A 115343-nucleotide genomic window follows, 5' to 3' on the forward strand; every position below is an offset into this window, starting at 1 on the left:
ATCTCAGTCGCCTTCGGAACTTCTAGTAGTTCAGGCATGTCTACCGCAATGATAACTATAGCAAAATAATATGCAATGATTTACAATTAATTAGTAACTTCATTTCAACTATTAACTTTTAATATAAAAACAATGGGACTATATTTAATACCGCTAGTGATATTCGGTTTTATAATTCTTATATCAGGAATATTCACAGTAAGACAACAGACCTCAGCTGTCGTGGAACGCTTTGGTAAATTTTTAAGCATTAGAAATTCTGGACTACATTTCAAAATTCCAGTTTTTGATCGAATAGCAGGTAGAATAAATCTAAAAATTCAACAGTTAGACGTTCTAGTAGAAACGAAAACTAAAGATGATGTATTTGTTCGTTTAAAAATATCAGTACAGTTCCAAGTAATTAAAGCTAAAGTATATGATGCTTTTTATAAATTAGAAAATCCACATGATCAAATTACCTCATATGTGTTTGATGTAGTTCGTGCAGAAGTTCCTAAAATGAAGTTAGATGATGTATTTGAAAGAAAAGATGATATTGCTATTGCCGTAAAACAAGAGCTTAATGAAGCTATGGTGAACTATGGTTATGATATTATTAAAACATTAGTTACCGATATCGATCCAGATCTTCAAGTAAAAGAAGCTATGAATAGAATTAACGCTGCCGAACGTGAAAAAGTTGCAGCAGAATATGAGGCTGAAGCTGAACGTATTAAAATAGTAGCTAAAGCTCGCGCAGAAGCCGAGAGTAAACGATTACAGGGTCAAGGTATTGCAGATCAAAGGAGAGAAATTGCTAGAGGATTAGAAGAAAGTGTTGATGTTCTAAATAACGTGGGTATCAACTCTCAAGAAGCCTCTGCTCTTATCGTAGTAACACAGCACTATGATACGTTACAGTCTATAGGAGAAGAAACTAATAGTAACTTAATATTATTACCCAATTCTCCACAAGCAGGAAGTGATATGTTAAATAATATGATTGCTTCTTTTACTGCTTCTAATCAAATAGGAGAAGAAATGAAAAGACAAAATGCTAAAAAAGGTATCGGTGGAAAAAAACCAGATGCATAGAATTATCTTATAAAATAACAAAACCCGATCACATATTATGATCGGGTTTTATTTTTTATAAGTTTAATAATAATCTCTGTTTACAAATCACTAATTTTGCTAAAAATTGAATTGGACGGTTTTAAGAGCATTTTTATAGCAAAGAGATAAGATTATATTATGCAACTTTTATTTTCCCTTACAGTCTTTAATATAAACCCATTTTTAATAAGGAAAAACTATGTAAAAACTAATGATATAGTTTTTTCTGATATAACAAAAAATAGTTTTTACAACAAACAAAAATGAAAAATTACCTATTTATACTTCTTTTGATTTCCGGAAGCATTTTTTCCCAAAATGTTAACACATTAAAAAAACAAGCAATCCGAGATGCAAAAGCTATTTCTGAAGCTTCCCTTAAAAAAGATGTAAATACTCTTTTGGACTATACACATCCAAAAATTTTTAAAAAATATGGTGAAGAGCAATTAAAAAATGATATTGAGCAAGTATTTAGAACAATGACTGCTCAAAAGATTAAAATTGTTAGCTCAAAAATTAATGGTGTATCAGATATAAAAAAAGAAAAAAAAGAATACCGATGTCTAGTTAAGAATACTATAAAAATGGATTTTAATGGACGCGATGTAACATTAAAAAGTTCTTTATTTGGTTTTTATGACAAAAAGAAAGAAAAATGGTACTTTATAGAATCTAATAAATTACTTGATGATGAGGAAACCAAAAAAATATTTAAAAATTTCGAAACTGAAATTGAAATACCTCAAGATGAGCATATAGCTGCAGATTATTAGATAAAAAAAAGAGATGAAAAATGATATTCATCTCTTTTTTTTATCTAATAATATATTTCTAACCAATACTATATCTGCTAGCTATAATTTGCGCTTCTTTACTTAAAAGTTCATTAGCATCTTCTTTTCCTTTTAATAGAAAATCCACAGCTTCTTCATCTGGCTTTATATTTTTAGTTTCTAGAACAACACCTAATGCCAAAGTTATTACAATACGAGTACCTATCTTTTTAGCGGCAGTACCATAGAGTGGAACCAATTCGTCTATTTCTACTTTTTTCGCAGCTTCTAAAATCTTTATTTTAAGCGCTTCTCGCTTCTCTTCAGGTAAATTAGTATACTTCTTCCCTGCTCTCTTAATTTCATCTATTGCAAGTACTTCTCGTTGCTTATTAGGTTGTGGTTTGTTGCCGTTATTCGCTTGTTTATTCGAAACAGGTTTAACTTTAGCCCAAGTATCCCTAAGACCTACCGTTTTATTAAAAACTAAAGCATCCGATTTACTATCTGGGTCTACATTAAAATAACCTAACCTTTGAAATTGAAATTGTTCTAATAGATTGACCTCTTTAAGACTTGGTTCTACATAACCTGTAATAACATTTAAAGAACTTGGATTAATAAAATCCATAAAATCTTTTTCCTTATGACTATCAGGAGCTTCATCATTAAACAAACGATCATATAACCTAATCTCTGCTTTAATAGCGTGTCTTATAGATACCCAGTGCAATGTTCCTTTAACATTACGCTTGGATTCCTCTGTACCACTACCCGACTTACTTTTTGGATCATATGTACAACGAATTTCTATAATGTTTCCTTGATCATCTTTAACAACGCTTTCTCCATTAATTATGAATGCATTTTTTAGACGAACTTCTTTTCCTAACGTCAATCTAAAATATTTTCGACCTGCTTCTTCCTTAAAATCGTCTCTTTCTATATATAATTCTTTAGAAAAAGGAATTTTTCGAGAACCTGCCGTTTCATCTTCAGGATTATTCTCTGCTTCTAACCATTCTTCTTCATTATCAGGATAATTAGTAATTACTAATTTTACTGGATCCAACACCGCCATTACTCTAGGAGCTGTTTTATTAAGATCTTCTCTCACACAAAATTCTAATAAAGAAACATCTATAACATTTTCTCTTTTAGCTACACCTACAGTTTCTACAAACTTTCTTATGGATGCAGGAGTATATCCTCTTCTCCTTAAACCCGAAATAGTCGGCATTCTTGGATCATCCCAACCTTTTACTATATCATCATTAACTAGTCGCAACAACTTACGTTTACTCATTATTGTATAGCTCAAATTAAGTCGTGCAAATTCTCTCTGTTTAGGTCTTATGCTCTCATTATTATAAATTTGATCCAAAAACCAATCATATAATTTTCTATGTGGTTTAAACTCTAAAGAACACAATGAATGTGAAATATTTTCAATATAATCACTTTCTCCATGAGTCCAATCATACATAGGGTATATACACCACTCATCACCTGTTCTATGATGAGACTTCTTTAATATTCTATACATCAACGGATCTCTCATCAACATATTAGGATCTGCCATATCAATTTTGGCTCTTACCACATGTGCTCCTTCATCAAATTCACCTGCTTTCATTTTACCAAATAAATCCAAATTTTCCTCTACCAATCTATCTCTAAAAGGACTATTAATACCTGGTTCTGTAGTCGTTCCTTTTTGTTCCGCAATTTTTTCTGAAGACTGGCTATCCACATATGCTTTTCCCTCTTTAATCAAGGTTACAGTCCAATCGTATAATTGCTGAAAATAATCAGAAGAATAACATTCTTTATCCCATTGATATCCCAACCAAGAAATATCCTTTTTAATAGCATCTACATACTCTTGTTCCTCTTTTGCTGGATTTGTATCATCAAAACGAAGATTTACAGGTGCATCATAAGTCAAACCTAAACCAAAACTAATTCCTATAGCTTTAGTGTGACCAATATGTAGATATCCATTGGGTTCTGGAGGAAAACGAAAACGTAAATCCTTTGGATTCATTCCATTCGCTAAATCTTCTTCTACAATATGTTCTAAAAAATTGAGTGATTTTTTTTCTTCTGTCATTGGATAAAAATAAAATACAAAACTACCTAATATTTCTAATGATACACAACAATTGTTTCATATCTATTTCAATGTTACACTATCAATACATAAAAGGGTTATTTTCCTGTAAATTCTTTTGAAAGATTCTATTACCTTTGAAAAAAAAATTTGTGGGTTTAATTACGCTTAAAAACATCAAGATATATGCATATCACGGATGTCTGGTTGAAGAAAAAAAAATTGGTTCTGATTATAGAGTTGATTTAAAAATTAAAGCTAATTTAAATACATCTGCCAAATCAGATAATCTTTCTGATACTGTTGATTATGTGCATCTTAATCACATTGTAAAAGAAGAAATGGCTATTCGTTCTAAACTATTAGAACATGCTGCAGAACGAATTTTAACTCGTATATTGAAAGAGCTACCTCTGGTGAATAAAGCGACCGTTGATGTTTCTAAAATTAACCCACCTATAGGCGGTAATGTACAAATGGTTACAATTACTAGGAGTAAAAAAAGATAAATAAATCTGAAGTAACCATAAATTTTTTTACATTTGCCCTCGAAGATGAAAAGGGTGTCGTGGCCGAGTGGCTAGGCAGTGGTCTGCAACACCATCTACAGCGGTTCGAATCCGCTCGACACCTCAAAAAAAAGTCCTGTAAAAATTACAGGACTTTTTTTATTAAAAACCGGATTCCGGTTTAATTTTTTCGATCTTATCTTGAATTCTTTTTTCCATCGTTTCTGGCAAAACCCCTTTTATGATAAGAAAAACTCCAAAAACAACCATAATAATACTAATAGTTCTTTTTATTAAATAAGTACGTTTAGGTGTTAATTTTCTTTTTAAACGTTTTGCTAACAACATTTTAAGCACATCTATAAATAAATATGTCCCTAAAACCATAGCAAAAAAGATAAAAATCCTATTGGTATTCATATCCATCTGAGGTCCTGCAACCACAATAATTCCTATCCAAAAACCTAAAACTCCAATATTTATGAAATTCAATAAAAATCCTTTAAAAAAAAGCACAAAATAATTGTGCTTATTAATAATCTCAACTGATGTATCTCTAAGTTTATTATAATTTTTTCTTTCCTTAATAAATGATATTGCACCATAGGTAGCTAATAACATGCCTCCAAAAACGAACAAAGCAGGATCATCTTTTATTTTTTCTAAAATCTGATTCGTACTAAAATATGCTATTAAAATAAAAACAATATCAGCAAATATCACTCCTAGATCGACTGCTAAAGCTGCTCTAAATCCTTTTATAGCGGCGGTTTCTAGTAATACAAAGAATACTGGCCCAATTAAAAAGGCTAATATAAATCCTAAAAATATTGCTGCTTGAGCGTCTTGAAACATAAAATGTAAGCGTATTTCTTACAAAGTTAGAAAATACTACTTAGTTTACCTCTATAATCTTACCACCAAAAACTTTTTTTCCATCCACTTCTTTTGGATTTCCATAAATTCTAATCGTACCTCCTGCAGCTGTATTTGCTTTTACATAATCACTAGCATTTACATTTGCTCTTCCTCCAGCACTAATTTTAACCTGTGTGCTTCTAGTTTTTAAATCTTCTGCAATAAATTGTCCTCCTGCTTTTACGGTAACTTCTTGTTCATCTACTTTTCCTTCTAAATGCAATCCACCGCCACTTACAGCTCGTGCTAATAATTTTTCTGCTTCAATCTCTGCATATATATCACCACCTTCTTGAGCTCGTAAATCTAATTCACCGCCAATAAGTACTTCTTTAACTATTATTTTTGCCCCTTCATTTACATCTAACTTCTTAATATCAGTATAATAAACAATAACCTTTGTATCATTATTATCCCAAGTATTACTTAAAGACATCTTAATTTTAAGTACGTTATCCTTAATAACAACATCCACTTCTTTTCTACTAATTCCTGAAACTTCTACTTTATTTTCAGATCCCTTAATGAGTTTCACTTCTATTTTATCAAAGACTTTAAGTTCATTAAAATCTCCAACATTTTTTGTTATAACCTTTTGTGCGTTTAATAAGGATACCACAAATAATAACGAAAGAAATATTACTTTTTTCATTTCCTAAATAAATTTAAAATTGATAAATGTGTGATTTATATTTTGATTAACGATTACTATTATTCTTTATTCTATTTCTTGTTTACTTCCTAATAGTGTAAAATCCAAATGCCTTTTTACAAGGTCTGCATTTTTCACTTTCACATATACTTCATCGCCTAATTGATAAGTTTTTTTAGAATTTTGACCAACTACAGCATATTCATCTTGATCAAATATGTAATGATCATCATTCATATCTTTTAGTCTAATCATTCCTTCACATTTATTGCTAATAATTTCTACATAAATACCCCATTCAGTTACACCAGAAATTACTCCAATAAATTCCTCATTTTCATGATCTTTCATGAACTTAATCTGCATATATTTTATAGAATCTCTTTCTGCACTTGCAGCTAAATTTTCCATAGAACTACTATGATTACATCGTTCTTCATATTCCTCTTCTGAAGCTGATTTTCCACTATCTAAATAATGTTGTAGCAAACGATGTGCCATAACATCAGGATAACGTCTTATTGGTGAAGTAAAATGAGAATAATAATCAAAAGCTAATCCATAATGTCCAATATTATGAGTTGTATACTCCGCCTTACTCATACTTCGTATTGCTAATGTATCTACTAGATTTTGTTCTTTTTTACCTTGAACATCCTTTAATAAACCATTTAATGAACTTGTAGTAGTCTTACGATCTCTTAAATCTAATTTATAACCAAAGCGACCAATTACATTCTGCAATGCAGCAAGTTTTTCGTCATTAGGTTCATCATGGACTCTATATACGAAAGTTTTCTTTGGATTTTGTTTTCCGATGTATTCTGCAACCTTTTTATTAGCAAGTAACATAAACTCTTCAATAAGCTTATTAGCGTCCTTAGAAGTCTTAAAAAACACTCCTACGGGATTGTTTTCTTCATTTAAGTTAAACTTTACTTCTACTTTATCAAAGGAAATAGCTCCTTGTCCCATTCGTTTAGCACGCATTATTTTAGCTAACTCATCCATTTTTAATACTGCTTCTGCTATTTTTTGATCTGCTTTATATTCTTTTCCAGTTAAAGAAATATCTTTTGGTATAACATTATCATTGGTTTCTATGATATGCTGAGCCTCTTCGTAAGCAAAACGTGCATCTGAATAAGTAACAGTTCTTCCGAACCATTGATTTTTAATTTCTGCTTTATCGTTTAATTCAAAAACAGCAGAAAATGTATACTTCTCTTCATGAGGTCTTAAGGAACAAGCATTGTTAGATAAAACTTCTGGTAACATAGGCACTACCCTATCCACTAAATAAACAGATGTTGCTCTTTCGTAAGCTTCATCATCTAATATCGTTCCTGGTTTTACGTAATGCGATACATCTGCAATATGTATTCCTATTTCATAATTACCGTTTTCTAAAACTTCAAACGATAATGCATCATCAAAATCTTTCGCATCTTTAGGATCAATTGTAAACGTTAATATTTTACGCATATCCCTACGCTTTTCAATCTCAGCATCCTGAATTGAAGTATCTAAATCATTAGCAAAAGTTTCTACTTCTTCTGGGAACTCATACGGTAATCCGTATTGCGCTAAAATTGAATGAATTTCTGTATTATGTTCTCCAGGCTTACCTAGAACTTTTATTACTTTACCAAATGGAGAATCTGCTTTTTCTGGCCAATCCTCTAATTTAACCAATACTTTATCTCCATTTTCGGCATTTTTTATTTTATTCTTTGGAATAAAAATATCCGTATACATTTTACCATCTTGCATATTTACAAATGCATAATTTTTCTGTATCTCGATAACGCCAACAAATTCATCTTTCTTTCTAGAAATTATTCTAGAAATTTCTCCTTCACTCTTACCTCTTCTTTTTCTTTTGTAAACATACACTTCTACCTCATCACCATTAAGAGCTTTATTAAGGTTATTATTTGGAATAAAAATATCATCTTCTAAATCTTCCACTATCACATATCCAGTTCCTTTTGATGTAATTTCTAATACTCCAGAATATGTATTGATATTGGGTACAATTTTAAATTTACCTCGATCAATTTCCTCTATTTCCTTTTTTGCCGCAAGCTGTGCTAGTTTTTTAATAATTTGATTTCGACTACTAGGGTCATCTACACCAAATTTAGCTGCAATCTGTTTATAATTAAATGTTTTAGTAGGTTCTGCTTTAAGTATTTTTAGTATTCCTCTGGTAATATTTTCTATTTTAGGAGACTTTTTTCCTCTTCTTCTTTTTCTTTTCATTAATGTCTTTTAAATAATATCATATAAAATTACAGCTTATCTTTTAACATATCTTGTTTTCTATATAAACTTTTATTAAATATTGAATTTTGTTATTGTTTATAGTTAAAAAAATATATTATCTGTAAATCAATAGATTACAAATAATTAATATCAACAAATCTTGTTGTTTTTCTTAAAATTTACTTAATTTTAATATACCAAGATTGTTATTTATTCGTTTGGGGTTAAGTATATGACATATAAAATCAAAAAAATTCATAAGATTATATTCCTATTCTTACTAATATTTTTAGTGGGTATATATTATTCTACGGTTTATATAGGAAATACAATGGATCAAAAAACAGATACCGACGAAAAATCAGAAATCAATGGAGGTATACATTCTGATAAGGAAGCTACACAAATCAACTAATTGTTTTTTTAGATAATTTGTATATTTAGATAATCTATTACCTGGATTATTTCTATGAAAGATTTTATTACAATTGCCACCTTTACTTATCCAAACGATTATGCAATATTACGACTTCTTTTGGAAAGAGAAGGAATTTCTTATTTTTTTGAGAATGAAACAATGATAGGAGTTTTTCCATTTTACTCCAATGCATTAGGAGGAATCAATCTAAAAATTCATTCTAAAGATAAAATAAGAGTTCAAGAAATAATAGATGATCTTAATTCTAATTCTCATCTAAGAATTATCTAAGAATCATAAATTCTATTTTAAAGTAGTTTTCAACATATATTATATATAATACTTTTTCTTTCTTTAAATTTAAAAAATAAAATAGTGATTATTATGTAGTGTTGATAGCGGTATAACTTTTGTAAATTTTAGTTGCTTATTAAGTTAGTTTAATTTTTCAAAACTATATTAACAACATATGAAATGGTTAAGTTATTGAGAATCTTATAAAACTAGATTTTAATTAACAGCTGTTCATAGTTTATAAACACATGTTTTTATTAATATTTTTACGGAAAAACCATAGTTGATAACAATGAATTAATGTTTAAAAACTTCACAAGAAAAAGATGCTAATAAATTTTGATTTGTGATAACTAACCTTGTATTCTAATAATAATTAAAAGAACCAAAAAAAGTTTCTCAATTTTAGGAACTATTTATCCACATCTAATGTTAACACACTATAAGGAGTTATTAACATTGAGGTAACATTAAGGTAATTTATTGATTTTTTGAACTTTACTTTTTTTCTTTGAATTATCTTTGTTATTAATAAATAATCTGAAAAAATCAATAAATAATTTAAAACTTAAAAGTTGTGAAAATAGCTATCGGAAATGATCACGCAGGAACCGAGTATAAATTCGAAATAATAACTTACCTAGAATCTCAAGGTATAGAGGTTATAAATTATGGTACTGATGAAAATAGCAGTGTAGATTACCCAGATTTTGTTCATCCCGTTGCAAAAGATGTGGATGGTAGTGTAGTTGATTTTGGAATATTAATATGTGGTAGTGGGAACGGTGTTTCTATGACAGCTAATAAATACAAAAATGTACGTGCTGGTTTATGTTGGACTAAAGAAATAACAGAATTAACACGATTACATAACAATGCTAATATAATAAGTATTCCAGCTAGATTTACATCATTACCACAAGCTATAGAAATGGTAAAAACATTTTTAGGAACTGAATTTGAAGGAGGTAGACATCAAAATAGAGTAGAAAAAATATCTATGTGCTAAAACTTTTGCTATGAGTGATATTTTGTTTCAAGTAAAAAGTTTTGAAGAACTTTCTACATCTGAATTATATAAGATTTTGCGCTTACGTGCTGAGGTTTTTGTTGTAGAACAAGATTGTGTTTATCAAGACGTTGATAATAAAGATCAAAAAGCACTTCATGTTATTGGTTATAAAAACAATAATATTGTTGCGTATACTAGAATTTTTGACGCTGGTGATTATTTTGAAAAAGCGAGTATCGGCAGGGTTGTAGTGTCAGAAACTGAAAGAAAATATGGTTATGGTCACGATCTGATAAATCAAAGCATAATAGCAATAAAAGATCAATATACGAAAGACGAGATTAAGATATCGGCACAGTGTTATCTTAAAAATTTTTATAAAAAACACAATTTTAAACAAATAGGAGAAGAATATTTAGAAGATGGTATTCCCCATATTGCTATGGTAAAATCATAAAAAACCAGTCTTAAGACTGGTTTTTTGTTTTAAAATAGGAATTTATTTATTCTAAGATTTTATCATATTTGGTTTTATTTCCTAAAATTTCCTTGCTTTTTTTAATTTCTGGATTATGTGTAATATAATAGTCATATAATCCTTCTCGATATGTGTAACGTTTTACAATTTCATCTGTAAGTAAGTTTTTAATTTCAGTTTTATAGATATCTAATCCTTTTTCTTTAGAAGTTTTTATAGTTGCAAGTAATGCATTATAACTTTCAGAGATATCGGTATCTAATTTTTCTTTTTTAGCAACTTGTAATGATTTTCTAAGCGATTTTTCTGTATCTGTTTCATAATTAAATTCACTTTTTTTGACAAAATTTTTAAAATCTTCGTAATCTTTATCTGTGAATTTAAAATTGCTAACATCTATATTTTGATGATTATAGTAGTATTTTGTTCCATAGTCAAATATAGCATCTGACTGAAGTAATGATGTTGTAATATTACTAAACTTAGATGTTTCCATTTCTATGTCTGGTTGAATTCCACCACCATCATATACAGTCCTTCCGTTTTTTGTTTTAAACGCTTTAAAATCTTGTTCATTAATTCTTACAGCCTTGTTGTTTTCATCACGATTCCAATAATCTAAAGCTTGTATACATCTTCCACTTGGTGTGTAATAACGTGATATTGTTATTTTTAACTGTGTACCATAAGTTAATTTTTTAGGACGTTGTACTAATCCTTTTCCAAAACTTCTTGCACCTATAACAACTCCTCTATCTAAATCCTGTATGCTTCCTGCAACAATTTCGCTAGCAGAGGCGCTTCTACCGTTTACTAAAACTACTAAAGGAATATCGGTGTCAATAGGTGTTTTTTTAGTGAAATACTCTTTATTATATTTCTTTACAACGGATTTAGTAGTTGTAATTAATTCTCCTTTTGGAACAAATATGTTGGTAACATTAATAGCTTCACTAAGTAATCCTCCTGGATTACCTCTAAGGTCTAGAATTATTTTATCAGCACCTTTTGCTTTTAGGTCTTTTAATGCAGCTATGGTTTCTAATGATGCTTTGTTATTAAATTTAGATAAAACAATATATCCTGTATTATCATCAAGTAAAGTAGAAAATGGAACCGCTTTTACTTCAATTTCTTCACGACTTAGGATTGTATTTTTTGTTTGATTTTGTCTTTTGTATGTAATTTCTACTTTAGTTCCACTAGCTCCTTTAAGAAGCTCTCCTGCATCTTCTTCGAAATCTGACACAACGACATCACCAATCTTAATGATTTCATCTCCGGCTTTAAGACCAGCTTTATCAGCAGGATAATCTTTATAAGGTTCTACAATAATTATTTTGTCCTTTACTGTTTTTACAGAAGCTCCAATTCCAGTATATTCTCCAGCGTTTCTAATTTTAGAAGCTTCCACATCTTGTTCATTCCAATATTTAGTATATGGATCAAGATCGTCTAACATCGCCTTAATCGCAGTATCCATAAGTTCTGCAGGATTTGTTTCATCCACATAATTCATGTTTAATTCTTTAAACATGGTAGTGAAAATTTCAATCTGTTTAGCAATTTCGAAAAAATCAGATTTAAAACTTACTGTTGATAGTAGTATAACAAGTGCAAGAGTAGGATAAAGAATTTTCTTTTTCATATTATGGATCTTTATTACTAGTAATAATAGGTTGAAAATTATTGGTTTTCAATTTCTTTACTACTGAACTTTTGTAATATTTCTTTTATTTTAGATTCAACAATTATAGAATCCGGCATTTTATTGCCGGTGTATAAAAACATAAAAGTAAAGTGATGGGTAGTGTTCTTGCCTACAAGATACTTATTTTTTCTATAATTTTCTCTTAATAAACGTTTAATACGATTACGATCCACTGCTTTTTTAAAATTTCGTTTACTAACGGAAACAGTTGCTTGAATTGGTAAGTTTTTTTCTGAAATAGATTTTCTATAAATAAGTCGAATAGGATATTTACCAATTGATTTGCCTTCAGAAAAAAGGAGCTCTATTTCCTTTTTACTTTTAAGTTTTTCATTTGTACTAAAATTCGCTTTCATGAGGCAGTAAAAGTACAGATAAGATTTGAAATGAATATTTTATAAACATTAAATCCGGTGCTAAACTAATAGTACCGGATTTAATATTAAAAATTTAAGTAATCTATTTTTTGATAAAAACGATTGCTTTTTGTTCAGAAGCAGAGTTTAATTGTAAAATATAATTACCTTGAGCTAAATCACTTACATTAATTTGTTTATCATTATTTAGCACACCATCTTTTAATTGTTTTCCGTTAATACTGAAAACTTTATAGTCCAAGCGATTTTCTAAAAGTGAATTTTCTACTACTACATTTAATACATTATTAGCAGGATTAGGCCAAGCTAATATGCTAGAATCTAAAGGATCGGTATCATCTACAGAAAGTGTTGATGCCTCTATAGTTGCTTCATACATACCATTACCGTGAGTACCTATTAAAAGTTTATTGTTAGAAGGTTTATATGCTAAAGCACTCACAACAGCAAAACCAATTTGATTAGGAGCTTCAATTTCCCAGTCTTCATTTACTGGATCTGTAGAACTATATAATCCTCTAGCAGTACCAACAAAATATCTTATTTCACCACCTACTTCTGTAATTGCTGCTGAACGTATAGAGAAAGCATCTAAGTTTCTTTCTGCTACAGTCCAAGTAGGTCTGCTAGCAGTAGCATCTGTAGTTACAAATATATTCGTAACTCCATAGTTAGAATAAGTAACCATTGCGATATCATTATTACTAGGATGAATAGCAATACCACTAACTACACCAGAAGCACCAGTAGGTGTAACATTTCTTAAAGAAGATAAAGTTCTGTTTAAAGGATCGTTTAACTTAAATAAAGATCCTGAGTCTAAACCTATTAATAAATAACTATCTGTAGTGTAAGCTCCTGAACTAGCTCCCATTTGTCTAATATTTTCTCCAGATCGTACTGCTCCTAAATTCGTCCAAGTAGCAGATGTAACTGCACTAGAAGCATCAGTTCTATATAAAACATCTCTACCAGCGTAGTAGAGCGCATTATTATTACTTGGATCCATATAAAAATAGGTAACGAACTGACTACCAGATCCAGTAGGAGTTATTTCTCCTCCATCAGGACAATCTCTAAATATTCTACCATTTTGAACACCTAAAAAGAAGGGAACACATGCATTATCTCTAGAGACAGCCACGGCAACACCATCTCCACCAAATTGAGAAGACATTGTTGTTAGATCTGGACTACTTGCAAATCCTCCAGCTGTAGTACCATTATCCTGTGCACCACCAATTACAATATTAGAGGTAGCTTCAGGATCTGTAGCTACATGATAATATTGATAGGTTTGATAATTATTATTTAGACTTGTCCAAGCCACGACTGCCGGTGTTGCATCAGCTCTATGTACACCTCCATCAGTTCCACTAAATAGAATATCTGGATTATTAGGATCAAATTCTAAAACATGAATATCTGGATGATGTGAGTCACCACCACCAAGATTATATAAACCATAACTTTGATTACTAATATACCCTCCAATTCTTACGAACATAGGATCCGTAGTAATATCCTCTATTTTGTAGGCGTTGGTTCCACCAATAACTACAAAGTTTTCATTATCTGGTTTTACATTTACTACAAGATCATAACCTCCTTGTATTGCAATAGGATCATTTCCAGCAAGATCAGCAACAGTATCAGGGTTTCCTGGATCTGGATCTGGTTCATCAGGCATTGTGTTAGTTCTATCTACCCAGCTATCAGAGCTATCATTCCATTGCCATAAACCTGCTTCAAACGCTCCACTAGAAGAATGGAATGCATAAACAACGTCTTCATTCGATGGTGCTACTGCTAATACTATTCTTCCGTTCGATCCAAAACCAGGAGCAGTATTAGATCCTATTCTTGTATAAGAACCAACACCTGTTGGTGATTGCCATACTCCATTAGCTGTAGTAGAATTACCTGAAAATGCCGCATATACAATTCCAGTACTTGTGATTGCTAAATCAGAAAAGAAATTTCCACCAGACTCTAGTTCAACAGTCCAAGTGCTACCATCAAATCTTCTAATTGCTCCACCAGCACCAGCATATAGATCACCAGTAATAGGGTGTACAGCAATTTTATACATAAAATCAAAAGGAGAATCACTTTCTTCCTGAACAGAAGCAGTGCTTGGTAATTGATTCCAAGTTAAACCACTATCAGTAGATTGCCATATACCTTGACCTAAAAAAGTAGCACCAGAAGCAGAAGCAGAATTACCTTGACTTTCTCCAGTTCCATAATACCAAATATTTTCGAAACCACTTCTAGGATCTTGAGCTATTGTAGTTACATTATGAATTTCATTATTAGATGAAACTTTAATCCAACTTGCTCCTCCGTCTGTAGTTCTAAAAACCCCACTACTTACTCCTCCAGCAATTATAGTGTTGCTGGTAGCATCCGTTCTATCAATTACTAAAGAACGTGTTCTACCACCTAAATTAGAAGGTCCTCTTGATATAAAGGTTGCGTTACTTGCTTGTTTAGCATTTTTAGAAAGTGACTTAGACATCATGTCTCTAGCAAAGAGAGCTTCTTTTTGTTTTTCTTCTTGAGGAATTTTACCTGTATTAGGGTTCACCTGAAGATTAAATTCGTGTTTCCATCTTTCTTCTGTAAAACGACGACGTTCTTCCATCGTCTTTTTTTTCTTTTTTTCTTTTTTAAGAGGAACAAATTCTTTGTTAGCCAGATTTTTGATGTCTTCTTCCTTATTAAAATAAGTAACAAGTACAATAAGACAAATCAAGACTATCGAAATAGGTATAAGTAATTTTCCTTTTTTCATAGGTAATGGTTTAATTAAACTAATTTTTTTTAAATGATATTTTTTAATACTTAAGATATAACAGTTAAGTAGTATAAAAGCCTAAAAAATCATAATAAAATATTAAAAAAAGCGAAAATAAGGGCTTTTTTAACAAAAAAACAATGATCTCATTTATTTAACACTAAATGAGTTAAGATCATATTCAAAAAAAAAGACCCTCTATATACATAATTATATAAGGGTCTTTATAATATTTTAGGGAATTATTATTTATTGAGAGAAATTATTATTGTTGCTATTTATATCTGCCATTTGTTTAGTAATGTCAATTTCAATTGACTTTATACTAGATTTATGTTTAGATATTTCCAGTGAATAGTTCGGGTGGGTCCAAGTCCAATCAGATAAAATTGTACGATTCATTTTAGGAAATGGATTAGTTTTATTTTTCCTCATCATTCTTAGTGGGATATAGAAGGATTCTTTGGTTCCATCTATATACTCTATATATAAATCAACAGGCATTGGCATTAGTCCAATACGCTCTAATGTAATTGAAGTGGTATTCCCTTTTTCCGAAACTTCTTTTATTCCATAGTCTACTGTATTTGTAGTTTGGGTCCAATCTGTAAGATACCAATCTAGTTGTATTCCTGATATTTTTTCTGCTATTCGTTTAAAATCATTAGGCGTAGGGTGCTTAAATTTCCATTCATCAAAATATCTATGGATTGTTTTTGATAAATTTTCTTCTCCTATTACATAACCAAGTTGTGCCATAAAAACCGCCCCTTTAGCATATGCAGATGCTCCATATGCTCCATTTCTTGTATAACGGTCAGCATGTGTGGATTGAGGTTGTTCTATACCAGAAGTAGCCAATTGAAAATATCCTCGATACATTCCTGTCATTGGATTATTTTTGTTTTGTTCCATTACTTTATCCATTGCTAATGTAGAAATGTAGCTCGTAAAACCTTCGTCCATCCATTCATGTTTGGCTTCGTTTGTAGCTAATATGTGTTGAAACCAAGCATGAGCCATTTCGTGAGCTGTAACTCCTACTAAACTTCCAAAGCTTCTTCCTCCTGTAATCAAAGTACACATTGCGTATTCCATTCCTCCATCTCCTCCTTGAATAATAGAATATTGGTCATATGGATACTTTCCAATTGTAGTACTAAAATATTTCATTAAGTCTACAGACTTAGGTTGTAATTTTTTCCAGTTTTCTAGATATTCCTCTTTATTTTTGTATAAAAAATGAAGTACTGGTCCATCAGGAACTTGAACTGTATCATGGATATATTCTGGGTCTGCTGCCCAGGTAAAGTCGTGGACATTAGGAGCTATAAAGTGCCAAGAAAGTTTTTTTCCTTTGCGTTTTATTTTAGTCCCTGGTTTTTCATAACCATATCCTATTTCTTGTGGGTTCTGTAAATATCCAGATCCTCCTAAAATGTAATTCTTATCAATGTTTATAGTAACATCAAAGTTACCCCACACTCCATGGAATTCTCTAGCTATATAAGGGTCTGCGTGCCAGCCTTCAAAGTCATACTCAGCCATTTTAGGATACCATTGAGTCATTGATAATGCTACGCCCTCACTACTATTGCGTCCAGAACGACGTATTTGATTTGGAACTTGGCCATCAAAATTCATGGAAAAAGTAACTTTTTTTCCAGGAGCAATAGGTTCATTGAGTTCTACTTCTAAGACAGTTCCGGCTATTTCATAGGTTACTTCTTTTCCGTTTTGTTTTAAAGAAGATATTTTTAAGTATCCTATTTCTTCTGGAGTAAGTTTACTAATTCTATCCATTACCCTAGGATCTGGATCCTCAATATTTCTAGAGCGAACATCCATCTCACTTCCTGGTTGGAATGCATTGAAATAAAGATGATAAAAGACCTGATATAATGAATCAGGTGAATTATTTGTATATACAAGTTCTTGTGTTCCTTTATACTGGAAATTTTCTACATTCATATCCACGTTCATTTTGTAATCAACGTGTTGTTGCCAATAACTTGTATTGTTTTGTGCTGAAACACCTAAAACGGATATTAAGAATCCAATTGAAATTATTTTAGAGATCATTTTGTTTTATTTTGATAGTTTTTCGGCCAAAATCAAAGCGTTATATAAATTTACCATTTTTCCGGATTTAGATAATTCTGTAAATTTATTAGATTTAGTTTCATCACCCCCTATTATTACGGTGGCAGTTGTACTTAATCCACTATCCATTAATATTTGTTTTACTTGAGAAGCTTTTAATTTTGGATAATAAGATCGAATAAGAGCGGCAACACCAGAAACTGCAGGTGCAGCCATAGATGTTCCTTGAAGATATTCGTATGTATTAGATGGGGTTGTGGCCCATATTTTAACCCCAGGTGCAAATGCATCTACATTGTTTTTTCCATAATTAGAGAAATTCGCTACAAGATTAGATCCGTATTTATAATTTAAAGCTCCTATTGTAATAAAATTATTAGAAATTTCAGATGAATTATCAATTTGATCATTTGGATATACAAGTTTTTGATCTAAATCTAACCCTTCATTACCAGCAGCATTAACAATCAACACATCATTTTCCCCAGCATATTTAATAGCGTCTCTAACCCATTCTGGGTGTGTAGAATAGTATTTTCCAAAGCTTGTATTAATAACTTTCGCTCCATTGTCTACAGCATATCGAATCGCTAAAGCAATATCTTTGTCATATTCATCACCGTTAGGAACTGCTCTAATTGCCATTATTTCTACATTTTTGGCGATACCATTAACTCCTTTCCCATTATTTCGCTCAGATGCTATAATTCCAGAGACGTGAGTTCCGTGTTTTATCCCTTCTTTATCGGGATTAGGACCCATAACATTATTATTTCCATAATTAGTATCAGTTATATCATCTACATTATCACCAACTTTAGTTCTACCATCAAATTCTACATTGATATGATAGTTTAATTGTTCCGTAAAATGATCTACACCACCACTTAGGTTTTCGATAAAATCTGGTATGGTCTCTCCTTCTTCTAAAAACCCAAACATATGAGAAAGCAAAGCAATGTATTGTTGCATTTCTGGTGTATCCGCTTTTACGGCAAGAAGTTCCTGTTGCGAATAATTTTCTTTACCAATTACTTCGCTAATCTTTTTATGAGAAGGTTTTACTTGTTGTAAAATCTGTTCGTATTGGTTTTTACTACCAAGAGCTTGTTGATACTCTTTTTCTAAATCGGCTTTAGCTTCTATATACATTTGGTATTCTTCTTTATCAGAAGAAGCAACAGAAGCTAGATTTTTCCCTTCATATTTTGGTTTTAATTTTTTAACGATTCTGGTATATTCAAGATTCTCATTTTCAGAATCTCCTAAAAAATTCCAACCGTGGATGTCATCGATATATCCATTTTGATCATCGTCTTTTCCATTATTTTTGATTTCCTTAGGATTAGTCCAGATCACATCGTCTAAATCTTCGTGTTCAATGTCAACACCACTATCAATAACTCCAACGATAACCGTTTGACCAACTTTATTTTTGATTAGTTCATCATACGCTCTGTTAACACTCATTCCGGGTATTGTATCTTTTATTAGATCACTAGCATTCCAATTTTTTAATTGAGTCTCGGTTAATACTATATTTTTTAATGGAATAGAATCAATATTTTCTATAGGAGTGGACACTATAGCTGGAGTTCCACAACTACTTAATATAATGGATGATGTTATTGAAGCAATTAGTAATTTATTAGACTTGGGAATCATAGAATTTTTAATTAAATATTTCATTACAAGTAAAAGTTTCTTTGTATCGTACACCTTTATCGGTTTGTTGTACAGTAATTATTTCATTATGTGCATCGTGTTCCATAAACAAATACCAATTATTTAAGGCCGCATTTTCCAAAAATAATTTTTTCTCCGGTAATGTTAATAATGGTCTAGTATCATATCCCATAACATAAGGTAATGGAATGTGACCAGTTGTAGGCAATAAGTCTGCCATAAACACAATTGTTTTTTCTTTATATTTTATGTGCGGGATCATTTGTTTTTCTGTGTGACCATCTACAAATAATACGCCAAACCCTAATTCAGTGTTTTTTTGAAATGTTTCTCCTGTTCTAGAAATAAAATGAAGGTGTCCACTTTCTTGAATAGGAAGAATATTTTCTTTTAAGAAAGAAGCTTTTTCTCTGGCATTAGGTTCTGTAGCCCAACTCCAGTGATTTTCATTACTCCATACTTTAGCATTTTTAAATGCTAATTCATAACCAGTTTTATTTTTATTCCATTGTACCACACCTCCGCAATGATCAAAATGTAAATGAGTAATAAAAACATCTGTAATATCATCTCTATTGAACCCTTTTTCTTTTAGAGACTTATCTAAATTATGATCTCCCCAAAGAGAATAGTATCCAAAAAATTTATCTGATTGTTTATCTCCCATTCCAGAATCAATGAGAATCAGACGATCTCCATCTTCAATTAATAGGCATCTTGCAGCAATATCTATTAGATTATTAGCATCAGCTGGATTTGTTTTGTTCCACAGGACTTTGGGAACGACGCCGAACATGGCGCCACCATCAAGTTTAAAGTTTCCTGCTTTTACAGCATGTAATTTCATAATTGGTATAAAAATCTTTGCAAAATAGAAAAAATGCTAAGGATCAGGATTTAATTTGTAGACTTTTTAACAATATTTCATCAGAATTGATCCGATAAATAATTTTTTCTAACCCAATAATATATTAAATAGAACTTTATTTTCTTTTACTTTGACGTGGATAAGGATTAAATGGTAATCAAAGAAATCTATCATTATCATAGATCGGTAACTGTTATTATTACTATTATCAGAAAATGAAACTGCGATAAGTAGCGATTTTAAACTTATAATCTAAAAGTTTGTTCGATACAGTTATGTCTAAAAAATAAGAACGGAACAGATTGTTAATTTTCCTAATTATAAAATTGATGAGAGATATGCATTTCTAAAAAAAATCTCATATTTTGCTAATCATTATAATTATAGTAAAAGCATGGTAGAATTAGCGGGTATAATCATATTAGGAATTTTAGCACAATGGGTGGCTTGGAAATTTAAAATCCCAGCAATTTTACCCCTTATCTTAATTGGACTTTTGGTAGGACCGGTTGCAACTTTATACACAGTAGATGGCACTAAATTAATACAACCTATTTATAACGGAGTAGAAGGATTATTTCCTGGAGAAAGTTTATTTTACTTCGTTTCTTTAGCCATTAGCATTATTCTTTTTGAAGGAGGTTTAACTTTAAGAAGAGATGAAATCCTAAATGTTGGTCCCGTAATTCTTAAATTAATAACAGTAGCCGTTGTGGTAACCTTTTTTGGAGCTGGATTGGCAGCTCATTTTATTTTCGGCTTAAGTTGGCCAATATCATTTTTATTTTCTTCTTTAATTATTGTAACAGGCCCTACGGTAATAACCCCTATTTTAAGAAATATACCATTAAAAAAAGACATTTCTGCTGTATTAAAGTGGGAAGGAATTCTTATTGATCCAATTGGAGCATTAGTGGCTGTTTTGGTTTTTGAATTTATAAGTGTTGGAGAAGGAGAGGCATTTACGAAAAAAGCTTTTATAGAATTCGGTAAAATAGTTTTATTTGGTTTCACTTTTGGTTTCACTTTTGCTTATGGCTTGGCTTTTGGAATTAAGAAAAAAATAATCCCACATTATTTATTAAATGTTTTCACCCTTGCAGTAGTGTTAGGTGTTTTCGTATTATCCGATGTATTTGCGCATGAATCAGGTTTATTATCCGTAGTGGTAATGGGTATGGTATTAGGTAATATTAACCTTCCGAACTTTGAAGAGTTATTATATTTTAAGGAATCATTGAGTGTGTTGTTAATTTCGATATTATTTATTCTTCTGTCGGCCAATATCAATATTGAAGAATTACAGTTAATATTCAATTGGAATGCTATTTTACTTTTTGCAGCTGTCGTCTTTATTGTCCGACCTTTAGGTGTTTTTCTGAGTTCAATTAATTCGGGACTTAAGATTAATGAAAAATTATTTATTAGCTGGGTAGGACCGAGAGGAATTGTAGCGGCAGGTATTGCCTCATTATTTGGTCTAAAACTTGCTAAAAATGGAGTGCCAGAGGCAGAGTATATTACACCATTAGTTTTTATGATTGTATTAGGAACGGTTCTTCTAAATGCAACAACGGCAAGATTGTTTGCTAAAGTTGCTGGGGTATTTCTTACAAAATCTGAAGGGATTTTAATTATTGGAGCATCAAAAGTTTCACGATTAATAGCCACATATCTTAAGAGTAATCAAAGACACGTAGTATTAGTAGACAGTAATCGAGAAAATATTAAAAAGGCCAAAAGTTTAGGTTTAGACGCATTAGAAGGAAGTATTTATAATGATCAATTAAAAAACAATATCGAATTAAACGATATAGGCTTTTTAATGGCACTTACAGGAAATAGTGATATTAATAAGTTTGCTATTAATCAATTTAAAGATCAATTTGGAGAAAATGGATCTTTTAGGTTGGTTAGTTCTGAAGAAATGAATGATCCAGAAAATAACCCTAATGAAGGTTTGTTTTCTCATACGGATGATTATGATAAGTTAATGAATTTAGCCGAAAAGTATCCAGGTATCCAGGAAATTAATATTGATGATAAATCTCATTACGATTCATTAATCAATTTAATTAAACAAGATGAAGATATTATTCCTTTGTTTATCAAAGATTCCGCTAATACAATTAGAATTATATCTGCATATAGCGAAAAGATGGAGGAAATTAATGGGGATAGTTTTTTAGTTTATATTGGGAAGCCTATTGACGTGGAAGAGATTAATTAACTCGATGAAAAGTAAGAATTTTCGTCAAACAACACAAATTTAACAGAATTTTTTGTTAATAATAAATTAATACTCTATATTCGACTTTTTAAAATTTAAATTTTTAAAACCCAAATTATGAAAAAACTTATGTTTGTTGCCGTTTTTGGAATGGCTTTAGGATTAACTTCTTGTGGAGAAGATGATGTAGTAGATTTTGCTTGTGATGCAGCTAGAGATAGTTTGCGTGCTACAGTACAAGTTTCTATTGATGCCTATGAAGCTAATACATCTTCTACATCTTTATGTGAAGCTGCAAGAACTGCAATCGAATCTTATAAAAGTAACGAATGTGGAGATGATGCTTTCGATGGAATTTTAGCTGATTTACCAGATTGTTCTACTCTAGATAACGACTAGTATTAAAAGAGTTATAAAAAAAAAGAGGCTATTAAGCCTCTTTTTTTATTAATCGTTATTTATTGTTTTCCTTTATGAGATACACATAAACAGGAAAGTGATCACTATAACCTCCAGTATATGCTCCGTTTGCAAAACTTCGATACGGATATCCTTTATACCTACCTCTTGGATTAGCCAGATAGTTTTTATTATAAACTCCTGCTTTATAGTATTTATAGGAACTATAATCTTTATCAAGTAATCCCTTAGATATAATAATTTGATCAAATAAATTCCAACTATCTCTCCAAGCAAGAGATCCTATTCCCTTTTTAGACATGTTATACATTGGATTATATAATCCTTTTAGTTTCACATCCTCTTTTTCGGCTTTAGCTGCCAGTACTTTTTTTACACTAGAGTTATCAGGATCATCATTAAGATCTCCCATAGTTATAACTTTGGCATAAGGATCTATATCAAAAAGTGAATCAATAATTTTCTTATTTAATTCAGCAGCCTTTTCTCTTTTACGTCGGCTTCTAGCTTCACCTCCACTTCTTGATGGCCAATGATTTACAATAACATGTATTAAATCCCCATCAAGGTATCCACTAACTAATAATTGATCTCTGGTATATACTCTTTTAGTAGGATCATTTGAGCTATAGATCAATAACTCGTGTTTACTGGTATTGATTGGTCTAAATAATGCTTTTTGATATAATAACGCAACATCTATACCTCTTCGATCTGGAGAATCAAACTGAACTATACCATAATCTTTTGGTAAAAGCACAGGTTCATTAGCTAAGTCTTCAAGTACCTTTCTGTTTTCTATTTCTGCTACTCCTAAAATTACAGGTGCATTTTTTGTTACATCGGCACCTATTTCAGAAATTACCTTAGCCATATTTTTTAGCTTATCTTTATAGATGTCTTCAGTCCAATGATCTTTTCCATTAGGTGTTCTATCATCGTCATAGGTTATAGGATCATCTTCGGTATCAAAAAGATTTTCAACATTATAAAAAGCAATTGTGTTAACTTTGTACGTTTTCTTTTCTTGACAAAAAATAACAAGCAAAGGACATAATAAGAATGTTATGGTAAGCAAATATTTTAATTTCATTATCTAATTGATTATTAACTTATTGTAAAATGTAATCCAAATTTTGAGCCAAAATTAGCTTTTCTATTTAAAACATGTACTTTTGCGCGGCAGAAATGTTAATTTTTTAACTAAAACAACTATTAATGAAAGTGTCACAACTCAAAAAGAATCTTTTCTTTTTAATGATTTTTTTAAGTTCTGTTGGGATGTCTTATGGACAACAAACAGGATTGAAAGGTAAAATTGTTGACGCATCTTCAAATGAAAATCTTTCGGAAGTGTTAGTTATTATTGAAGGAACAGAGGTTTCTACTATGACTGATATTTCAGGAGAGTTTAATTTTGGGAGTGTTCAATTACCTTTGGGAGAACAAATTGCGGTTTTATCTAAAAATGGATATATCACAAAACGTTATCCTATTGTTATTAATGAAGGCAGTGTTTTAGATCTAAAAACGATAGATCTAGATTATGATGTAAATCAAGAACAAATCCAAATAGGTACCATTAGCCTTACGGATAATGAACTAGATGAAGGCGATGATGATGCGTCTGCGAATGTATCAGGTTTATTACAAGCATCAAGAGATGTATTTCTTAGTGCAGCAGCATTTGATTTTAGTGCTACATTTTTTCGCCCAAGAGGTCTTGGAAATGAAAACGCAAAAGTCCTTATAAATGGGATTGAGATGAATAAACTTAACGATGGTAGACCTCAATGGGGTAATTGGGGTGGATTGAATGATGTACAGCGTAATCAGGAGTTTTCTATGGGAATTTCTGCTAACGACTATACATTTGGAGATCTTGCTGGAGCAACAAATATTATTATGAGAGCTTCTCAATATCGTCAGGGAGGTAGAATATCTTATGCCGCTTCTAACAGAAGTTATACTGGTAGAATGATGGCTAGTTATAGCTCTGGATTAATGAGTAATGGTTGGGCATATACGGTTTCATTAGCGCGTAGAATGGGTAATGAAGGCTATATTGAAGGAACTTTGTATGATGCGAATTCTATCTTTGCTTCTGTTGAGAAAAAGATTAATAATAAACATAGTATAAACCTTACCAGTTTTTATACACCTAATCGAAGAGGAAGGTCTACTGCAATAACTGAAGAAGTATTTAGGTTAAAAGGAAGACAATATAACCCAAATTGGGGGTATTTTGATGGAGAAAAGAAGAACTCCAGAGTACGTGAAATCGAGGAACCAGTATTTATGTTAAATCATTACTGGAATATCACTGATAAAACTACTTTGAACACCAATGTAGGATACCAAACAGGTAAAATAGGAAATAGCCGTTTGGACAATGGAGGAACCGACTTGGTTAATTTTAATGGACAGGAAACATATACAGGAGCTGGAGCTAGTAGAGATACGAATCCAATTCATCAAAGTTACTTACCTAGTTCTTTCTTGAGTGATCCAAATCCGACACCACTTGATTTTCAAAATGCTTTCTTAGCACAGCAAGCATTTGTAAGAGATGGGCAGTTAAATTGGAATCAGTTAATAGAAGCAAATCAATTAAATGCGCAACAAGGACTTAATGCTACTTATATTTTATACGAAGATAGAATTGACGATACACAATGGAGTTTCAATTCTATTTTAAATAGTCAAATTACAGACAATATAAGTATAAATGGAGCTATTAATTATAGAACCTTAAAGAGTGAAAACTTTGCCGAAGTTCTTGACCTATTAGGAGGAACGACATTTTTAGATGTAGATTCTTTTGGGACAAATATTGATAATGATGTTCCGGTAGATCTTGGTTTTACACCAGAAGAATTGGCGGATAGAGCACAAAGTGATTTACGTAATCGTAACCGTACAGTTGGTGTAGGTGATAGGTATGATTATAATTATGAGATTGATGCAGATGTTGTAAGCGGTTTTGCGCAGGCTCAGTTTAAAACTAATAAAATCGATTTCTTTTTAGGAGGAAATATTTCTCAAACTACTTACCAGAGAACAGGGTTGTTTGAAAATGGATATTTTCCTGGCGAAGGGCGTTTAGGTTCTTTTGGAAAAAGTGACAAATTAGATTTCACTAATTATGGTGCTAAAGGAGGTTTTACTTATAAAATTAATGGACGAAATCTAATAGATGTTCACGGAACTTATTTTACAAAAGCTCCAACCATTCGTAACTCTTTTGCTAATTCAAGACAAAACAATAGAACAATTGCGCAATTAATAGAGGCAGAAGAATCTATTGCAGGAACACAGGAAAGTGAAAAGGTACAATCTATTGATGTTGGTTATATCTTAAGAACTCCTAAATTGAAAGCAAGATTGACAGGATATTATACTAAAATAGAAGATGCTACTGATATATCTTTCTTTTTTACTCAAGCAATTTCTGGTTCTGATGTAGGTTTTGTTCAGGAGATTCTTACAGGAATAGATAAACAACACTTTGGAGCAGAATTAGGAATAGAATATCAAATAACACCAACGATTAAATTAAAAGGAGCTGCGGCAATAGGTCAATTTACTTATGCTAATAATCCTGACTTATTTTTAGCAAGTACCAGTAGTTCATTTTTAGGAGAGTCAATCACCGAAGGGTTGAATGGTACACGTTATGAGGGTAAATCAGCGTTAAAAGATTATCGTATTGCTGGTGGTCCACAGAATGCAGCACAATTAGGTTTTGAGTATAGAGATCCTAATTTCTGGTGGTTTGGTACTACAGCTAATTATTTTTCTAATGCTTATATAGATGTTAGCCCTTTTGCAAGAACATCAAACTTTAATCAAGATGTGGATGGATTACCATTTAATGACTATGATGATAGTATTGCAAGAGATTTATTAAGACAAGAGCAGTTTGATGATTATATATTAGTTAATGCAGTAGGAGGTAAGTCTTGGAGAGTAAAAGATTATTACATAGGGTTCTTTGCAACGATTAATAACATTTTTGATAAGCAATACAGAACAGGTGGTTTTGAGCAAGCTAGAAATGCAAATTATAGATTGGCTGTAGAAGAATCTCAGAGAGAAACTCCTGTTTTTGGACCTAGATACTTTTATGGATTTGGTACTTCGTATTACCTTAATGTATACGTAAGATTTTAATGATGAACACAACAAAAAAATATTATAAAATGAATTCAAATAATTTAAAGAAACTAATAAGCATTTTGGTTTTGGCGGTTACGTTTACTGCTTGTGTACAAGATGATGATTTTAATACTCCGGGATTGGTCATAGAGGAACCAACATTTCCTGCAAATAGTACATTTGTGCAAATAGGTGGTATTTTAGGAGATTTAGCACAAGCGCAAAATGATGATGGGCCAGAAGCCAAAGTTACCTTTGAAGTCGAAAATCAGTATTTAGAAGGATATGTAGTATCAAGTGATAAAGCGGGTAACTTTTTTGAAGAGTTAGTTATTCAGAATTCACCAACTACTCCAACAGCAGGGTTAAGAGTATTAATAGATGTAAACCCTTTATTTACAAGTTATGAGTTTGGTCGTAAAGTATATATTGACTTAGAAGGTTTATCAATAGGTACAGAAAATGGAGTAGCAACTCTTGGAGTACTTTCTAGTGATGAGGTAGATCAAATACCTTCTTTTTCTCAGGAAGATGTAATTTTAAGATCAGCAGAGATGGCTGAAATTACCCCTTTAGAGATTACTTTCGAAGATTTTTCTGATGATCTTACTAACCTATATGTTAAGATTAATAATTTACAGTTTAATAGAAATGATGTTTTAGGAGATGACCCTCTTACGTTTGCAGGAGAACCAAGTGATGATTTTGATGGAGAGAGAAATATAGAAAGTTGTGATAATGGAGCTACAGCAGTTTTAAGCACAAGTACTTTTGCTGATTTTAAATCATTAACCTTACCAACTCAACAAGGAAGTTTTGAAGGTGTTTTAACTAAAAATTTCTTCGGAGATACTTTTAACTTAGTGTTGAATGATCCTACAGGATTAGTGTTTGACAATGAAAACCGATGTGATCCTGACGTATTAGAATGTACTGGAACTAGTGGAGGAGCAAATGTAATTTTTACTGAAGATTTTACAGGAGTAAGTATTAGTGATCTAGAAAATTCTGGATGGTTAAATGTAAATACTACAGGTGGAACTTTAGATTATGTAGTAGGAAGCTTTAGTGGTAATCAATATGCACAGATTACTGGGTTTAGTTCTGGAGAAAATCCATTTGAGGTTTGGTTAGTAACACCAGAAATCGATTTAACTGCTTCTACAGCAGAAGAATTATCTTTTGATATTCAGGCTAATTTTGACAATGGAAATATCCTTACTGCTTTTATTACAGATAACTTTACAGGTGATGTAACAACTACAGAATGGTCACAATTAGATGCTTCTATTCCAACAGGACCAAGTGGAACATTTGGAAGTTTTGAAGGAGTAGGACCAATTAATATTTCTTGTGTTGAGGGTAATGTAAGAATAGCGTTCCGTTACGCAGGTGCAGATCCAGGACCAACTACTAGATATCATATTGATAATATAGAGATTTCAGGAAACTAAGAACTTCTGTATTTTATAATAGCAAAAGCTCTCTAAAAAATTCTTTAGAGAGCTTTTTTTATTGGTTTTAGAGTATATTATTAATAGTCGAAAGTAACCGAGTAAGCGCTATTCTTTTTTGTTTTTACTCGCATTCTAAATTGGTAACAAGGATTCTTTGTATGTGAAAAACTCTGATTGTTGTTTATTTTTTTCCACTCATTTTGAATCGTAGCCCAACTACTTCCGCTGTAAGCTTTGTATTTAAGACCATAATAAACTCTTCTCCAAACAGAATGTCTTGCAATTTCTGCAATCTGTGACTCTCCAACAGAGCTATAGTGGGTATAATATTGCCAGCTAGCTTTTGAAGTGTTGGTTTGTGGATGATTAAAGTTAATTGCGTATTTCGAGGTTGGATTCGCTCTAGTAAGTTGTATTAACTCAAAAGCAATATCATTACCGGATTCTTCATAAGAGACATTTTTTTGATCATCAGTTTCTTTATCCACATCTGGCTGAGTTAGATCCATTTTATTATGACGAACTAAACTTTGTTTTAAAGTTTCATTAGCATTGATTTCCATTAGACTAAGGTTTATACTAGAATAGTTGATTAATGCTGTTTCATTATTCGCATGAATTCTTATAATTCCTGTACTACCCTCTTCTGATGTCACAGTAACATCTTTATGAAAATCATAAACGCTATTTAAAGAAAATTCGGTTTCTAAAGCTGATTCTTCCATGATTTCATTTGACTCATCTCTATCGCAGGAAATAAAAAATAATAACCCTATGATTGGTAATGCATAAAATAATTTCTTCATTTGTTTGGTTTTTAAGAATAATTAAATTGATTTGTTTAGTTTTTTGGATACAATAAATCCTTTTTCTTCACTGTATAGGATTAATAAATTATTTTTTTTAGAAACTATTCTTGGCGCCTTTGGTGTTTCTAATCCAATAGATGGTTGATCTTTATAATTTAGTTTATCGTAATTAGTGAGATTAGAATTATAAATCCTGAGTCAAAAGTATGTCGGGGGTAATGACTGACAAAAACAAAAATTAATTTAGCGGAATTTTTCGCAAATTAATTTACTGAAAAACAGTTGGTTGCGGTTTGGTTAAGGGTTAGTTCCCATTAAAAAAAGGGTTATATAACCCTTTACCATAAGGTGATTTCACGTTATGGTATAAAGGTATTTATGGGTTTTTTTGTTGTGGGAATTACGTATTATGTTTTAGGCATATATATACAGGAAAGTGATCGCTATAACCTCCTTTATATTTTCTTCCCGCGTAGGTTCTATATGGATTTCCTTTATATCTCCCTTTATAGATTTTTAGAAAACTATCATCAAAAATATTGGCTTCAGAAAAGCTATGAGTATTTTCTTCATACCTATGGAAGTTATTACTAAAAATGATTTGATCAAATAAATTCCATTGACGTTTATAAGTTAAGGTACCACGATGTCTTGTGTGTAGACGCTCCATTGGATTATAAAGATCCTGTAATACTAGATGTTTTTTTACACTTTCACTATCAGGGTCGTCATTAAAATCACCCATAACGATAATTTTTGCTTCGGGATCTTCTGCTGTAATTTGATTTATTATTTCTCGATTTTTATCAGCTGCAGCTATACGCTTATAAGAGGTAAGTTCTGCTCCATCTCTTCTAGAAGGCCAATGATTAACCAATATGTGAATTTTTTCGGTATGCAAAGTTCCCGTTACCCATAGAATATCACGGGTAAAATCTCTTTCACCGAATTCATTATTCACCAAGACTTGAATACTTTCGGAATAAGTAACTGTAAAAATTTCTTTTTGGTATAGAAGTCCAACATCGATTCCTCGTTCATCAGGAGACTCGTAATGGATTACACCATAGTTTTTATTGATTAGGTGTTTAGTTCTTGCAAGATCTTCTAAAACGGCTTTATTTTCGACTTCTGCAACACCTAAAATAACCGGAGCTTTTCCAGTTTTTGGAAATCCAATATTAGAAATAGCAGTTCCTAGTTTGAACAACTTTTTTTGATATCTTTTTTTATTCCATTTCTTTTCTGAGTCTGGTAAAAAATCATTATCCAACGTATTAGGATCATCTTTCGTGTCAAATAAGTTTTCTAAGTTGTAAAAAGCAATTGTATGTAGATTTGTATATTTCTTTTTAAAATAAAGCTTTGAAGACATGCAATTAAAAATTTATTGTAAACGCCTAATGTACAAATTCAAATGCATACAATATTGTACCTTTGTATATTAATTATAGAAATAAAGAATAGAAGAATATCGCTAGATAAATAGGCGCGGATGATAGAAAAGGAAAAAACAGTATACGAAAAAGCAATTTTAATAGGAATAATCACCAAAAATCAGAATGAAGATAAGTTAACTGAGTTTTTGGATGAATTAGAATTTCTAACATATACAGCAGGTGGTGAGGTGGTAAAACGTTTTACCCAAAAAATGGATATACCCAATTCTAAAACCTTTATAGGTTCTGGTAAGATGGAAGAGGTATTGGCATATGTAGAACAGCATGATATAGGGACCGTAGTTTTTGATGATGAGCTTACACCAGCTCAGCAACGTAATATAGAACGAATTTTAAAGGCAAAAATCATAGATCGTACTAATTTGATTCTTGATATTTTTGCTCAACGTGCGCAAACTAGTTATGCCAGAACTCAAGTAGAACTTGCTCAGTATCAATATCTATTACCTAGATTAACGGGTTTATGGACACACTTAGAGCGCCAGCGAGGAGGTATTGGAATGCGAGGACCTGGTGAAACTGAGATAGAAACAGATAGAAGGATTGTAAGAGATCGTATTTCTTTATTAAAGAAAAAGCTACTTACAATTGATAAACAAATGGCTACGCAACGCGGTAATCGTGGTAAGATGGTTAGGGTAGCTTTAGTTGGGTATACCAATGTGGGTAAGTCTACCTTGATGAACGTGATTGCCAAAAGTGATGTTTTTGCAGAGAATAAACTTTTTGCAACCCTAGACACTACAGTAAGAAAGGTTGTTATTGGCAATCTTCCATTTTTATTAAGTGATACAGTAGGTTTTATCAGAAAATTACCGACCCAATTGGTGGAAAGCTTCAAAAGTACATTAGATGAGGTTAGAGAAGCTGATTTGTTGCTTCACGTGGTAGATATATCACATCCTCAATTCGAGGATCATATAGATTCTGTAAGCAGGATTTTAGAAGAAATTGATAGTGTTGATAAACCAGTAATTATGGTTTTTAATAAGATTGATGCTTATGAACACGAAACCATTGATGAAGATGACTTAACTACAGAAAAAACAGAAATTCACTATACGTTAGATGAATGGAAACAAACCTGGATGAGTAGGATAGGAGATAACGCTTTGTTTATATCTGCAATTAATAAAGAGAACATAGATACTTTTAGAAAAAGAGTATATAAAGAGGTGAGAGATATACATGTAACTCGTTTTCCTTATAATAACTTTTTGTATCCTGAATTTGTGGAGGAGTAGCATTAGTTAATTAAAACTCATAATTAAGCCCTAATCCAATCACTTCGCGTATCTGGAATCCGCTTGTAGCATTATCATCGTATATTGCTTGAAAAGCGAAGCTCCCAGATATGTATTTGTTGACTACTAAGTTTAAGTTTAGTGTATAATCAATATCTACATTATAAGGGTCTTCGATGTAATTAGAATACAGATTAAGAATGTTTTCTACAGTTACATTTTTAATGACCTTAAATTTAGCGTAAGCAGCCAAGGACCCACCAAATTCAAATCGGGAACTTTTGCCTGCATCTACTCCAAAATAATCACCATCTACGTAATCAGGAGTAGTTGTAAATTGATCATCTACAAAAATCATACGAGAAGTAACAGGAGCAATATTAAAGTTAAAATCATCACTCTTTTTCCAAAGTAATCCAGGACCAATCTGTATAAAAGCTGGAGAAAAGAAATGAGTTTCTTCAGTACGTATGGTTTCGTCAGTATCAGGATCTTTGGTAAAACTATATCCTTTTGCAAATTGAGATCTAAAATTAATAAATAAAGAATAGTTCCAGTTGGTCTCTCCAATTCTTTGCCCTAATCGTGAGTTTAGTTCTATTCTATCATTCGTTTTTCGAGCAAAATTTTCTCCTTTTAGAAATGTAAGACCATAATCCGCTAAAATTTTGTTGTCCCAAGTAAGGCTGTTTTTTTTGTAATTGAATTCATAATTTAGAGCAGTATTACCTGCAATATTAGAAGTTCCACCTCCTTGCCAATCAAAATTAAAGGCAGATTGATTAAAGAAAAATGAAAATTTACCAAATGATTTCCATCCCACATGTGGTTTTTTGACAGGCTTAGGGTTTAATTTTTTTAAGAGATTGTTTAAAACAATAATATTAAGTTCTTTAGTAGTGTTTTGGAGTAAACTGTCTAACGACCTGGTCAAACGAACTTGGATAGAATCCAGTTGTTTTATTTCTTTCTTCTCTTGTCCACTGATATTGGAAAGAGAAACAAACAAAAAAATAAATAAAACAATCCTTCGCATGGTATACATATAAATGGGCACAAATATACTTTATGCATATAGCTTATTCAAATATGAATAATTTGAATTAAAAAACGTATTTCGTAATGGTGATTGTTATGATTAAAAAACTATTATTTATTTAGATTAGTATATTTATTTAAAAAATTATAGTAATCTACTAAGATGAACATAAAACTTATCAAAGCTAAAGACGTAGATATTGCTTTTTTGTTGCAATTAAGAAAGCAAACAATGATTGAACATTTAGAAAAAGCAGGAGTGTTTTTATCAGAAGATGGACATGTATCTAGAGTGAAATTTCATTTTGATAGTTCACATGTAATATGTCTAAATGAAGCAAGAGTAGGTGTGCTTAAATATATCGAAACAAATAATAGTATAGAAATTCTTCAGTTTCAAATACTACCGAAATATCAAGGAAAAGGAATTGGAAATTATTTACTCAGTTATATTATACAATTGTCTAGAGATGCAAATAAAAATGTACGGTTAAAAGTATTAAAAGAAAATCCAGCTAAATTTTTATATGAACGAAATGGTTTTAAAATTTATGATGAAGATCAATATGAGTTTCATATGGAGTTTATAAAATAACGGGAATAAAAAAAGGATCATCTAGTAATAGATGATCCTTTTTTGTGAATATATTTTTATTTACTCTAGAAAGAGTAACTCAATCCAAGATTCCAGAAAGATTGTAATTCGTTATCAGTATTTTCTAAAGTAGGAGTAACAGTTGGAGGAGGAACAGCTAAAGCTGCTTGTCCTAAAGCATAATTAAATGCTTCTTGTTTGTTTCCTCTAAGACCAAAATCAAATCCTACACCAATAGATTTCCATAAAGTATAAGAAAAAGAATTGGTCCAAGTCCAGTTAGAGTAATCTCCATCTTCATAACTTAAGAAAGCGGATAGGTTAGTTTTAAAATTAATTGCTCCTATCTTACGAGTATAATCAGCAACTATTTTTGCACCAAGAGAAGACTCATATTCTGCTGCACCTTTACTAAACACAAAGTTATAGTTTAAAGGATGTACAACAACAATTAAATTACTAATAGGAGTCCAAGTGATACCGACACCAAGATCTAAATATCCAGGGTCATTAAAATTATTTAAAACTGTAGTTCTGTATTCTCCTAAAGTAGAAACTGCAAGAGTTTCTGTTAATTTATATCCAAATAAAGAAGAAATATTAAATACATCGGTTGATTCTCTAAAGCTATCATCGTCAGTTGGATCATCTCTATCATCTAATTTTACCCAAGCAAGATTAACGTTAGCGCTATTTCTCCAGAAATATTTATCTTGTAATAAGTTAGCGTATGCATTTACGGTAACACCAATAGTACCTGCATCATTATTAGGAATTCCTTGCGAGAACCAGTTATTAAATCCAGAAAGGCTTCCTCCGATGGTACCAAAAGCTCCGATTTTCCATCCTGGTAAAGCATCTATTTGTGCTTGGATAGCATTAGCTCTTCCCTGGATAGCGGCAATAGAATCTTTTTTAGCTGATAATGTTGTTTTCAATTCTTCTTCTGTTTGTGCAAGACCAATTTGGATACCTGCTAATAGAAAGATAAATGTGAATACGATTTTTTTCATGATTAATAGTTTTAAGTAGATTGTTATATAACAAAAGTATTCTAAATTTATGAATTAACTTTTGTAAAACAAGTTCAAGGTTTATGCAAAATTTTGCGTTGGCAAATATAAGTGAAGTAACGTTTTTCGATTTAATTCAATACAATTGGATATATAATTTTCGATGAACAACCAATTTTAGCGACGAAATGAATTATTTTCGTTTAAAAAGGGGTACAGATGAACAGGCTTCCCCATACATGATACTTTTGGCAACTGGTTGTAATTTTTGAATAAGTTCAATGTATGCGCTCTCAGGAACCGGTTTATTAGAACAACCTTTAATGATTAGTAATTTGTCTTGATATTCTGAAACATCAAGTTCATTAATAATATGAGTAAAAAGGATAGTCTCTAGATTCTCTAATGAGCCAACAACGACTTTTTTTGCAAATGGAATTAACCTAGTTGTTAATAGTAAATAAGCCCAACCTGGAATGATGGCGTCAGTGGAACAATGTAAGGCAACATATTTATTCTGATATTGACTCCAATCATGATTAGATACGCTTTCTCTAAAATCTTTTTCTTTGAGAATAAAACCTTCAAAAAGCCAATCTTTTATATCAAACAAGAAACGATCACCTTCTGGATAATAGTCTTCCAAATCAATTGTGATTAGTTTAGTGTTGTTAGCGACTCTATTGATAATTTCTTCTGCCATGGGTTAAAAGTTATTTGTTTTTAAAGCATGCCTAGTTCTAATTTTGCTTCTTCACTCATTAAATCTTGCGTCCAAGTAGGTTCGAATGTTAGTTCTAGTTCTACATCATTAACAGCGTCTAATGATTTTACTTTTTCTTTTACTTCCTCAGGAAGTGATTCTGCAACTGGGCAGTTAGGAGAGGTTAATGTCATAAGAATCTTAACATCATAGTCTTCATTTACGAAAACATCATATATTAATCCTAATTCGTATATATCAACAGGAATTTCTGGGTCATAAATTGTTTTAAGTACTCTTACAATTTTTTCTCCAAGCTCTGTAGTATCTATATTAGTATCACTCATAGTATATCTTTAGTCGATTTCGACAGGCTAAACCTGACGGTAAAAGACGAATTAATTTAGTTGTGTTTGGTATGCGATAGCATACATTTTTAATTGTTTGATCATGCTCACCAATCCGTTTGCTCTAGTTGGTGATAAATGCTCTTTTAAACCAATTTCATCAATAAATGCAGTATCGGCTTCTATAATATCTTTAGGGTGCTGACCAGAAAATACTCTAATAAGAATTGCGATAATACCTTTGGTGATAATGGCATCGCTATCTGCAGTAAATTCGATTTTTTCATCATTCATTTCTGCATGAACCCAAACCTTACTCTGACAGCCTTTTATGATGTTTTCATCAATTTTATATTTTTCTTCAATCAATGGAAGCGATTTGCCTAGATCTATCATATACTCATAGCGTTGCATCCAATCATCAAACATACTAAACTCATCAACAATCTCTTCCTGAAGTTTTTGTATTGACATATACTTACAATTTTTTACAAAAATACAACAAGAATCCTTGCTATTCAACACTTTCGGTTAATGATAAGATAGTATTAACTTAATAAGTCAATTTTTAAGACAACATCATTTTTGCTTTTTTCACTGCTGCTACCAGAATATCAATTTCTTCTTTGGTATTATAAAAAGAGAAAGAAGCTCGAATGGTTCCTGGTATTTTGTAAAAATCCATGATAGGTTGTGCACAATGATGACCTGTACGAACGGCTACCCCTAGTTTATCCACAATGGATCCAATATCATATGGATGAATATCATCTATATTAAAGGAAATAACGGATGTTTTGTTTTTAGAAGTTCCATAAATTTTTAGCCCTTCTATTTCTAGAAGTTTCTGAGTTCCGTAAGCTAATAATTCATTTTCATATTCGGCAATATTATCAAAACCGATATTGTTCATATAGTCTAAAGCAACGCCAAAAGCTATACCACCACAAATATTTGGTGTTCCGGCTTCGAATTTATGAGGAAGACCCGCATAGGTAGTTTTTTTAAATGTAACTTGATCAATCATTTCTCCTCCACCTTGGTAAGGAGGTAATTTAGTGAGCCATTCTTCTTTTCCGTATAACAATCCAACGCCTGTAGGTCCACAAAGTTTATGAGCAGAAGCTACATAAAAATCTACATCAAGATCCTGAACATCGGGCTTGATATGCGGGCAAGATTGCGCACCATCTATTAATACTGCTGCGCCTACTTTATGTGCTTTTTCTATGATTTCTTCTATAGGATTAATAGTTCCTAAAGCGTTAGAAATATGATTGGTAAATACAAGTTTTGTTTTGTTAGAAAGTAATTGATCGTAAACATCCATTAACAATTCGCCTTCTTGATTCATTGGAATCACTTTTAGAACAGCTCCTGTTCTTTCACAAAGCATTTGCCAGGGAACGATATTCGAGTGATGCTCCAGAGCAGAAACAATAATTTCATCTCCTTTAGTAAGTAGATTAGTAAATCCAGTAGCTACAATATTAATACTGTGCGTTGTTCCAGATGTTAGAATGATTTCATGAGGATGTGCAGCGTTAAAATGGTTTTGTACTTTTTTACGAGCAATCTCATATGCATCCGTGGCTTCTTGTGATAATGTATGTACGCCACGATGAATATTTGCATTGTAATTACTGTAATAATCTACAATAGCATCAATCACAATTTGAGGAGTTTGTGATGTGGCTGCATTATCAAAATATACTAAGGGTTTTCCGTTTACTTCTCTTTTCAGGATAGGAAAATCTTCACGTATCTTATGTACATCTAGCATATCAATTTCTTTCTGCAAAAATAGGAACTATTTCTAAGTGATATTGTTTATTTTTAAAAGGATTTAACACTTTACACAATGAAGCGATTTAAAAAGATTTTAGGATATGGATTTATAGTAATAGTTGGACTATTAGTTGTTGCTATATTTTGGAATTACCCAAAACTTACAATACTTTCTGGATACTCTGCTAAGAATATGGCTTCTTCTGTTTTTATAGGGAATCGTAGTGTGGAGTTTACAGATATCAATGATAATAATTTTGCTCCTGTTAATTTAGCAGATGATCAGGTGAATATGACTAAAAAATCGGCAGTGGCTTCGGTTTTTGGGCTTAATGAACGAAAGGCTATTTATAGAGAAGGATTAGGAAGTGTAGTGATTGATGATGATTTTGATGAGAACGCTTCCTATTTAATCCCTAATAGAAGCAAGATTAAAACGAATTTACCATTTCCTTATGGAGATTTACCTCAAAAGGACACTGTTTTTAGTGCCGTTGATTATCAAAAGATAGCGAATATGGTTTCATCTGTTTTTGATAAAGAAGGAGAAAGCATACAAAAGACTAGAGCTGTTTTGGTAATACATAAAGATCAGATAATAGCAGAGAAGTATGCAGATGGATTGGATGAGAATTCCGTTTTATTAGGATGGTCAATGACTAAAAGTATTTTAGCTACTAATTATGGAATATTACAAAAACAAGGTAAAATAGATATTAATGATAAAGCTCCAATCAAGGAATGGGAAGATGATGAACGAAAAGAAATTACAATTAGTAACCTATTACAAATGAATTGTGGATTGGAGTGGGATGAAGATTATGGATCGATTTCTGACGCAACTACCATGTTGTATCTTGATAAGGATATGACTAAGCCTCAGATTTATAAAGAAGCAATTCATAAACCGAATGAATATTGGTATTATTCATCAGGTGTTTCTAATTTGTTGTCTGGGGTTTTAAGAGGACACTTTGATAGTTACCAAGAGTATCTTGATTTTCCGTACCGCGAATTTATTGATAAAATAGGTATGCATTCTATGCTTATAGAAACTGATATGGCGGGTAATTATGTGGGTTCTTCCTATGCGTGGGCGACAGTTAGAGATTGGGCAAAATTTGGTTTGTTATATCTTCATAGAGGGAACTGGAATGGGGAACAAATTTTTAATCCTGAATGGGTTGATTATGTTACCACTCCAACTGCAACTTCCGAAGGTGATTATGGAGGCCATTTTTGGTTGAATGCTGGAGGTTTTTATCCAGATGCTCCAAAAGACATGTATTCTGCCAATGGATTTCAGGGGCAACGAGTATTTATAATTCCTTCTAAAGACCTAGTAATTGTTCGTTTTGGATTGGTTGGAGATGCAGGTATGGATTTTAATAGGTTTATAAAGGAAATTACCGAAGCCGTGAAATAAAAAAACCTCAACAAATATATGAAGAGGTTTAGTAAATTTTATAATTCTTTATTGTTACAAATCGAAACCAATGTCAACTCCAAGCTTGTTAGCTATTAGTTTATTGATTCGTTGTTTTAGTTGAGGTATTTTTACACTTTCTAAAACATTGTTAGCAAACGCATACATAAGTAGCGCTCTTGCTTCTTTCTCTCCAATTCCTCTAGATCTCATATAAAATAGAGCTTGATCATCTAACTGACCAATAGTACAGCCGTGAGAACATTTTACGTCATCCGCAAAAATCTCTAGCTGAGGTTTAGAGTTAATCGTTGCTTTATCACTTAATAAGATATTATTATTAGATTGAAAAGCATTCGTTTTCTGTGCTTCTTTGTTTACAATGATTTTACCATTAAAAACACCAGTAGCTTTTTCGTCAAAAATACCTTTATAATCCTGATGACTTTCACAATTAGGCTCTGTATGATGCACTAATGTATTGTGATCTACATGTTGTTTGCCTTCAATAATTGTAACTCCATTAAGTATAGAGTCAATACCTTCTCCGTATTGATAGAAATTTAGATTATTTCTAGTAATATTACCTCCAAAAGCAAATGTATGCACAGAAGCAATACTTTGTGCTTGCTGCTTTATAAATGTGTTATCTATTAAAGAAGCAGATTCATTATCGTTTTGTATTTTGTAATAATCAACAATAGCTCTTTTGTCTACAAAGATTTCTGTTACAGAATTTGTAAGTACAGGATTAGGTGTTAAACTTTGGTGGCGTTCAATAATCTGTACATGTGAATTTTCTTCTACAACGATTAGATTACGAGGTTGTAAAAGTTGAGTTGATTCTTTTCCTGTAGAAAAATGAATTATTTGTATGGGCTTATCTGCAAGCTTATTTTTAGGAATATATATATAAGCTCCTTCTTTAGAAAAAGCAGTGTTCAATGAAGTTAAACCATCTTTTGGTGCAACTTTATTAAAATAGTTGTCGACTATCGGTTTATACTTATCATGATTTAGAGCAGATGACATTAAACATACATCAATCTTATCGTGTGTAGTCTCTGATAAGTGAGAAGAATATTTACCATCAATAAATACTATTTTATATGTATCTAAATCATAAAGAAAGTATTTTTTTACATCTTTAAATTCTAGTGCATTTTCTTCTTTAGGGAAAATACTGTAATCGTGTTTCAGTATAGAATTTAGTGAAGTATATTTCCAAGCTTCTTCTTTTTTCGTAGGGAAGCCTTTTTCTTCAAATACCTTTATAGCTTGGCTTCTGATATCATGAATAGGCGCATCTACATCTACCGTGTTTTCAAAAGCAAGAAAAGAAGATACTAATTTTTCTTTCAGCTCCATAATTATGCGTTTATCTCTTCTTTAATCCAATCGTACCCTTTTTCTTCTAATTCTAAAGCAAGTTCTTTAGTTCCAGATTTTACAATTTTACCATCATATAAAACGTGTACATAATCTGGTACAATATAATCTAATAGTCTTTGGTAGTGGGTAATGACAATAACAGCATTGTCCTTACTTTTTAATTTATTTACTCCATTAGCTACAATTCGTAATGCATCAATATCTAAACCAGAATCTGTTTCATCCAAAATAGCAAGTTTAGGCTCCATCATTGCCATTTGGAATATCTCATTACGTTTTTTCTCTCCACCAGAGAAACCTTGGTTAAGCGAACGAGATAAAAATTTACGATCAATATCTAATAGTTCAGATTTTTCTCGAATTTTCTTTAACATATCCTTTGCGGGCATTTCTTCTAACCCTTGTGCTTTTCTAGTCTCGTTAATTGCAGTTTTCATAAAGTTAGTAACCGTAACTCCAGGAATTTCTACAGGGTATTGAAATGAAAGAAATACACCTTTATGGGCTCTTTCTTCTGCAGCTAACTCTTCTATATCTTCACCATCTAAAAGAATATTACCTTCTGTTACTTCATATTCTTCTTTTCCTGCAACAATACTTGCTAATGTACTTTTACCAGCACCATTAGGACCCATTATTGCGTGTACTTCTCCTGCTTTTACATTTAGGTTAAGACCTTTTAAAATCTCTTTATCTTCAACGCTAGCGTGTAAATCCTTAATTTCTAACATCTTGTATTTTTGTTTCTTTTAAATAATTTTTTTAATGATTATGACCTTCATGTCCTGATGCATCAGGCTGTAATGTCGAATCCGAAGACTTTATTTTAGTAGGCAATTCTGAAGTTGGTTCACTAACACCAACAATTTCTTTTATTTCCACAACTTCTGGCCAGCCATCTTCTGTGTTTTTCTTCACGACTCCTTTAATTACCACAGGAACCATATCATATTCTTCTCTTTGTAAAGGCTTTATTTTTTCGTTTAATTCATTAGCTAAATCGTCAATGATTACACCATAAATAAAATTTTTACCTTTTATAACACCTGCATTATCAATCAATATAAACTCTCCACGTATTAAAGTGGTTTCGGAATCTGATGATTGAGATTTTTCGTTTTTACACGAAAAAATTAATAAGCTTACGATGACAAGGAGAAATGATTTTTTCATTTGTGTGAATTAGTTAGTTATACGCTTTATCCAACAGAACCTTCAAGAGAAATTTCTAGAAGTTTTTGAGCTTCTACCGCAAATTCCATAGGAAGTTTATTTAATACTTCTTTACTGAAACCGTTAACGATTAGAGCAATTGCTTTTTCTGTATCAATACCTCTTTGATTACAGTAAAATATTTGATCTTCTCCAATCTTACTTGTAGTTGCTTCGTGTTCTATTTGAGCAGTTTTATTCTTTGCTTCAATATATGGAAACGTATGAGCTCCACATTCATTGCCCATTAGTAAAGAATCGCATTGAGAAAAGTTTCGAGCATTGGTTGCTCTACTATTAATTTGTACCAATCCTCGATAACTATTTTGGGATTTTCCAGCAGAAATTCCTTTTGATATGATGGTACTTTTAGTGTTCTTTCCTAAGTGGATCATCTTGGTTCCTGTATCTGCTTGCTGAAAGTTATTAGTTACAGCAATAGAATAAAATTCACCAACAGAATGATCTCCTTTAAGAATACAGGATGGATATTTCCAAGTTACAGCTGAACCAGTTTCTACTTGAGTCCAAGAAATTTTAGCATTTGTTTCGCAAATCCCTCGTTTAGTAACGAAATTGTAAACACCACCTTTTCCTTCTGCATTACCAGGATACCAGTTTTGCACTGTAGAATATTTGATTTCTGCATCATCCAATGCGATTAATTCTACAACTGCAGCGTGTAGTTGATTTTCATCCCGTGAAGGAGCAGTACAACCTTCTAAATAACTTACATAGCTACCTTGGTCAGCTATTACTAAAGTACGCTCGAATTGACCTGTTCCTGCTTGATTAATCCTAAAATAGGTAGATAGTTCCATTGGACATCTCACACCTTTCGGGATATAACAAAAAGATCCATCGCTAAAAACTGCAGAGTTTAAAGCAGCATAAAAATTATCTTTTTGAGGAACAACAGATCCGATATGTTTACGTACTAGTTCTGGATGTTCTTGTATTGCTTCAGAAATAGAACAAAATATAATGCCTTTTTCTGCAAGAGTATCTTTAAAAGTGGTGGCTACAGAAACAGAATCCATAACAATGTCTACTGCCACACCTGCTAATTTCTTTTGTTCATCTAAAGAGATACCTAATCTTTTGAATGTATCCAGTAATTCTGGATCTACTTCATCAAGACTGTCATATTTTGGCTTTTTATTAGGTGCCGAGTAATAAGAAATATCTTGAAAATTAGGTTTTTCGTAATTTACGTTTGCCCATTCAGGCTCTTCCATTTGTTCCCACACTTTAAATGCCTCAAGTCTCCAGTCAGTCATCCATTGAGGTTCATTTTTTTTCTTTGAAATCGCACGAACAATATCTTCATTTAGACCAACAGGAAATGTTTCAGATTCTATATCGGTATAAAATCCGTACTCATATTCTTTGGTTTCTAATTCTTTTTTTAAGTCGTCTTCAGTATATGCCATCTTGCTAAGTCTTAAGGGGTAGCTTAAGATCTTTTTTTAAATTTTTAAAGGGAAAAACTTTCTCCGCAACCGCAAGTTCTGTTTGCGTTTGGGTTATTAAAAACGAAACCGGTTCCGTTAAGACCTCCGGAATATTCTAGGGTAGTACCAATAAGGTATAAAAAGCTTTTTTTATCAACAATTATTTTTACACCGTTGTCTTCAAAAACTTTATCTCCTTCTTCTTGAGTTTTATCAAATTTTAAGTCATATGATAAACCGGAACAACCTCCACTTTTAACACCTACACGGACGTAGTCTGAAGAAGCGTCATAACCGTCATCACTCATCAATTCTACGACTTTCTTTTTAGCTGTGTCTGATACCTTAATCATATTTTATAGATAGATTAATTCTAAATTGAATGCAAATATACTACATAAGTAGGTTTTATTTACATAACCTAACATTTATCTAACATATATTGGAATAGGTATAATCTATAATCAATATACTTATGCGTGTGTTTAGTATTTATTTGTAAAATTTAATATTGATTTAAATCAAAAATGAGATTTGATTTTCTAACTGTGATTAATACTTTTTCACAAAACTATAATATTATAATAACATTTTTTTATGACGTGTAATAACAATTTTAACGTTCCTTGAACTAAGGAAATCAATAGAGAGGAATTGCTTTTTTTGGAATCGTAAATTTTTTTGAAATGAATTCAATTAAGTCAATTTTAATCGATGACGAGGAAGATGCTATCCAATCATTAGAATGGAAAATTTGTCGATATTGTCCGTATATTGAAATTGTTGAGACAATTTCTAATCCTTTAGAGGCTATAAAAATCATAGAAAACACAAATCTTGATTGTGTTTTTATAGATATAAAGATGCCAAATCTTACTGGCTTTGATATTTTAGAGGCATTACACCAAAGAGACTTCTTTGTTGTGATTACATCAGCTTTTGAGAATTATGCTTTAAAAGCGATACAATTTTCTGTGTTTGATTATTTATTGAAACCTATTGATAAGGATGATCTAATGCGCATCTATAAAAAACTTTGTCAGCATATTAATAACCCTTCTCAATCAACTATAGTAAAACTTTGTGTAAATGGAGTAATTCATTTTTTAAAAAAAGATGAGATTATAATGTTAAAAGCAGAAGGAAATTATACTAAGGTATTTTTAATTGATGATCGTAAGTTGTTTTTATCAAAAACCTTAAAAGAGGTTACAGAGGTATTGCCAGAAAGTTGCTTTTTTAGGGTACATAATTCTTATTGTATTAATCTACGTCATGTACAGGAATACAGAAAGAATCAAGGAGGTATTATAATTATGAGTAATGGTCAGCATGCTAGTATTAGTAGAAATCGAAAAAATGAATTTCTAATAAAGATGCACTAAACCTTTTTTTGTTTGGATTTTCAAAACTTCAACATATGGTTACAAGGAGTATTATTTGTGATTTCTTTATATCCTTTATTGATATACTTTAGAAGCAAAAACAAAATATTTCTTTTTTATAGTCTTTATGTAATTTGCCTTCTTTTTTATTTTTCATATTACGGATCCATTGTTTTTTACGAATTGTTTTTTTCTTATAGAAAGCCAATTATATTCTATGGAGTACAGTTTTTGGCATATTCTTTTTACATCTCATTCATGCGAGAATTGTTAGAAACTAAAAAATATATTCCTAAATGGGATTACATTTTAAACGTTACAAGATGGGTTTTTATAGGTTGTATTTTCTTGATAGGAATATTAGACGTTTTAGTATCATCAAAAGAACTTTTTGTATTTGTTGCTCTGGTTCTGGTTTTAATGACGGTTTTTGCTTTTGTAAGCTATTTTAAAGTATATAAAATTGAAGCTTCACAAGTCAAATTACTTATTGCAGGGTCTTGTATTTACGTGATTATGGCGAACATAAGCCTCTACTTTTCTTATGCTGGGTATAATGAATCATTTGATTCTATAATTTTTATGGAAATAGGAGCAATTCTAGAAGTTTTGATTTTTGCTTTGGCAATTGGCAATAAGATTAAGAAGATCTCCGATGATAAAAAAGAAACTCAATTGAGACTAATGAGGAGTTCGTTAGAAGCTTCTGAACTTAAAATAATAGCGCTTAAAGCACAGATGAACCCACATTTTATCTTCAATGTTCTTAATTCAATAAACAATTATATTCTTAGAAATGATATCGAGAAAGCGTCAGATTATTTAACTAAATTTTCTAAGCTAATTAGAAAAGTATTAAAAAATTCTACCGAAAGAACAATTCCATTATCACAGGAGATAGAAGTTGTTAGAAGTTATGTCGAATTGGAAAGACTAAGAATTAAAAGTGATTTTTCCTTTTGTATAGAAAAAACAACAGATCTCTCTAAAATAAAGATTCCTCCGCTTTGTTTACAACCGTTTGTTGAAAATGCTATTTGGCATGGTCTACAATCCAAAAAAACAGAAAAACTATTACAAATTGAAATTAAACAACCTGACAAGGAAAGTGTGGAAATAGTAATTTTAGATAATGGCATTGGAAGAAAAAACGCGTCAGAATTAAAAAACACTTCGGATAACAGCTCGTTTGGATCAAAGGTCACAAGGGAAAGAATTCTTGCGATACACCCTAAAAACAGATTGTTTATAGAGGATTTTGAAAAAGAAAACATATTAGAACCGGGAACTAAGGTTACTATTCATTTACATAAATAACGAGCTATCATTCTTTATGAACCATCTACTAAATATTTTAAACCATTTACTAATATTTAGAACTCTGTAGTAATTAACTTCTATAACTTTGATAGTGTGTCTATTTTGAATACGAAGGTATTTAAACACAAAATTGATTTTGCGCAAATCGAGAAACCTAAGAACTATATTGTTCACTAACTCTTAAAACAATTTTTATGAAAACCGTAAACAAAGCTATCGTTAAAATGATGCAGATTGCATTGGTTTTAATGTTTGTATTTTCTTGTACAAAAGATGAAACAACAGAGGTGTATCAAGAACCGGATGCACTGGTGGAATCTGAATATGGACTAGAAGCTATTTCTGATAAAGAAATTCCTCAAGAAGTTCTAAATCAGCTAGAAACAACAAAAGATAATTTGGAAAAATACATGAGTGATGTATTACAAATTGTTGATTATACCATCATAGGAAAAGTTCCTAATGCGAAAAGTTTAAATATGACTTTTGAAGCAATATCAAAATCTTCTTCGACTGTAGCTTATGGTAATATTATGGATCCCGAAACAGTTGTTGTTGGGAATTTAAACAAGTTGCTTCCTAGTAAAACGCAGGAAGGAACTGATCTTTTAAAAGAATATGCATCAGATCAAATTAAAGTAGGAGATAAAGCAATTGAATTGACTTGGAACTATAAAGGAGAAACTTTCAAAACAATAGCATTTTATAATGATGAAGGTATTACTTGGGATAATCTTATGATAGGTCTTATTATGATGAATCCTGAACCTGAAATGGAACTTAAGAATAATGCTAATGAAAAAGCTGGCGTTAGGTGGAATTCATACAAAAGAAGCTGGTATGGAAATTGGCTTTGGGGTTCTAGAAGAGGAACTATTTATTATGAAATTACAGTGTATCATACTAATGGTACAGTCAGTAATACTGATATTACTGATTATGGACATATGAATATTGGATCTGCTAAATCAGAAAGTAGAGTGTTAAAAGAAACAGGGAGTTATGGTAGAGGTCAATATGCCTTAGGTCTTTGTACACCAATCGCTTCATTAAAATTTAACGAAGACAATTTTGAGGTTTCTGTAAGCGGAGTAGGAAGCAATATTATTTCCAATGGAACTAAGTCTCTTTATCCAAATTAGATAGGGTTAGAATATTAAAATTAAGATATAAAAAGAAAGCTGTGAATAAATACTATTTGTCCACAGCTTTTTTTAGAATTCAGAAAAACGATTATCGTTTACAAAATTATCATCCGTTAATGTTTTTAAAAAGGAGATAATTTGATTTTTTTCTTCTGCAGTCATAGGAATTCCTATAATTGTTCCATCAGTATTTTTAAAAATAGGATCTATTGTTTCTGAGTCAACCATACCGTCACTATAATGATCTAGTACATCATTTAATGTTTTTAACCTACCATCGTGCATGTAAGGAAAGGTTAATTCGATATTTCTTAACGTAGGCACCTTAAACTTATGTAGATCAGAAGCAAGACCAGTAACACGGTTTCGGCCTATATCATTATATTCTGGATCCACTGGTAATCCGTTATTACGATATGATTGATCTGTCGATAGTGTTCCAGAATGGCAAGAAGCACATTTAGAGGTGAATAATTCAAAACCAGCAGCTTCATCATCAGTAAAAACAGACCCTTCGTTTCTCTCAATTTTATCGTATTTAGAGTTTGATGAAATCATCATAATCATAAATTGTGATAACGCTTTGAGTAAATTTTCAGAGTTGATTTTTTGATCTTCAAATGCCTCGGCAAACAGCGTTACATATTCGGGTTGTTCTTCGAGTTTTTTAATAATACCTGAAAAAGACTCATTCATTTCTACTTCTGCGGTAATAGGAATAATAGGTTGTAGATCTAAATGTATGGCAGCACCATCCCAAGTAAATTCTTTCATAAATGCGAGGTTGTGCAATGGTTGTGCATTGCGTGTGCCAAGGGCCCCATTTACTCCATGACTTACGATATGTGTATGATGTGTAAAAGCAAAATCTTGAATATGACAGAATCCACAGGATATAACACCATCAGAAGATAAGCGACCATCATAAAATAGTTTTTTACCTAATTCGAATCCTTTTTCTGTAGGAGGATTAAGAGTTACATTATACGTTGGTTCTGGGAAGTTGGACGGAATTGTAAATTCCAGCTCCGGATTTTGATTAATAGGTACATAGTCTTCTTTATCAGAACCACATGCGACTCCAAGAAGAATTAAGACTATGTAACCTATTTTTTTTATCATTTAATTAGAACTGTTTATAGTAAACATTGTGCTTATATTTTCTGCTAAAATAGGTGCATTTATAGGATCTACTTGAACATCACTTTTTTGCTGAAGAGAATGAGTATTTGTACTGTCAAAAATTTTAGAAACATCTGTATCAATTGATAAGTTAGAAGTAACCTGATCTTCAATGGTAATAGTATTAGATATATCTAATGTAATTTCTTTATAATTATCCAAAACTTCTCCATGACTTCCTATGTGTAACAAAAAATCACTAGCAGTTCCTCCTTGAGGAGTAAAGGAACCTTCAAACTTAACAAACTTGTAACCTGCGGACCAAGACCACAACATTCCTTGTTCTTCTGCTGTTGGAATAAAATTAGCGACCCCGTTTAGAGGATAATTAGATTGATCAACTCCAACACCGAATTTGATTTTAGTATATTCACCAGTATCAATATTGCTAAGCGAAATTTGCTTGCTCGATGATACCTCTTCATTAATTAAGAAATAACTATCTGCAACTGGATATATAAACTCATCTCCGTTTTCTTTTATCAAAACAATATTACTAATGATATATTTTAGTTCAGAAACGGTATAATTTTCATTACTCTGGTTATCGTAAGATTCTGTATTTAGTACTAAAAGTTCAGAACCAACTTTATTAATGAAATCTATATCTAAAGCACCAAACTTAGGAGTATTGTCGATATCTATTACATTTGGATCATCGTCTTTACAAGATAATATAGTTATTAGAGTGAGCATTATTAGCGTGAGTTTTTTCATTTTTTTTGTTTTTATTATTTATATTTTATAATTAAGAGGTCTTTAGATCCTTTATTATTTGGGATGTCAAAATCATTACTTTCTGAGTTCCCAACTACTACTATTTTTTTATCCGAAGTTTGGATACAACTAAAACCAATATCATTCGCACTTCCACCTGTTGTTTCGTTCCATAATATATCACCATTGGCATTAATTATTATATTCCAGAGGTCAGCCTGACCTTTATTGTCTGAAACATCTTGGTCAGTACTTCTAGTGTTTCCTGTGAGTATAAAATTCCCATCATCCATTCTATGAATTCCTCTACCGGTGTCAAATTCTGTTCCACCAATAGATTTTTGCCATATAAGATTACCTGTGGTATCAATTTGTATGACCCATAAGTCCGCAACTCCCTTGGCATCAGTTATGTAGCCATCATTACTTCTAGTATCCCCTACAATAATATATTTTCCATCGCCTGTAGCTTCTATTGTATAGCTAGTATCAATTTGCGAGCCTCCAAAAGATTTTTCCCATACTAGGGCTCCTTCAGAATTAATTTTTATAATCCAAAAATCGTAACTACCATTGTTATTGGTGATATTTACATCTATACTCTCAGATGAACCAATCATAATATAACCTTCATCTTCTGTTTGTATTACATCGTAACCCCTATCATTACCAGTTCCTCCAAAATAATGATTCCATTCCTGATTTCCTTCAGCATCCAGTTTGATTCCCCAAAAAGAACTACCACCGTGCAATGTGGTAACATTTTTGTTAGCCTTCCCACGATCATTAATATCTGCTGCCTCAATAAAGCCAGTAATAAAATAACCATTATCTGCAGTTTGTATGACAGAAAAAGCTTGATCAATACCACCAAAACCAAAACTTTTTTCCCAAGAAATTTCTCCTGTTACATTTGTTTTGATCATCCATAAATCCTGAAGTCCCGCATTGGTACTTACATCCTCATCATTACTTCTACTATACCCAACTATTACAAACCCACCATCTGTGGCTTGTATTAGTTTTGTTGCGCTATCCTCATTGGTACCACCATAAGTTTTGCTCCATAATAGATCGCCATTCTGGTTTAATTTAAGCAACCAATAATCACTATCTGTTGCTGTTTTATCAATGATATCGCCATCGAGACTTTGCGTAAACCCAGCAATTGCATATCCTCCATCTAGTGTTTCTACTACAGATACTGCACTGTCTTCATTGCTTCCACCAAAAGTTTTGCTCCATTCTATCTCACCCTGAAATTCACTATCTGGGGTAATTACAGGTTCATTTGTGTTGTTATTATCTTTGCTGCAACTTATCAAATTGATTAGTATAATAAAGACGGTTGAGGTTTTAAAGAAGTTCATTAATTTTTCATTTCGTAATTTGAGGTATACTTTACAAAATTACTGTTGTGAGTAACAAAATAAATTTTCACTGTTTTTTAAAAAACATAAATTTCTTTAATAACGAATTCAAAGCCTTATTTATTATTTATATTTTATTATTATAATATCCTTATTTCCTTGATTATTCGGAACGTCTATATCATTGCTTTCAGTACTACCAACTATCAAAATCTTTTTATCTTGCGTTTCTGTACATCCTACTGCAAATTCTGCTAAAGATCCACCAATGGTAGATTTCCATATGACATCTCCAGTACTATCAATTAGAATATTCCAGATATCACTTTGACCCTGATTTTCATCAACATCTCCGTTATTACTTCTGGAATTGCCGGTGATAATAAAACCACCTTCTTGTGTAGCATAAATTCCTCTTGCCGTATCGAACTCTGTTCCTCCTAATGATTTTTCCCAGATTAAATTCCCATTATCATCAATTTGAATCATCCATAGATCGGCGTTTCCTTTAGCGTTAGAAATATCACCATCAGAACTTCTAGAATCCCCTACAATAATATATTTTCCATCACCAGATGTTGCAATTGCGTATCCAACATCAATTTCAGAACCTCCAAAAGATTTTTCCCAGACTTTAGTTCCTTCTGCGTTAATTTTAACGACCCAAAAATCATAGCTGCCATTAGGAGCACTAATATCAAAATCATCACTTTCCGAAGACCCTATCATTAAAAAACCTCCATCTTCGGTCTGTACTGTGTCATAGCTTCTATCATTATTTGTTCCTCCAAAATAACGTCTCCATTCTTTGTTTCCTGAAGCATCTAATTTAATTCCCCAGAATTCTCCAACTCCATGTTTTTCAAAAAATGTTTTATTATCATTTCCCTCACCATTACTAGCTGTAACATCCAGAAAACCGGTGAGGAAATACCCATTATCAGTAGTTTGTACAACAGAAAATGCACGATCAATACCAGGAAACCCAAAAGATTTTTCCCATTCTAAATTTCCGGAAGCATCAATTTTTACAATCCAATAGTCTTGTAGTCCTGCATTTTCACTTACATCACCATCAGTACTTCTACTATAGCCAACTAAAGCATAACCACCATCTATGGTTTTAATAATTCTTTGTCCACGATCATCTCCAGTACCACCATAGGTTTTACTCCAGAGAATAGTTCCTTCCGTAGAAAGTTTTAAAACCCAAAAATCACTATCGGTGGCATCTTTATCGGTTATATCACCATCAATACTTTGTGTGTATCCAAAAACAACATAACTCCCATCTTCAGACTCTATAATGGATAAAGCATCATCTTCTCCACTTCCTCCAAAAGTTTTAACCCATTCTACGGTTCCCTGAAAACCGTCATCTGGATTTACAGGAGGTGTAGAAGTTGTATTATCATCACTGCTACAACCTACAATACTTGTAACAAGAAAAACTAATAGAAATTTATGAAAGAACTTGAATTTACACATGTGTTAGTATTAAATTATCTTTTTATTAAACGTTTGGTAATTTGGTTATTATCGTTAAAAACTTTTAAAAGATAAACTCCAGAATTTAAACTTGAGACGTCTATTGTTTTTGTAACGTTTCCTTTACTTATCAATTGTCCGGTAATGGATGTAATTTCATACGATGCTGTTTGATCTGTATTTAAAAATACTTCCAGAACTTGACCAAATACTGGATTTGGGTATATTTTCAACGCCAGAATATCTTCATCCTCATTACCAAAAACCGGAATTATATTAGAGGTTACTATCTGCTCATTATTAGATCTTCCACAAGAACCTTCATAGATCTTTACAGAAGAAAACTCTGAGGTATTACCAGAGCCACTATCATTATCATTTATAAACACCAGTCTGTCCATTGTTCCTGTGTAGAAACTTCCTACTGGAATTACATATGTTGTGAAATCATTACCGGAATAGTTATCATAGTTGGTAACACCGTAATTTTGTGTACCATGAACTTTGAAATATCTAGTGGAAGTTAAGGTGTTATCATTTTCAAAACCAATAGCATGAATTTCTCCTTGAGACGAGGTTCTGAACTCAAATTCAATTACGGTATTGGGAGTTACAGTATAGTTATAAGGAATATATTTCCAAGTATTATTGGTTAAAGATAATGTTGTACCTGTATTATTTACAACGAAGTCGCCAGCTGAATCCTGATTGGAGAATGGTGTGATCTGAAAATCTCTAAAATCAATACTATCACAAGTTGGAGGAGGAGTGTTACCATCCGTAATATTCACATCATCTAAGGCAATATCGCTCTGCCATCCCTGAGAACCACTTCCTGTTATAGTAATAAATCGTAATTGAACACTTGCTTCTCCAGAATATGAGGATAAATCTATTGTTGCAGCATTCCAGTTGTTTCCTTGATCTCCGTTTCTGTTAAAAATAGATGACCAATTTCCTTGGTTGTCAATTCTTGCTTCTACTGTTAAACTGTTAATAGCGCTTCCTAACATGTGATACTGAAATGTTAAGCTCGGTGATGTAAGATTTGTAAAATCTAAACAAGGAGAATTTAAAACTGCACTTTTGTTTGGATAACCTGTTCCGTTACCAGAAGCTTCTACATAGATATAGGTATTACCATCTGATGCAGTGGTTGGACCTGTTCCTGTGGAAGGAGTACCTCCAGAATCTCTAGTCCAATTTAGGTCATCATCAGAAGCATTTTCCCAAAACCCAAAACTAGATTCAAAACTTTCACTAAACGGAAAAGAATTTACGACAGAAGAACAGTCATCTCCACCACCATCTCCGGGTTCACTTTTTCTTACTAAGAAAAAACCACCTTCTATGTCACTTATAACTATATTTCCACTGTTAAAATATGGATATATATTCCAAGCTCCATTAAAAGAAGCACTATTACTAGATGGATACGTGTCAAAATATCCAATTTCATTAATATTTGTATTACCTATATCTGCAATATCAATAACTCTAAACCCAGCTCTATAATTAGCCAAATAAAACTTATCTCCTTTTACATATCCATTATGATCAATAGCTGGAGTAGGTCCATTATATATCATATGTTGTTGCGGATTATCTAGATCTTCAAAATCAAAAATAATAGTCCTTGTATTAAAACCTACACCTTGCTCATCTGTCTCGTCTCCTAAAAGAAAATATCTCATATCATCAGTGAACCACCCTTGGTGTGTATATCCAATATTTGTATACTGTATGGTAGAAATTGTTGTTGGATTCGATTTATCGGTAATATCAGCAATTACTACTTCGATCTCATTACTTCCGATAAGAATTTCTCTTCCGTTATAATCTGGATCAGGACCACTATAGGTAACTACTTGAGCATCGTGAGTATAAGCTCTTTGGCCTCCTGATAAAAAACCACCAGCATTGGTTGGGTTTTTAGGATCTTGAATGTTTATGAATAATGGTCCTCCGTTGTAGGGCCCAGAACCTCTTTGTGCTCCTACAATATAAGCAAATCCAGTATCTTCATTAATTACAATATTATGCGCATTTCCAAATTGAGTATATCGAGTATCTGCAGAAAAAGTAGCAGGAGGATTAGAAACGTTACGCAACCTAGTTAGATCAAAAACCTGCATACCATGACCAGAAGCTTCACTTACAATAAAAGCATGATTATCATAAACCTTAACATCTCTCCATAGACTATTACCTGTTGCAGTAGGGAGTTTTCCCAGATAAACTGGGTTAGTGGGGTTAGAAATATCTATAAATGCTGTACCATTGTTTAAACCAATAATTGCATATTCTTTAGATGTTTGCGTATCTGTCCACCCCCAACTGTCATTTCCAGAGCTAGCATTCATTTGAGAAAGTGTAATAGTAGACATAAGGTCGTAATCTTTACATGGATAAGATCCGGCAAATCCATTGGTACAAGGCGTTTGACTATGGCAAATAGTAAAGCATACTAGGAAGCATAGAGCTAAGGTTAGTCTTTTCATGAGTTTGTGTAATTTTAGAAGTTAGTTAAACTAGTTAGTTAGACTAGCGAATTACACAAAATTAATCTAAAAAAACCCAAACTCGGTCCTAGCTTTCCACACTATTTATCCGGTTTAACCATCTCGTAATCAGTATTTAATTTAATTGTTGAGTTATTAAACTTTAACCTTTAAATAAAGTTGTTATTTAACAATCAATTTTTTAGTTACATCATTTATTTTAATAAGATATATTCCTGGCGCGTATGCTAGAGATAATGTAATATTTTTAGCATTATCTGGATTATGAAATTCTTCGATTTTCTTACCAATTACATTATAAATTTCTATTTTTTCTAAGCCTTTAATGTCACCTCCATCAATTGTAATACTAGAGTTCGTAGGGTTAGGGTAGATTGCAAAATTTGATTTTTCTTCAAAATCATTTACACTTAGGGTATTTGTTTGTCTAACAAGTAAAAACCCTCTTTCAATATCACTAATTACGATATTTCCACTTTCAAAATATGGATAGATGCTCCAGGCACCGTTAAATGCAGCACTGTTACTAGATGGATAAGTATCGAAAGAACCTATTTCGGTTACATTATTATTGGCAATGTCAGAAATATCAAGGACACGCAAACCAGCTCTATAGTTGGCCATATAGAATTTATTTCCTTTTACATAACCGTTATGATCAATTGCAGGAGTAGGACCAGTATAATTCATGTGGAAAGCTGGATTGTCAAGATCATTAAAATCAAAAATTATAGTTCTAGTATTAAATCCCACTCGACTTTCATCGCCTTCATCGCCTAGTAAAAAATAACGTTGGTCTTCAGTAAACCAACCTTGATGAACATATCCTATATCGGAATAGCCAATAGTTGATATTGTTACAGGGTTTGATTTATCCGTAATATCAGCAATAACGATTTCTATTTCATTACTACCTATTAGAATTTCTCGACCAGTATAGTCGGTATCCGGACCGTTATAAATTACTGCTTGTGCATCATGACTATATGCCTCTCCTCCTGTAGAGAGAAACCCACCTGCAGCAACCGGGTTTTTTGGGTCTCGAATATCAATAAATAAAGGTCCTCCTTGGTATGTTCCTGATCTACTTGTTCCAACAGCGTAGGCAAAACCAGAACCCTCATTGATTACAATATTATGCGCATTTCCAAAACCTGTATATCTATTATCTTCAGTAAATGTTTGCGGAGGATTAGTAATGCTTCGTAATCTAGTAAGGTCAAATACTTGCATCCCGTGACTACCGGATGAAATGAAATCGGCTACGATATAGGCGTGATTTTGATATACTTTTACATCTCTCCAAGAGCTAGATCCCACTGCAGAAGGTAATTTTCCTAAATATATAGGACTTAATGGATCCGAAATATCAATAAAAGCGGTTCCATTATCTAAACCAATAATTGCATATTCTTTACCATCTATAGAATCAGTCCATCCCCAGCTATCGCTACCTTCATTTGCATTCATAGTAGATAATGAAATTTGAGACATTAGATCATAATCGTTACAAGGAAAAGAACCTGCCATTCCATTTTCACATATTGTTTGAGATTGTAAAATGAATGATAAAAACAAGAAACTAAGTAAGGTTTTTTTTTGCATTGATTTGGTTTTTAAGAGTATAATTGTGTTATTTTTATGGAGTACTTTCTTTTACTAATATAAATCCAGAGTTGATATCGCTAATTACAATATTTCCACTTTCGAAATATGGATATACATTCCAAGCACCACTAAATCCAGCACTATCGTTTGATGGAAAGGTATCTATATATCCTATTTCGGTCATCGACATAGATGCAATATCTGAAATATCAATAATTCTAATACCCGCTCTATAATTAGCTAAATAAAACTTATTTCCTTTTACATATCCATTATGATCAATAGCCGGAGTTGATCCTATATAATTCATATGAAATTTTGGATTATCCAAATCTTCAAAATCGAATACAACTGTTCTAGTATTAAAACCTACTCTTTGTTCATCAAGCTCGTCGCCTAATAAGAAAAACCGTTGATTCTCTGTAAACCATCCTTGATGAGTGTATCCGATATTTTCATAATTGATAGTAGAAATGGTTATAGGATTATTTTTGTCAGTAATGTCAGCAATTACTATTTCTATCTGATTACTACCAATTAGAATTTCGCGACCGGTATAGTCAGTATCAGGGCCATTATACGTTACTACTTGTGCATCATGGCTGTAAGCATCTCCTCCATCAGAAATAAAACCTCCTGCCGCTACAGGGTTTGTAGGATCTTGAATATTTACAAAATGAGGTCCTCCGCCAAAAGTAGATGTTCCTACCCCATATGCGTAACCGGTGTTTTCATTGATTACAATATTATGTGCGTTGCCAAAGCCAGTATATGTTGTATTAGCAGTAAATGTTTGTGGTGGATTAGTTACATTTCTTAAACTAGTCAAATCAAAAACTTGCATTCCGTGGCCAGCAGCTTCACTTACTATAAAAGCATGGTTTTGATATACTTTTGCATCCCGCCAAGAACTATTTTCTGTTGCTGTAGGTAGTTTTCCCAGATAAATAGGGGATTCAGGAGTAGAAATATCAATAAAAGCAGTACCGTTGTTTAGACACATAATTACATATTCTTTTCCGTTGCTAGGATCTGTCCAACCCCAACTATCATTTCCTCCAGTTGCTCCCATTTCCGAAAGTGATATTGAGGAAACGAAATTAATTCCACAACTTTGGTAAATCCCTCCGTCACTTTCAGTTGAGCAAGCTATAATTGGAGTATTTGTATTGTCATCATCATTACTACAGCTTACAAAAGATAAAAGGATCGAAATAAATACGACGGGACTAAAGTATTTTTTCATATTTAATTTAATAGAATTAATTATTAACGAAGAGTACATATATATAACAAGTTAATTAAGAAATACCCTATAAACCCATAGTATTAAAGCTACTTAAAAGGTAATTTAGAGGGATTATTTTTTATCCATACTTTGGTTAAAAAGGTAACAAAATTTTATGACTGTTGATATAAAGATGTAAAACGAAGAAATTATTAAAAATTAAGTTTGTAGGGATATAGTATTGAGTACGCAATGGAAATAAAAGAAGTATCTATAGCTAGAAATTGGAGTTAAGTGTTGGCTTTGATAGCACTTATAATTTAATTGTACTCATTTTATAGAGGAAGAAGTAAGGAGAATGTTTGTAATTAGATTTGGAATTATTAAAATCCCGATTTTCGGGATTTTTTTGTGCAATCAAATCACCTTGTTCCCTACCTTTGCATTTATGATTGAAGATAAAAATACATCTAGAACATCGCTTTCTGAATTAGGAGAATTTGGATTGATAGATCATTTGACAAAAAATTTTAACATTCAACAGGAATCTACTATCGTAGGTATTGGTGATGACGCAGCGGTATTAGATTTTAAGGATAAAAAATGTGTTCTTACTACGGATCTTTTGATTGAAGGTGTACATTTTGATTTATCTTATGTGCCTCTTAAGCATTTGGGTTATAAGGCAGTAATGGTAAACCTTTCTGATGTATATGCGATGAATGCAATTGCCACACAGATAACAGTTTCTATTGCGGTATCAAATAGATTTCCTTTAGAAGCATTGGAAGAATTATATTCAGGAATTAAAACTGCGGCAAAAATATATAACGTGGATGTAGTTGGTGGTGATACAACTTCTTCAACTACTGGTTTAATGATTAGTATTACTGCAATTGGACAAGCAGACAAAGATGATTTAGTGTATCGTAATGGCGCTGGAGAAAGCGATTTGTTAGTTGTTTCAGGAGATTTAGGAGCCGCTTATTTAGGTCTTCAAATTTTGGAAAGAGAAAAACAAGTATATAAAGCAAACCCTAATTCTCAACCAGATTTGGATCAGTATTCGTATTTAATAGAGCGACAATTAAAACCAGAAGCTCGAAAGGACATTAAAGAACTCCTTAAAGCTTTAGATGTAAAACCGACTAGTATGATAGATATTAGCGATGGTTTATCTTCGGAAGTTATCCATTTATGCACAAAATCGGGAGTTGGTGTTAATCTTTATGAAGAAAAAATACCTTTAGATCCTGTAGTAATTTCTACTTGCGAAGAGTTTAAATTAAATAGCACAACGGTTGCACTTAGCGGAGGTGAAGATTATGAATTACTATTTACAATTAAACAAGATGATTTCCCAAAGATTAAAGCAAACCCTAATCTTACAGTTATTGGTCATATGACTGATGAGAAAAGTGGAATCGGATTAGTAACTCGGGCTAATGAAAAAATTCAATTAATGGCACAGGGATGGAATCCTATAAAAGAATAATTTAAGAAGCAGCTTGTAAATTTATTTTACCTTTAGTTCTTGCTGTTTTTTTAGCATGCACAGACGCTAAAGCATCATTAATTTCTTTTAGTTTAGGAGTCATAACTTCTAGTCTTCCTCTACTATTAGTGGTAGCTTGTTCTCCACAATGTGTGCAGGTAAATTCTTTTATATGATGGGTAACTTGCTTGGAGGTTACATAATTGTGACCAAATAAAGCGCAATATATTTTTGATATGGAGAATGACGAATGTGGGGTATATTTCTTCATATTTTAGGGGTTAAAAGTTCATTATCAATACAATAATAGCATTTTTTTAGTTATTAACAATTATTTGTAAGAAAAATTTTTGAAAAAACTTCATTTTATACATGAAAATTGTATTTTATAGTGTTTTTGTCTCTTAAAAACGTATTTAATCGAATAATTAAGGGTTGGATATGGTGTTTTTATTACAGGGTTAAATAGTTAATAAGTAAGGGAAAATAGCTTATTTTTTTGACAGAAAATGGTCTAATGATTTTAAGAGATCTGCTTTGTTCTCAATGTAAGACATATGACCACCATTAAAAGAGGTGAAATCTGTATTACAGCGTTTGGATTCTCTAAGATTTTGTTGATAAGACAATACAGGATCATTTTTGCCGGCAAAAATGATCTTAGGCTTATTAAACCTCATTAATGTTTCTGTATGATCTTTTCTAATTTTCATACCTTCTAAAGCAGCGATAATCCCTTGCAATGGATTTTTGGAGGCTTCGTTTTTAATTTTTTCAATCTCAGTTTTGTATTTGATTCGATTTTCTTCTGCAAAAAGATTTGCAATTGCCATGCTCGTATATGCACCAGGGTTTTTCTTTACAATATCAATTGCGCGACTACGATTTATTTTTCTTTCTTCACTATCTGGAAATGATGTAGAATTTAGTAATACGAGTCCTGATAATTTTTGAGGAAATAAATCTAAATAGGATAATGAAACATATCCTCCCATAGAATGACCAATTAATACTAGTTGTTCTTTTGTGATGTGTCTTATCACGCTATCAACTGCTTTAGCCATATCTTCCATTTTATGAATATAGCCTAAACAATCAGTTTTTCCGTGTCCTAATAAATCAATTGTAATACAAGTATGTGTATTAGAAAAATACGAAACCACCTGATCCCACATGGTTAGATTTTCTAGAAAACCGTGTAAAAAAACTAAAGGAGAACCTTTTCCTGAAACATGATAATTAATTTCAATCCCTTTATATGCTATTGTCATTTTGAAATTTTATATTTCAACTTTTAATAATTATTCGCTAAAGCGATATAAACGTAACCAAATGCGATTTAATAAAGAAACTTTTATAACAGGATTTGCATTGTTCTCTATGTTTTTTGGAGCAGGAAATTTGATTTTACCACCTAATCTGGGCTTCAAAGGAGGAGATATGTGGTTTTGGGTTACGATTGGTTTTGTCATATCAGCAGTTGCACTTCCATTGCTCGGGATTTTTGCTCATGCAAGGTTACAAGGAACAATGTTAGATTTTGGAAAAAAGGTTTCTCCAACATTTAGCCTTATTTATTGTTTGATTGTATATGCTATTTCTATTTCATTGCCATCGCCTAGAACAGCTTCTGTAACTCACGAAATGGCAATTCAACCATTTTTTGGAACAAGCTCTTTACTCACGAGTAGTATTTATTTTGCTATTGTATTGTTCTTCGTACTTAATCGATCTAAAATTTTAAATATTCTGGGTAAATTCCTTACTCCTATTATTTTTATTGTAATTCTTAGTATAATATTGATTGGGATTTTTTCTACTCATTCTCCAATGAATGCTTCTGTTTTTGAAACTCCAATAGTGGAAGGGTTATTAGAAGGATATCAAACATTTGATGCAATTGGCGCGGTAGTAGTTGGTGGAGTAATAATTATTTCTCTTCAATTAAATGGAAGAAAAAGTTTTGAAGAAAATCGATTATTAATACGTAATTCTGGATTAATTGCGGGAATAGGTCTTTTTATTGTTTATGCAGGACTAATATATTGTGGAGCATTATTTAATAATGATTTTGAACAGGGAATCAGTAGAACAGAACTATTATCTGGTTTAAGTGTGAAAACTTTAGGGAATATAGGAAGTACTTTTTTAAGTGTTTTAGTGTCTCTTGCTTGCTTTACCACAGCCGTTGGAATTGTTACAGGAACAGCAGATTTTATAAAAGGAGTATTCGGAAAGTCTCAATTGGCATATATTATAACTGCAATAGTAGGATGTATACTTGGTGTAGTTATGGGGCAATTGGATGTACACGATATTATTATCGTTGCGATACCTGCTTTAATGTTTATTTATCCAATAACGATTGTATTGATTCTATTAAATGTTTTACCAGATAAATTTACTTCTGTACTTGTATTTAGGGCTGTAGTTTTTATAACTATGTTATTTAGTTTACCAGATTTTTTAGCTTCGATTGGTTTCAAAGAACAAGTTCAGAATATTTTGGAAATTATTCCTTTAGGTAGCTATAGTTTGGCTTGGTTATTACCGGCTATTCTTAGTTTTATAGTTAGTAGCATTTTTATCCAATTAACTTCTAAAAAATAAATTAATCTTATTTTTAAAAAGTAAACGACATACGGTATTTCCTTTTTTATTAAATTCGCGTTCTTTAACATTTAATTAAGAGTGTTAATGTGGGGAATTTTAAAAAAGGGAAAATTTATACCGATGAAAAAACTATTATTTATTGTAGTAATTATTTTACTAGTATCTTCTTGTTCTAAAGATGATTATATTCCTATTGAATCTGATCTTGATGTAGAGTTATTAAATGTGTTAGATGAGGCTTCTAACGGAATAGGAACGTCTTTTTTTATGTTGCCAGAGAGTAATGATTATGTAAGTATTCCTCAAGATCCTTTAAATCCAATTTCTGAAGAAAAAGTTGTTTTAGGAAAATTATTACTACACGAAACTGCTACTGGAGGAAACCCAAAGATTACTGAGATGAAAGCAACATACTCTTGTGCTTCTTGTCATCAAGCGGCAGCTGGTTTTGCTGCTGGTGTACGACAAGGTATTGGAGAATGTGGAATAGGTTTTGGGATACGAGGAGAAGAAAGAGTAGCAGATACAACTGTTCCTAGAGATTCTATTGATGTGCAACCGATCAAATCTCCAACATTACTAAATGTAGCTTATCAGGATGTTATGCTTTGGAATGGACAGTTCGGAGGAACGGGAACAAATGCGGGAACAGAAGCTAGTTGGACAGAGATTCAAGAAAATTTTTTAGGATTTCAAGGTGTAGAAGTTCAGGCAATAAAAGGACAAAAAGTGCATAGACTACAGATAGATGATGAGTTTGTGAATACTTTTGGATATAAAGAACTTTTTGATGCTGCATTTCCTGATGTGGCAGAAAGTGAAAGGTATACAAAACGCACTGGAGCTTTGGCTATTGCTGCTTATGAAAGAACTTTATTAGCAAACAAATCACCTTGGCAGAATTGGTTAAAAGGAAATAATGAATCACTTACTGATTCTGAGAAAAAGGGAGCGATTGCTTTTTTTGGAAAAGGAAGATGTTATGAATGTCATACAGGACCTGCATTAAATGATAAAAGTTTTTATTCTTTTGGGATGGGTGATTTTGATAATGTAAATGGTGCATTGCTTTTATATGATGTAAATATTGATAAGGTTAAAAGAGGAAGAGGTGGTTTTACGAATAATCCGGCGGATGATTTTAAGTTTAAAACACCAACACTTTATAATTTAATAGACAGTCGTTTTTATGGTCATGGAGGAACATTTACTTCAATAAAAGATGTAATATCTTATAAGAATGAAGGTGTACCACAGAGCACAGAAGTACCATTAGAAAATCTAGCTCCTCAATTTGGTACTATACAATTAACAGCAGAAGAAATAGATGATATGACTTTATTTATTGCCAATAGTTTAAGAGATCCCGAATTAACTAGATATGTTCCTGAATCTATAAATTCTGGAAATTGTTTCCCAAATAACGATAATGTATCTAGAACAGATTTGGGATGTGACTAATTTAAGGTAGCAATCCACCAAGTATTACCGTAAGGATCTTTAAAACCTGCTCCGCGAGCTCCGTAATCTTCTTCCATTGGTTCCATAAGGGATTTGGCGCCTGCATCTATCGCATTATAATAGGTCTGATCTGTATCTTTTACATATACATACATGGATGTGTTTTGTGCTGGGTAGGTTGTAGAAGCTTCTGTTATCATTAAGGTGGTATCACCAATCATTACTTCGGAATGTTCGATTTTATAAGAAGGATCTACTTTTCGAATCATTTCCTGCGCATTAAATATTTTTCGAATAAAATCTATAAATTCTTCTGCATTTTTAACAACCATATAAGGCATTGCTTGTTGATGTCCAGCTGTAATTTTCATTCGTTGCATTCTGATGCTTTAAGGTTTTGATATCCAACGATGAAATCATTATAATTATTTTCTAAAATTTCAAAAATCGATCACAAAAAAACCTGATAGTTATAAAAAACTATCAGGTGTACGAATTTGTAGTAATATAAGATCCAACTTATGATTGATTTATCAATTCCTCTATTTCTTCTGCTTTTATAGGAATGTTCGCCATTAAATTAAAAGGCTCTCCTTCTTGTTGTATAACAACATCATCTTCTAATCTAATTCCAAAGCCTTCTTCAGGAATGTAAATTCCCGGTTCTACTGTAAATACCATATTTGCTTGCATAGGCTCGGTTAAGATTCCATAATCATGTGTATCTAAACCAATATGGTGTGAAGTACCGTGCATAAAGTATTTTTTATATGCTGGCCAATCTGGATCCTCTTTTTGCACATCGGCTTTATCAATAAGTCCAAGACTTAATAATTCTGAAGTCATAATTTTACCAACCTCTATATGATAATCTGCCCAGATAGCACCAGGAACTAACATTTTAGTAGCTTCGTCTTTTACTCTTAAAACTGCTTCATATACAGCCCTTTGTCGATCCGTAAACTTACCTGATACTGGAATCGTGCGGCTTAAATCACTAGAATAGTTAGCGTACTCTGCAGCAATATCCATTAGAATAAGATCTCCAGCTTTACATTGTTGGTTATTTTCTATATAATGTAATACGTTAGCATTATTACCACTAGCGATAATAGGAGTATATGCAAAACCTTTAGATCGATGATTTATAAATTCGTGTAGCAATTCTGCCTCAATATTATATTCCCACACTCCTGGTTTTACGAAACCAAGCAATCTTCTAAATCCTTTTTCGGTGATATTACAAGCGGTTTGCATTAGGTCAATTTCTATAGGGTCTTTTACGGAACGCAACCTTTGTAAAATAGGATTACTTTTTGCTACGGAATGTGCAGGATACTTTGCTTTCCACCATTTAGTGAAACGATCCTCTCTTGTTTCAGTTTCTACATTTGCTCTGTAATGCTCATTCGTATTTACATATACTGTATCGCATTGTGTCATGATTTCAAAAAATATTTTTTCAAGATCCTGTAGCCAATACACAGTTTTTATTCCAGAAGTTTCAAATGCTTTTTCCTTGGTTAATTTTTCACCTTCCCAGATAGCGATTAATTCACTCGTTTCTTTTAGGAATAAAATTTCACGATGTTTTTCATTTGGCGCGTCAGGAAATAATACCAAAATACTTTCCTCTTGATCAACACCACTTAAATAAAAAATATCTCTATGCTGTTCAAAAGGCATGGTACTATCGGCACTAATAGGGTAGATATCATTACTATTAAAAACGGCAATACTATTTGGCTTCATCTTAGCCGTAAAGTTCTTTCTGTTCTTTATGAAAAGGTTTTTGTCTATTTGGTGATATTTCATGTGTTCTATTTTAGTAAAGATGTGTTTTCAAAAATAGAATAAATATTTGCGTAATAAAAAAGGGAACTCAAATCTTATGAGTTCCCTTTATAAAGTATCTAAATACCTAATATTTTATTACCTAAAACAAGTATTTTATTTACTTATTGCTTTTTTAATAAATCCAATAATGGCCATTAAAACACCACCACCAACACCACCACCAGCAACACTACCTAGTATTCCTGCTATATCCATTCCTCCAGAAGTGTCAATTCCGAGATAACTTAATAGATAACCTCCTATTCCTCCTCCTAGAATTCCAAGTATTGAGTTTCCAATTTTTCCAAAAGAAGCATTTTTTAATAATGAGCCAGCAATATTTCCGCCTACGGCTCCACTGACTAATTGAATAATTAACGGCAAGTATTCTTCCATAGTTGTTTAATTTATTGGTTAGTTGTCAATAAATTAACAAAAAAACCGCAACAAAAGCAAAAAATGAATAAATCAAGAATTTGTTTTTGAAGAATTGTTTAAAACGTATTGTTAAACAATATCTAAAAATTTTGACACTATTTTAGCATTCTATACTTTCAGCCAACTAAATTTCCATTGTAATGAAAACATATAGCTTAACTTTTTTACTATTACTCAGTAGTATTTCGATTTTTTCTCAACAATTAGCAACCTCTGCTGATGAAATTCAGAAAGGTTTATTACAAAAAACAAAGCTCGAAAAATCGTCATTAGTAAAAAATGTTCCTTTTGAAAATATTGGTCCTTCAGTAATGAGTGGCCGTGTAGTTGATGTGGATGTAAACCCTAAAAGCACTACGGAGTTTTATGTTGGTTATGCCTCTGGTGGTTTATGGTACACTAACAATAATGGAACAACTTTCGAACCTGTTCTAGATAATGCAGAAACTATTAATGTTGGTGATATTGCGGTTGACTGGCAAAAAGGAATTATCTGGGTTGGTACAGGAGAAAATAACTCATCAAGGTCATCATATGCTGGAGTGGGAATTCTAAAATCGACTGATAAAGGGAAAACCTGGAAAAATGTAGGACTTATAGATTCTCATCATATAGGTAGGATCATACTAAATCCATCTAATTCTGATGAGGTTATTATTGGTGTAACTGGTCATCTTTATTCTAATAACGAAGAAAGAGGAATATATAAAACTACCGATGGTGGTATAACTTGGAAAAAGACCTTATTTATTAATAACGAAACTGGAATTATTGATGTTGCTTATGCTCCCAATGATTTTAATACTATGTATGCAGCGGCTTGGGATAAGGATCGTAAGGCTTGGAATTTTGAAGGTAATGGATCAGGTTCAGGAATTTATAAAAGTATAGATGCAGGTAATACTTGGAATAAAATTTCATTAGAAGGAAGCGGTTTTCCAACAGGAAATGGTGTTGGTAGAATTGGTTTGGCTGTTTTTGATTCTAATACTTTATATGCGGTTCATGATAGTCAGTTTAGAAGAGACGGAAGTAAAAAAACTGAAAAAAGTTCTGGACTTACTAAAGATGATTTTAAGGCAATGTCTGTTGATACATTTTTGAGTTTAGAGGATAAAAAGTTAAATAGATATTTAAAAACAAATGGATTTCAGGAAAAGTATCGTGCAGAAAATGTGAAGCAAATGGTACGTAGCGGTTCTGTAAAACCGATCGATTTGGCAAAGTATTTAGAAAATGCAAATGCTGCACTTTTTGATACGCCAGTGATTGGCGCAGAAGTTTATAGAAGTGATGATGGGGGTAAAACTTGGAAGAAAACGCACAAAGAATATTTAGATGATATTTTTTATAGTTATGGATATTATTTTGCTCAAATACAAGTTAATCCAGTAAATAAAGATCACATTTATATTTCTGGAGTACCAATTTTGAAATCTAAAGATGGAGGAGCAACGTATAAAAGCATAAGTGCAGAGAACGTTCATGCAGATCATCATTCACTTTGGATAAATCCAAAGAATCCAAATCACCTTATTAACGGAAATGATGGTGGTGTAAATATTACTTATGATGATGGAGAGAATTGGATCAAAGCTAATCAACCAAGTGTAGGACAGTTTTATGCAATTAATGTAGATCATGAGAAACCGTACAATGTATATGGAGGATTACAAGACAATGGAGTTTGGGTAGGTTCTGTAACCGCTCAAGAGAATGTTTCATGGCACCAAAGTGGTCATTATCCTTGGGAAAGTATTATGGGAGGTGATGGAATGCAGGTGCAAATCGATAATAGGAATAGTAATGTTGTGTATACTGGTTTCCAGTTTGGGAATTATTTTAGACTTAACCGTGATACTGACGAACAAACGTATATCCAGCCAAAACATGAATTAGGAGAATCTCCATACAGATTTAATTGGCAAACACCTATTTTATTATCTCCACATAATCAGGATATTTTGTATTTAGGAGGAAATAAGTTAATGAGATCTATGGATCAAGGAGATGAATGGACAGCAATTTCTAAAGATTTAACCAAGGGTGGTAAAAAGGGAAATGTGGCGTATGGTACATTGACTTCTATTTCTGAATCTATGTTTCAGTTTGGATTAATATATACGGGAAGCGACGATGGCCTAGTATATGTAACTAAAAATGCAGGAGGAAATTGGAATAAAATCTCAGATAGTTTTCCAGCAGATTTATGGGTGTCTAGAGTGGTTGCTTCTAAGCATAAAAAAGAACGTGTTTATGTAAGCTTAAATGGATATAGATGGGATGATTTTAAAGCATACGTTTATATGAGTGATGATTATGGGCAAAGCTGGAAAAATATTGGGAAAGAATTGCCAATATCAGCGGTTAATGTGATAACAGAAGATCCTAAAAATGAGAATGTTTTATACATAGGATCTGATAATGGAGCATATGTTTCGTTGGATAGAGGAAACACTTGGCAGGTTTTTTCTAAAGGAATACCAAATGTAGCCGTTCATGATATAGTTATACAACCAGTAGCTAATGATCTTTTATTAGGAACTCACGGAAGAAGTATTTATAAGACTAATATCGAACCATTACAGAATTTAACTTCTGAGGTTTTAACTTCTGAATTATACTTGTATCCAATGAGTTCAATAAAAGCTTCTCGACGATGGGGAAGCTCTTGGAGTAAATGGTTAGAAGCGTATGAACCTTCGACTACGGTTAAGTATTATGCAAAAACTGCAGGAAAAGTCACGGTTAAAATAACAACAGAAAGCGAGAAAATACTTCAGGAATTTTCTTCTAGTTCGGATAGAGGATTGAATTATGTAGAGTATGATCTTACTATTTCTGAAAAAGGAAGAAAAGCACTTTTAAAAGAGTTTCCAGATGAAGATATATCCAAAAAGAAAAATGGTAAATATTATCTTCCTGTAGGGAAATATGAGATTGTTATTTCAAATGGAAAACAAATAGAAAAAGTTCCTTTTGAGGTAAAATAAAGTATATACTTGGATTTATTGCGGATAGGATTTATATTCACATGTACAAAAGCAATTAACCTTTTATTGCTTTAGATAAAAGTTTATTAACCAACGTAATGAAAATTAACCTGTATAATGCGGCAATCTTTTTTGTGTGCATAGCAATCGTTGCTATAGCATTGTGGAGGTTTTATACATATTGGAAAAAGAATAATAAACCTAAATATTTTAATAGGTTTTTAGGATCAAAATCTTTTGATGAAATCTCCAAAACTAAAGAATCTGAGGAAGAAGCTGTTCAAAAGGCAATTCAGAACTTTAGAATGTCTGGATTAAATCATATGTTTTCGGAAGAAGAATTAGAACTGATACATTATGATAAACCTTCTCAGATTACGGGAATATTAAGTTATTTTTCTACATCATTATTCGATAAAGATAAATTAGATGATGTATTATGGGATATTGTAGAGAATTGTATTGCTTATCTACAATTAGAAGATTGTATCATATATATATTAGATGATTCGAAAAAAGTACTTATTCAAAAGGCGGCATTTGGTAATAAAAATCAAGGAGAACGTAAAATTTTAAGCCCTATAGAAATTTCTCTAGGTCAGGGAATTGTAGGGCAAGTGGCTCAATCTGGAGAGTACGAATGTGTTTATAACGTTACGTATGATGAAAGATATGTAGTAGATGATATTAGTCGTAGTTCAGAGTTAGCAGTTCCCATTACTATTGACGATAAAGTAGTTGGAGTATTAGATTCAGAACACTCGCAAGAAGGTTTTTTTAATGAACATCATATTTTGTTATTTCAATTAATTGCTAAACTTACAGCAAAGAAGCTTGCGCAGATTAATGTTGAAAACACTACAAACATAACTAATGATAATCTATATTTTAAAGAACTTGATTTTTTAATGAAAGAAGCTAAAATTTATAGAGACGCTAGTTTGGGATTAGAAGGAATCTCCAAAATGCTCAAAATTAGCAGTAATTACTTATCTCAAATGGTTACCGGTTTGAGAGGATCTGATTTTTCAGATTATGTAAATAGTTTTAGAGTCGAAGATGCTAAGTCTAAACTAAAGAATCCTAAATTCGTAAAATATACAACACTAGCTATTGGTTTAGAATCTGGTTTTAATTCTGAATCAAATTTTTATAATATTTTTAAAAAACACGTTGGTGTTTCTCCAAAAGAATATAGACAATCCGAGCAGGAGGTTAAATGAATTAGAAATAAGTACTCAATTTTTTAGGATAAGATATTGTAAAAAAAGTTGTTCTTTTACAGTAAAGGACGATTAATTATGCGTTCTGATAAATTGTATTAGACTCCTTAAAATTAATGAAGTACATACATAAATTAATAGTGTTTGGTGCTTGCTTTCTATTGTCTTGTTTTCATACTTACGGACAAGGAGAGGTTACTTATAATGTTAAATCTTATAATGTTTTTAATGGATTATCTAATAATTGGGTTTCTGATATATTCCAAGATGAAGATGGTTTTATGTGGTTTGCTACCCAATATGGACTTAATAGGTTCGATGGACAATCCTATAAAAAATATACTTACACATCAAAAAATTCGAGAAGTTTATCAGGTAATTGGGTAAGATCTATACTTCAGTTAAGTGATGGCAAACTTTATATAGGGACTTTAGGTGGGGGAATAGATATTTTAGATCCACATACTGGAGTATTCGAAAATCTTGAGAAATTAGAAGGTAAGAAAGACATATTAATGGTCAATAATTTGATCAAACATGGAAAAGATAATCTATGGATATCCTCTACAAGTGGAGCCTATAAATATGTTCCTAAAACTCAAAAATTAACTTCGTTTTATAGCAAAAGATCATCAAATATTTCGGTTCTTAATGAAAGAATGTCATTAATAGCGACTAAAGAAGGCTTGTTTGAGGTAACGGATACTATTACAAAAAAATTAGAGCTATTTAATGGAAGACTGATTACTAATATTCTTACTTTATCCAACAAGAGAACTATAGTATATATTGCTAATGAGTTATATAGTATAGAAAAAAGAAATGACCAATGGGTAAAAGAAAGACTTAATTTTGATAGCTCATATATCAGTAAGCCAACAGACAAATCATTCATTTTTCAAGACAATCGAGATTGGATTTGGCTAGCTGCAGGAAAAAATATATGGAAATTCTCTCCAGATTTTAAGACACAAATTGTACTTAATGCAGAGGATTTATTAGGATATGATTTTTCGGATAGGTTAAGGCTTCTTTGTATTTTTCAGGATAGGGATGATAATTTTTGGATAGGAACTAATGCAGGTGCTTTTCAACTTATAGAAAATAAACCTTTTAGACATCCTGAGATAGGAGCAATCGGAAACGTTAGAGAGATTGTAGAGTGTCAAGGTAAAATGTGGTTTACATTACCTGATGGATTGTATAATTGGGACAAGTCTAAAGGAACACAATTAGAAAAAGTTATTGATTATAGAATGACATCTTTGGTATGCGCATCTAATGGTTCAGTTTATGGATTATTTAAGAATGAATCTGTTGGAATATTAAAGATAGATGCAGAAAACGAACGCATAGTTGAGCAAATATTTGAATCTGAGAAAATAGTAGGGAATCCCTGGAGGATTGTTGAAGATTCAAATAAACGTTTGTGGATTACTCAATGGGATTATTTGATGGTTTATGATACCACTGATGGCAGTTATTTTAGATTTAAAGTAACTAAGAAAAATATTGGAATCATTGATTTATTTTTAGACAAGAATGACAATTTATGGTTAGGGACTATAAGCGGAGGTCTTCTTAAGTTTTCTAATGCTAGCGAAATTGTAGAATCTTCTAATTATAATTTTAAGCGTTTTGTACATAATAAGGATGATTTAAATAGTATTAGTTCTAGTTTGATTCAATCGTTACATCAAACAGAAGATGGAAAGCTATGGATGGGAACTGATGGAGGTTTAAATAGCATGGATATCGAAGAAGAGAAGTTCACCCGATATATGCGAAATGATCGAATGCCAAGTGATAAAATATTAAATATTACTAGTGATAAAAAAGGAGTATTATGGTTAAGTACAATAAGTAACGGTATAACTTCATTCGATCCTGAGAAAAATAAATTTAATACATATACTGTCAAAGATGGTCTATATGATAACTCTATGTTGTTGAGTTCTATTTACCGAGAAGAAGATGGATATATCTGGATGGGAAGTGAAAGAGGTGTAAATTATTTTAATCCAGAACAAGTAGAGGTTACCTCAGATTATAAACCAAATTTGGTTTGGTCATCTTATGCAAAACACCAAAAGGATACAGTTATTACAAGACATTTTCCGAATAAATTAAATGATGTTATTAAGGTTGGTCCTGATGATCAGAACGTTAGTTTTCAATTTTTAGCTTTAACTTTTAAAGAACCACAAAATGTTAGATATCAATTTTGGCTGCAAGGGTTTCATAACGATTGGCTGCCATTACAAGAGAAAGGATTGATTACACTATCATATTTACCCAAAGGAAAATACAAATTACACGTTAGAGCATCTAGTTCAGAGAATAAATGGGAAGTAGCACATGAACCAATATCCATTTTAGTATTGCCTCCTTGGTATAAAACTAATTTAGCTTATATTTTATATGGTTTATCTTTATTACTGTTGATTTTTTCTTTTTATAAAATCCAGTTAAGAAGAAAAATAGCTGAAACAGAGAAAGAGCATGTTTCTAGTTTGGCTGAGGTTAAAACACGATGGTTTAATCAGATTGCCCATGAGTTTAGAACACCTCTTACGGTTATTTTAGGAGCTGTAGACCAGATAAGAACTAGATCTGCAAAAGATGGTTTGGGTAAAGAAAATAAGCATTTACATCAAATTCAAAATCAGGCAAATCATTTATCGAATCAAGTGCATCAAATTTTGGAAATTGCACAGATGCAAGAGGATCAATTAGAAATTGATGAACAGGTAGGAGATTTTATTTCTTTTCAGAAATATCTTTTGTATTCATTTAAATCTCTTGCCGAAGAAAAAGAAATTTCACTTACATTTTCTAGCAATCAAGAAGAATTGTTAATTTATTATGATGATGATAAGTGGAGAAAAATCACTACCAACTTAGTTTCTAATGCTATTAAATATAATAAAATTGGAGGAGAAGTTTCTTTACAAATTAAATGTATTGAAGATGAAGAAAATTCTATCGTCAATGTTATTGCAAAGGATTCTGGGATTGGGATTTCTTCCGACTTTATAAAAATTCTATATGACCCTTTTACTAGATCTCAAACAGAAAATCAAAATGGTGTAGGGCTTGGATTAACATTAACCAAGGAGCTAGTAGAGTTAATGAAAGGTACTATTAAAGTAGAAAGTAAAGAAGGGTTCGGAACTGTTTTTACTATTAGTGTGCCTGTAATTAATGTTAATGAAACTCAGAATTCGGAAGAGATAATTATTTCCGAAGAATCATCTTTACCCATTGTTTTAGTAGCAGAAGATCATAAAGAAGTGCAAGAATACATAGAGTTTTGTTTAGCATCAAGCTATAAGGTTCTTGTGGCAAATAATGGACAAGAAGCTTGGGATTTATGTCAAAAACATCTTCCTGATCTGGTAATCTCTGATATTATGATGCCTAAATGGGACGGTATTAAATTAGGTACTATGATTAGAGACAATATAGCAACGAACCATATTCCTCTTATTTATCTAACAGCTAAGGCTAATCAAAATAGTCAAATCGAAGGTTTAAAAATTGGTGCAGATGCGTATTTAGCAAAACCGTTCGATAGAGAAGAATTATTGATTAGAGTAAATCACCTGATAGAAACAAGAAAAATATTAAGAGAAAAATATGATCGGGAGGATGTGGGGAATGTCTCGGAAAATCAGGTAATAGATAGCTTTATACAATCTGTCATAGACAGCATTAAAAACCATATGGATAATGATGAATTTAATGTGCCATTATTAGCAGAAGAACTACATATGAGTAGAGTTCATTTATTTAGAAAAATTAAAAACCTTACTGGTATGTCTCCGACTAAGTTTATTCGAAAAGTTCGGTTACAACATGCACGTGATTTATTGAGAAATAATGAGTTCACGATTGCAGAGATCGCATATCAAACAGGGTTTAAAGACCCTGCTTATTTCAGTAGAGTTTATGTAGAAGAATTTGGAAAGCCACCTTCAGAATCAAGAAAGTAAACCACAAAACCTCAGTGTTTACAGTAGATAATCCAATCATGTAACTGTAGTACAAGCATTCGTAACGACAGTACAACAGAGGATTTAATTCTTGTTTTACCTTGCTTTTGTAATTGAAAGCAATCAATTCCTGTTTGAATAATATAGCCGCTTTTTTTGTGACTTAATTCAAGCAGTTTTGGTAAGGACAAAAAAAATCAAAATGGACATTAAGAAAAAATCAGGCAATAGTACTGCCGAAGAAATCACTCGTAAGTTTATAATAGTATGTTTGTTATTTGCTATAATTGCAATTATAATATCTATACTAGATCGTAATTCAATATCAATAAGTCGTCTATATACAGAATTAAACATTTGGTGTATTCTAATCACATCCCTTCTTTTCTTATTTTTTGAGACTAAAGAAACATCAGAATTGTTATTAAATGATTCTTTTATTACTTCCTTTGATCAGCATAATGCTTTAAATCTCCAGAAGACTAAAAAGAAAGTATATCCCAAAAAGGAAAACAAACCAACAGAGAAAAGTATCAATAGATTATCAATCCCCTATATTGATGAGGTTTTTGATGAATTTGAAGATGATTATTTGCAAAACGCTCCGATCCAAACAATAGCTATACTAAGTTATTTTGCAACATCACTTTTTGAAAAGAATAATGTAAACGATGTACTCTGGGATATTGTAGAAAATTGTATTTCTCATCTTCATCTAGAAGATTGTGTTATTTATATGTTGGACAAAGAAAAAGAGTATTTGATTCAAAAAGCAGCTTTCGGAAACAAAAACAATGGAGAGAAGAAAATTGTTAGTCCGATAAAAATTAAGATGGGAGATGGTATTGTCGGAAATGTGGCAAAATCCCAAAGGTATCAACGCATTAATGATGTAAGTAAAAACAAAGCTTATATTGTTGATGATGAAACTAGAATGTCCGAACTATCAGTACCAATATGTATTGAAGGGAACATTATAGGTGTTTTAGATTCGGAACATTCGAAAAAAAACTTTTTTACCAATGATCATGTATTCCTATTCCATTTAATAGCAAAGCTCACAGAAAAAAAATTAAAGCAAATCTGTGGTAATAATACTAGCTGTAATATAACAAATGATAATACATACTATAAGGAACTTGAATTCTTAATGAAAGAAGCAAAATTATATAGAGATCCTAATTTAGGTTTAGATAGTGTAGCACATAAATTAAAAATTAGTAGTAACTATTTGTCTCAGTTAGTGAATAAATTAACTGGAAAAAATTTCGCAGATTATATAAATACATTTAGGGTAGAAGATGCTAAATTAAAATTAAGGAATACTAATTTTATAAATTATACCATTGTTGGTATTGCTTTAGAATCTGGATTTAACTCTAAATCTACATTTTATAGTTCGTTTAAAAAAGTGACTGGTATTTCCCCTAGTGTTTATAGAAAAACAGGTTAAAAATGTCCCAATTCTTTGAAATTCAAACTTTCCGGATACTTCACGCTTTAAACTGATCTACATTTATTGTCCAGAGTATGTTATAGTTCATTCTGATAAAGATGCTACAAACATTTTTTGATAATAAATTTGAATATTATGAAAAAGAATAATTTTTTATATCTGTTCCTAGTAATAGGTTTAATAATAATTAGTTGCAAAAATGATGATGATTTAATCGTTTTACCCCAAAACCAAAATCCAGGAAATTTCTTAATAGGTGTTAGTCAAGTTACAGCAAATAGTTCGTTATTAAATTGGGATGCAGCAATTGACCCAGATGGTGATACTGTTTCTTATGAAATAACACTAAACGGAGCTGAAATAGCCTCCTCTCTTACAGATACGGAGTATTTATTAGAAGAACTTTCTCCTAATACTAATTATAATGGAACTGTTATAGCTTCTGATGGAAACAATGGTACTACTCAAAGCACTTTTTCATTTACCTCAGCTGAAACAACAGGGGATATGGTAGCAATTGCCTGGGAGAAATCCTTTGGAGGTTCTGAAATTGATGTTGCATATTCAATAGCACTTACCACTGATGGAGGATATGTAATAGCAGGAGTAGCCAATTCTGATGATGGTGATGTAGGAGGGAATAATGATGCAGACGGTTTTTTAGGAGGGGATTTTTGGGTAATTAAATTAAATGGTTCAGGAGATTTATTATGGGAAACTAATATTGGAGGCTCTTCGAATGATGATGTTTATAGTATACAACAAACATCAGATGGAGGATATATTGCAACAGGATCTAGTAATTCTCAAACAAGTATTGATGGAAGTCCTTCTTTTTTCGATTTTTGGGTTATAAAATTAGATGCATCCGGAAACGTGATTTGGGAAAATAATTATGGAGGAAGTGGAAATGAGGGTGCGAACTCTATTAACGAAACATCAGATGGAGGATATATCGTTGCTGGTTTCGCTGGTTCATCAGATGGAAATGTAAGTGGTAATAATGGAATGATGGATTTTTGGATCATAAAAATAGATAGTTTAGGAGCTTTAGAATGGGAAAAAAACTTTGGAGGGAGTGAGTTTGATATCGCGAATTCAATAGAGCAAACTAACGATGGCGGATATATAGTAGGAGGATATACGGAATCTTTTGATGGTGATGTAAGTAATCATTATGGTGACAGAGATTACTGGATTATAAAATTAGATCCTTCTGGAAACCTTGTCTGGGAAAAATCTCTAGGAGGCACATTAGAGGATTTTGCTAATGATGTTCATCAAACTATGGATAACGGGTATATCGTAGCAGGATTTTCTGAATCCTCTGATTTTGATGTTAGTAATAACAACGGAAAAAAAGATATGTGGATTGTTAAGTTAAATAGTTCAGGAGAAATAGTTTGGGAAACCAGTTTGGGAAGTTCAGAAAGTGATAGCGGTCAATCTATTCAGCAAACTACGGATCAAGGATATGTTGTCGCGGGTTACTCTGGAGCAAGTGATGGAGATGTAAGCACTAATAATGGTGGGTATCGAGACTATTGGATTGTTAAACTAAGTGATTTAGGAGAACTATCTTGGGAAATTAGCGTTGGAGGTCCAGAACCAGATTATGCCAACGCAATTCAGCAAACCAACGATGGTTATATTGTAACAGGATATGTTCAAGGGCCTGGAGGTGATATTAGTGGTTCTGGTAAAGGTAAATGGGATTATTGGGTAGTAAAGTTAGAATAAACAGTTAGACAAAATTATGTAGTGATAGAGTTTTTTTGTCCAATTTGCTTTTCATTACTTGTGGATCCTCATTATCTAACCTAACCGCAGTGATGAGGATCCTTTTTTTAAATTTAAGATATGAAACGATTTACATTAATTTTAGTATGTACCATTTCTACTTGTTTTTTTGGGTATTCTTGTTTTTGGGATTATGACACTATAGAAATGGAAAGAATGCAGTTTCCAGATGTAATTGAATTAATATCAGGAAAGTTTTTAAGGCATTCACCTGAGTTTTATCAATGGCGAATACAAGATAGAAAGGAAAAACTAGAGAAATCTCCGGATAACTTAGAACTATATGATGATCTTGCCGTTGCGTATTCAAAAATTGGTGATGATCCTAAAGCAATTCAAATTATTCTAAAAAAGGATAGTATCGCTCCTAATAACTATAAAACATATGCTAATCTCGGAACTTTCTACATCCATAATAATCAATTAGAAAAAGGAATAGAATATATTGACAAAGCAATTGCAATAAATCCAGAAGCTCATTTCGGAAGAGAAATCTATCAACGACATTTAGTAGAATATGTACTAAGTAAAAGGAAAAATGGAAAAGTTGTTCTTCCATTATCATTGGGATTTGATGATACTCGTGGAGGTTTTCCTATAAAGACATTTGATAATTTTTATACTTTTATAAGTGATAAATACAATAGTAAGAAAGCAGATACTATAGAAAAGAAATTATTGCCAAAAGAAGAACTTCAAAAAGCAATCAAGGGTGTCATGGGGATGATGAAGTTTGGTAATTATGACTCACCAATTTTACTAGAAGCCCTAGGAGATTTATTAATGGCAAGTGGTTGGAAAAGTGGAGCAAGACAATTAGCCGCAAGAGCATATTTTAAGGCTTCTTACCACAGCAAGGAAAAAGCTACAAAGGAGTTGTATGATCAGAAGATTGCACTTACACTCTATTACCAATATACAAAAAGAAGAGGTAATCGATTTACAATCGATGAGCTAGAAAAATCATTAAAAGAGGAAATTACAGAAGGAACTGCGTATTATGAAAAAATACGTAAAGACGAGATCAGGTGGATAGAACTTGGCAAAGATCCGGAGATTGAGTTTTCAAAAAAATATTATCAAGAACCATCACTTGGGACACTAATTCAGGAAGCAAGTACTTCAATAGATATAGTTGAAAATAATTATCAAAAATATAAACCAGATGAGACGACTCATCTAAAACTATCGTCTAAAGACACTATTTTTTTGAAGGATAATCTAGAAACTGAAACTGATACAAAGCTAGAAAAAGAACAAAAGGCAACAGATAATAATCAAACGAATATACCTACCATAGTTTTTTTCATAATTCCTGTTGTTATTATCATTTTAGTGTACGCTATTAAAGTTCGTGGAACAAAATTTTAGTAAAACTCTTTTGCAAAAGAAATCATATCTAAAATGAGGTATATAGTATTTTTTATTGCGTTAGTTAGTATTTCCGAATCTCATGCGCAACATTGCCCTTGGGATTTGTCGTCAATTGTAATAGTTGATGTTCGTGAATCTAAAACAGGGAAAACAATCAATGGTTTGAAAATTATTGTAACAGATTCTAAAGGAAATCCGTATGAAAATGAATCTTATGGAGAAAACGGAACAAATGAATTGGTGTTTACTCAAAATATAGACAAGATTATACAGAAACGCTCTAGTTTTAATCAATTCCCATTATGTAATGGTTGCTATATACTAATAGTCTCGGGAAAAGGGAAATTGTATGAGAAATTTATAATGATAAAAGATACTACTTTCAAAAAAGGACAACATTTTCAAACCAAAATCGTAAAAATTAAGCCGGAAAATACTCAAAGCCTCTGTAGAGAAAGCCCTATTTGGAGTAACAATGATTTTTTAAACAAAATGAAGATTAATGTACTATTAAAAAAGAGGGGTCTTCCATAATAGATATGACATCTTTAAAAGTCCTAAATAATATCCGGATTCTTTGAAATTCAATGTTTTCGGACATCTAAGAGCAAGAGTCACAATACTTTTAATGTATTAACTAAAAATTATTTTACATGAAAAAACAAATCAAAAAACTAGCACTATTTTGTATAATAGCACTAGTTGCATCGTGCTCAAAACCTGAATTAGATAATACAGATGAAACCTTAGCTACACCAAAAGTCGAAATTGTAGAAAGTGCAAAAGACTGGGGATTTCCGGGTGATGATGAATGGCAAATTCCACATCTTGTTGGGGTGTACGGTCCTTCTTCTTTAGATGCCTATGAGGTAGGAACGTATTCATATTTTCTACCAAAAGATGTATTAGCTTCACTTCCTAGTAGCCTAAGAGGTTTTAGAATAAGATTTTGGGCAGAAAATACTTTTGGATTTCTAATACCAATTCAAACCGATAACGTAGGTGCTAGTACTTCAAGCCTTAGTTTTCCTGTGTATGGAAGTGGCAGCACAACTAGGTGGCGCATAGAATATATGGTATATAATAAAAAAACAGGATCAGTTGTTGATTCAAAATTTAAAAATGTCTTAGTCACTAATTAATAAAATAACCAAGTGGGTTGAATACTCAACCCACTTGGTTTAGATTATGTATTTGTAAAAAAATATCCGAATTCTTTGAAATTCAAACTTCTCGGACATGTAAGGTAAAATTGGAGTTTATTTTTGATCATATGTTATTAAAAACGTGTGATATGAAAAATAGATTTAAATACATTTTTAGGCTATTAACAGTTTTTTTGATTGTTTGTAGTTGTGAATTAAAAGAAGAAGATATACATGAGGAGGCTTCTCAGGTTTCTTCAGAAAAAATGCTCCCAGTAGGTGGAATTACGCTTCCAAATACTGTCGTAAATGAAGAAACTCCATATGGAGGAAGAGCAGCTCATACTTCAGCCGTGTTTGATGATAAAATGTGGGTGATTGCGGGCATCCGAAACCAATTTACGTATAACGATGTTTGGAGTAGCAAAGATGGTAAAAATTGGGAAGAAGTAAATCCTAATGCATCATTTGCAGAGCGTTATGGTCATGCTATGACTGTAGCGGATAAGAACATGTGGATTGTAGGAGGTACTCAAGGAAATCAGTACTTTAATGATGTTTGGCGCAGTACTAATGGAAAGGATTGGATACAGACTGCAAAAAATGCTCCTTTTTCTTCACGTAGATGGCATACGCTGGCAAGCATAGAAAACAGGATATTTTTGATTGGTGGGTTAAGTGATAATTTTGATGTAAAAGGAGATGTGTGGATTAGTAGTGATGGAGTACAATGGAACTTGGTAACGAATCTAGCTCCATTTGGCAGGCGATATGGACATGCAACGGTGGTATATGATAATAAAATATGGGTTATCGGAGGATACGACAATAATGGAAATTACCTAAATGATGTTTGGTATTCTATAAATGGATTTCAATGGAATTTAGCTACGGCTAGCACTCAGTTTTCTCCTAGAAGAAATCACGCTGTTACCGTAAGTGAAAAAGGAATGTGGTTAACAGCAGGTATAGGTCCTAAAAATGATTATTATGATGATATTTGGTTTAGTCAAGATGGGATTGCTTGGGAGCACGTGAATGTGAAGAAAAAATTTCCTTCTAGAGGATATCATACTTCTTTATATTTTGCTAATAAATTATTAGTTCTTAATGGTTTTAGTCTGGAAAATGGTGCTACATATTTTCAGGATTTGTGGGGATATCAATAATACTTGATAAGGTAAAAACAGGCTAGGTTTCGATATGAGATTAATCAGGTTTTTAATGATTTTTATGCTAGCAATAGGTTGTGGTGATGATGATTCTTTAATCGATCAGATTTCTCCATCTTTTAGTATTACACCTATACCAATTGATCAGGTTAGTTCATTTATTCCATTTGGCGAGTCGTTAACTCCAACTCAACAAAACCCAGCGATTGAATATTTCACCAATCAATCGGATATAGAGGTAAGAGCGGTTAGTGATGGTGTTGTAGAAGATATCAGAATGAATATAAATATTGAGGATTTCGAGGTATGGATAAAACCAAGTAATAATTCTAACTGGCTCATTATTTATGACCATGTATTGGATATAAATATTTCTGTTGGTGATCAAGTGGATGCAGGTCAGATTATTGGTGTTATTGGTATTGGAAACAGGACAGAACTTCAAGTAAATGATGATCAAAATATAGCAAGGTGTCCACTACAATTCGGAACAGAAAATTTTGTACAACAACACATTAACTTTTCTGAAGAATGGTGTACTACAGAAACAGTTATTCCTTAGTAGGTCATCGACAAAATTTAATATGAGTTAAATAATTGCTTTATAGATTGTTAAGGGTGTGGGAATGAATTACAGTAAAAAATATAATTATCTTGATTTTAGAGAGTTTTTACAATATCCCTATTACCAGAAGATAGCGCGATTGAGCAGTGCAAAAAGATTACTTGAGTATCAAGTCGAATTCATTGATATATACTCAAAATATATCCCACTATATCCTTCGGTCAAATGCGAACGCTTAGAATTTTTATATCTCTGTTATAGAACTGTGCAGGCTATGGATGAAAAACTGTTTCAGGATTTTATCAATTTTAATTGGAGAGGAATAGTATGGGCTTGTTGGACAGGTTGCATAACGCCATATCCAAAATCATATATGATAGAACAGCTAAAAGAAATAGAAGATGATCTGCCTTATAATAAATGGTTAATAGAAACTGCTGTCAACATTTTATCCGGAAAAAGTAAGGATGATGAATTATATAATTACATATCTAAATTAAAATATTTCATAGGATTAATGCCAAGAGTGGAAATACCTTTACGGCCATTACCTAGTGAAAAACAATTACATAATCAGGAAATATTTAGAAATAGATTAAAAACAATTTATCAGACGAAAGGCACAAATGAAGCAATCATTTTTTTTCAAAAAAATAAGTCTTCAATTTATGATGTGAACTATAAAGAGTGGCTAAGAAATATATCCAAAATAAAGTAAAAAAAAGCTCTTTTAAATTCGGTTAACAACTTAATATTTATATAAATAATTTAAAAAAAAACGTTATGAACTTGATAAAAAAAATACTCATAGTTTTCATACTATGTCAAGGCTTTTTAAACGCACAACAACAAAATTCGATTTCGGTTATTGGTGAAGCGAATAAAACAAATGAAATCAACACCTATATTGTAAATGTAGAATTTAGGGAAGTTATAGGTTATAAGAATAGAAATAATATTAATATAAAAAGCAAAACAGTAAGCGAATTAGAAAAGGAATTTGCAGCTGCATTAAGCAAAGTGAATATTAATTTCAGTCGTTTCGAAGAGGATATAATGTATCGTATTTCTTCTTATGATTATACAAACTCTTCTTTTTATTTTTACAAGACAACTTCGTTAGATGAAGTGAAAAAAATAATAAGTCAAAAAATAGAAGGTGTCACTAATACTAAAGTAGATATTATTGCTAAGGAAATGACCAATGAACAAATTGGAAAATTAACTAAAGAGGCTGTAGATGATGCGAGAAAAACAGCTGATCAGATAGCTATCAATATAGGAAAGAAAGTAGGAGACGTTATCCAAATTGAAAACCCAAATAACAAATACAAATATTATAATGCGGTGGCCGTAAAGGAGCCAACAAAGTATTATATTAAGGTTGTTTTTTCGCTAGAATAATTATGATTAAAATAGTTCAAATGAATCCAGTTTTATTAATGTGCCTATTATGTTTCCTAGGTTTAAGTTGTAATACTAAATCAAAGAATTTAGAAAAGGTTTCTAGTATTGAAACCAAAGTAGAGGATACACTTGCTATAGGATATACCTATTGGTGGCCACAAAATGGTCCTTTTATTGGTAATTGTGGCGAAAAATACAGCCTAGTTTTTCTAGGAACTATTAATGAAATTTATAAAAAAACCGAAAAAGAACAGTATGAATCTCAAACGGGAATTGTAAGAATAGATGAGGTGCTTCTTTCAAAAGAACTTAAAAACAGCAGCTACCAAGAAGAAACATACGTTTCTTCTGATTGTTTTGCTAATGTAGATGTTAAGAAAGGAGATAAAGTGATCGTTTTTTGTTATGAATATGAAGGTAGTAATAGTATTCCTGGTGGAAAATCAATACTAAAGATTAGCGAGGGTAATGATCCAATTGTAACATCAATAAAACGATACATTCAATCAGACCAAAATCCCCTGTCTATCGAAGATGATGTACACATTTGGGAAGAAATAGAACTTGGATCAGAACTGAGACAAATTATTTCTTGTAAAAAAACTATTCTCTAAAATTAAAACCCAATGATAGAAAGTTTTTCTGGATATGAAAAAACTGCTAAGAATTTAAAAGGTTTTGATGCGAATGATTTTAAGTCTTTGGATAAGTTAGATTGGGTTGTGACAGAAAAAATACACGGTGCCAATTTTAGTTTTATCTATGAAAATAGAGAGCTTACATTTGCTAAAAGAAAGGAATTACTGACCTGGAAAAGTGATTTTTTTGGTTTTCAACTAGTGGTAAAACAAATCGAAAGTAATATTCTTGAGCTTTTTGAAGAGTTAAGCTTACAATATAAAGCAACAAGGTATATTATTTACGGAGAGCTTTTTGGAGGCATATATCCACATGAAAATGTTACTCCAGATAAAAGAGTACAGGCTATACAAACAGGTGTTTATTATGACCCTTCTATAAACTTCTTCGCCTTCGACATAGCAATAATTTCCGATGCTAAGTACTATCTATCATACAAAGAAAGTATAACATATTTTGAAAAATACAATATATCATTTGTCAAACCACTATTCGTTGGTAAATTATCAGAGGCTTTAAATTTTAATATATCAATAAATTCTAAAATACCGCAAGAGTTAAACTTACCCAATATATCTGATAATTTAATCGAGGGAATAATAGTAAAACCATATGATTATACAATAAGTGTAAATAAGAGACCAGTCGTTAAAATTAAGAACAATAAGTTCGAAGAAGAAAATAAATTCCATCAGGCAAAAAAGTGGGCTTTTACTGAAAACACTAATTCTTATACAGAAGAACTATCATTTTTAATAGCTGAAATACGGAATTATTTGACTAAAAATAGATTAGATAGTGCTATTTCTAAAATAGGGGCTGTGGATCACAATAAGAAGCAAAGAATATCTGAATTAGAAAATGAATTTCTAGAAGATACTTTACTAGATTTTAATTTGGATAATAATGAGATTTTAGAAGGTATTGATAAAGCAGAACAGAAGTGGGTCATAGATCGAATAAGAGCTGATATTAGACAACTCATAGAAGACTTTAGGAGAGAATAAGACTAATAAAAACCGAAGTTATGATTGTAGATACTAGTATGTTGTGTTTAATTGAAAAAATGATCTAAATATTAATTAAATGGATGAGTTTGAAAAAAAATACCCATATCAAGGCAAATGGTTTTTAATCATCTTAGGTATTATTCTTTTTGGAGGAGCCGCTGTTTTATTTTTTATTAAAGCTATTGATAATGAAAAAGGGTTAATTATTAATAAACTAATTAAGTTATCTGAAACAGAAGCGGCTATTTTTCATTGGATATTTTTTACCATTAGTCTTTTATTTGTAATTGCTGCATCTACTGGTGCATATCTCAAACTTAAAAAGAAAGAGTTTTTAGTATTAAAAACAGATTCTATTATTATTCCCCCAGTAGGTTTTAAAAGAGTAAGAACTGAAATCAAGTTTTCTAATGTCATATCTATAAATGAGATGGAAGTTAATAGAAATCTATTTTTGACAATTGTTTTTGAAGGTGGTAAACGAACAGTTACTAGCAATTTATTGGAAAAAAAATCCGACTATCAATATATCAAAACCTACATTTCAAACAAAATAAACACAACACAACAAGATGTATAATTCATGGCTACCCGCTGGCTAAGCTACGAAACTATGTATTAAACGATATGCTTAACAAACTTTTCATCCCACATATGAAAGTAATGAGATTAATAACGTTTTTATTAGTACATATAATAAGTATACCTACTCTTCTTGGACAAGGGGATCATAATCTTTATATAGAGAAAAACATTAATATGAATCTTGCTGGGGGAGTGGCTTATGGAATACAAGGTATAGCAACACCACCATATACTTTTAAGTTATCTGCAGGTATAGAATATACTATTGGGAAAGGTTCAATATATGCCTTACCGGGAATTTCTGCTGGAATTGCTCCAGTTATTTTTTTTCATTTTGAAACTGGTATGGGATATCGATTTATGACCATTGATTATAGTACGAATTTTTATAAGACTAAAGAAGATGAGGTGACGCGAAGATTCAGTAACGGAAATATTAATTTGGGAATTCGATTTAAACTAAACAAAAAACGACAACGTAATTTATTTTTATGGATTAAAGCAGGCAAAAGCATTTCTGAAAAAGGATATGATGATGAGTTTCCTCCAATATGGAATGGATATAATGTAGAAGCAAGGATTGTATATAAAGTATTTAAATTGTTTAAAAAATGATGAGAGGGAGCAAAATTCTAATTTGTATTACGTTTATGATTTGTCAGCATTTTTGCTTTTCACAAAAAGAAAAAGAATTTGCAAATCGAGAAGAAATAAAAGAGGAATGTCAACAAATAATTGATGATTTTTCACAAAAGGATATTGTTGGTGGCCTCATCAAAATAGGGATGATGTGGGTTTTCACACGAGATGAATATAAATATACACAGCAGAGAGCAATGGATCACTTTGACACATTTGAAGTAGAATATGGGTCTTTAATTGAAAATAAGTTGGTGAAGGAAGATGTAATCGAAGATTTGATGTATATGATAACGTATGTCTTAAAATATGAAAGGAGTGGTGTACTAATAAAGTTTACATTTTATAAAGGAAAAAATGACAATTGGTATCTGAATGACTTTAAGTGGGATAACGATATACTAAGTTTGTTTAAAGAAAGCAGGAAAGAATTCACAGAATATTGAGGAATTTTATAAACTAAGAGTAAGTACTAGACACTATCCATTCTGAATCAAAATTTTTATATCTCCTAATTCTTCAAATCTAAAACCGTAGCTAGTGTAGTGATAGATATATGTTAGGTATCTTTAATTGAAGACGGTATTAATTATCTAAATACGTCCGAATTTATTGAAATTCAAACTTTTCGGATAGTGAAAAAACCACCCTTATTTAAGTTTGCTTCATTAACATTAAAAACTTTTATAAAATGAAAGCAATGAAAAAATTAATTGGATGTGTGATGATTGTATTACTATCCATAGGCAGTATCTCTTGTGAGGGAGAAGATGGTGCGGTAGGACCGCAAGGCGAACAAGGTATTCAGGGTGATCAGGGTCCGCAAGGAGATCAAGGGGATCAGGGTGATCAAGGAGATCAAGGGGATACAGGAACAGCAAATGTTGTGTATTCTGATTGGATTGCCAGAGATTTCGAAGTTAGTGGACCGCAACCATCCAACACACAGTTACTAACTACACTTAGTTCTGCTGAGTTAAATCTTAGTGAAGATGTAGTATTAGTTTATGGGCGTCGTGAAGTAAACGCTATTTTGTCTGAGGTATATCAACTTCCTTATGCTCTCACTAGCCAACAGGAATATTATACTTTTCAGGTGGCAAATTTTACAACTGGTGTAACTATACGAATTGAAGTATCAGCATTGGATAATGATGGAAATAACAATTTCACTTTTTTCAATGACTTCAGATATGTCATAATTCCTGGTGGAGTAGCTGCTGGAAAATCTGCAACGGACTATGAGAACATGTCTTATGAAGAAATAGTTCAGCTTTTTAACATCCAATAATCGTCCTAGAATAATTTAAAAAACTCTGAGTCTTTTATCTCGGGGTTTTTATAAATTTTTATGAGTATTAGGGATTCAGGTTAATGAGAAAAAATATTGTATGAGTGAACAAGTATCGAGGAGTAGAAATTCATTTTTCATTACAGAAGAAAAGAAATATAAATATTTGGGAGGGCATTTGACCATAGATGATTTTAAAATAAGAATACCATCCATAGGTTTAAAAAGAAAGTTCACCACTATAGCGCTATTGAGCATATTTGAAATCAATGAAGTTTATATCAATGATAGTTATTTATTAATTCTTCATTTCGAAGGTGGAAAAAGAAATATTAGTAGCAACCTAATGTCCAAAAAGGATGAATATTTAGAAATTAAAAAATTGATTTTGATTAAATCAAATAACAATGGTATAAGTTGAAATTACCCTGAAAACATGGAAGATTATAGGTGTAGTTTTAAGGAAAACTATAAAAATTAAAACACTATGATAATTTTTGGCAGCAGATCAGTTTATGTAACATCTAAACAATCTACTGGATCTATTTGTCCAAGTTGTGGTACTAAAGGTTCATTAAGGTTAATTGTGTTTAGAAGACATGTTCATGTTTTTTGGATTCCAATATTTCCCATAGGTAAAAAAGGAATGTCTCAGTGTCAGCATTGTAAAAATGTTCTTAATATAAAAGAGATGCCTGAACCTATAAAACAAGAGTGTATTACTTTAAAAAATAAAACTAAAGGGCCGATTTGGCAATTTGCAGGATTGGGAATACTCATAGTTATGATCCTTTGGGCTGCACTAATGACGAATATGAAATGAATAAAAGACTTATTTATTATAAGGAATTTTTATCCACCCAAATACGTCCGGATTCCTTGAATATCAAATATATCGGACATGTAAAGAACAAGTAACATTTATGTTTGTCGTATAATTTTAAAATAATAAAAGCGATGAAAAATTTAGTAAAATGTTTGATAATAGTTACAATATCACTGTTCATATTTTCTTGTTCTGATGGAGAAGATGGTGCTGTTGGTCTTGCTGGTCAAAATGGGATTGATGGAGTTGATGGGGTCGATGGAGATACGGGAACGGCAAATGTTATTTATTCTGATTGGATTCCTAATGGTTTTTCTGTTGGAGGAGGTTTAAATCAAAAAGTTTTTACTCTGGCTAACAGTCAAGAAATTATTGATTTGGATATTGACCTTGACATAAGTGTAGTGTTAGTTTATGCAAGAGGAGAAAGTGTTCTTTTAGCAGTAGGATTGGAAGCTGTACCGCTGCCGTATGAGTATCGATCAGAAGAACAATTATATACATATTCAATTGATAGTGGTCAAATAAGAGTATTAGGTTTGGTTACAGGTGGAAATAGTAATGATTTTGATTTTTTCGAAGATTACCGATATGTTATAATACCTGGTGGTGTAGCCGCAGGAAAATCAGTAGCTGATTATAAAAACATGACTTATGAGGAAATAGTAGACCTTTTTAATATTAAATGATGACTCTTAAGAAATTAAAGATTTACAGCTTTTCCAATAAATCACTAAAACTAAATAACAGATGAAAATAATTAAATATATAGGAATATTATTGTTTGTGGTAATTATAAGTGCTTGCAGCAGTGATGATGACTCTAATAGTATAAGTATTGAGTATGAACAAAATTTTATTGAGACTAGCTTTTTGGAGGAAGGAGAAACGAGCCCTGCAACAATAAATATGTTAGAAGAAAATGGAACATTCTCTGCTACAACATTACCGTCATCAGATGGAGTTGACCTCGTAGGAAATTTTATTTTTATTAATTCGGAAACCGGAGTACTTAGTTGGAATAATTCTTTACCTCTTGGTGAAATTAATGTATTTGTTACAGCATTGAATGAATTTGGAACGGGCTCTGTAACGATAACAATTAACAATGTGTTTACTGGGCGAAATAAGTTTATGACTGGAGGCTTCAATAATGATACTTCAGATGATCCCTTCTCATCTATTATTGAAGATAATCTCCTTTTTAAATTACGAGATGATGGTGTGGTAACATTACTTTCTGAGTTCGAATCAACTGTAGTTGGTGGCGGAAATTGGAAGGCAGAAGGAGATACTATAAGGGCTTCATATACACATATCGATTATCCAGGAGAAAATCTAGTAATGAAAGGTGTTTTATCTACAATATTACCCGATGATCCTGCAATTGATTCTGAAATTGTATTTTCTGGGTTATGGGGGAAAGGACTTGATGAGAATGATAATATCGAAGAGTTAATGGGAGCATTTAGTTTTAAAGATGATTTCTAAAAATTAAAAACTTTTTTATTCTATAATACGTATTTGTGTAAGTCACACCTCACCCCTTTTTAAAAGAGCAGTAGGCTTATAAGTTTTAAAGCTTACTGCTCTATAATAATAACGTTTTAATTGAAGAATAGATGAAGACAATAAAATATATAGGAGCATTATTTTTTATTATTATTATAAATGCTTGTAATAATGATGATGACAACAATGGATTAAGAGTTGTATATGAAGAAAGTTTCATTGAGACCAGTTTTTTAGAAGCTGGAGAAACGTTACCACCAGCAGTGAATTGGTCAGAAGAGAGAGGAACATTCTCTGCTACAACATTGCCGAACACGGCACCAGATGATTTATTTTCAAGAGATAATTTGTCTATTGATGAAGAAACAGGTGTACTTTCTTGGGATAGATCGATCCCGTTGGGTGAGACAGAAGTTTTTATAACAGCATCTAATTCAATAGAAAGCGCAACAATAACCGTTACTATTAAAAACTCTTTTGTCGAAGGTCTGTTTTATGGAGGATTTAATAACGACGTAACCGATAATTCAAACGAGTCTTTTGGTTCTGGTAATTCTATAAATTTTACAAAAGAAGGAACAGCTGGGTTATTAGGTATTAGTGATGGTGATATATTTTCTATGGAGGGGACTTGGATTATAGATGGATCAATTATGATAGTCAATTTTGATAATAACAATCGTGTATTGAAAGGTATTGTGAATGGTAGAAGAGGTGAACCGGCAGCTACGTTTAACGGAGAATGGGGAGAAGGGTTGGATCAAAATAATAATATCGAAAACATCAATGGAGCGTTTAGGTTTTCACTAGAGGGAGAGTGATGAGAAATTTTCTTTACCTTTTATTATTTAGTAACTTTTCTGTAATTGGTCAAGTAACACTACAAATAGAAACAAGTCGAATTACAGGAGTAGCTCCATTATATGTTTTTTTTGATGCAACACAATCTGCAGGTTTAGATGGAACTAATGATTTGACAAATTCCGATTTCTCTTGGAATTTTGACACTACCAATACAGATGCTGATGGTACTTGGGAGATTTCTAAAGGAATGGTAGCGGGACATGTTTTTGAACAACCAGGAATATATACGGTACAATGCACGGTAACAGATCCTCAAGGGAATGTAGATATGCAAACTATTACCATAACAATAACTTCTTTTACAGGAATAACATATTACGTATCAGAAGATGGGGATAATTCTAATGATGGAGTTACTGCAGAAACCGCCTGGGAGACTGCAGAACATGCCATACAACAACTTAGTAGTAATGAGCAAATATTGTTTAGAAGAGGAGATACTTTTGATACTAATGGGGAAAATATTGAAGAACTACAAAATGGACCTATTATTATTGGTGCATATGGATCAGGGAACTCTCCAGTTTTAACTTCTAATACAGAAGAAGTTTTACAATTAATAAATTCTTCTGATATAAGGATTATGGATCTTCATTTAATACCACAAGGTACTGGTCCATTTGGAGCAGGAGCAATTACAGTTTTAAACAACTCCGAGAATATTGTAGCACTTCGTTTGGAAATAGAACAAACTACAGGAAGAGCAATTTACCAAGATGAATCAAATCTTTTTGGAGTTTTTGATTCTCAATTACATGATTTTGGAGTTATAGGTGTATTCTCTGGTGATAGTAATCGTTTTTCTTTTGTGGGAAATACAATAGATCAATTAATAGGTACTGCGCAACCCGAACATGGCATCAGGATTCAAGGAGGGGAAAAGCAGTTTTTAGCACATAATATATTAACAAACTTGGTAGATACCAAAACGGCTATCACTGTTAGAGGTGATGGACAAAGGCATGTTATGATTTATAGAAATAATATGGATAGAATATTAGGTGTTAATCCTCAAAATGCTCAAACTATTGCCGCAATTTCTGATGTGACTATAGAAGGTAATTATATTGGTCAAAATTCGGATTACGTTGGTCAATCCTTTGGACCAACGATAAATGGAATTAATATAGAAGCGACTAATGTCACTATCAGAAACAATGTTATTGATGGATATCGCAATGCGGTTTTTATAGGTAATGACGGTAATGGTGTACTTTCTGGTGAAGTAGATGTGTTTCATAATACAGTAAATTGGAGACCTGTAACTCCAGAAAGCGGAACATCTGGTCGAATTGTAAGAGTTAGAGATGCTTTTGAGGTAAATATCCAGAATAATGCTATTTCAGTTTCTAATGAAATGGAAGGAGAAATTCTAAATCAAGACGGCCTTAGCACAAATATCTTTACCAGTAGTAATTTAGTTACTGAAAATCCGAATTATATCTCAGGAACTTTGCCTGAATCAGCGGCAGATCAAAACAATATTTTAAATTATATATCCACTGAATTCAGCCCAATGGTCAACCAAGGAAGTAATAGCATACCAGTCTTTTTTGATATAATGAATAATCAAAGACCATCTGGTTCTAATAAAGATATAGGAGCTTTTGAATTTATAGATATTAATCTATCTATAGAAGAAAGCTTACAGGAAAGCTTTTTCATTTACCCAAACCCAGTTACTGATTATATTTATATAAACAGCATCAATGCCATATATGATCTAGCTTTTACGGATATAAATGGCAAACTATTGTTTAAAAAGGAAGGATGTAAATTCCCAATAGATATAAGAAATTTTCCACAAGGTTTATATTTTTTATCTCTGAAAAATGAAAAAATGGTGGTAACCTATAAAATTATAAAACAAACTATTCCAAATTAAACTAACTTAGTGTCAAACTTTTATTATTATGGCACTAACCATGGGAATCCCAGCTTTACTTTTTCCAGCAATATCGTTAACCATGTTGGCTTATAACGCTAGATATTTGGCAATAGCAGCATTAATAAGACAGTTGCATAAGGAATACCTAAATTCACCATCAAAAAACACCGTATTACAAATTAAAAATCTTAGAAAACGATTGTGGTTGATTAGAAATATGCAAGCGATCGCTATTATTAGTTTTCTTACGAGTGTAATTACTATGTTCTTATTATATGTAGAAAATAATAGCTTAGCGAATTTAATATTTGGGATAAGTTTATTTGCTTTGATGATTTCGCTTTTATTATCATTTATAGAAGTACAGATTTCTACAAAAGCATTGTCTATAAGGTTGGACAGAATAGAAGAAAACAATTAGAAATCCTTATATTGTTAGAACCTTTATATTTTAACCAACTTTAAATGCTCCAGAATGAACTTTTTAACAATGTGATGCAAGACTTCAATACGGGTTATTGGGAGTTGCATATCGATCCGTATAGAGAAAATTGGTCAGAAAGATTTTATGAAATTCTTGGATACTCTAAAGATGAGGTCCAATCAAATTTTGATTATTTTTTAGAGCATCTTATTCACAAAGAAGATATTGATGTCTTCAGAGATAATTTCTTGAACTATCGAATAAATACGGTAAATTTTAAACAGCATATTAAAATATTAAATGCTAAAGGAAATTATCAATTATTTCGTTGTGTTACTAATGATGCATTACCTGTAAATATTAAGGCAGAAGCTAGTTTTGTTTTTTTCTTCGAAATTAAACTTGAACCAGACAAGACTATAAAAAAAGATAATTTCTACTATAAAGAGACTGCTCAAATGACTGCTACAGGCAGTTGGTATGTAGATTTTCATAAAAAAGAAAGTTCTTGGGATTTTGAAACTTATAGGATACTCGAGTATCCGGAAGATTATAAACCATCTCTAAAAGATTCGGCAAATTATTATTCTGAAGATCATAGACAATTGGCAGCTGATTGTTTTTTTAATTGTGCTATGATGGGAACTCCATTTAATACCGAAATTAAAATGGTTACTGCTAATAATAGGGAGTTTTGGGCAAGAGCAATCGGAAAACCAATATATAACGAGAACAAAGAAATTATTGGTATTCGAGGAGTTTTTCAGGACATTGATGATATTAAAAGAAAAGAAGTTAGTTTACAGAAATCAGTGGACATTATTGCCGCCCAGAATTCTAGATTATTCAATTTTGCGCACATTGTCTCACATAATCTTAGATCACACACAAGTAACTTGTCCTTATTAGTTCAGCTTATAGAAGATATTGATGATCCCAAAGAAAAGGAGGAGTTAATTAAAGAAGTGAAGACAATTTCGACTAACTTAAATACTACGATAGAACATCTTAACGAGATTGTTACTATACAGACTAATAATAAACAAGAAAGAGTACCGATTAAATTTAAAGACGCTTTAAAATTGGTAGTAAATGGTATTAGTCATATGATTAGCAATAGTAACGCTGATATACAAGCTGATTTTAATGAAGTAGAAGAGATTGCCTATATACCGGCGTATTTAGAAAGTATCTTACTCAATTTAATAACGAATGCAATAAAATATAAACATCCAGATAGAGAACCTATTATTTTTATAAAGACATATGTAGATGATGGAAATAAGTTTTTAAAAGTTTCTGATAATGGTGTAGGTATTGACCTGAAACTCTTTAAAGATAAAGTGTTTGGGATGTATAAAACTTTTCATTACAATAAAGATGCTGTTGGCATCGGATTGTTCTTAACAAAGAATCAGGTAGAATCGATGGATGGTACTATAAGTGTAGAAAGTGAAGTGAATAAAGGAACTACTTTTACAATAGGATTTTAAACACACATAATTCTTATATAATGGGCGATAAAATAGAATTGGCATGCATTATCGATGATGATAGTGTCTATGTAAATTTGGTAAAACGAATAATTGAAGCAAAACAGCTTTGTAAAAATTTATTAGTTTTCGAAAATGGAAAAGAAGCTTTGAGTTATTTTGAAGCTATTTTAACTAATGTAAGCGAAGAAAATATTCCTGAAATAATTTTTTTAGATCTAAACATGCCAGTTATGGATGGTTGGGAGTTTTTAGAACAATTTATCAGTATTAAAAATAATTTTGGGAAAGTTATTACACTATATATTGTTAGTTCTTCTATTAATCCACTCGATATTACTAAGGCAAAGAACATAAAAGGTGTAAAGGATTACTTAATTAAACCTGTAACAATTGAAGACTTAGAATCGATCTTTAGTTTAGCGTAAAAGAAAAAAGACTTCTTATTAAGAAGTCTTTTTTATAACATTTAGATATTATGAGGTATGCTTACATCTGCGATACTCTTAATGTATTTACCATTCCTTTTTCGGCGACTGGCATTGCGGCAAGATTAATTAACATGTCGTTTTTTTCAACAAAACCTCGTTCTAAGGCTAAATTGTTAACGTCTTGTACTGTTTCATCAGTACTCACATATTTATCATAATAGAAGGCTTTTACTCCCCATAATAGACTAAGTTGAGAAAGAATTCTTCTATTACTGGTAAAAACTAAAATATGAGCTCCAGGTCTCCAAGCAGAGATCTGAAAAGCAGTATATCCACTATTAGTAAGTGTGCAGATTGCTTTAGCCTCTATATCGTTAGCCATATGTGCAGCGTGATAACAAATAGATTTGGTAATAAATCTATTTGTTCTAATATGAGGTGGACTTTGAGGTACTTGTATTAATTCAGAGTTCTCAACACTATTAATAATTTTGGTCATAGTCTCAATAACCTGCACTGGATATTTACCAACAGAGGTTTCACCTGATAGCATAACCGCATCCGCACCATCCATAACAGAATTAGCAACATCATTAACCTCTGCACGTGTTGGGGTTAAACTATCAATCATAGTTTCCATCATCTGAGTGGCAATGATTACTGGAATTCTTGCTGTTTTAGCTTTTAAAACTAGTTTCTTTTGTATAAGAGGAACTTCTTGAGCAGGGATTTCTACTCCAAGATCTCCTCGCGCTACCATTAAACCATCGCAGTATGCAACAATTTTATCAATGTTTTCTACACCTTCAGGTTTTTCGATTTTAGCAACAATAGGAATTTTATGTTCACTATGTTCTTTAATTAAATCTTGTAATTGAATAAGATCCTGTGCGTGACGCACGAAAGATAATGCGACCCAATCAACCTGTAGACTACAAGCAAAAATAGCATCCTTAATATCTTTTTCAGTAAGAGCCGGTAATGAAATATTTGTATTAGGTAAGTTCACCCCTTTTTTAGATCTTAGAGGTCCACCTTGAATTACTTTGGCCTTTACGGTATCTTTATTATTAGAGGAAACTACTTCGAAAATTAATTTTCCATCATCTAGTAAAATTCTTTCCCCTGATTTTACATCTTTAGGAAAAGTATCATAGTTCATATAAACACTTTCTGCGGTACCTTCAAAAGGCTTTCCTGTGACAAAATTAATATGATCACCATCATTAACAATGACATCTCCTTTCATAACACCAACCCTTAATTTAGGGCCTTGTAAGTCTGCTAGAATAGCTGCATTGTAGCCATGTTTAGAACCTAAATCACGTATCATTTTAACTCGTTCTTTTACATCTTCATAGTCAGCATGAGAAAAATTAATTCTAAAAACATTTACACCCGCATCTAGCATTTTTTTCAATACATCTTTTGTACTGGTAGCGGGTCCAAGTGTTGCCACTATTTTAGTTTTCTTAGTTTTCGGCATTATTCAAATATTAAGTTGTTCTTTGATTTTAGTTGTGTATAATCTACTACGTAAGCTGTAATAATTTGTGGTATAGTAAGTAGATTAGTAGTTAATGTTTTACTTGAAAACTGAGAAGTTTCAGCTTCTATTTTCAGAAAGTAATCCACATTTTTTAGTTCTGGGATGAGGTGTTTGGTAACATAGCGTTCTTCCGTTGCCTCAGCAAACAAACCTTCTGTTGGCGCACTATCAGATTTAACTTTTGTCTTAAATTTATTTCCCAAAAGACTATAAGTATTATATTGAAAATGTTCATGATATTGAAACAGCGGAAAACTCGCCGATTGGGCATCATATTCAAATTTTATATCTTGATCTTTTCTGAAAAGTCTAAGATCCATATATTTATTTAACGCAAAAGCTAATCGATATGAAGCTAGCGAACTATGGATGGCAATTAGATCATAATCATCATCTTCTAGGGTATCTAAAATTAACCTTTGGATTGCCATTAAAATTTATATTTTTCCAGAATTATCGAGAAATATACAAATAAAATCTCCTTAGGAGTTTAATAAAACATAAAGATATTGTACGAAAACGATTGAGTTAGTATCTTTTAGGTAAGCATGGGTAAAAGTGACGTTAAAATGACAATTTTATAATCTATTAACAGCTTTTTAGAATAGAAATAAAAGAAAACTAAATTTTTATGGGAAATTAATTTTGGATTGAAATGCGAAATATGCCCTTTTAGAAGCTTTTTCTTCAGCTTTCTTCTTAGAAGTTGCTCTTGCTTTTGCTACTACTTTTTCATCGATCCAGAGTTTTACCGCAAAATGTTTCATTTCATCTTTTCCGGTATCTTCATAGATTTCATAGTTAAAATTCTTCTTTACCTTTTGACACCATTCTATCAACAAACTTTTATAACTAATAATTTGTCCTTCTAGGCTTTCAATGTCTACATAAGGATTGATAACAGATTCGTGTATAAAACGTTCACAATAAACAAATCCTCTATCTAGATAAATTGCCCCAATTAATGCTTCGAATAGATTACCATGAATATTTATACCAAATTGAGATTTTGGGATATTAGTTCTTACTAGTTCTATTAATTTAAGATCTTTTCCTAGTTCGTTTAGGTGTTTTCTACTTACTACTTTAGCTCGCATCTTGGTAAGATACCCTTCATTACCTTCAGGCACTTCTTTAAATAAATGGGCAGCGATAACGCTACTAAGCATGGCATCTCCAAGAAATTCTAGTCGTTCATAATTAACCGCATTTCCTTTTTTATCCTTAAGGTTTAGAGATCGATGCGTAAAAGCTTTTTCGTAAGGGCCAATGTTTTTGGGCTTAAAGCCTACGATATTTTGAATTTTAGAAAAAAAATTCCCGTTCTTATCAGAGCGGGAATTTAATATGTTGCGAATAACACTCATTATTATTCGTCTAGTTTTTTAAATAATACACAAGCATTATGACCTCCGAAGCCAAATGTGTTACTCATTGCATACGTAATCTCACGTTTTTGAGCTTTGTTTAGTGTTAAATTTAACCTGTTGTCTATGTTTTCATCCACAGTAGTGTGATTGATCGTTGGAGGCACTATGCTATGTTGCATTGCAAGTATAGAAGCAATTGATTCTATAGCTCCAGCTGCACCAAGTAAGTGTCCAGTCATAGATTTTGTTGAATTTATATTCATGTTAGGTGCGTGATCACCAAAAACTTTAGTAATAGCTTTCAATTCTGCAACATCTCCTAAAGGAGTGGATGTTCCATGAGTATTTATAGCATCTACTTGTTCTGGGTTTACACCTGCATCTCGTAAACAATTAAGCATTACACGTTCTACTCCAATCCCATCTGGATGCGGGGCAGTCATGTGATAAGCATCACTAGACATTCCACCACCAACAACCTCTGCATAGATTTTTGCGCCACGTGCTTTTGCGTGTTCATATTCTTCAAGGATAAGAGCACCACCACCTTCTCCTAAGACAAAACCATCTCTGGTTGCATCAAAAGGTCTCGAGGCAGTTTCCGGACTCTCATTTCTTGTAGATAATGCATGCATAGCATTAAATCCTCCCATACCAGCAATTGTAACTGCTGCTTCACTTCCTCCTGTTACAATGATATCGCAATGTCCTAAACGAATATAGTTTAGAGCATCGATCATAGAATTGGCTGATGAAGCACAAGCCGAAACCGTGGTATAATTAGGTCCCATAAAACCATTTCTAATAGAAATGTGACCAGGAGCAATATCGGCAATCATTTTTGGGATGAAGAAAGGATTGAAACGCGGTGTTCCATTTCCATTGGCATAACCAATTACTTCTTCCTGAAAAGTTTCTAATCCACCAATACCAGCACCCCAGATAACACCAACTCTAAATTTATCAACCTTCTCAAGATCGATAGCAGCATCTTTTATAGCTTCTTCAGAAGAAACAATAGCGTACTGCGCAAACTTATCAAGTTTACGTGCTTCTTTTCTTTCGAAATAATCTGTGGGATTATAATTTTTGACTTCGCAAGCAAATTTAGTCTTGAAATGTTCGGTATCGAAATATGTAATGGGTGCGCAACCGCTTTTACCATTTACTAATCCATCCCAATATTCTTCAATATTGTTACCGATGGGCGTCAATGCCCCTAGTCCTGTGACTACAACTCGCTTAAGATTCATATTGTGTTGTGAAGTTATTACTTTGCGTCTTCAATATAAGATATTGCTTGACCAACTGTTGCAATGTTTTCAGCTTGATCATCTGGAATCTGAATATCGAATTCTTTTTCGAATTCCATAATCAATTCTACAGTGTCTAACGAATCAGCGCCTAGGTCATTTGTGAAGCTAGCTTCAGTTACAACCTCATTTTCGTCTACTCCTAATTTGTCAACGATTATCGCTTTTACTCTTGATGCAATGTCTGACATAATGTTTAATTTTAATTTTTTAATTAGGTGGCAAAAATAAAAAACTTTATTTTAAAACCCCACAATCCGCTAAAAATGTATTTGTATTTTATCAAATATATGGAAGTATTGGCTTTTTGCTACCTAAAAATGGATAATAATTATTTTTTTTGTGCTCTCTAAAACAACTCTATCTATGAAGCGTATCATAATTTTTGCTTCCGGTTCCGGTACCAATGCCGAGAATATAATTAAATACTTTCAAGAACGGAAAAATGCCGAGGTTACACATGTGTTTTCTAACAACCTGCGTGCCAAAGTTTTAAAACGTGCTCATGACCTTAAGGTAAAGGCCTTACACTTTGATAAAGAATCATTTTATACGTCTAATGATGTATTAAATATATTAAAGGACGCACAGCCTGATGTAATAGTTTTGGCGGGATTCTTATGGATTTTTCCTAAAAAGATTATTGATATTTTTCCTAATAAAGTGATTAATATACATCCAGCATTACTTCCTAAATATGGTGGAAAAGGAATGTATGGTAACCACGTGCATGAGGCAGTAGTAAGAAATAAGGAAAAAGAAACAGGTATAACTATTCATTATGTGAATGAACATTATGATGAAGGTGCCATTATTTTTCAGGCAAAAACTCCTGTAGAGCAGCATTACTCAGCTGATGATGTCGCTAGGGCAATTCATGAATTAGAATATAAACACTTTCCTATCGTTATAGAAGAACTTTTGTTTTCTGAAGGAGATAAATAATTATGGCAAAAAAGGAAAAGTTTTATGTTGTCTGGGAAGGACACAAACCTGGAATTTATACCAAATGGGATGATTGTAAAGCTGCGGTAAAAGGATATGCAAGTGCAAAATTTAAGTCATTCGAATCTTTTGATTTGGCCAAAAAGGCATACAATGGTAATTATGAAGATTATAAAGGGAAAAGTAAACCTAAATCTTCTCTTACTAAGGAACAATTGGCAAAAATAGGAGAACCTAACTTATATTCTATTGCAGTAGATGCAGCATCAAGCGGAAATCCTGGTAAGATGGAATATAGAGGCGTGGATACACAAACAGAGAAGCAACTTTTTCATCAAGGTCCTTTTCCTCAGGGAACAAATAATATAGGTGAATTTTTGGCTTTAGTACACGGATTGGCATATCTAAAAAAGAAAGGAAGCGATCGAATTTTATATACAGATTCTAGAATTGCTATGGGTTGGGTGCAAAAAAAAATGTGTAAGACAAGACTAACACGTAATTCTAAGAATAGAGAGATGTTTGATTTGGTGGATCGTGCAATTCTGTGGCTCAAAGAAAATAAATATACTACTACAATTGTGAAATGGGAGACCAAAGCCTGGGGAGAAATTCCAGCTGATTTTGGTAGGAAATAAAATTCCGAATACTACCTAATTACTATTGTTAAAAAAAATGCTCTGAAATTTTTATCAGAGCATTTTTTAATATTTTACTTGTTTTGTGAATGATTTTTATCCACCACAAGGTCCTAGGTTACTCCATCCTGAAGCAGTTCTTTGGTATAAATCTCCATTATAAGTCACTTGATCTCCAGTAGAATACGAAGTACTACCATTGTATGGAGCTACACCATCACAAGGATCAGTGCTAACGGGACCACACGCTCCAAGATTAGACCATCCACTAGCAGTTCTTTGGTATAAATCTCCGTTATAAGTTACTTGATCTCCAACGGAATATGAAACACCTCCGCTATATGGAGCTACTCCGGCACAAGGATCACCACCTGTATCAGGAAATGGATAGATGGAACCAATAAAAGCTTTGTCGGTTGCAGATAATTGATTGTTAGAACCTACTCCAACTCCATCTAATGTGTGTTCTGCAGGAATTGGGTAATGCATAATTGATAGAGGGTCATATGTGCTATAATTAGTAATACTAGCCTCATAACGTCTAAAAAGGTTATTATCAACTTGTGCTCTAGACCAATTATTTGGTGGTCCAGCATAGTATGCGTAAACAGTTTCTTTATCCCAATTAATTCCAGCAACAGGATTCTGATGCTCATGAATTAATCCCAATGCATGTCCAAATTCGTGGATTGTTGTTCTTCTAAATTCTGCATCCGTGGTACTATCATTAAACCACCCAAAATGCATACTATGTGCAAAATCGTTAGAATCAGTTCCTAAATAAGACCATGAACCTGCTTCATTTGCATATTGACCTTCTCTAAAAGCAATTTTGATGTTTGCACTACTGTTTGAAGAAACCCATTCAAACTTAAGGTTTGCATAGTCTTCCCATTGCACAGCATATTGTCTAACCTTAGATTGAACAAAGCTGCTTCCGTTTAAAAATTTTATTCTAATCGTTTGACCTGTTTCCCATTGTTTATCTTTAACGCTGGTAGCTTTTGCGCCATAAGGAGAATCCCACTTAGCAATACATACATGTGCACTTTTAGCATAATCAATTTCATTCGTTTCAAAAACATCTTCTGTATCCTTATCACAATTTGAAAGAGAAAATGAGACTAGTGTAGCCAGAGCTAGTCTGGCGAACTTATTTGTTTTCATAATGTAGTTGAGTTTGTTAAATATTTCATAAAATTAACACAATTTTAGTAAGAAAACAAGTTTTTTTGAAGGAAAATAATTTTTAACCGTAAAATTATTATGGTAAAATCATAAAAACATCAATTAATATCAGTGCTGATAAAATTGTTAAAATTGAATAGAAGTACCCTGTTGTTTATACTTCAGGGTACTTCTATTTATTACTTATAATGGTGTTATTTAAGCAATAAGTTTTTGTGATTATTAGCTACCGCATGCTCCAAGGTTATTCCATCCACTTGCAGTTCTTTGGTATAGATTTCCTTGATAGGTCACTTTATCACCAATAGAATAAGAAGTACTACCACTATATGCAGCTACTCCATCACAAATATCAGTACTAGGAACACTATCACAAGCTCCAAGATTATTCCATCCATTTGCAGTTCTTTGGTATAAATTACCTTGATAAGTTACTTTATCACCTACAGAATAAGAAGTATTATTATTATAAGCTGCTACACCATCACAGTTGCCTCCACCAGAAGTAGTACCTGGATAAATAGAAGCTATAAAAGATTTATCTGTTGCTGATAGTTGCGTATTACTTCCTACAGCAACACCATCTGTAGTGTGTTCTGCTGGAATAGGATAGTGCATAATAGATTTTGGATCGTATACACTGTAGTTCGAAATATTAGCATCATAACGTCTGAAAAGATTATTGTCTACCTGATCTCTACTCCAGTTGTTAGGTGGTCCTGCGTAATATGCATATACTGCTTCTTTATCCCAGTTTATGCCCGCTACAGGATTCTGATGTTCGTGAATTAAACCAAGTGCATGTCCAAATTCGTGAATAGTAGTTCTTCTGAATTCTGTATCGGAAGTATTGTTGTTAAACCACCCAAAATGCATACTGTGCGCTTGATTATTCGAATCGGTTCCAAGATATGACCAAGATCCTCCATCATTTGCAAATTGGCCTTCTCTAAAACCAATTTTAATGTTTGCACTACTATTAGACGCCACCCATTCAAATTTAATGTTAGCATGATTTTCCCATTCTACAGCATACTGTCTTACTTTGGATTGAACAAAGTTATTTCCATTTAAAAACTTTACTCGGATAGTTTGACCAGTTTGCCACTGTTTGGCTTTTAGGCTAGCAGCTTTAGAATTGTTGTCGCCTGTGTTCCATTTTTCGATACAAACATGAGCTGATTTTGCAGCTGTATTTTGATTCGATTCAAAAACATCTTCAGAATCTTTTTCACAATTAAATAATGAAAATGAAATCAAAGTTGTTAAAACCAGTTTAGTTAATTTGGCTTTTTTCATAATAATATAAAGTTTGTGTATTAGTTATATAGAAAACAGTTATAAATATGAAGACCCTACCTTTTCTAGGTAAAATATCTTTCATTAAATATTTTATTTACAAACGATTTTTAGTTTTTTAGGAAGTAATTATGAGGTGTAAAAAGTTTATATTAAGTAACAATACGTTCTTTTAAACACATGAAGATTATTGAAGTAACCAAGTTTGTTACAATCATATAATTACTTAAAAGTAAAGCGTATATTTGCAAAAAAATTATAAGCTATTTTATGAGCAAATTATTGATAGTAGGTTCTGTTGCTTTTGATGCAATCGAGACGCCTTTTGGCAAAACAGACAAAATTTTAGGTGGAGCAGCACCTTATATCGCACTTTCGGCTTCTAACTTTAATATTCCATCAGCAATTGTTTCGGTTGTTGGAGAAGATTTTCCTAAAGACTATTTTAAAACACTAGAAGAAAAGAATATTGATACTTCTGCAATAAAAATTGTAGAAGGTGGAAAAACTTTTTTCTGGAGAGGTAAGTATCACAATGATTTAAATTCTAGAGATACTTTAGAAACGCAGCTTAATGTACTTGCAGATTTTCAGCCGGTTGTTCCGGATAGTTATAAAGATGCTGAGATTGTAGTATTAGGTAATTTAAACCCACTGGTTCAGCTTAGTGTTCTTGAACAGTTTGAGGTAAAGCCAAAGTTAGCAATACTAGATACTATGAACTTTTGGATGGAAGATGCATTTATCAATGATTTGCATAAAGTAATTGCCAAAGTAGATGTTATTACTATCAATGATGAAGAAGCAAGGCAGTTAAGTGGTGAATATTCTTTGGTTAAAGCAGCAAGAGTGATAGAAAAGATGGGGCCTAAATATGTGGTAATTAAAAAGGGAGAACACGGAGCGCTGTTATTTCATAATGGTCAAATTTTCTTTGCTCCTGCATTACCATTAGAAGAAGTTTTTGATCCAACTGGAGCCGGAGATACTTTTGCAGGAGGTTTTGCAGGGTATTTGACAAAAACGGGAGACCTTTCATTTGAGAGTATGAAGAAAGCAATTATTCACGCTTCTAATTTGGCTTCCTTTTGTGTAGAGAAATTTGGAACGGAAAGAATGGAGAATTTAAAACGGGAAGAAGTTCAGAAACGACTTCAGCAATTTAAGGAACTTACGCAGTTTGAAATAGAATTGTCTTAATGATAAATAATTAGCCCTGCTCGTTTCGTGTAAGGGCTTTTTTAATTGGCTATTAATATTAGACCTACGATATACAAACACAACAATAGAATTTTTGGAATACAATGAGTGATGCCTTAAAACATGAATGCGGAATAGCATTTATTAGACTACTAAAACCATTAGAGTATTATAAGGAGAAATACGGAAGTGCATTTTATGGAGTAAATAAAATGTATCTGATGATGGAAAAGCAACATAATCGTGGACAAGATGGAGCCGGATTTTCAAGTATCAAATTAGATACACCTCCAGGAGAGAGATATATAAGTAGAGTTCGTTCGAGCGACTCTCAGCCAATTCAGCATATATTCTCCCAGATTAATGATAGAATTAATAAAGAACTTGTCGAACATCCAGAGTATGCTGATGATGTTGATTTACAGAAAAAAAACATTCCATATATAGGAGAGGTTCTTTTAGGTCATGTTCGTTATGGAACTTTTGGAAAAAACAGTGTAGAAAGCGTCCATCCGTTTTTGAGACAAAATAATTGGATGCATCGTAATCTTATCGTGGCGGGTAACTTTAATATGACTAATAATAATGTGCTATTTGATAATTTGGTACGATTAGGTCAGCATCCAAAAGATCATGTTGATACCGTTACTGTGATGGAGAAAATTGGACATTTTTTAGATTCTGAAGTAGCTAAATTATATAAGAAACTGAAAAAAGAAGGTTTTAGTAAAGTTGATGCATCTCCACAAATTGTAGAAAGATTAAACGTTGCCAAAATACTTAAAAAATCTTCAAGAGATTGGGATGGAGGATATGCAATGGCAGGAATGTTAGGACATGGAGATGCTTTTGTGCTTAGAGATCCTGCAGGAATAAGACCTGCTTATTATTATCAGGATGATGAGGTAGTTGTAGTGGCTTCAGAAAGACCAGTGATTCAAACGGTGTTTAATGTTCCTTTTGATAAAGTGATCGAATTGGACCCTGGAAAAGCCATTATTGTTAAAAAGAATGGAAAAACATCTATAAGTAAGATCATTGAACCTTTAGAAAGAAAAGCGTGTTCTTTTGAACGTATTTATTTTTCTAGAGGGAGTGACGCCGAAATTTATGAAGAAAGAAAAAAACTAGGGAAACTTATAATGCCACAGGTGTTAAAAGAAATTAATCACGATACAGTGAATACAGTGTTTTCTTTTATTCCTAATACTGCAGAAACTTCCTTTTACGGAATGGTAGAGGCAGCTCAGGATGAACTTAATAAACAAAAAAATGAAACGATACTTTCTGAAAAAGAGTCATTAACAGACGAACGTTTGTCAGAAATACTTTCTGCTAGACTTAGGACAGAAAAATTAGCTATTAAAGATGCTAAACTAAGAACGTTTATAACAGAAGACAGTAGTAGAGATGATTTAGTAGCTCACGTATATGATGTTACATATGGTGTAGTAAAATCTGAAGATAATTTGGTGATCATAGATGATAGTATCGTAAGGGGTACTACATTAAAGAAGAGTATTATCAAGATGCTTGATAGACTAAAGCCAAAAAAGATTATTGTAGTTTCTTCTGCACCGCAGATTCGTTATCCTGATTGTTATGGAATTGATATGGCCAGGCTAGAAGGGCTTATTGCTTTTAAAGCTTCATTAGCTTTACTAAAAGAGAATGGTAATTATGATTTAGTAGAACAGGTATATGAAAAGTGTAAGGCGCAGGAAAATCTAGCAGATGAAGATGTTCAGAATTTTGTGAAAGAAATATATGAAGGTTTTACGGATCAAGAAATAAGTGATAAGATCGCTGAATTGTTAAGTGATGAAACAGTAAATGCAGAAATAAAAATTATTTATCAAACTGTGGATAATCTACATATTGCGTGCCCTAAGAATTTAGGAGACTGGTACTTTACAGGAGATTATCCTACTATTGGGGGTAATAGAGTAGTGAACAAAGCATTTATAAACTTTTTCGAAGGTAAAGATGAGCGAGCGTACTAAAAAAATAATTTTCTGCGTTGTTAAAATCAGTTAATTTGTGTATTTCAACAAGTATTTTAGCTTTTCATCTAAAACATTTTTACACAATGAAATAACGCTTTATATTAGCAGAGCCATAGCATAAGTAGGTTAAGTTCATGGTAGATTTGGGGCAAAAAAAGGTGGACTTTCCACCTTTTTTTATTTTATAATATTTCGTAAAATATTTATATAAAAAAAGAGTCGTATTGTATATATGACTCTTTTTCTTTTTTATATGACTGAACTATTATTTGCCCTTAGCGTATCTGGTAGAAACTTCATCCCAATTAATTACATTAAAAAAAGCATTAATATAATCAGGTCTACGATTTTGGTAGTTTAAATAATAAGCGTGTTCCCAAACATCTAACCCTAAAATTGGAGTACCTCCACAACCAGTACTTGGCATTAAAGGATTGTCTTGGTTAGGAGTTGAACAAACTTCTACTTTACCGCCTTCTAGAACACAAAGCCAAGCCCATCCAGAACCAAATTGTGTTGCTGCTGCTTTAGAAAAAGCATCTTTAAAAGCTTCAAAAGAACCAAAAGTATTATTTATTGCATCAGCTAACTCACCAGAAGGAGCGCCTCCTCCATTTGGAGACATGATTTCCCAAAATAAGCTGTGATTATAAAAACCACCACCATTATTTCTAACAGCTCCATTAGACATATCTAGGTTTATCAGAATATTTTCTATAGTCTTACCGTCTAAATCTGTACCAGAAATAGCCGCATTTAATTTACTAGTGTATCCAGCATGATGCTTATCATGATGAATTTCCATGGTACGAGCGTCTATATTAGGTTCTAGTGCATCAAAGGCATAGTTTAATTTTGGTAATTCGAATGACATAATCTATTTTTTAGTTAATAAGAAAAAAATGAAACCAAATTTAGGAATAAGAGCGATGAATAAAAATTAATATCTGTTATAAATTAATTAAATTGATTTTTTTTCAAACACCTTCTTATGATCTAATAGAGTTAAATTTATTTTTAATAGTAATTCGACTTTGAAAACTACGCTTTTTTGATACTTTAGTAAAAAAACAGACTTGAAATCTCCATATCCCTTTACAATTTATAACGCAGCAGCAGGCGCTGGAAAAACCTATACATTAGTAAAGTCATATTTGATAGCACTATTTACTGGTGAGTATCAAGATGCTTATAAAAATATTTTGGCGATTACTTTTACAAATAAAGCTGTTAGTGAGATGAAAACTAGAGTTTTGGAAAACCTAGTTGGGTTAAGTAATGTAGAACTATCATCAAAGTATCAATCTTTATTGGATGATATTATTAAGGAAACTGGTTTAGAGGAACAAATAATAAAGAAAAAAGCCGATAGGATTCTTAAAAGCATATTGCATAATTATGCAGCTTTTGATATCGTAACAATAGATACATTTACGCATCGAGTAATAAGAACATTTGCCCGCGATTTGGGTATCCCTATGAATTTTGAAATAGAAATGGATACTGAATCACTAATTGAAGAGTCAGTCGATGCTATTATAGCTAAAGTAGGAGAGGATAAAGAGCTTACAAAAACGATTATAGATTTTGCATTAAGTAAATTAGAAGATGATAAGAATTGGGATATTACAGTTGAGTTAAATAAGATAGCACGTCTATTATTTAGTGAAAATGATCGTATGCACTTGGATAATCTTTCTGATAAAACAGCAGAAGATTTTAAAGGCTTAAAAACGACTCTGATTTCAAGAATTTCAAAGGATAAAAAGAGTATTATTTCAAGTTCTAAAGAAGTTCTGGATCAAATAAGAGAAAACGGAATAGAACATAAAGATTTTACTCGTGGATCAATTCCGGCCCATTTTAAAAAATTAGAACAAGGGGATACTAATGTTGATTTCAAGGCTTCTTGGAAACAGAGTATTCAAGCGGCTTCATTTTATGGCGCTAAGTTGGATGTAGTTAAGAAAGAATCGATAGATGCAATACGTTCTTTGATCGAACAAGTTTTTTTAGATACGAAGCAAAAAATTCTTACCATAAAGCTTTATGAAAATATTATTAAAAATTTAATTCCGCTTTCTGTATTAAATATTATTAATAAAGAACTTCAAAATATTAAAAAAGAAAGAAGTATTTTACTGATATCGGAGTTTAATAAAATAATCAGTGAAGCAATTCAAGACCAACCTGCGCCTTTTATATATGAGAGACTAGGTGAACGTTATAGGGACTATTTTATAGATGAGTTTCAGGATACCTCGGAGCTCCAATGGAATAATATGATCCCTTTAATTGATAATGCAATATCTTCTGAAACATTAAGTGGTAAAAGAGGGCAATTGACGATAGTAGGAGATGCTAAACAAGCCATATATCGATGGAGAGGAGGAAAAGCAGAACAGTTTATTGATTTGTCCTTGGATCAAAATCCATTTTCTATTGAAGAAAAACAGGTTCTGAATTTACCCAGAAATTATCGCAGTCATCAAGAGATTATTAGGTTTAATAATGATTTATTTACTTTTTTATCAAATGATTTCAGTAATGATTTACATAAGAAATTATATCTACTAGGAAATAATCAGGAATATAATGATAAGAAAGAAGGATATGTAAAACTTTCTTTTATAGAGGCTAAAAACGTAACAGAAGAAAATGAACTTTATCCAGAGAAAGTCTATGATTCGGTTTTAGAACTTAGGGGAAAAGGATATTTGTTAAATGAAATATGCATCCTAACCAGAAAACAAAAGGAAGGAGCTTTGATTGCTGATTTTTTAACAGAAAAAGGGCTTTCGATTATTTCATCAGAAACGCTATTGCTTAAAAATGATCCTAAAGTATGTTTTGTTATCGATATGCTTACTTGGTTTGTGTATCCAGATGAACTGTTGTCTAAAACAAGAATTTTAAATTTTATTACAGAGGAGTTTTCTATTTCAGAACAGCATCGTTTTTTAAGCAAATTAGTTTTTACAAATAAAAGAGAGTTTTGCGATCAACTTAAATTATTAGGAATAGATTTTAGTTTTCATCAATTAGATATAAAGCCTTTTTATGAAGCCGTAGAATACATAGTAAGTAGTTTTAAACTCACGGAAGCATCACCAGCATATGTGCAGTTTCTTTTGGATGTAATTTTTGCGTACACTCAAAAAAACGCAGAAGGTGTTGTAGGGTTCTTATCTTACTGGGAGCATAAAAAGGAGAAATTAAGTATCATAGCTCCCGAAGGAGAAGAAGCAATTCAAATAATGACCATACATAAATCTAAAGGATTAGAATTTCCTTGTGTGATTTATCCATATGCGAATATTGATATTTATAGGGAAATAGAACCAAAAACATGGTTTCCGGTTTCTAAAAATGATTTTAATGGGTTTGAAGAGGTTTTTATAAACTATAGCAAACAGTTGTCAGAATATAGTACAAAGGCAGAACAGATTGTGCGGGAGCATCAATCTCAATTAGAGTTAGATACTTTTAATTTATTATACGTTGCTTTAACGAGAGCAGAAGAGCAGCTATATGTTATTTCTAAAGCGGAAATTAACAGTAAAGGAGAAACAAATTTCAATAAATTTTCAGGGAAACTTATTAATTATTTAAAACATATTGGTAGATGGAATAATGAACAACTGTTGTATGAATTTGGGAATCCTAAAAAACCAGATACAGAAGGTATAGTTAATGATTCAAAAACAAAAAACATAGTACTTCGTAGGCTAGGGAATTCTCAAAAGAAATACAAAGTATATGTCGTAACTAATTCAGGAAAACTGTGGGGTACGTTGCAGGAATCTGCTATAGAAAAAGGAAATGTAATTCATGAATTAATGGCTTCTATTTATACCTATAAAGATTTAGATAGCGTGGTGGAAAATGCATTAGAAACCGGCTTAATAAGTCATTTAGATAAAGAATCGCTTCATAAGGAGTTAAAAATGGTGTTAGATCACCCAGAACTCTTTAAATATTTTTCGGATAGTAATATCGTACTAAACGAAAGGGATATCATTTCAAATGGTCAGATCTATCGACCTGATAGAGTTACAATTGACTCTAACGGGTTTGCTTCTGTAATTGACTATAAGACAGGAGAATATAGTTCGTCTCATGCTAAACAACTTGAGGAGTACAGCATGCTTCTTCAAAAGTTAGGATACAAACTAAGTAAAAAGATACTAGTATATTTTAACACCGAAATCACTTTAAAATATATATAAATAACAATTATTTTCGTAATTACTAGTAGAAATTTACGGATAAAAAATATTTTTATCTTATAATTGTACCGTAATTATAAAAATTAGAATCATAAATTTCGGCTTAATACGTCATTTTTTTCACATTTGTAAAGGGCTTAGGGACTTAAAATAAGGCTTCAAAAACTTCGCAAAGGTCGATATACACTGGCCTATTAAGAAAAATTTATTAGTTTTGTCTTTGACAGTAATTTTTAACATATTACATTTGCTCTAATTAACACTTAAAAATTAAATTATTGAATATGAAACATCTTAGCAGATTTTTAGTGGCTTCGTTATTAGTACTTGGGTTTAGTACTGCGAATGCACAGGATGAAAACAACCCTTGGGCAGTATCGATTGGCGTTAATGCTGTTGATATTTTTCCTACCGGAGGAGATTTACCTATACAAGGAGAAATCTTTGACGAGTTTTTTAACGCTACGGACCACTGGAACATTCTTCCATCTGTATCTAAACTATCAGTTGGTAGATATATAGGAGACGGATTTACTTTTACTGTTGCTGGTACAGTTAACAAAATTGATAAATTAGGAGAAACCGCTGATGGAACTCAAGTTAGCGCTAATGACTTATCTTATTACGCAGCAGATGCAAGAATAAGTTATAGTTTTAAAAATGTTTTAAAAACTAAATGGTTTGATCCTTACCTAGGAGTAGGTGGAGGTTACACTTGGCTTGATGAAATTGGTGCAGGAACTCTAAACGGTTCTTTAGGTGTTAATTTTTGGTTAACTGAAAACTTAGCTTTTAACTTACAGAGTACTTACAAGCACGTATTCGAAGATTACGAGGTTAGTAACTACCCTCCAACTCACTTCCAACATTCTGCTGGACTTACTTTCGCTTTCGGAGGTAAAGATACTGATGGTGATGGTGTATTTGATAAAGACGACGAGTGTATTGACGTTCCTGGTTTAGCTGAATTTAATGGATGTCCTGATACTGATGGTGATGGAATCACTGATGCTAAAGATGACTGTCCAGATGTTGCTGGTACAGCTGAATTTAACGGATGTGCTGATACTGACGGTGACGGAATTGCTGATCCTAAAGATGAGTGTCCTACAGTTGCTGGTTTAGCTAACTTAAACGGATGTCCTGATGCTGATGGTGATGGAATCACTGACGCTAAAGACGGTTGTCCTAACGAAGCTGGTCCTGCTGCTAATAACGGATGTCCTTACCAAGATAAAGATGGTGACGGAGTATTAGACAAAGACGATAACTGTCCTGATGTTGCTGGTACTGTTGCTAACAATGGTTGTCCTGAAGTAACTGAAGAAATTCAGAAAACATTAAACGAGTATGCTGCTCAAGTATTATTTGACTCAGGTAAGTCAACTATCAAAGATCAGTCTACTAAAGTATTAAACGATATCATTAAGATTCTTAAAGAATATCCTACTGCTAAATTTACTGTAGAAGGACATACTGATAGTCAAGGTGCTGCTAAATCTAACCAAAGATTATCTGATTCTAGAGCTAACGCTGTTAAGAATTTCTTAACTGAAAATGGAATCGATCAGTTTAGATTATCTGCTGTTGGATATGGAGAAGATAGACCAATCGCTTCTAACAAAACAAGAGCTGGTAGAGCACAAAACAGACGTGTAGAGATCAACTTAGTGAAGTAATTATTTTTCACTAAATAAATATACATAGATAAAACGTCCCGATTATTCGGGACGTTTTTTATTTTTAATATGTGGATAGTTTTTTAAAAGAAGTCATATCAGAAATACAAGCAAAGAATCACGATGTAAGTGAGCTTATTTTTGTTCTTCCTAGTAAAAGAGCAGGACTCTTTCTCAAAAGGGAATTGCTTAAGTTATACAGTGATAAAACCTTTTTTGCTCCTGTAATATATAGCATAGAAGAGTTTATTACCGAATTATCTGGATTACGTCAGATCGATACAATACAAACATTATTTGATTTTTACGAAACATATCTAAATACACACGCACATTTAGAAAAAGAAAGTTTAGAAGTTTTCAGTAGCTGGGCTCAGACGCTGGTACAAGATTTTAACGAAATTGATAGATATTGTATTGATAACGATAGCTTTTTTTCTTATCTAGCGGGAATTCAGGACCTGAATCATTGGTATCTTCAGAAGGAAAAGACAGAATTGATACAGAAGTACATTAGCTTTTGGAATAATCTGTCTGAATATTATAATAATTTTAAAACCAAACTACTTGATAAGAAAGTAGGATATCAAGGTTTATTATATCGTAAAGCTTCAGAAAATGTAACTGATTATATTGAGAAGAATACTAAGAAGCATATTTTAGTTGGATTTAATGCATTAAACAATGCTGAGCAAATAATTTTTCAATCATTATTAGAAGCTAAGATTGCGGAGGTATATTGGGATGCTGATACATTCTTTTTAGAGAATAAGTATCACGAAGCTTCATTATTTATACGAGATTATAAAGATAATTGGGAGTATTACAAGGACAACTCATTTAAATGGATAAAGGATAATTTTTCTTCTTCAAAAGATATTAAGCAAATTGGTGTTCCTAAAAATATTGGCCAAGCTAAATTAGCTGGACAAATACTAAGATCTATTCCATCAAAGGATTTAGAACGAACGGCATTGGTATTGGCAGATGAATCTTTGTTATTACCTGTTCTTAATTCATTGCCAGACACGATTGAGTCTTTAAATATCACAATGGGATTACCACTTAAGGAAGTGCCTGTATCTTCATTTTTTGAATTGTTGTTTTCGCTTCATAAAGCAACTCACCACAAAGGGTTGTATTATAAATCTGTGGTAGAGATTTTAAATAGTCAACCAGCACAATGGTTATTGGGCTCTTTTGCTAATGAATTAATTAGCAAGATTTCAAAAGAAAATCTGGTTTATGTTACCGTAGAAAAATTGCAAAATGAAACTGATGACAAGAAAAATGAAATAATTAAGCTTTTATTTGCTCCTTGGAAGAATGCATTAAATGCAATTGAACAATGTAGAAAAATTATTCAATTATTAAAAAACGGTTTAGACAAAGAAAAATCTCCATTAGAATTAGAGTATATATATCATTTTCATGTTGTTTTTAATAGATTGTTAGTTTTGTGTAACAGTTATCAATATGTTACAACAATAGCTTCTTTATACTATTTATATAGAGATATAATTAATGCAGAAACGTTAGATTTTAGAGGAGAACCTTTTAAGGGTTTGCAGTTGATGGGAATGTTAGAATCACGTTGTTTGGATTTTGACACAGTTATACTTACTTCCGTTAACGAGGGTATTCTTCCTGCAGGAAAAAGTATGAACTCCTTTATACCTTATGATCTTAAGAGAGCATATAGCCTTCCGACATATAAAGAAAAGGATGCAATATATACGTATCACTTTTATCGTTTAATTCAGAGAGCTAAGACGATATATCTTATTTATAACACAGAAGATGATGGTGTTGGTGGTGGAGAAAAAAGTAGATTCTTATATCAGCTCGAAATAGATAAAGTTGATAAACATCAATTGTCTAAATATATAGCTTCTTCAGAAATACCAAAATTAAGTCACGAACCCATCATTATTTCGAAAGAGATATCCATTATTGGTAGAATTAAGGAATTAGCTTTGAACGGATTATCCCCTTCAGCATTAACAGCTTATATTAGAAACCCAATTGATTTTTATTATAAATATATATTAGGGATCAAAGAAAGTGATCAAGTAGAAGAAACGATAGCTGCTAATACACTGGGAACAGTCATTCATAATACACTGGAGGATTTATATAAACCTTTAGAAAATAAGTATGTATCTATTACAGATGTTCAGAGAATGATTACTAAGATTGATGAAGTAATCAAGTATCATTTTCATAAAGAGTATTCTAAATTAGACATTACCCAAGGTAAAAACTTACTTATTTTTGAAGTGGCAAAAAGGTATATTTATAATTTTCTAAAATCAGAAGAAAAACTTCTGATATCAGGATCGGAGTTAAAAATTATAGCGATAGAAAGTAATTTAAAAACTGAATTGAATATACCTGAACTTGATTTTCCAGTTTTTATAAAAGGAAAAGTAGATCGCATTGATGAACTAGACGGTGAGTTAAGGATTATTGATTACAAGACAGGTAAGGTCAATAAAAGTGATGTCGTTTTAATGGATTGGGAAGTGATAACTGATGATTATAAGTATAGTAAAGTGATACAAATACTGGCATATGCATATATGCAGCATAATGAACAGCCACTGTCGTCATCTTTTCAAGCAGGAATTATTTCTTTTAAAAATCTTAAAGAAGGATTTTTGAAATTTGGGACTAAAACATCTGTAAGAGGAAAAGTTGATTATGAGGTTACCTCAGATATATTTGACGAATATTTATTACAACTTAAAAAGTTGATTATAGAAATTTCTACCTTAGAAATTCCATTTACAGAAAAAGAAGTTTAGTTATGATTACGGCAAAAAGGAATATAATACTTAAGGGGGAACATAATAAACCTATTTTAACGGATGTTTTTTATAACAATAAAAAAGACAAACAACCTATCGTTATTTTTTGTCACGGATATAAAGGCTTTAAGGATTGGGGTCCTTGGGATTTGGTAGCCAATACTTTTGCACAAGCTGGTTTTTTCTTTATTAAGTTTAATTTTTCTCATAATGGCGGTACAATAGAACAACCAATGGACTTTCCGGATTTAGATGCATTTGGAACCAATAACTACTTGATAGAATTAGATGATTTAAAATGTGTTTTAGATCAGGTTACTTCTGTGAGTTTTGAATATCAACAATATGTAAATCCGAATAATATTGTTCTTATAGGGCATTCTCGCGCAGGCGGAATCACAACGATTAAAGCATCTGAAGATTCAAGAATCTCTAAGCTTATTACCTGGGCAGGTGTGTCGGATTATGAAAGTAGATTTCCTAAAGGTGCTACATTTCAATCTTGGAAGGATGAAGGTGTGTTTTATGTAGAAAATGGAAGAACAAAACAGAAAATGCCTCATGATTTTCAATTTTATACCACTTTTGTCGAAAATAAAGAAAGACTCACTATTGCTAAAGCTGCTAAGAATGTAAAAGTCCCTTACTTGATTATTCATGGTACAGAAGATCCAACGGTAAGTATGAAAGAAGCAGAAGATTTGAATAGTTGGAATCCTAATAGCGAACTGTATTTAGTTTCTGGAGCGGATCATGTTTTCGGAGCAAAACATCCTTGGAGTCAAGAGAAGATGCCTGAAGATTTATCAACGATCACCAAAAAATCTATAGAATTTGGAATACTTTAACACACTTTAATTATTGAATTTGGAAGGATTTTGATTTTTTTTTGTTTATTTGCGATTATGAAGTCTAATAACAGACATATCATTGCTACTGTTTTACTGATATTATTCAGTTTTATACAGTTATCAGACTTACACATTGTAGGTCATGATGATAATGAAGTAGATTGCGAGATGTGTCAATTAGCTCCAGAAAATCTGGATGATAATTTTATACCTATAGGTGTATTAGAAACACCAAATGTAGTTTCTATTCCAGTTGATCGTATTCAGATCAATAGTTTTGATATCTATTTTGATAGAGAAACTAATTATTCTTTTCTAAATAAAGCACCACCTTTAGTTTAAATACTAACCAATCAGGTGTTGATACCTATTTACTATTGCCCAACTTGCAATAGCGACCCTTTTTTATTTTTAAAATGAAACGAAACATATTATGTATTGTGTTTCTTCTAGTAGTTAATCACATATTCGCTCAGGATTGCAATAAAACGCTTTCTGGCCGTGTAATTGATTTTCACGACGGAGTTTCTCTAGAAGGAGCAACAATTACTTTTAATAATACAATAATTAAAACTGATAGTAACGGGATGTATAAAATTTCAGGGCTTTGTGCCACATCTTACGCTTTTACGATATCGCATGAGGATTGTAATTCTCAGGTCGTTACTATTGATATAAACGAAATTTCGAATAAAGACTTTTATTTAGAACACCATTTAAACGAATTGTTAGAAGTGAAGGTTTCTGGCAATAATAGAACTAAAACATCCTCTTCGCAAGAAGAGACTATTAATAAAAATGTTATTGAAAGATATAGTAGTGCAGCTTTGGGAGATGCACTTAGAGAGATTACTGGTGTTTCTTCTCTCAATACGGGCTCTACAATTGTAAAACCAATT

102 protein-coding genes and 1 tRNA gene (2 of these 103 only partly in view) are annotated in these 115343 nt (G+C 32.0%); 59 read left to right on the forward strand and 44 right to left on the reverse strand.

What is annotated here, in order from left to right; genetic code table 11:
- The 3 genes from J8L88_RS01245 to J8L88_RS01255 form a co-directional block, all read left to right on the forward strand.
- A protein-coding gene (locus J8L88_RS01245; RefSeq protein ID WP_027394505.1) for a DUF4177 domain-containing protein crosses the window boundary here: on the forward strand, positions 1–69 show its final stretch. Its footprint begins 111 nt before the window's first position; only the last 69 of its 180 coding nucleotides appear in the window; its start codon lies beyond the left edge, outside the window; its stop codon occupies positions 67–69.
- 63 nt (positions 70–132) lie between these two features.
- Positions 133–1077, forward strand: coding sequence for an SPFH domain-containing protein (locus J8L88_RS01250; RefSeq protein WP_027394506.1), 945 nt, complete (start codon positions 133–135; stop codon positions 1075–1077).
- 284 nt (positions 1078–1361) lie between these two features.
- Positions 1362–1874: a hypothetical protein gene (locus J8L88_RS01255; protein ID WP_118388324.1), complete on the forward strand. Its 513-nt coding sequence runs from the start codon at positions 1362–1364 to the stop codon at positions 1872–1874.
- A 58-nt stretch (positions 1875–1932) separates the two neighbouring features.
- Here J8L88_RS01255 and J8L88_RS01260 read toward each other — a convergent pair whose 3' ends face one another.
- Positions 1933–3987, reverse strand: coding sequence for a glutamine--tRNA ligase/YqeY domain fusion protein (locus J8L88_RS01260; RefSeq protein WP_211059751.1), 2055 nt, complete (start codon positions 3985–3987; stop codon positions 1933–1935).
- Positions 3988–4139: 152 nt separating this feature from the next.
- Here J8L88_RS01260 and folB point away from each other — a divergent pair, with 152 nt between their 5' ends.
- Positions 4140–4496 carry a dihydroneopterin aldolase gene (gene folB, locus J8L88_RS01265; RefSeq protein WP_027394509.1) on the forward strand — a complete coding sequence of 119 codons (357 nt, stop codon included), beginning with the start codon at positions 4140–4142 and terminating at the stop codon, positions 4494–4496.
- A gap of 53 nt (positions 4497–4549) precedes the next feature.
- A tRNA-Cys gene (locus J8L88_RS01270) sits at positions 4550–4620 on the forward strand.
- Between the two features lie 38 nt (positions 4621–4658).
- Here J8L88_RS01270 and J8L88_RS01275 read toward each other — a convergent pair.
- From J8L88_RS01275 to rnr, 3 genes are all read right to left on the reverse strand, one after another.
- Entirely contained in the window at positions 4659–5351 is a 693-nt protein-coding gene (locus J8L88_RS01275; protein WP_027394510.1) for a LysE family translocator, read from the reverse strand.
- A gap of 40 nt (positions 5352–5391) precedes the next feature.
- Entirely contained in the window at positions 5392–6066 is a 675-nt protein-coding gene (locus tag J8L88_RS01280) for a head GIN domain-containing protein (protein ID WP_027394511.1), read from the reverse strand.
- A gap of 66 nt (positions 6067–6132) precedes the next feature.
- Complete coding sequence (gene rnr / locus J8L88_RS01285; RefSeq protein WP_027394512.1) at positions 6133–8331, reverse strand: ribonuclease R; 2199 nt, start codon at positions 8329–8331, stop codon at positions 6133–6135.
- A 295-nt stretch (positions 8332–8626) separates the two neighbouring features.
- Here rnr and J8L88_RS23625 point away from each other — a divergent pair, with 295 nt between their 5' ends.
- From J8L88_RS23625 to J8L88_RS01300, 4 genes are all read left to right on the forward strand, one after another.
- Complete coding sequence (locus tag J8L88_RS23625; protein ID WP_255420143.1) at positions 8627–8749, forward strand: hypothetical protein; 123 nt, start codon at positions 8627–8629, stop codon at positions 8747–8749.
- 54 nt (positions 8750–8803) lie between these two features.
- Positions 8804–9043, forward strand: a complete 240-nt coding sequence (locus tag J8L88_RS01290) for a hypothetical protein (RefSeq protein WP_027394514.1) — start codon at positions 8804–8806, stop codon at positions 9041–9043.
- A 580-nt stretch (positions 9044–9623) separates the two neighbouring features.
- Positions 9624–10055 (forward strand): ribose 5-phosphate isomerase B, encoded by a 432-nt coding sequence (gene rpiB / locus J8L88_RS01295; RefSeq protein ID WP_027394515.1) that lies wholly within the window; start codon positions 9624–9626, stop codon positions 10053–10055.
- A 10-nt stretch (positions 10056–10065) separates the two neighbouring features.
- Positions 10066–10515, forward strand: coding sequence for a GNAT family N-acetyltransferase (locus tag J8L88_RS01300; protein ID WP_027394516.1), 450 nt, complete (start codon positions 10066–10068; stop codon positions 10513–10515).
- Positions 10516–10561: 46 nt separating this feature from the next.
- Here J8L88_RS01300 and J8L88_RS01305 read toward each other — a convergent pair whose 3' ends face one another.
- From J8L88_RS01305 to J8L88_RS01330, 6 genes are all read right to left on the reverse strand, one after another.
- Positions 10562–12184 (reverse strand): S41 family peptidase, encoded by a 1623-nt coding sequence (locus tag J8L88_RS01305; protein WP_118388317.1) that lies wholly within the window; start codon positions 12182–12184, stop codon positions 10562–10564.
- A gap of 38 nt (positions 12185–12222) precedes the next feature.
- On the reverse strand, positions 12223–12603 hold the full coding sequence (gene rnpA / locus J8L88_RS01310; protein WP_211059752.1) for a ribonuclease P protein component: 381 nt from the start codon (positions 12601–12603) through the stop codon (positions 12223–12225).
- A 103-nt stretch (positions 12604–12706) separates the two neighbouring features.
- A complete protein-coding gene (locus J8L88_RS01315) occupies positions 12707–15421 on the reverse strand; it encodes a T9SS type A sorting domain-containing protein (protein WP_211059753.1) in 2715 nt (904 codons plus the stop codon).
- A gap of 252 nt (positions 15422–15673) precedes the next feature.
- Positions 15674–17506 (reverse strand): M1 family metallopeptidase, encoded by a 1833-nt coding sequence (locus tag J8L88_RS01320; RefSeq protein WP_211059754.1) that lies wholly within the window; start codon positions 17504–17506, stop codon positions 15674–15676.
- 6 nt (positions 17507–17512) lie between these two features.
- A complete protein-coding gene (locus J8L88_RS01325; RefSeq protein ID WP_118388313.1) occupies positions 17513–19216 on the reverse strand; it encodes a S8 family peptidase in 1704 nt (567 codons plus the stop codon).
- A complete protein-coding gene (locus J8L88_RS01330) occupies positions 19200–20060 on the reverse strand; it encodes an MBL fold metallo-hydrolase (RefSeq protein ID WP_211059755.1) in 861 nt (286 codons plus the stop codon). The genes J8L88_RS01325 and J8L88_RS01330 overlap by 17 nt, the downstream gene beginning before the upstream one ends.
- A 415-nt stretch (positions 20061–20475) precedes the next feature.
- Here J8L88_RS01330 and J8L88_RS01335 point away from each other — a divergent pair, with 415 nt between their 5' ends.
- Positions 20476–22311, forward strand: coding sequence for a sodium:proton antiporter (locus J8L88_RS01335; RefSeq protein WP_027394523.1), 1836 nt, complete (start codon positions 20476–20478; stop codon positions 22309–22311).
- 117 nt (positions 22312–22428) lie between these two features.
- Positions 22429–22710, forward strand: coding sequence for a hypothetical protein (locus J8L88_RS01340; protein WP_027394524.1), 282 nt, complete (start codon positions 22429–22431; stop codon positions 22708–22710).
- Between the two features lie 55 nt (positions 22711–22765).
- On the opposite strand, the gene J8L88_RS01345 is transcribed toward J8L88_RS01340, so the two are convergent.
- Positions 22766–23824, reverse strand: coding sequence for an endonuclease (locus J8L88_RS01345; RefSeq protein ID WP_027394525.1), 1059 nt, complete (start codon positions 23822–23824; stop codon positions 22766–22768).
- Between the two features lie 125 nt (positions 23825–23949).
- Between J8L88_RS01345 and J8L88_RS01350 the strand changes: the two genes are divergently transcribed.
- Positions 23950–26904, forward strand: coding sequence for a TonB-dependent receptor (locus J8L88_RS01350; protein ID WP_247666392.1), 2955 nt, complete (start codon positions 23950–23952; stop codon positions 26902–26904).
- 29 nt (positions 26905–26933) lie between these two features.
- The gene (locus tag J8L88_RS01355) at positions 26934–28343 is read left to right on the forward strand and encodes a DUF5689 domain-containing protein (RefSeq protein WP_118388307.1); all 1410 of its coding nucleotides are present in this window, start codon (positions 26934–26936) and stop codon (positions 28341–28343) included.
- A gap of 80 nt (positions 28344–28423) precedes the next feature.
- Here J8L88_RS01355 and J8L88_RS01360 read toward each other — a convergent pair whose 3' ends face one another.
- On the reverse strand, positions 28424–29152 hold the full coding sequence (locus J8L88_RS01360) for a hypothetical protein (RefSeq protein ID WP_118388305.1): 729 nt from the start codon (positions 29150–29152) through the stop codon (positions 28424–28426).
- Between the two features lie 403 nt (positions 29153–29555).
- Complete coding sequence (locus J8L88_RS01365) at positions 29556–30530, reverse strand: endonuclease (RefSeq protein ID WP_211059756.1); 975 nt, start codon at positions 30528–30530, stop codon at positions 29556–29558.
- A gap of 120 nt (positions 30531–30650) precedes the next feature.
- On the opposite strand from J8L88_RS01365, the gene hflX reads away from it, so the two are divergent.
- Positions 30651–31859: a GTPase HflX gene (gene hflX / locus J8L88_RS01370; RefSeq protein WP_027394530.1), complete on the forward strand. Its 1209-nt coding sequence runs from the start codon at positions 30651–30653 to the stop codon at positions 31857–31859.
- Between the two features lie 10 nt (positions 31860–31869).
- Here hflX and J8L88_RS01375 read toward each other — a convergent pair whose 3' ends face one another.
- On the reverse strand, positions 31870–32895 hold the full coding sequence (locus J8L88_RS01375; RefSeq protein WP_081415685.1) for a DUF3078 domain-containing protein: 1026 nt from the start codon (positions 32893–32895) through the stop codon (positions 31870–31872).
- 165 nt (positions 32896–33060) lie between these two features.
- Here J8L88_RS01375 and J8L88_RS01380 point away from each other — a divergent pair, with 165 nt between their 5' ends.
- The gene (locus tag J8L88_RS01380) at positions 33061–33492 is read left to right on the forward strand and encodes a GNAT family N-acetyltransferase (RefSeq protein WP_118388301.1); all 432 of its coding nucleotides are present in this window, start codon (positions 33061–33063) and stop codon (positions 33490–33492) included.
- Between the two features lie 65 nt (positions 33493–33557).
- Here the strand turns inward: J8L88_RS01380 and J8L88_RS01385 are convergent, their stop codons facing one another.
- The 5 genes from J8L88_RS01385 to J8L88_RS01405 form a co-directional block, all read right to left on the reverse strand.
- Entirely contained in the window at positions 33558–34505 is a 948-nt protein-coding gene (locus tag J8L88_RS01385) for a DUF3078 domain-containing protein (RefSeq protein WP_027394532.1), read from the reverse strand.
- 193 nt (positions 34506–34698) lie between these two features.
- Positions 34699–35208 carry a DUF2480 family protein gene (locus tag J8L88_RS01390; protein WP_027394533.1) on the reverse strand — a complete coding sequence of 170 codons (510 nt, stop codon included), beginning with the start codon at positions 35206–35208 and terminating at the stop codon, positions 34699–34701.
- A 20-nt stretch (positions 35209–35228) separates the two neighbouring features.
- Positions 35229–35555, reverse strand: coding sequence for a DUF59 domain-containing protein (locus J8L88_RS01395; protein ID WP_027394534.1), 327 nt, complete (start codon positions 35553–35555; stop codon positions 35229–35231).
- Positions 35556–35606: 51 nt separating this feature from the next.
- Positions 35607–36029, reverse strand: a complete 423-nt coding sequence (locus tag J8L88_RS01400; RefSeq protein ID WP_027394535.1) for a SufE family protein — start codon at positions 36027–36029, stop codon at positions 35607–35609.
- 94 nt (positions 36030–36123) lie between these two features.
- Positions 36124–37338: an aminotransferase class V-fold PLP-dependent enzyme gene (locus J8L88_RS01405; protein ID WP_118390045.1), complete on the reverse strand. Its 1215-nt coding sequence runs from the start codon at positions 37336–37338 to the stop codon at positions 36124–36126.
- A 78-nt stretch (positions 37339–37416) separates the two neighbouring features.
- Between J8L88_RS01405 and J8L88_RS01410 the strand changes: the two genes are divergently transcribed.
- Positions 37417–38769, forward strand: coding sequence for a serine hydrolase (locus tag J8L88_RS01410; protein WP_211059757.1), 1353 nt, complete (start codon positions 37417–37419; stop codon positions 38767–38769).
- Positions 38770–38823: 54 nt separating this feature from the next.
- Here J8L88_RS01410 and sufD read toward each other — a convergent pair whose 3' ends face one another.
- Genes sufD through J8L88_RS01435 form a run of 5 tightly spaced genes read right to left on the reverse strand, consistent with a single transcriptional unit; the run spans position 38824 to position 43180 of the window.
- The gene (sufD, locus tag J8L88_RS01415; protein WP_027394538.1) at positions 38824–40137 is read right to left on the reverse strand and encodes a Fe-S cluster assembly protein SufD; all 1314 of its coding nucleotides are present in this window, start codon (positions 40135–40137) and stop codon (positions 38824–38826) included.
- A gap of 2 nt (positions 40138–40139) precedes the next feature.
- The gene (gene sufC, locus J8L88_RS01420; protein WP_027394539.1) at positions 40140–40892 is read right to left on the reverse strand and encodes a Fe-S cluster assembly ATPase SufC; all 753 of its coding nucleotides are present in this window, start codon (positions 40890–40892) and stop codon (positions 40140–40142) included.
- Positions 40893–40923: 31 nt separating this feature from the next.
- Complete coding sequence (locus tag J8L88_RS01425) at positions 40924–41334, reverse strand: hypothetical protein (RefSeq protein ID WP_211059758.1); 411 nt, start codon at positions 41332–41334, stop codon at positions 40924–40926.
- Positions 41335–41360: 26 nt separating this feature from the next.
- Positions 41361–42806: a Fe-S cluster assembly protein SufB gene (gene sufB, locus J8L88_RS01430; protein WP_027394540.1), complete on the reverse strand. Its 1446-nt coding sequence runs from the start codon at positions 42804–42806 to the stop codon at positions 41361–41363.
- A gap of 44 nt (positions 42807–42850) precedes the next feature.
- Positions 42851–43180 carry an iron-sulfur cluster assembly accessory protein gene (locus tag J8L88_RS01435; protein WP_027394541.1) on the reverse strand — a complete coding sequence of 110 codons (330 nt, stop codon included), beginning with the start codon at positions 43178–43180 and terminating at the stop codon, positions 42851–42853.
- Positions 43181–43513: 333 nt separating this feature from the next.
- On the opposite strand from J8L88_RS01435, the gene J8L88_RS01440 reads away from it, so the two are divergent.
- The 3 genes from J8L88_RS01440 (at position 43514) to J8L88_RS01450 (ending at position 46674) form a co-directional block, all read left to right on the forward strand.
- Entirely contained in the window at positions 43514–44212 is a 699-nt protein-coding gene (locus tag J8L88_RS01440) for a LytTR family DNA-binding domain-containing protein (protein ID WP_211059759.1), read from the forward strand.
- A 12-nt stretch (positions 44213–44224) separates the two neighbouring features.
- A complete protein-coding gene (locus J8L88_RS01445; RefSeq protein ID WP_035086075.1) occupies positions 44225–45529 on the forward strand; it encodes a sensor histidine kinase in 1305 nt (434 codons plus the stop codon).
- Positions 45530–45726: 197 nt separating this feature from the next.
- Positions 45727–46674, forward strand: a complete 948-nt coding sequence (locus tag J8L88_RS01450; protein ID WP_211059760.1) for a hypothetical protein — start codon at positions 45727–45729, stop codon at positions 46672–46674.
- Positions 46675–46746: 72 nt separating this feature from the next.
- Here the strand turns inward: J8L88_RS01450 and J8L88_RS01455 are convergent, their stop codons facing one another.
- The 7 genes from J8L88_RS01455 to J8L88_RS01485 form a co-directional block, all read right to left on the reverse strand.
- Positions 46747–47796, reverse strand: a complete 1050-nt coding sequence (locus tag J8L88_RS01455) for a cytochrome-c peroxidase (protein WP_027394545.1) — start codon at positions 47794–47796, stop codon at positions 46747–46749.
- A 3-nt stretch (positions 47797–47799) separates the two neighbouring features.
- Positions 47800–48576 carry an MbnP family protein gene (locus tag J8L88_RS01460; protein WP_118388287.1) on the reverse strand — a complete coding sequence of 259 codons (777 nt, stop codon included), beginning with the start codon at positions 48574–48576 and terminating at the stop codon, positions 47800–47802.
- Between the two features lie 14 nt (positions 48577–48590).
- Complete coding sequence (locus J8L88_RS01465) at positions 48591–49946, reverse strand: hypothetical protein (RefSeq protein WP_211059761.1); 1356 nt, start codon at positions 49944–49946, stop codon at positions 48591–48593.
- 123 nt (positions 49947–50069) lie between these two features.
- Positions 50070–51434: a hypothetical protein gene (locus tag J8L88_RS01470; RefSeq protein ID WP_211059762.1), complete on the reverse strand. Its 1365-nt coding sequence runs from the start codon at positions 51432–51434 to the stop codon at positions 50070–50072.
- Positions 51435–51448: 14 nt separating this feature from the next.
- Positions 51449–53935 (reverse strand): choice-of-anchor B family protein, encoded by a 2487-nt coding sequence (locus tag J8L88_RS23720; protein ID WP_211059763.1) that lies wholly within the window; start codon positions 53933–53935, stop codon positions 51449–51451.
- A 183-nt stretch (positions 53936–54118) separates the two neighbouring features.
- Entirely contained in the window at positions 54119–55561 is a 1443-nt protein-coding gene (locus tag J8L88_RS01480) for a choice-of-anchor B family protein (RefSeq protein ID WP_027394549.1), read from the reverse strand.
- Between the two features lie 34 nt (positions 55562–55595).
- Complete coding sequence (locus J8L88_RS01485) at positions 55596–56810, reverse strand: choice-of-anchor B family protein (protein ID WP_211059764.1); 1215 nt, start codon at positions 56808–56810, stop codon at positions 55596–55598.
- 430 nt (positions 56811–57240) lie between these two features.
- Between J8L88_RS01485 and thiL the strand changes: the two genes are divergently transcribed.
- Positions 57241–58287 (forward strand): thiamine-phosphate kinase, encoded by a 1047-nt coding sequence (gene thiL, locus J8L88_RS01490; protein ID WP_027394551.1) that lies wholly within the window; start codon positions 57241–57243, stop codon positions 58285–58287.
- A 1-nt stretch (position 58288) separates the two neighbouring features.
- On the opposite strand, the gene J8L88_RS01495 is transcribed toward thiL, so the two are convergent.
- Positions 58289–58558, reverse strand: a complete 270-nt coding sequence (locus J8L88_RS01495; RefSeq protein ID WP_027394552.1) for a hypothetical protein — start codon at positions 58556–58558, stop codon at positions 58289–58291.
- A 220-nt stretch (positions 58559–58778) separates the two neighbouring features.
- Positions 58779–59558 carry an alpha/beta fold hydrolase gene (locus J8L88_RS01500; protein ID WP_118388275.1) on the reverse strand — a complete coding sequence of 260 codons (780 nt, stop codon included), beginning with the start codon at positions 59556–59558 and terminating at the stop codon, positions 58779–58781.
- Positions 59559–59619: 61 nt separating this feature from the next.
- Here J8L88_RS01500 and brnQ point away from each other — a divergent pair, with 61 nt between their 5' ends.
- Both brnQ and J8L88_RS01510 read left to right on the forward strand, forming a co-directional pair.
- A complete protein-coding gene (brnQ, locus tag J8L88_RS01505) occupies positions 59620–60897 on the forward strand; it encodes a branched-chain amino acid transport system II carrier protein (protein ID WP_211059765.1) in 1278 nt (425 codons plus the stop codon).
- A 123-nt stretch (positions 60898–61020) separates the two neighbouring features.
- Positions 61021–62361, forward strand: coding sequence for a cytochrome-c peroxidase (locus tag J8L88_RS01510; RefSeq protein WP_211059766.1), 1341 nt, complete (start codon positions 61021–61023; stop codon positions 62359–62361).
- Here J8L88_RS01510 and J8L88_RS01515 read toward each other — a convergent pair.
- The 3 genes from J8L88_RS01515 to J8L88_RS01525 form a co-directional block, all read right to left on the reverse strand.
- A complete protein-coding gene (locus J8L88_RS01515) occupies positions 62358–62741 on the reverse strand; it encodes a glyoxalase/bleomycin resistance/extradiol dioxygenase family protein (protein WP_027394556.1) in 384 nt (127 codons plus the stop codon). The two genes, J8L88_RS01510 and J8L88_RS01515, sit on opposite strands and share 4 nt — an antisense overlap.
- A 139-nt stretch (positions 62742–62880) precedes the next feature.
- Positions 62881–64176 carry an aminopeptidase P family protein gene (locus J8L88_RS01520; protein WP_211059767.1) on the reverse strand — a complete coding sequence of 432 codons (1296 nt, stop codon included), beginning with the start codon at positions 64174–64176 and terminating at the stop codon, positions 62881–62883.
- A 135-nt stretch (positions 64177–64311) separates the two neighbouring features.
- Positions 64312–64593 carry a hypothetical protein gene (locus tag J8L88_RS01525; RefSeq protein ID WP_027394558.1) on the reverse strand — a complete coding sequence of 94 codons (282 nt, stop codon included), beginning with the start codon at positions 64591–64593 and terminating at the stop codon, positions 64312–64314.
- A gap of 182 nt (positions 64594–64775) precedes the next feature.
- On the opposite strand from J8L88_RS01525, the gene J8L88_RS01530 reads away from it, so the two are divergent.
- The 27 genes from J8L88_RS01530 (at position 64776) to J8L88_RS01660 (ending at position 93364) form a co-directional block, all read left to right on the forward strand.
- Positions 64776–67628, forward strand: a complete 2853-nt coding sequence (locus J8L88_RS01530; protein ID WP_211059768.1) for a glycosyl hydrolase — start codon at positions 64776–64778, stop codon at positions 67626–67628.
- Positions 67629–67726: 98 nt separating this feature from the next.
- Entirely contained in the window at positions 67727–68851 is a 1125-nt protein-coding gene (locus J8L88_RS01535) for a helix-turn-helix domain-containing protein (protein WP_211059769.1), read from the forward strand.
- A 116-nt stretch (positions 68852–68967) separates the two neighbouring features.
- A complete protein-coding gene (locus J8L88_RS01540) occupies positions 68968–72846 on the forward strand; it encodes a hybrid sensor histidine kinase/response regulator transcription factor (RefSeq protein WP_211059770.1) in 3879 nt (1292 codons plus the stop codon).
- A 202-nt stretch (positions 72847–73048) separates the two neighbouring features.
- Complete coding sequence (locus J8L88_RS01545; RefSeq protein WP_211059771.1) at positions 73049–74299, forward strand: helix-turn-helix domain-containing protein; 1251 nt, start codon at positions 73049–73051, stop codon at positions 74297–74299.
- Positions 74300–74437: 138 nt separating this feature from the next.
- A complete protein-coding gene (locus J8L88_RS01550; RefSeq protein WP_118388257.1) occupies positions 74438–76042 on the forward strand; it encodes a fibronectin type III domain-containing protein in 1605 nt (534 codons plus the stop codon).
- Between the two features lie 120 nt (positions 76043–76162).
- Entirely contained in the window at positions 76163–77473 is a 1311-nt protein-coding gene (locus J8L88_RS01555) for a hypothetical protein (protein WP_118388255.1), read from the forward strand.
- A 33-nt stretch (positions 77474–77506) separates the two neighbouring features.
- Positions 77507–78010, forward strand: coding sequence for a hypothetical protein (locus J8L88_RS01560; protein WP_118388253.1), 504 nt, complete (start codon positions 77507–77509; stop codon positions 78008–78010).
- A 119-nt stretch (positions 78011–78129) separates the two neighbouring features.
- Entirely contained in the window at positions 78130–78618 is a 489-nt protein-coding gene (locus J8L88_RS01565) for a hypothetical protein (RefSeq protein ID WP_211059772.1), read from the forward strand.
- A gap of 152 nt (positions 78619–78770) precedes the next feature.
- On the forward strand, positions 78771–79790 hold the full coding sequence (locus J8L88_RS01570; protein ID WP_211059773.1) for a kelch-like protein: 1020 nt from the start codon (positions 78771–78773) through the stop codon (positions 79788–79790).
- 55 nt (positions 79791–79845) lie between these two features.
- Positions 79846–80355 carry a peptidoglycan DD-metalloendopeptidase family protein gene (locus J8L88_RS01575; RefSeq protein WP_211059774.1) on the forward strand — a complete coding sequence of 170 codons (510 nt, stop codon included), beginning with the start codon at positions 79846–79848 and terminating at the stop codon, positions 80353–80355.
- 64 nt (positions 80356–80419) lie between these two features.
- Entirely contained in the window at positions 80420–81076 is a 657-nt protein-coding gene (locus J8L88_RS01580; protein ID WP_120650373.1) for a hypothetical protein, read from the forward strand.
- Positions 81077–81141: 65 nt separating this feature from the next.
- Entirely contained in the window at positions 81142–81762 is a 621-nt protein-coding gene (locus J8L88_RS01585; protein WP_027394566.1) for an SIMPL domain-containing protein, read from the forward strand.
- A 20-nt stretch (positions 81763–81782) separates the two neighbouring features.
- Positions 81783–82379 (forward strand): hypothetical protein, encoded by a 597-nt coding sequence (locus J8L88_RS01590; RefSeq protein ID WP_211059775.1) that lies wholly within the window; start codon positions 81783–81785, stop codon positions 82377–82379.
- A gap of 12 nt (positions 82380–82391) precedes the next feature.
- Entirely contained in the window at positions 82392–83411 is a 1020-nt protein-coding gene (locus tag J8L88_RS01595; protein ID WP_211059776.1) for an RNA ligase family protein, read from the forward strand.
- 79 nt (positions 83412–83490) lie between these two features.
- Positions 83491–83994: a hypothetical protein gene (locus J8L88_RS01600; RefSeq protein ID WP_211059777.1), complete on the forward strand. Its 504-nt coding sequence runs from the start codon at positions 83491–83493 to the stop codon at positions 83992–83994.
- An 83-nt stretch (positions 83995–84077) separates the two neighbouring features.
- Positions 84078–84614 carry a hypothetical protein gene (locus J8L88_RS01605; protein ID WP_211059778.1) on the forward strand — a complete coding sequence of 179 codons (537 nt, stop codon included), beginning with the start codon at positions 84078–84080 and terminating at the stop codon, positions 84612–84614.
- 35 nt (positions 84615–84649) lie between these two features.
- A complete protein-coding gene (locus tag J8L88_RS01610; RefSeq protein WP_211059779.1) occupies positions 84650–85084 on the forward strand; it encodes a hypothetical protein in 435 nt (144 codons plus the stop codon).
- Between the two features lie 254 nt (positions 85085–85338).
- Positions 85339–85929 (forward strand): hypothetical protein, encoded by a 591-nt coding sequence (locus J8L88_RS01615; protein ID WP_147404347.1) that lies wholly within the window; start codon positions 85339–85341, stop codon positions 85927–85929.
- Positions 85930–86029: 100 nt separating this feature from the next.
- Positions 86030–86350 carry a hypothetical protein gene (locus tag J8L88_RS01620; protein ID WP_118388240.1) on the forward strand — a complete coding sequence of 107 codons (321 nt, stop codon included), beginning with the start codon at positions 86030–86032 and terminating at the stop codon, positions 86348–86350.
- Between the two features lie 66 nt (positions 86351–86416).
- Positions 86417–86752 carry a zinc-ribbon domain-containing protein gene (locus J8L88_RS01625; RefSeq protein ID WP_108804671.1) on the forward strand — a complete coding sequence of 112 codons (336 nt, stop codon included), beginning with the start codon at positions 86417–86419 and terminating at the stop codon, positions 86750–86752.
- 134 nt (positions 86753–86886) lie between these two features.
- Positions 86887–87444 carry a hypothetical protein gene (locus tag J8L88_RS01630; protein ID WP_118388237.1) on the forward strand — a complete coding sequence of 186 codons (558 nt, stop codon included), beginning with the start codon at positions 86887–86889 and terminating at the stop codon, positions 87442–87444.
- Positions 87445–87505: 61 nt separating this feature from the next.
- A complete protein-coding gene (locus tag J8L88_RS01635; protein WP_118388235.1) occupies positions 87506–88246 on the forward strand; it encodes a hypothetical protein in 741 nt (246 codons plus the stop codon).
- A gap of 131 nt (positions 88247–88377) precedes the next feature.
- Entirely contained in the window at positions 88378–89088 is a 711-nt protein-coding gene (locus tag J8L88_RS01640; RefSeq protein ID WP_211059780.1) for a hypothetical protein, read from the forward strand.
- A complete protein-coding gene (locus tag J8L88_RS01645; RefSeq protein ID WP_211059781.1) occupies positions 89088–91016 on the forward strand; it encodes a T9SS type A sorting domain-containing protein in 1929 nt (642 codons plus the stop codon). Before J8L88_RS01640 ends, J8L88_RS01645 begins: the two co-directional genes overlap by 1 nt.
- A gap of 28 nt (positions 91017–91044) precedes the next feature.
- Positions 91045–91440, forward strand: a complete 396-nt coding sequence (locus J8L88_RS01650; protein ID WP_027394579.1) for a DUF2721 domain-containing protein — start codon at positions 91045–91047, stop codon at positions 91438–91440.
- A gap of 44 nt (positions 91441–91484) precedes the next feature.
- Positions 91485–92936 carry a PAS domain-containing sensor histidine kinase gene (locus tag J8L88_RS01655; protein WP_027394580.1) on the forward strand — a complete coding sequence of 484 codons (1452 nt, stop codon included), beginning with the start codon at positions 91485–91487 and terminating at the stop codon, positions 92934–92936.
- A gap of 20 nt (positions 92937–92956) precedes the next feature.
- Entirely contained in the window at positions 92957–93364 is a 408-nt protein-coding gene (locus J8L88_RS01660; RefSeq protein WP_211059782.1) for a response regulator, read from the forward strand.
- Positions 93365–93425: 61 nt separating this feature from the next.
- On the opposite strand, the gene pyk is transcribed toward J8L88_RS01660, so the two are convergent.
- The 5 genes from pyk to J8L88_RS01685 form a co-directional block, all read right to left on the reverse strand.
- Complete coding sequence (pyk, locus tag J8L88_RS01665) at positions 93426–94853, reverse strand: pyruvate kinase (RefSeq protein ID WP_027394582.1); 1428 nt, start codon at positions 94851–94853, stop codon at positions 93426–93428.
- Positions 94853–95347 (reverse strand): IPExxxVDY family protein, encoded by a 495-nt coding sequence (locus J8L88_RS01670; protein ID WP_211059783.1) that lies wholly within the window; start codon positions 95345–95347, stop codon positions 94853–94855. The genes pyk and J8L88_RS01670 overlap by 1 nt, the downstream gene beginning before the upstream one ends.
- A 198-nt stretch (positions 95348–95545) precedes the next feature.
- A complete protein-coding gene (gene rnc / locus J8L88_RS01675; RefSeq protein WP_027394584.1) occupies positions 95546–96283 on the reverse strand; it encodes a ribonuclease III in 738 nt (245 codons plus the stop codon).
- Positions 96284–96285: 2 nt separating this feature from the next.
- Complete coding sequence (gene fabF, locus J8L88_RS01680; RefSeq protein ID WP_027394585.1) at positions 96286–97539, reverse strand: beta-ketoacyl-ACP synthase II; 1254 nt, start codon at positions 97537–97539, stop codon at positions 96286–96288.
- 17 nt (positions 97540–97556) lie between these two features.
- On the reverse strand, positions 97557–97790 hold the full coding sequence (locus tag J8L88_RS01685) for an acyl carrier protein (protein WP_027394586.1): 234 nt from the start codon (positions 97788–97790) through the stop codon (positions 97557–97559).
- Positions 97791–97965: 175 nt separating this feature from the next.
- Between J8L88_RS01685 and J8L88_RS01690 the strand changes: the two genes are divergently transcribed.
- Together J8L88_RS01690 and J8L88_RS01695 are read left to right on the forward strand one after the other, a co-directional pair.
- Positions 97966–98544 (forward strand): phosphoribosylglycinamide formyltransferase, encoded by a 579-nt coding sequence (locus tag J8L88_RS01690; protein WP_027394587.1) that lies wholly within the window; start codon positions 97966–97968, stop codon positions 98542–98544.
- 2 nt (positions 98545–98546) lie between these two features.
- The gene (locus tag J8L88_RS01695) at positions 98547–99182 is read left to right on the forward strand and encodes a viroplasmin family protein (RefSeq protein ID WP_027394588.1); all 636 of its coding nucleotides are present in this window, start codon (positions 98547–98549) and stop codon (positions 99180–99182) included.
- Between the two features lie 96 nt (positions 99183–99278).
- Here the strand turns inward: J8L88_RS01695 and J8L88_RS01700 are convergent, their stop codons facing one another.
- Positions 99279–100349: a matrixin family metalloprotease gene (locus J8L88_RS01700; protein WP_051336246.1), complete on the reverse strand. Its 1071-nt coding sequence runs from the start codon at positions 100347–100349 to the stop codon at positions 99279–99281.
- 243 nt (positions 100350–100592) lie between these two features.
- Positions 100593–101669: a carbohydrate-binding protein gene (locus J8L88_RS01705; protein ID WP_211059784.1), complete on the reverse strand. Its 1077-nt coding sequence runs from the start codon at positions 101667–101669 to the stop codon at positions 100593–100595.
- A 270-nt stretch (positions 101670–101939) separates the two neighbouring features.
- Here J8L88_RS01705 and J8L88_RS01710 point away from each other — a divergent pair, with 270 nt between their 5' ends.
- Both J8L88_RS01710 and J8L88_RS01715 read left to right on the forward strand, forming a co-directional pair.
- Entirely contained in the window at positions 101940–102869 is a 930-nt protein-coding gene (locus J8L88_RS01710; RefSeq protein WP_027394589.1) for a PfkB family carbohydrate kinase, read from the forward strand.
- Positions 102870–102973: 104 nt separating this feature from the next.
- Entirely contained in the window at positions 102974–104872 is a 1899-nt protein-coding gene (locus J8L88_RS01715; protein ID WP_118388225.1) for an amidophosphoribosyltransferase, read from the forward strand.
- A 268-nt stretch (positions 104873–105140) separates the two neighbouring features.
- Here J8L88_RS01715 and J8L88_RS01720 read toward each other — a convergent pair whose 3' ends face one another.
- Entirely contained in the window at positions 105141–105749 is a 609-nt protein-coding gene (locus J8L88_RS01720; protein ID WP_211059785.1) for a superoxide dismutase, read from the reverse strand.
- A gap of 202 nt (positions 105750–105951) precedes the next feature.
- On the opposite strand from J8L88_RS01720, the gene J8L88_RS01725 reads away from it, so the two are divergent.
- The 6 genes from J8L88_RS01725 to J8L88_RS01750 all read left to right on the forward strand — a co-directional run.
- Complete coding sequence (locus J8L88_RS01725) at positions 105952–109104, forward strand: exodeoxyribonuclease V subunit beta (protein WP_211059786.1); 3153 nt, start codon at positions 105952–105954, stop codon at positions 109102–109104.
- Between the two features lie 284 nt (positions 109105–109388).
- A complete protein-coding gene (locus J8L88_RS01730) occupies positions 109389–110783 on the forward strand; it encodes an OmpA family protein (RefSeq protein WP_211059787.1) in 1395 nt (464 codons plus the stop codon).
- A gap of 71 nt (positions 110784–110854) precedes the next feature.
- Positions 110855–113590, forward strand: coding sequence for a PD-(D/E)XK nuclease family protein (locus J8L88_RS23725; protein ID WP_211059788.1), 2736 nt, complete (start codon positions 110855–110857; stop codon positions 113588–113590).
- 2 nt (positions 113591–113592) lie between these two features.
- Entirely contained in the window at positions 113593–114441 is an 849-nt protein-coding gene (locus J8L88_RS01740) for a S9 family peptidase (RefSeq protein WP_247666393.1), read from the forward strand.
- A gap of 57 nt (positions 114442–114498) precedes the next feature.
- Positions 114499–114786 carry a hypothetical protein gene (locus J8L88_RS01745; protein WP_120650229.1) on the forward strand — a complete coding sequence of 96 codons (288 nt, stop codon included), beginning with the start codon at positions 114499–114501 and terminating at the stop codon, positions 114784–114786.
- Between the two features lie 74 nt (positions 114787–114860).
- Positions 114861–115343: the beginning of a TonB-dependent receptor domain-containing protein gene (locus J8L88_RS01750; protein ID WP_211059789.1), read on the forward strand. Its footprint extends 1911 nt past the window's final position; 483 of the gene's 2394 nt are visible here — the first part of the coding sequence; the start codon lies at positions 114861–114863; its stop codon lies off the right edge, out of view.

The organism is Aquimarina sp. MMG015 (genome assembly GCF_018100855.1).
GTDB lineage: Bacteria > Bacteroidota > Bacteroidia > Flavobacteriales > Flavobacteriaceae > Aquimarina > Aquimarina latercula.

What these genes read in the sequence shown, in the direction of transcription:
- J8L88_RS01260 (WP_211059751.1), bottom strand. Translation starts at nt 3,987, where the DNA reads ATGACAGAAGAAAAAAAATCACTCAATTTTTTAGAACATATTGTAGAA.
- J8L88_RS01605 (WP_211059778.1), top strand. Translation starts at nt 84,078, where the DNA reads ATGAGATTAATAACGTTTTTATTAGTACATATAATAAGTATACCTACT.
- J8L88_RS01635 (WP_118388235.1), top strand. Translation starts at nt 87,506, where the DNA reads ATGAAAATAATTAAATATATAGGAATATTATTGTTTGTGGTAATTATA.
- J8L88_RS01305 (WP_118388317.1), bottom strand. Translation starts at nt 12,184, where the DNA reads ATGAAAAAGAAAATTCTTTATCCTACTCTTGCACTTGTTATACTACTA.
- J8L88_RS01360 (WP_118388305.1), bottom strand. Translation starts at nt 29,152, where the DNA reads ATGAAGAAATTATTTTATGCATTACCAATCATAGGGTTATTATTTTTT.
- J8L88_RS01700 (WP_051336246.1), bottom strand. Translation starts at nt 100,349, where the DNA reads ATGAAAACAAATAAGTTCGCCAGACTAGCTCTGGCTACACTAGTCTCA.
- J8L88_RS01670 (WP_211059783.1), bottom strand. Translation starts at nt 95,347, where the DNA reads ATGGCAATCCAAAGGTTAATTTTAGATACCCTAGAAGATGATGATTAT.
- thiL (WP_027394551.1), top strand. Translation starts at nt 57,241, where the DNA reads ATGATTGAAGATAAAAATACATCTAGAACATCGCTTTCTGAATTAGGA.
- J8L88_RS01470 (WP_211059762.1), bottom strand. Translation starts at nt 51,434, where the DNA reads ATGTGTAAATTCAAGTTCTTTCATAAATTTCTATTAGTTTTTCTTGTT.
- J8L88_RS01590 (WP_211059775.1), top strand. Translation starts at nt 81,783, where the DNA reads ATGAATCCAGTTTTATTAATGTGCCTATTATGTTTCCTAGGTTTAAGT.
- J8L88_RS01575 (WP_211059774.1), top strand. Translation starts at nt 79,846, where the DNA reads ATGATTTTTATGCTAGCAATAGGTTGTGGTGATGATGATTCTTTAATC.
- sufC (WP_027394539.1), bottom strand. Translation starts at nt 40,892, where the DNA reads ATGTTAGAAATTAAGGATTTACACGCTAGCGTTGAAGATAAAGAGATT.
- J8L88_RS01330 (WP_211059755.1), bottom strand. Translation starts at nt 20,060, where the DNA reads ATGAAATTACATGCTGTAAAAGCAGGAAACTTTAAACTTGATGGTGGC.
- J8L88_RS01550 (WP_118388257.1), top strand. Translation starts at nt 74,438, where the DNA reads ATGAAAAAGAATAATTTTTTATATCTGTTCCTAGTAATAGGTTTAATA.
- J8L88_RS01690 (WP_027394587.1), top strand. Translation starts at nt 97,966, where the DNA reads ATGAAGCGTATCATAATTTTTGCTTCCGGTTCCGGTACCAATGCCGAG.
- J8L88_RS01535 (WP_211059769.1), top strand. Translation starts at nt 67,727, where the DNA reads ATGAAAATTAACCTGTATAATGCGGCAATCTTTTTTGTGTGCATAGCA.
- J8L88_RS01350 (WP_247666392.1), top strand. Translation starts at nt 23,950, where the DNA reads ATGAAAGTGTCACAACTCAAAAAGAATCTTTTCTTTTTAATGATTTTT.
- J8L88_RS01255 (WP_118388324.1), top strand. Translation starts at nt 1,362, where the DNA reads ATGAAAAATTACCTATTTATACTTCTTTTGATTTCCGGAAGCATTTTT.
- J8L88_RS01465 (WP_211059761.1), bottom strand. Translation starts at nt 49,946, where the DNA reads ATGAACTTCTTTAAAACCTCAACCGTCTTTATTATACTAATCAATTTG.
- J8L88_RS01400 (WP_027394535.1), bottom strand. Translation starts at nt 36,029, where the DNA reads ATGTCAATACAAAAACTTCAGGAAGAGATTGTTGATGAGTTTAGTATG.
- sufD (WP_027394538.1), bottom strand. Translation starts at nt 40,137, where the DNA reads ATGGAGCTGAAAGAAAAATTAGTATCTTCTTTTCTTGCTTTTGAAAAC.
- J8L88_RS01435 (WP_027394541.1), bottom strand. Translation starts at nt 43,180, where the DNA reads ATGATTAAGGTATCAGACACAGCTAAAAAGAAAGTCGTAGAATTGATG.
- J8L88_RS01345 (WP_027394525.1), bottom strand. Translation starts at nt 23,824, where the DNA reads ATGAAATTAAAATATTTGCTTACCATAACATTCTTATTATGTCCTTTG.
- J8L88_RS01275 (WP_027394510.1), bottom strand. Translation starts at nt 5,351, where the DNA reads ATGTTTCAAGACGCTCAAGCAGCAATATTTTTAGGATTTATATTAGCC.
- J8L88_RS01625 (WP_108804671.1), top strand. Translation starts at nt 86,417, where the DNA reads ATGATAATTTTTGGCAGCAGATCAGTTTATGTAACATCTAAACAATCT.
- J8L88_RS01745 (WP_120650229.1), top strand. Translation starts at nt 114,499, where the DNA reads ATGAAGTCTAATAACAGACATATCATTGCTACTGTTTTACTGATATTA.
- J8L88_RS01640 (WP_211059780.1), top strand. Translation starts at nt 88,378, where the DNA reads ATGAAGACAATAAAATATATAGGAGCATTATTTTTTATTATTATTATA.
- brnQ (WP_211059765.1), top strand. Translation starts at nt 59,620, where the DNA reads ATGCGATTTAATAAAGAAACTTTTATAACAGGATTTGCATTGTTCTCT.
- J8L88_RS01385 (WP_027394532.1), bottom strand. Translation starts at nt 34,505, where the DNA reads ATGAAAAAAATCGTATTCACATTTATCTTTCTATTAGCAGGTATCCAA.
- J8L88_RS01395 (WP_027394534.1), bottom strand. Translation starts at nt 35,555, where the DNA reads ATGAGTGATACTAATATAGATACTACAGAGCTTGGAGAAAAAATTGTA.
- J8L88_RS01520 (WP_211059767.1), bottom strand. Translation starts at nt 64,176, where the DNA reads ATGAAATATCACCAAATAGACAAAAACCTTTTCATAAAGAACAGAAAG.
- J8L88_RS01425 (WP_211059758.1), bottom strand. Translation starts at nt 41,334, where the DNA reads ATGAAAAAATCATTTCTCCTTGTCATCGTAAGCTTATTAATTTTTTCG.
- J8L88_RS01320 (WP_211059754.1), bottom strand. Translation starts at nt 17,506, where the DNA reads ATGATCTCTAAAATAATTTCAATTGGATTCTTAATATCCGTTTTAGGT.
- J8L88_RS01585 (WP_027394566.1), top strand. Translation starts at nt 81,142, where the DNA reads ATGAACTTGATAAAAAAAATACTCATAGTTTTCATACTATGTCAAGGC.
- pyk (WP_027394582.1), bottom strand. Translation starts at nt 94,853, where the DNA reads ATGCCGAAAACTAAGAAAACTAAAATAGTGGCAACACTTGGACCCGCT.
- J8L88_RS01390 (WP_027394533.1), bottom strand. Translation starts at nt 35,208, where the DNA reads ATGGCAGAAGAAATTATCAATAGAGTCGCTAACAACACTAAACTAATC.
- J8L88_RS01620 (WP_118388240.1), top strand. Translation starts at nt 86,030, where the DNA reads ATGAGTGAACAAGTATCGAGGAGTAGAAATTCATTTTTCATTACAGAA.
- J8L88_RS01525 (WP_027394558.1), bottom strand. Translation starts at nt 64,593, where the DNA reads ATGGAAGAATACTTGCCGTTAATTATTCAATTAGTCAGTGGAGCCGTA.
- J8L88_RS01315 (WP_211059753.1), bottom strand. Translation starts at nt 15,421, where the DNA reads ATGAAAAAAGGAAAATTACTTATACCTATTTCGATAGTCTTGATTTGT.
- J8L88_RS01600 (WP_211059777.1), top strand. Translation starts at nt 83,491, where the DNA reads ATGGATGAGTTTGAAAAAAAATACCCATATCAAGGCAAATGGTTTTTA.
- J8L88_RS01510 (WP_211059766.1), top strand. Translation starts at nt 61,021, where the DNA reads ATGAAAAAACTATTATTTATTGTAGTAATTATTTTACTAGTATCTTCT.
- J8L88_RS01485 (WP_211059764.1), bottom strand. Translation starts at nt 56,810, where the DNA reads ATGAAAAAATACTTTAGTCCCGTCGTATTTATTTCGATCCTTTTATCT.
- J8L88_RS01365 (WP_211059756.1), bottom strand. Translation starts at nt 30,530, where the DNA reads ATGTCTTCAAAGCTTTATTTTAAAAAGAAATATACAAATCTACATACA.
- J8L88_RS01410 (WP_211059757.1), top strand. Translation starts at nt 37,417, where the DNA reads ATGAAGCGATTTAAAAAGATTTTAGGATATGGATTTATAGTAATAGTT.
- J8L88_RS01500 (WP_118388275.1), bottom strand. Translation starts at nt 59,558, where the DNA reads ATGACAATAGCATATAAAGGGATTGAAATTAATTATCATGTTTCAGGA.
- J8L88_RS01715 (WP_118388225.1), top strand. Translation starts at nt 102,974, where the DNA reads ATGAGTGATGCCTTAAAACATGAATGCGGAATAGCATTTATTAGACTA.
- J8L88_RS01655 (WP_027394580.1), top strand. Translation starts at nt 91,485, where the DNA reads ATGCTCCAGAATGAACTTTTTAACAATGTGATGCAAGACTTCAATACG.
- J8L88_RS01730 (WP_211059787.1), top strand. Translation starts at nt 109,389, where the DNA reads ATGAAACATCTTAGCAGATTTTTAGTGGCTTCGTTATTAGTACTTGGG.
- J8L88_RS01565 (WP_211059772.1), top strand. Translation starts at nt 78,130, where the DNA reads ATGAAAAAACAAATCAAAAAACTAGCACTATTTTGTATAATAGCACTA.
- J8L88_RS01630 (WP_118388237.1), top strand. Translation starts at nt 86,887, where the DNA reads ATGAAAAATTTAGTAAAATGTTTGATAATAGTTACAATATCACTGTTC.
- J8L88_RS01540 (WP_211059770.1), top strand. Translation starts at nt 68,968, where the DNA reads ATGAAGTACATACATAAATTAATAGTGTTTGGTGCTTGCTTTCTATTG.
- J8L88_RS01495 (WP_027394552.1), bottom strand. Translation starts at nt 58,558, where the DNA reads ATGAAGAAATATACCCCACATTCGTCATTCTCCATATCAAAAATATAT.
- J8L88_RS01355 (WP_118388307.1), top strand. Translation starts at nt 26,934, where the DNA reads ATGAATTCAAATAATTTAAAGAAACTAATAAGCATTTTGGTTTTGGCG.
- J8L88_RS01480 (WP_027394549.1), bottom strand. Translation starts at nt 55,561, where the DNA reads ATGCAAAAAAAAACCTTACTTAGTTTCTTGTTTTTATCATTCATTTTA.
- J8L88_RS01450 (WP_211059760.1), top strand. Translation starts at nt 45,727, where the DNA reads ATGAAAACCGTAAACAAAGCTATCGTTAAAATGATGCAGATTGCATTG.
- J8L88_RS23720 (WP_211059763.1), bottom strand. Translation starts at nt 53,935, where the DNA reads ATGAAAAGACTAACCTTAGCTCTATGCTTCCTAGTATGCTTTACTATT.
- J8L88_RS01705 (WP_211059784.1), bottom strand. Translation starts at nt 101,669, where the DNA reads ATGAAAAAAGCCAAATTAACTAAACTGGTTTTAACAACTTTGATTTCA.
- J8L88_RS01570 (WP_211059773.1), top strand. Translation starts at nt 78,771, where the DNA reads ATGAAAAATAGATTTAAATACATTTTTAGGCTATTAACAGTTTTTTTG.
- rnpA (WP_211059752.1), bottom strand. Translation starts at nt 12,603, where the DNA reads ATGAAAGCGAATTTTAGTACAAATGAAAAACTTAAAAGTAAAAAGGAA.
- J8L88_RS01660 (WP_211059782.1), top strand. Translation starts at nt 92,957, where the DNA reads ATGGGCGATAAAATAGAATTGGCATGCATTATCGATGATGATAGTGTC.
- J8L88_RS01290 (WP_027394514.1), top strand. Translation starts at nt 8,804, where the DNA reads ATGAAAGATTTTATTACAATTGCCACCTTTACTTATCCAAACGATTAT.
- J8L88_RS01685 (WP_027394586.1), bottom strand. Translation starts at nt 97,790, where the DNA reads ATGTCAGACATTGCATCAAGAGTAAAAGCGATAATCGTTGACAAATTA.
- rnr (WP_027394512.1), bottom strand. Translation starts at nt 8,331, where the DNA reads ATGAAAAGAAAAAGAAGAAGAGGAAAAAAGTCTCCTAAAATAGAAAAT.
- J8L88_RS01440 (WP_211059759.1), top strand. Translation starts at nt 43,514, where the DNA reads ATGAATTCAATTAAGTCAATTTTAATCGATGACGAGGAAGATGCTATC.
- J8L88_RS01405 (WP_118390045.1), bottom strand. Translation starts at nt 37,338, where the DNA reads ATGCTAGATGTACATAAGATACGTGAAGATTTTCCTATCCTGAAAAGA.
- J8L88_RS01340 (WP_027394524.1), top strand. Translation starts at nt 22,429, where the DNA reads ATGAAAAAACTTATGTTTGTTGCCGTTTTTGGAATGGCTTTAGGATTA.
- J8L88_RS01530 (WP_211059768.1), top strand. Translation starts at nt 64,776, where the DNA reads ATGAAAACATATAGCTTAACTTTTTTACTATTACTCAGTAGTATTTCG.
- J8L88_RS01300 (WP_027394516.1), top strand. Translation starts at nt 10,066, where the DNA reads ATGAGTGATATTTTGTTTCAAGTAAAAAGTTTTGAAGAACTTTCTACA.
- hflX (WP_027394530.1), top strand. Translation starts at nt 30,651, where the DNA reads ATGATAGAAAAGGAAAAAACAGTATACGAAAAAGCAATTTTAATAGGA.
- J8L88_RS01710 (WP_027394589.1), top strand. Translation starts at nt 101,940, where the DNA reads ATGAGCAAATTATTGATAGTAGGTTCTGTTGCTTTTGATGCAATCGAG.
- J8L88_RS01460 (WP_118388287.1), bottom strand. Translation starts at nt 48,576, where the DNA reads ATGAAAAAACTCACGCTAATAATGCTCACTCTAATAACTATATTATCT.
- sufB (WP_027394540.1), bottom strand. Translation starts at nt 42,806, where the DNA reads ATGGCATATACTGAAGACGACTTAAAAAAAGAATTAGAAACCAAAGAA.
- fabF (WP_027394585.1), bottom strand. Translation starts at nt 97,539, where the DNA reads ATGAATCTTAAGCGAGTTGTAGTCACAGGACTAGGGGCATTGACGCCC.
- rnc (WP_027394584.1), bottom strand. Translation starts at nt 96,283, where the DNA reads ATGAGTGTTATTCGCAACATATTAAATTCCCGCTCTGATAAGAACGGG.
- J8L88_RS01515 (WP_027394556.1), bottom strand. Translation starts at nt 62,741, where the DNA reads ATGCAACGAATGAAAATTACAGCTGGACATCAACAAGCAATGCCTTAT.
- J8L88_RS01695 (WP_027394588.1), top strand. Translation starts at nt 98,547, where the DNA reads ATGGCAAAAAAGGAAAAGTTTTATGTTGTCTGGGAAGGACACAAACCT.
- J8L88_RS01740 (WP_247666393.1), top strand. Translation starts at nt 113,593, where the DNA reads ATGATTACGGCAAAAAGGAATATAATACTTAAGGGGGAACATAATAAA.
- J8L88_RS01280 (WP_027394511.1), bottom strand. Translation starts at nt 6,066, where the DNA reads ATGAAAAAAGTAATATTTCTTTCGTTATTATTTGTGGTATCCTTATTA.
- J8L88_RS01645 (WP_211059781.1), top strand. Translation starts at nt 89,088, where the DNA reads ATGAGAAATTTTCTTTACCTTTTATTATTTAGTAACTTTTCTGTAATT.
- J8L88_RS01375 (WP_081415685.1), bottom strand. Translation starts at nt 32,895, where the DNA reads ATGCGAAGGATTGTTTTATTTATTTTTTTGTTTGTTTCTCTTTCCAAT.
- J8L88_RS01380 (WP_118388301.1), top strand. Translation starts at nt 33,061, where the DNA reads ATGAACATAAAACTTATCAAAGCTAAAGACGTAGATATTGCTTTTTTG.
- J8L88_RS01560 (WP_118388253.1), top strand. Translation starts at nt 77,507, where the DNA reads ATGAGGTATATAGTATTTTTTATTGCGTTAGTTAGTATTTCCGAATCT.
- J8L88_RS01595 (WP_211059776.1), top strand. Translation starts at nt 82,392, where the DNA reads ATGATAGAAAGTTTTTCTGGATATGAAAAAACTGCTAAGAATTTAAAA.
- J8L88_RS01325 (WP_118388313.1), bottom strand. Translation starts at nt 19,216, where the DNA reads ATGAAATATTTAATTAAAAATTCTATGATTCCCAAGTCTAATAAATTA.
- J8L88_RS01580 (WP_120650373.1), top strand. Translation starts at nt 80,420, where the DNA reads ATGAATTACAGTAAAAAATATAATTATCTTGATTTTAGAGAGTTTTTA.
- J8L88_RS01335 (WP_027394523.1), top strand. Translation starts at nt 20,476, where the DNA reads ATGGTAGAATTAGCGGGTATAATCATATTAGGAATTTTAGCACAATGG.
- J8L88_RS01615 (WP_147404347.1), top strand. Translation starts at nt 85,339, where the DNA reads ATGAAAAAATTAATTGGATGTGTGATGATTGTATTACTATCCATAGGC.
- J8L88_RS01555 (WP_118388255.1), top strand. Translation starts at nt 76,163, where the DNA reads ATGAAACGATTTACATTAATTTTAGTATGTACCATTTCTACTTGTTTT.
- J8L88_RS01720 (WP_211059785.1), bottom strand. Translation starts at nt 105,749, where the DNA reads ATGTCATTCGAATTACCAAAATTAAACTATGCCTTTGATGCACTAGAA.
- J8L88_RS01610 (WP_211059779.1), top strand. Translation starts at nt 84,650, where the DNA reads ATGATTTGTCAGCATTTTTGCTTTTCACAAAAAGAAAAAGAATTTGCA.
- J8L88_RS01250 (WP_027394506.1), top strand. Translation starts at nt 133, where the DNA reads ATGGGACTATATTTAATACCGCTAGTGATATTCGGTTTTATAATTCTT.
- J8L88_RS01650 (WP_027394579.1), top strand. Translation starts at nt 91,045, where the DNA reads ATGGCACTAACCATGGGAATCCCAGCTTTACTTTTTCCAGCAATATCG.
- J8L88_RS01545 (WP_211059771.1), top strand. Translation starts at nt 73,049, where the DNA reads ATGGACATTAAGAAAAAATCAGGCAATAGTACTGCCGAAGAAATCACT.